Source organism: Asaia platycodi JCM 25414 (genome assembly GCF_000614545.1).
In the GTDB taxonomy this organism is placed as follows: domain Bacteria; phylum Pseudomonadota; class Alphaproteobacteria; order Acetobacterales; family Acetobacteraceae; genus Asaia; species Asaia platycodi.
In genome coordinates this window covers 1-115,343 of sequence record NZ_BAKW01000003.1, presented here as the reverse complement: position 1 = coordinate 115,343, position 115,343 = coordinate 1, and the positions used below count along the sequence as shown (strand labels likewise).

The window sequence follows — 115,343 nt, the reverse complement described above, 5'->3', positions numbered from 1 at the left end:
AGAAGTGCTGTGTCCAGATCGCCCATCGTGAGGGTTGGGTCAAAGCGTGTCACACTGGTTACACCGAATTCCCTGAGGCCGCAGGGAATGATGCCATCGAAGTCGCTCAGGCGCGGGTCGAAATTGATCGAGATCCCGTGCCAGGAGACCCAGCGGCTTACCCTGATGCCGATGGCGGCGATCTTGGTCTCCAGCCCCGAAAGCGGGTCGTTGACCCACACACCGATTCGTCCGCATTCGGTGCGTCCCTTGATGCCAAGCTGAGCCAGGCTGGCGATCACCCATCTCTCCAGGCTTTGCACGAAGCGCGCAGATCGCGCGCCGGGGGTCGGGCCGTGACTGCGTTGCAGATCGAGCATCACATAGACGATTCTCTGGCCCGGCCCATGATAGGTCCACTGGCCGCCGCGCCCTGCATCATAGGTAGGTAGCTGGTCCGGGTTGAGCAGATCGGCTGGTTTTGCCGAGGTGCCTGCCGTGTAGAGGCGTGGATGTTCCAAAAACCACAGACGTTCTTCTGCCTCGCCAGATCTTATGGCCGCAGCACGCTCCTGCATCGTCTTGAACGCCATCTCATAGGGAATCAGATCTTTTTCCCTTTTCCAGGATATTTTGTCGAAAATCGCCTTTTCGGCGATTGCCTGCTCATCAGTCATCGGCTATAGCCCCCTTCACACGAGCGGTATCGCCCAGAGCGGGCCGCTTGTCACGATGCGGTCGTGGCGGAATGGTAGACGCGCAAGCTTGAGGTGCTTGTGGGGGCAACCCCGTGGAAGTTCGAGTCTTCTCGACCGCACCAAGGAACTGGAAGCACCCCCTAAGGGGGGTGCCAGTCCACCAAAAAAATCCCAAAAATTAAGTTAATGCAAGCGAACTTCTCAAGGTATTATGGCTTTTCTAGCCGTGACGTTTTGTGAGCCGTGACGTTTTGTGAAATGTTTGCACGTGCCATCACTTTGCCGAAGTTTGCTGTCCAGATGCTGGTTAAGAAGCAATCATCGTGCAATCTGTCAGTATGGTCCGTGGCTCTAGCTTCGAACAGAACGCTCTGGACTTCGCTGCACACTCTACAGAGATCTAAAGGTCGGAAAACGTGATCAAGCCGCTCAGAAAAGCTGTACTCCCCGTTGCTGGTATGGGAACGCGCTTTCTCCCTGCCACCAAGGCCATGCCGAAAGAGATGCTGCCGGTCGTGGACCGCCCTCTCATCCAGTATGCGATTGACGAGGCACGTAAGGCGGGCATCGATCAGTTCTGTCTGATTACCGGCCGCGGTAAGGATAGCCTGATCGACTATTTCGACGTGGCATTCGAGCTCGAAACCACGCTCAGGGAGCGTGGCAAGAACGCGCTGCTCGAAACGCTTCAGCCAAGTTCCATCGAGGCAGGCTCCCTCGCGGCCGTTCGTCAGCAGGAACCGCTTGGCCTTGGTCATGCGATCTGGTGCGCGCGCTCATTCATCGGTGACGATCCTTTCGCGATCCTTCTTCCAGACGATATCGTGCAGGGTGAGAAGGGCTGCGTCGCGCAGCTGGTCGAGGTTTACAACCAGACCGGTGGCAATGTCGTAGCCGTTTCCGAAGTGCCTAAAGAGCACACGAACCGTTACGGTATCCTCGATGTTGGCAAGGATGACGGCAAGCTGGTTGAAGTGAAGGGGCTGGTTGAAAAGCCAAACCCGGAAGACGCGCCCTCCAATCTTTCGATCATCGGTCGCTATGTGCTGCTGCCCGAGATCATGACCCATCTATCCAAGCTGGAACGTGGTGCCGGTGGCGAGGTCCAGCTTACGGATGCCATGGCCAAGATGATCGGTCATGCGCCGTTCCACGGTCTGCGTTACGATGGTATTCGTTACGATTGCGGCGACAAGGCCGGGTATCTCGAAGCCCAGATTGCCTTTGCGCTCGAGCGCCCCGATCTGCGCGAAGCGATGCGTGGGTTCATCAAGAAATATGCCAATGCCTGATGGACACTCTGTTTCGACATGAGTTCCATCCTTCCATACTGCGGGAATATGATATCCGCGGGGTGGTTGGTAAAACGCTTTTTGAAAACGACGCTCAGGCTCTGGGCGTCGTTTTTGCGTCTGTGCTGCGCCAGCAGGGCCTGAATGATGTCATCGTCGGGCATGATGGACGTGACAGCTCTCCCGGACTCGAATGGGCTCTGGTCGAGGGACTCGTCTCAGGGGGCGTGAGCGTGAGGCGTCTGAGATGTTGCGCGACGCCAGAGCTCTATTTCGCGTCTTTTCGTGAGCAGACGGCAGGCGCCATTATGGTGACGGGAAGCCACAACCCTGTCGGGTATAATGGCTTCAAAATTCTTCTTGATAATCAGCCTTTTTTCGGTGCAGCCCTTCGTGGGATTGCGCAAAACCTGCGTGATGGTGTGCGACTGGGCGGGCAGATCGGTCGGGAGTCGGGTTACTCCGCCGAGGGGCGCTATGAAATGGCGCTTGCGGACGGGCTTCGCCATCGAGCGCGCAAATTGCGTATCGTTTGGGATAACAGCCATTCCTCGGCGTCTCATGCGCTCGGTCGGCTCCTTCCGCGGTTACCCGGCGAGCATATCGTGCTGAATGGAACGGTTGACGGGCTTTTTCCTGCGCATCATCCCGACCCTACCCTTCCCGAAAACATGGTGCAGCTTCAACGCGCCGTGCGCGATCATGCCGCCGATCTCGGTGTCGCCTTCGATGGCGATGCAGATCGCCTTGGGGCGGTGGATGAGACGGGCGCTCTTATCCCGTCAGACCGTCTGTGTCTGCTTTTCGCACAAGCTATTCTCATGGAGCGGCCCGGCGCGATGATTTTGGGCGACGTCAAAATGTCGCAGGTATTCTTTGATGGCGTGGTGGCCGCAGGCGGACGTGTCGCGATGTGTCCTAGTGGTCATTCCGAGGTCAAATCGGAGATGCACGAAACCGACGCGGCTTTTGCGGGTGAAATGTCGGGGCATTTCTTCTTTGCCGATCTCTGGCCGGGATTTGACGATGGGCTCTATGCGGCAATCCGCCTGATCGACCTTCTGGCCGGGCAGGGAGAACCCCTGTCTGCTCTCTGTGATTCTCTTCCCCAACAGGTGTCGACGCCGGAAATTCGGTTCGATTGTGACGACAATATCAAGTTTGGGGTGATCGAGCGGATCATCGCACGTTGCCGTGCGGCTGGGGATGACCTCGTGCTGACGGACGGGTTGCGTGTGAAGGAGGGTAAGGGCTGGTGGTTACTCAGGGCATCGAACACCCAGCCAGCGCTTGTGGCGCGTGTCGAAGGCTGTGATCATTTTGCCTGTCATGACATGATTGTTCGTATTGCAGCCCTGCTTCGGGACGAAGGGGTTTCGCTCCCGGCAATCGAAGGGTTTCCTCTTGTCCCTGGCGAGGCAGGGCGGTGAGGTCGGAACTCAGTTTTTACGAGCCAGGCCAGCTCGTGACGCATCCTGACTGCCCCGATTGGGGCGTCGGGCAAATTCAGAGTGTCACAGAGCACCGCGTGACGATCAACTTCGAGAACAGGGGCAAGGTTCTCGTCAATGCGCGGCTGATCGATCTGATCGTGATCGAGTGAGAAGGCCGAGGGCAAGGTGAGGGCAAGGTGAGGGCACTGCGTTTTCTCACCAGTACGGGGCTCGATCTCCTTTTTCCCCCCACCTGCCTTTCCTGCGGGAGCGAAACCGCTCAGGCCGGTTTGGTTTGTCTTGCCTGTTTTCAGAAGCTGCACCCGGTCGTCGTGTCATGTCGCCATTGTGCTCTGCCTGTGGCATCGGAGGCGTATCTTGATACCAATGGCTGCTGCGCGAAATGTGCCCACCCCGCATATTGCTGGGATGAAGCGCAGGCGGCGTGGCTCTATGAGGACACGGCGCGGCGACTGATCCTGCAATTCAAATACGGCGATCGGCTGGAGAGCGGCGCTTTCCTTGCGCGCGGCATGGTGGCTGCGGGCAGTCGGATTCTGGACGGCGCTGATTACCTTGTTCCGGTGCCACTGCACCGGCGTCGCTTGTGGCACCGTCAGTATAATCAGGCGGCGCTTCTTGCACGGCATATCGCGCGCTTGCAGCCTGGCCCGCGCGTTCTTCCTGATGCTCTGATCCGCCACCGCGCGACGCAAACTCTTGCCAGCCTGTTTCATGACCAGCGCGCAAAGGCGCTTGAAAATGCGTTCAGGGTGGCAGCCACGAAACGTGACCTTCTGGCCGACCAGCATATCGTTCTGATCGACGATATCTTGACCACAGGGGCGACCACCTCCATCTGCGCAAGGCATCTCCGACAGGCGGGGGCGAGGCGTGTGGATCTTCTGGTGGCGGCGCGTACGGTCAAACTGGCCGATGAGCCCGACAAGCTTCACGCTAAATGGCAGTCAAGGATTTAACCAATCGTGCAGAAAATCGAGATCTATACCCAGCCGGGTTGCCCCTATTGTGTGCGCGCCGTGCAGATCCTGGTATCCAAAAACGTCGTATTTGAAGAGATCGACGCGCCGCACGGCACCACTGAGCGTCAGGATGCCATTCGTCGCTCGGGAGGAGTGCGCACCGTGCCGCAGATTTTCGTGGGCGACCAGGCTCTCGGAGGCTGCACCGATCTGATGCAGCTCGATGCCAGCGGCCAGCTCGATGCGATTCTCGGTAAGAAATGATTTGTTATAGACTGCATTGCACGCTCGGGCATGAGTTCGAAGGCTGGTTCCCCAACGCGGAATCCTTCGATACGCAAAAGGCGCGTGGTCTGGTGCTGTGTCCCCAATGCGGTGTAAGCGCGGTCGAGAAAAGTCTCATGGCACCGGCTCTGGCGCGTTCTGCCGAGCCTGCTCCGATCGCCCCGGCCGATCAGATTCGGATCGTGTTGCGTGCCATCAGGAAAGAGGTCGAGTCACGCTGCGACAACGTTGGCGACCGATTTGCCGAAGAAGCGTTGAAGCGTCATGATGCGCGTGACGACGCGGAGCGCCGGTCCGAGCGTGGCATCTATGGCACGATGAGCGACTCCGAAAGGGAAAGGCTCGAAGATGAAGGCGTCGATTTTACCCCGGTTCCCTGGATCGACCGCTCGGAGTCGTAAGGGTCTGTCGAGCGCACGTGCCCTGCTTGCAGGTGCAGCCCATATGGCAAGGCTCGTTCCGCTTCTCGCTCTTCTTGGGGCGGCGCACGCTGTGGCTCAGACTGCCGGCAACCCGCCTGCGCCTGAAGAAGGGCTTTGGCTGGCACAGGATCACGATGGCGTGTTTCAGATCGGTCACTGCGGCGATACGCTCTGCGGAAGGCTGATCGGCATGCAGTATGACGGCCCTGTTCCCAAGGATGTGTGGGGACGTTCACAATGTGGGCTGGTCATGCTGACCGATTTCCGACTAAGCAAGGACGAAAACGTGTGGCGGGGGCATATTCTCGACCCGGAGACAGGGCGTACCTATGATGCCCGTATCCATGCCGAGTCTGCTGAGGTGCTGAAGCTGCGCGGTTTCATTCTTGGAATTCCCCTTTTCGGCAAGACGCAGACCTGGACCCGTTATCGAGGTACGATCGGACCCGAGTGCAAATTGCCCTGAGCCGGAACGCCACCCGAGGAGCTTGAGATCAGACCATGAAGACGACCCTTTCCCGCCGCAGCTTCGCGTTGGGTACCCTTGGCCTGCTAGGATGCGCCACCGCGCAGGCGCAGGACGCGACTGACAAGACACCGGCCGCGCCGCCGCCGCCGCCCAAGCCGGTTTCCAAGACGATCTGTTTCGTCGGGGGCTATACCAAGCATGCGCCTGCGGGTGGCGCCGGTAACGGCGAAGGGATTGCCGTTTTCGAGATGGATCGTGAAAGCGGCGTTTTGACACCGGTCACGACCTTCACCGATATTGCCAGCCCGTCTTTCATCACGCTCTCGCATGACAAGCGCTTTCTTTATGCGCTCAGCGAGATCGATGATTTCAATAAGGATGGTGATGGCTCGGTCACGGCTTTTGCCGTCGATCGCAAGACCGGCTCGCTCAAGAAGCTCAACTCCGTCAGTTCGGGCGGTGCAGTTCCGGCACATCTGAGCGTACACCATTCAGGCCGTTACGTGCTGGTCGCCAACTACATGGGCGGTTCCGTTGGCGTATTGCCGATCCGCCCTGACGGTTCTCTCGGTCCGGCCACAGACGTGGTGCATAACACCGGTCCTCGTCAGCCAGAGCGCGCTGCTGATAACCCTCAGGGTAATTTCGCGGTCTCCGATCATTCGGGGTCGCACCCGCACATGATCCAGAGCGATCCGAGCGGCAAATACGTCATTGCCGACGATGCCGGTCTTGATCGTGTCTATGTCTGGACGCTGAATCTCCAGACGGGTAAGCTGGTTCCTGCCAAGGTGCCTTATTACGACATGACGCCGGGCAGCGCGCCGCGTCACTTCCAGTTCAACCGCTCCGGCAAGCTGATGTATAATCTCTGCGAGCAGGATTCGAAGATCGTCGTCAGTGCCTTCGACCCGCAGACCGGCGCCATCAACAATCTTCAATCGGTCAGCACGGTCACGTCGCATTTCCGCGGCAGCACACTCGCGGCTGAAATTCTGATTTCGGCCGATGACCGCTTTGTCTACGCCTCGAACCGCCTTGGTGATTCGCTCGCGGTGTTCAAGGTTGGTGAAGACGGCACGCTGACCCTGCAGGATGAAGCCTGGATGCATGCCGATTACGGCCGAGCCATGATGTTCGATCCTTCTGGCAATTTCCTGTTCTGTGCCAATCAGCGCAGCGATGCCGTGACCTCCTTCCGCGTCGACAAGGCCAGCGGTCAGCTCGGTTTTACCGAAAACTTTACCCCGGTCGGCAGCCCGACGACGTTCGCGTTCATGGATACGGAAGTCTGAAGCAAGTCTTGAAGAGCAAAGGCGGGTTCGCGCCCGCTTTTGCTCGACGCGGCCATCATTCGGGGATGGGCGCGCAAGGGGATGGTCTTTGTGCAGACCGTCCCTGTTCACGAGCAGCGTAGCTCTCAGTCGCGAACGAACATCGTGATGTAATTTATGCTTGTGTCGCGTGTGATGCGCCAGTGCATAGGGCGGTAGCTCATCCCTGCAACATCGATCATACGCAGGCCGACTTCACGGCCCATCTGATGCAATTCGTCCGGCTTGATGAATTTTTGCCAGTCATGCGTGCCGACGGGCAGGAGGCGCGCGATATATTCGGCGCCTATTTTTGCCACGGCGAGCGAGCGCAATGTGCGATTGAGCGTCGAGACAGCAATCAGCCGCCGGGCTTGGTGAGCGAACGCAGCAGTGCCAGAAATTCCTGCGGGTCGTTGACGTGTTCGATGACTTCGAGCGCCGAAATGGCGTCGAAGCTCTGCCCCTCGCGTACCAGTTCTTCCGCACTGCTTTTACGATAGGTCAGGCCACCCGCCCCCTCAGAGAGCGGGCTGGCGGCGAGATGGGCCTCGGCAGCGCGGATTCCCTCTGGAGAGGCATCAAGGCCAAGCACTTCATGACCCATTCGGGCGAAGGCCTCGCTGGCCAGCCCCGCGCCGCAGCCGATATCGAGGACCGAGAGCGCCCCGCCTCTCAAGGCCTGAAGGCGCTTGAAATGGGCGTTGACCCATTCGGTACGCATGGGGTTCATGTCATGCAATGGCTTCATCGGCCTTTGGGGTCCCACCAGGTCGCGGCCAGCTGGTCGAAATGGGCAATCTCGCGATCGGAGACGGAAGAGGCTGCGTGATCTGGCATTGTGGTTCCAAAAAGACAGAAATGATGCCGTTTTACCAGAGTATCTGGACGGCGCGATCCGGACTTAGTATGTGACCGGCCTTTCCTTGCGCAACATCGCAGGCTGGAAAATCCGATCCCGGCGCTCTGTGATTGACCGCTTTCTGCTACGTACGGAGCCAGGTGCACCATTATGACGTCATCAGACCAGCGTCCAACCCGGATCGTCATGAAGTTCGGTGGAACCTCAGTGGCCGATCTGGACCGCATACGCGCTGTTGCAGCGCGTGTGCGTATTGAGCGCGACAAGGGGCATCAGGTTGCCGTGGTCGTTTCGGCCATGGCCGGTGTGACCAATCAGATGGTGGGGTATGTGCAAGCACTCGATCCCATGGCGGATGCGCGTGAATACGATGCCGTCGTGGCCAGTGGCGAGCAGGTGACGAGCGGACTGACGGCTATCGCGCTTCAGACTCTGGGCGTGCCGTCGCGCTCATGGCAGGGCTGGCAGATCCCCTTTCGCACGGATGATGCTCATGGCAAGGCCCGCATCGGCGATGTCGAGGGGGCGGCTCTGATTGCCTGCATGGAGCGGGGCGAGGTGCCGGTGATTGCCGGTTTTCAGGGTGTGGCGCCGGGCGAGCGCATCAGCACGCTGGGGCGCGGCGGATCGGATACCTCTGCTGTGGCTGTGGCTGCCGCGATCAAGGCCGATCGGTGCGATATCTATACCGATGTCGATGGCATCTACACCACCGACCCGCGTATCGTGAAAAAAGCCAGGAAGCTGGATCGTATTACCTTCGAGGAGATGCTTGAGCTGGCTTCGGTCGGGGCGAAGGTACTCCAGACCCGATCGGTCGGGTTGGCGATGAAAGAAAAAGTGCGCGTACGCGTTTTGTCGAGTTTCGAGCCCGAGACTGAACTCTCCGGGTCGCTGGTGGTGGATGAGGACGAGATGATGGAAAAGGAACTGGTCACGGGGATCGCCTATTCTCTGGATGAGGCAAAGATCTCGGTCAGCCGTATCCCGGACCGTCCGGGTATTGCTGCCGCCATTTTCAGCCCGCTGACTGCGGCGCGCGTCAATGTGGACATGATCGTCCAGAGCGTCGGCTCGGATGGTTCGACTAACATGACCTTCACCGTGCCCAAGGGCGATCAGGCCCGTGCGCTTGCCGCCCTCGAAGCCGCCCGTGGCGATATCCAGTATGGCGAGATCCACACTGCGAATGACGTGGTTAAGATCAGCGTTGTGGGCATCGGCATGCGCTCCCATTCGGGGATGGCCAGCACGATGTTCCAGACGCTTGCCGAGCGCGGGATCAATGTTCAGGTCATCTCGACCAGCGAGATCAAGATCTCTGTGCTGATCGACGCGGAATATATGGAACTTGCCATGCGCGCGCTGCACACGGCTTATGGTCTGGACGGGGAATGAGCATGACCGACATCGATCAAGCCCGGCAGAACGCACGAGTAACCCTCGACCGCCTTTGGGCGCCGGGCCGCGAATTTCTGGGCACGCCGACCGCCATTCTTGGCGGCGCCATGTCATGGGTGAGCGAGCGCAATCTCGTATCGGCGATCTCGAATGCCGGCGGGTTCGGCGTCATTGCCTGCGGCGCAATGATGCCCGATCGCCTGGCTGATGAAATTGCGGCGACGCAGGTTCTGACAGACAAGCCTTTCGGCGTGAACCTCATCACCATGCATCCCGAGCTCGAAAAACTTGTCGATGTCTGTCTCGAGCACAACGTTGGCCATATCGTGCTGGCTGGCGGTGTGCCGAGCGGGGCGATCATCAAGCGGGTGCGTGACGGTGGCGCGCGCGCTGTCGGTTTCGCCCCGGCCCTGGCGCTCGGCAAGCGTCTGGTCAAGCAGGGTATCGAGGCATTGGTGATTGAGGGATCTGAAGCTGGCGGTCACGTCGGCCCTGTCTCGCTCAACGTTCTGGCGCAGGAAATCCTGCCCCATATCCATGACGTGCCGGTTTTCGTCGCGGGTGGTCTTGCGCGCGGTGACGCCGTGCTCGGCTTTCTGGAGCAGGGGGCTGCAGGAGCGCAGCTCGGCACGCTTTTTGCGGCCAGCAGCGAAAGCATTGCCCACGAAGCTTTCAAGAAGGCTTTCGTTCGGGCTGCGGCGCGTGATGCCGTCACCTCGAACCAGATCGACGAACGCTTCCCGGTCATTCCGGTGCGCGGCCTCAATAATGCGGGCACGCGCCGTTTCATGGCCCATCAGGCCGCGACGCTGGCACGATTTACCTCTGGCGAGTTGAGCAAGGAAGACGCCCAGCTCGAAATCGAGCATTTCTGGGCCGGTGCCCTCCGTCGCGCGGTGATCGAGGGCGATGTAGAAGAGGGTTCGGTAATGGCCGGGCAGTCTGTCGGTATGGTTAAGGCCGTGCGCCCGGTGGCAGAGATCCTGCATGATCTGGTCGAGCAGGCGGTCGATGCGCTGGTTGCAAGAGAAGCGCGTACCGGGCATCTTCACACCTCTGAGATCGCAATCGGGTAATCATGCCAGAGCAGACGACAGACCGTATTCCGGGATGGCAGGGCGGAGGTGCTGACGGCGCACGCGCTTGGTGCCGATCTGCGCGCCAAACGCGAAGAGCTGGGCTGGGCCTTGCCCGATGTGGCAAGCTGGCTGCGCATTCGCGAGAGCTATCTGCGTGCTCGAAGAGGGGGATACGGGCGTCTTTCCGGGCAGTGCCTATGCGCTCGGTTTCCTGCGTAGCTATTCTCAGGCTCTCGGGATGGATCCCGATCAGGCTGTGTCCCGCTTCCGGCAGGACGCGCGCGGTGCACTCGATCGCAAGCCCGATCTAAGCTTTCCGGAGCCTGTTTCCGAACGTGGTGTGCCGGTCGGGCTTTGGGTTGGGGCTGGGCTCGCCGTACTGGTCGGTACCTATATCGGCTATTATCATTTCTTCGGTGCCGATCCGGCGCCCACCCATCAGATGCCTCCCGTGGCCGAGATCATGCCGGGCGTCACCCAGCATGGCACGCCATCGCCGCAGATTGCCGCAGTGATGCCCGATCGCGGTCTGGCGCCGTCGCCACAAAATGCCCTTTCTGCCGCGCCTGCCACGGCACAGACCAGTCAGGTGGCGAGTAGCGCTCAGGCGTCTCTTCCGCAAAGCCAGAGCGTTACGCCGGCCTCGCCGACCGGTAATGCACCGGCCACCACCACGGCTGCGACGCAGAATGGGCAGTCGGATCAGTCGCCGCCTCTGCCGTCAGCATTTACTTCCCAGCCAGGCGCGACCCAGTCGGCTCCCCCCAGCTCGATTCAGTCCGCGTCTACGGAGCCCGGGTCCAGCCAGTTAGCGGCGCCGCAGCCTCCCGCTACTGAGACCGCCTCGGCTGGTGCGACGGCACCTGCCGCCCCGGCAGCTCCGGCGAATATGATCGTGTTGCATGCTGGCGCCGATGCCTGGGTGTCGATCAGGGACAAAGCTGGGGCCACCGTTTTCAGCCGCGTGTTGAAATCGGGCGAAACCTGGCAGGGGCCGGAAGATGCCGGACCGTATCGCATGACACTCGGCAATGCCGGAGGTCTGACGCTGAGTGCGGGCGACGTGACGACATCGGCGCTCGGGCGTGTTGGCGCCGTACGTCGCGGTCTGGTCGTCACCGCAGATGCGATCCGCAACGGTCAGCTCAGTCAGGAGGGAGCGGCTGGCAATCCGGTTGCTCCAGTTGCTCCGAGTAACGCCGCTCTGACCGGCGAGGCGCCCTCGGGCCAGAATGCGCCACCGGTCTTGAAAAAGGCGCCTGCGCCCCCAAGAATTACGGCAGCGACCCATGAGTCGGAAACCGACCGTCTGAACGCGCGCCAACTGGAACAAACGGCGCAGCCGCGCTAAAGCCTGGCTCCTGTCGAAGATCAGCTTCGGCTGGGGTCGCAGGCCTGGGAAAAGATTACGGCCCCTGAATGCCGATTATTTCGGTAAGTCAGGGTTTGATTGAGACGGGCAGGGCGCTTCGCAAACGGAGTGCACTGGCCAGCATGACACAGACATGGGTGAGCGACACGGGACTGGGTTCCGGCGCTTTCCCCGGAAAACAGGGCAGTGCACGCTCTGGTTTTCCGTTACGGAGACGAGATTATGAGCGGATATCGCCCCTACCAGTATATCGAACGTCGCAAATCCCGTCAGATTCATGTTGGCAAGGTGGCAGTCGGCGGGGATGCGCCAATTTCTGTCCAGACCATGACCAACACCCTGACGTCGGATGCCAAGGCGACGATCGAGCAGATTCGCCTTTCGGAAATCGCAGGTGTGGACATCGTTCGCGTTTCCTGCCCGGACGAGGAGAGCACAGCGGCTCTCGCTGAGATCGTACGTGAAGTGAACGTGCCAATCGTCGCCGACATCCATTTCCACTACAAGCGCGCCATCGAGGCAGCGAAGGCCGGGGCCGCTTGTCTGCGTATCAATCCGGGCAATATCGGCAGCGCGGAGCGTGTGCGCGAGGTCGTGAATGCGGCCCGCGATTACGGCTGCTCGATCCGTATCGGTGTGAATGCCGGTTCGCTTGAAAAGCATCTGCTCGAAAAATACGGCGAGCCCAATCCCGACGCCTTGGTCGAGAGCGCGCTCGAACACGCCAAGATCCTGCAGGATCACGATTTCCATGAATTCAAGATCAGTGTGAAAGCGTCCGACGTCTTCATGGCAGTTGCGGCCTATCAGCAACTCGCGGAAGTCTGCGATCACCCGCTGCATATCGGCATTACCGAAGCCGGGTCGAAGCGCGCAGGTACCGTCAAGTCCTCGATCGGTCTGGGCAATTTGCTCTGGGCCGGCGTGGGCGACACGATGCGTGTTTCGCTTTCGGCGCCTCCGGAAGAAGAAGTGCTGGTCGGTTGGGATATTCTCAAGTCGCTGGGCCTGCGTCATCGCGGCGTGAAGATCATTTCCTGCCCGTCCTGTGCGCGTCAGGGTTTCAACGTGGTCGAGACGGTGCAGACCCTTGAAGATCGTCTGCAGCACATCAAGACGCCGTTGACGTTGTCGATCATCGGCTGCGTCGTGAATGGCCCCGGTGAGGCGCTTATGACCGATCTGGGCGTCACGGGCGGCGGTGCCGGGCGTCACATGGTCTATTCGGCGGGCAAGCAGGACCATCGCCTGAACGAAGGCCAGGACATGATCGAACACATCATCGATCTGGTCGAAGAGCGCGTGGCGAAGATCGAGGCCGAGAAGGCCGATCTCGCCGAGCAGGAAGCGGCTCAGCAGGCCGAAGCTGCCCTCGCATCGGCAGGCGTCTGACCGTATGAGCCAGCTTCAGCCGGTTCGTGGCACGCATGATCTGATTGGCGACACCGCACGTCGTCATGCCCATGTTGTCGACACGGCGCGTGAGGTCACGCGGCGTTACGGCTACGAGGAGTGGTCGACTCCGATCTTCGAGGACACCCGTGTTTTTTCGCGCACGCTCGGTGACACTTCCGACGTCGTGACGAAGGAAATGTACACGTTTGAAGATCGTGGCGGCGACAGCCTGACCCTGCGTCCCGAGGGTACCGCGGCAATTTGTCGTGCTTTCGTGACGAATGGACTGACGCAGGCCCTGCCGCAACGCGTGTTTTATAACGGGCCGATGTTCCGCTATGAGCGCCCGCAGAAGGGCCGCTTCCGTCAGTTCCATCAGATCGGCGCCGAGCTGCTGGGTGCGACGGACGCCTGATGGATGCTGAAACCATCGCTATGGCGCATGCCATTCTCGAGGCGCTGGGTCTTGGTGAGGCGGTAACGCTCGAGATCAATACGCTTGGCGATCTGGAAAGCCGTCAGGCCTGGCGCGAGGCGCTTGTGGCCTATTTCCAGTCTCACGCCGACGCGCTGTCGGAAGAGAGCCGTGCGCGTCTTGAAGCCAACCCATTGCGTATTCTCGACAGTAAGTCGGCGCAGGATCGGGTATTGCTCGACGAGGCTCCCAAGTTTGGAGCCTATCTGAACGAGGCTTCGCAGAATTTCTGGGACGATCTGCGTCGCAAGCTCGATCTGTTCGGCGTCGGCTTCGTCGAGAATCCGCATATCGTGCGCGGTCTCGATTATTACAGCCATACAGCTTTCGAGTTCGTGACCGACCGTCTTGGTGCACAGGGCACGGTTCTGGCTGGTGGCCGCTATGAAGGGCTTGTGGCCAGATGGGCGGCCCGGCAACCCCCGCCATTGGCTGGGCCGGTGGTATCGAGCGTCTGGCTCTGCTGATAGACGGTGCTCCTGAGCAGGCGCGGCCTATCGCCGTTCTGCCCACGGGCGAGTCCACCCTGCCTGCCTCTATCACGGCAGTTCAGGCGCTGCGTCAGGCCGGTTTCGCTGCCGAGCTTGAAACACGCTCGTCGCTCAAGAAGCGTATGGAGCGCGTGGTCAAATCGGGCGCGGCTCATATGGTTCTGGTTGGCGAAGACGAGTTGGCACGCGACGCCGTGACGGTGCGCGATCTCGGCAAGCGTGAGCAGATCGAAATTGCCCTCGATTCTCTGGCGGATCATTTCCTGAAAGCTGTCTGATCGTGGCTCTCGACGACAGGCTGGAGCGTATTGTCGCCCGGTCGGATGAATTGCAGGCGCTGATGTCCAGCGGTGAAATCCAGGGTGATGAGTTCGTGCGGGCTTCGCGCGAATTTGCCGAGCTGGAGCCGGTTGTCTCGTCCATTCTCGCCTATCGTTGTGCCGATACAGCCCGCAATGAGGCTCTGGCCCTACTCGACGATCCGGAGATGCGCGAGCTGGCCCAGAGCGAGATCGACGAGATCGAGGAGCGGCTTGAAGAGCTGCATCAGCAGGTTCGACTGGCGCTTCTGCCACGCGACGAGGCCGATGAGCGTAGCGCTATCCTCGAAATCCGCCCCGCCGCGGGGGGAGATGAGGCCGCGCTTTTCGCCGCCGAGATGTTCGGTGCCTATAAACGCTTCTCCGATCTGCATGGCTGGCGCTTCGAGATCATGGAATATGACGAGAGCGATCTGTCGGGGCTGCGTGAGGGCGTTGCGACCATCTCTGGCCGGTCTGTTTTCGCTCGGCTCAAATATGAGTCAGGTGTCCATCGTGTGCAGCGTGTGCCTGCAACAGAGAGCCAGGGGCGTATTCATACCTCAACGGTGACTGTTGCCGTTCTGCCCGAAGCGGAAGAGGTGGATGTCGCGATCGACGAGAGTGATCTGCGTATCGATGTCTATCGTGCCTCGGGCGCGGGTGGGCAGCACGTCAACAAGACGGAGAGCGCGGTGCGGATCGTGCACATGCCCAGTGGTATCGTGGTGGCAATGCAGGAAGAAAAAAGCCAGCACAAGAACAAGGCCAAGGCGATGAAAATCCTGCGCGCACGTCTCTATGAGAGGCAGCGCGCAGAGGCCCATGCCAGTCGTGCCGCAGATCGCAAGTCACAGATCGGGACGGGCGACCGCTCCGAGCGTATCCGCACCTATAATTTTCCGCAGGGGCGGGTGACCGATCATCGTATCAACCTGACCCTGCACAAGATCGACCGTGTCATGCTTGGCGAATTCGACGAGATCGTCGATGCGCTGGCTCAGGAGGAGCAGACAGCGCTCCTTGCGGCAGAGGGGCTGAGCTGACACAGGCTCTTCCTGGCGTTGGTCCGCCCGGTAACTCAGCTCACCGGAGAGGCGCAGATTTCCGCATGGCCCGGATGGTGTCTGGCGACACCGGAATCGGTCGGATCGCGCAGGAAGAAATCGGTGAACCCTTCATCGCCGAGCGCCACCAGATGATGCCCTTCAGGATGCGTCAGGGTGCCTTCACTGCTTACCTGATGTGTTTCGGCACGACCTTCGGCGTTGACTACCGTTATCTGGCCGCACAGCGCGTAGCTGTGATTGACGCGACCCTGCGGTATTTCGATTTTCCTGGTCAGGCTCGGCGTCTTGTCATCGAGTCGGAAGGTAGCGGCGAGTGTTCCGTCGATATAGAGCCGCGATATTTCGGACACCTCGATCGGCGCACGGTCATCGGTAACAGTGAAGCTTTCGGCAAGGGCAATGCCTGGGCTGATGCCGCTCATGGCAGCAAGCAGGAAGAGAATCTGTCTCATTCCTGTTCTATAAGACGTTTCAGGAGAGAGTGGTGAGCGGTAATCGACGGGCCCTCAGGGATGTGCTGATCGAGACGGCAACGTCTTTGGAAAAATCAGGCATAGAGGCGCCTCGTATGGAAGCGCGTCGACTCGTCTGCTGGGCGATAGGCTGCGAGGCGTCGCGACTGCTCTCGCTCGACGCGCTGCCAGAAGAGGCCGCGTCACGGCTCGCCGCAGGCCTCGCACAGCGCTGTGCACGCCGACCTCTGGCGCTGATCGAGGGCGAGGCCGGTTTCTGGACCTGACGCTTGCGGTCTCTTCGGCCACGCTCATCCCTCGCGGTGATAGTGAAACCTTGATCGAGGCCTTGATGAGCCGTCGACCTGACAAGGCGCGTGTGCGCTCAATTCTCGATCTCGGGACGGGAACGGGGTGTCTGCTTCTGGCGGCACTGACTGAATATCGTCATGCGTATGGCGTTGGTGTCGATCTTTCGCCCGACGCCGCCACCCTTGCTCTTGCCAATGCTCGCCGCAACGCGCTCTTCACCCGTGCCGGTTTTCTTGCGGGGAACTGGTTTTCGGCACTCAGCGGGCAATTCGACGTGATTGTGAGTAACCCGCCCTATATTCGTGTGGGCGATCTCGCAGGGCTTATGCCGGAAGTGCGTGACCACGAACCGGCGCGTGCGCTTGTTGCCGGAGAAGACGGGCTTGATGCCTACCGGCTTATTATCGCTCAGGCCCAGGCTCATCTTGCCCCGGAAGGACTGCTGATTTTCGAGATAGGGCAGGGGCAGGAGACAGATGTAACCGCGCTGGCAGACAGGGCTGGCTTGACGCTTGTCGAAGCGAGAGCCGATCTCGGTGGGATCGTCCGGGCGTTGTGTTTCGAGCGATCTTTCGTTCGCGCGCAGTCTGACGCATGAAAACCATTGGCAGAATGGCGTAACCTTGCTAGTTTCCTTAGATCGGCTTGCTCGGGTCGCGGTGATGTTCACCGACACGGCAAGGCGTCTTCCGCCCCTCGCAATGATCTTGATGATTGAGCTGAGCGGATTACTGGCCTGATCTTGTAATCCGGCCGTCATGAGACAAACCAAGGGTCATTCATTCCCTGCAATCGCCTGGATTCCTCTAGTGATGGATCGGGATTGCGAATACGAAAGTGCTACGCGGATCCATGAACATGAAACGTATGAGAAGCCGTCACCATCGCCCGAGCGGTGGCGGATCGCGTCAATCCAATGGTCAGACGCCTCTGAATCGCAACCATGTCTTCGATAGCAATGGCCCTGACATGCGGGTGCGCGGCACCGCCCAGCAGCTTTTCGAGAAATATCTCCAGCTTGGTCGTGATGCCACGGGCACGGGCGATCGTATCCTGCAGAAGCCTATTTTCAGCATGCCGAGCATTATTTCCGCATTCTGAATGCGATGACGCAGGCCGCTCAGCAGAGCCAGATGGAGCGCCAAGAGCGCCATCAGCAGCGTGCGCGCAGCCAGCAGGATCCGGATGATCGTCGTCAGGGCGATGATGCGGGGGCTGAAAACGACAGCGAAGAGCATGTCGAAGAGACCGCTGAATAAGCTGCTACCCGATTTCAGAAAAGGCCCCTGAACCGCTCTGGCAGGGGCCAGAGCCTGTCGCCGGACAGGCCCAGATCGATCGGGTAGAAGCCTTCTGCCCGCTCCAGCCCCTCCCTGACAAGGCGCTCGCGCCAAGGCTTCAGGGAGGGATCATCCACAAGAAGCGTTACCTCTTCAGATCTCAGCCCGGCCATACTGGCCAGCATGTCACGCCAAGCCTTGTTGGTCATGCGTTGATGGGCACCAGCCTGTCTGCTGCACCACGCCTGCTTGCGTGTGCGGCCGAGCCGCTTCAGCCCCTCTTTCAGATCACTATAGCGCAAATGGAACAGCATGAGCGCCGGATCGGGGTTCGGCAGCGCTTCCTTTACGCTATGAAAGCCCGGTGACCAGGTGACGGCGTCCGGATCAGGCATGGCTTGCACATGGCGGCAGAGAAGCGCAGCGACCGGCGTTGCAGGGAAACGGGCCGGTCGAAATCAAGGTCGGGCTCCTGCTCGGCGTGATGGATCACATCAAACCCGGTGGCCGTCAGGCAGGGGGCTGCCCGGGCGTCAGCCAGTGCCTGAAGCGATTGAAAACAGGCAGGGTCCGCCACCAGAATTTCGTCGACGTCGCAATAGAGGACAGTCTCATACCATTCGAGAAGCCCGGCGCAGAGGGCGCTGATCGCACGCGTGCGCTGGGCATCGTTCTGAGGCGAGCGTGGGATGCGCAGACGGTTGCAGAGCAGGGCATCGGTCGAGCCGTCATCTGAACCATGATCGATGACATAGCAGCGTTCCAGGCCGACCAGACGGGCATAATGACGCAGCCAGACCGGCAAAAAGACCGGCTCGTTATAGACCATCGTCACGGCTGCAAGTGGCGCTCTCATGAACGTTCTTTATGCAGACGAAAGAAACTTGTCTATCTTGGTAGGGGGAGAAGAGCCGGTCGGATGGTAGCGGCGGACGGATTTGAACCGCCGACCAAGGGATTATGATTCCCCTGCTCTACCGCTGAGCTACGCCGCCATCGCGACCGGTGGGCGTGGAATTAAAAGGGTTGGGCTGATGTGTCAACACTCTGCAGAGAGGTTTTTGCGCGCATCATGTTTTTGAGCCTCTGGCACTCTGTGGCATTGTGCACCAATGGGTTAGACGATGCGTTGCTTGATACGCCCGAAAGGCCTCATCCCTCTCAAGGATCTGGATCTTAGATTTGAAGCAGCAGTTTCTCAGCTCCCTTTTCGCCCTGCGTTCCTACTTCGACTGGCTACCCGCGCAGCTCGTCTCCATTCTCATGCTCGTCGTGCTGGCCACCGTATCGTTCTACGCCAGCAAGCTCATCTCAGTGATCATCCTGCGTATCTTCGGCAACCGCGAAGATGCGGTGCTGCGCAAGATCATTCTCGCCATGCGTCGGCCCGTACGTGTCATGGTTGTGCTGGCGGTGCTTCTTTCGGCGCTGCCTGCAGCCTCGGGATTTACCTGGGAGACGACGCAGCTCTTGCAGAAGCTGCTGCTGTTTATCGGCATTCTGATGGTCGGTTATGCGGCGATCGTGGCTTTCAGGATCATGACCGAAGCCTATCTGCAGCGCATCACCTCACGCGATCACTCAGACGATATCATGATCAGGACGCATCAGACCCAGATCAGGGTATTACGACGTCTGATAGAAATCCTCGTCGGTATCGTCACTGTCGCCGCAGCGCTCATGACGTTCGATTCCGTGCGGCAATATGGCGTGTCGCTCTTCGCTTCGGCTGGGGCGGCGTCGCTGATTGTCGGCCTCTCGGCCCGCGGCTTGCTGACCAATCTTCTGGCCGGGGTGCAGATTGCCATCACCCAGCCGATCAGAATGGAAGATCTGATCATCATCAATGGCGACTGGGCCTGGGTGGAGGAAATCACCTCGACCTATGTCGTGCTGCGCGTGTGGGATTGGCGCCGCCACATCGTGCCGATTTCGTATTTTCTGGAAAATCGCTTCGAAAACTGGACCCACAACTCCGCGGCTATTATCGGCGTCGTGTTTCTCTACGTGGATTATGAAGCGCCGATAGAGACGATACGCGGGTTTCTGGGCGAAATCATCAAGACATGTCCGCTCTGGGACGGAAAAGTGTTCGATTGTCAGGTGGCGGATTGCGATGCTCACACGCTGAAGATCCGTATCATTGCCAGCGCGCGCAATGCGCTGCAGAGCTGGGATCTCCGTTGCGATATCAGGGAGAAAATCATTCTGCGCATACGTGCCGAATGTCCGGAAGCCCTGCCGAGGTCGCGTTTCGCAGTCGTGCCAACGCGTCCCGGCGATGAGGCCTGGCCGAATGCTGACGCCATCTCGCCTCCGATTGATCGTCCACCACCTGGCTCTTATATGGGGCCAGGTACGGTCATGCCCCGGGGAGGCGCAGATCTCTGAGAGAAAAAGCGGTGCATAAGGGCTATGAAGCTGTGCCAGTGCAGTTCGAATATCGTCATCTATCTTGTCTCCTGAATGAAGATAGATACGCCAAACACGGCACCTCTATGGCATTTAATTCACGAGACTGTCATATTATTTGACGCTGATCAGTGTATCGCTCGACATGAGAGAGCGAAATTACTGGATAAAAATCATGTAGGAACAGATGTTTATCGTTTTTTCTGCATAATCAGGATCAAGCTCGCAGAGCGTTAATGTTCGGTTTACGGTGAGCGATCTTGCCGGATCTCGTTTGGGGAATAGAGGCACATGACTACCTATCTCGTTGTCTATGAAAAGAATGAGGGCGAGTCTTACGAGGCAGTTGAGCAGAAACTCGCAAGCTTCGGTGAGGTCTTTCATGACATTGATAATTTCTGGATCGTCTCGTCAAATCTGATCATCTCGGATCTACGCGATGTCCTGGCCAAGCTTTCGCCAGAAGGTTCAAAGCTGATGGTGATGAAATATGTGCCGCATAATGTCATGGAAATGGGCGCCGCCGCCTGGCACGGATTTGCCCTTCCGCAGGAGGCTGCTCGCCAAACGCCTCTGAAACCGGAAAGCGGGGCGCCTTACAGATGCCCCGCTTATTGAAACTCACGCAGCTGGGCTGAGTGTTCGGACGCTAGTCACGGGTATTCTGTTCCAGATGACGGGCGTATAGAGCGCCGATAGCAGCCGAAGCGAGCCGTGCCGTAGCGTCATCGGCACGGCTGGTCAGCAGAACAGGCACTTTTGCCCCCATGACAATGCCTGATGTCGCAGCCTTGCCGAGGAACGCGAGGGTTTTGACGAGAATATTGCCTGATTCGAGATCGGGGGCGATCAGGATCTGAGCGCGCCCTGCCACCGGGGACTCGACCCCTTTTATTTCTGCCGACTCGCGGCTGACGGCAACGTCCAAGGCCAGTGGGCCGTCCAGCACACCTCCCGTGATTTCCTTGCGGTCGGCCATCTTGCACAAGCTGGCAGCATCAAGCGTTCCCTGAATTTTCGTATTGATCGTCTCAACCGCGGAAAGCAGGGCAACACGCGGCGTGCCGAGACCGAGAGCGTGATGCAAATCGATCGCGTTCTGCACGATGTCGCGTTTTGTCATGAGATCCGGTGCGATATTGATCGCCGCGTCTGAGACAAGCAGCAGATCGGGATAGTCTGGCACGGCCAGGCAGAAGACGTGGCTCATGCGTCGCTTAGTGCGCAACCCGCTTTCCTGCCTGATGACGCCTGCCATGAAAGTGTCGGTGTGCAGGCTTCCCTTGGTCAGACCGAGCGCCTCCCCCTCATGCACAAGGGTGATGGCATGCTTGACGGCACCTTCTGGCTCGCAGCATGCTCAATGCGCAGCTCTTTGATGTCAAATCCGGCTTTTGCTGCGGTTCGTTCGATTTCTTCGCGGTCGCCTACAAGTATCGGTACGATGATCCCATGACGAGCGGCCTCTACGGCGCCGCCAAGTGCGTGGCTGCTGCAGGGCCATACGATAGCATAAGGAACGGGCCCCAGCCGGGATGCTTTGGCGACCAGGGCGCGCATCAGGGCATGCTGTTCGGGGAAGATTTCGGCGAGCGTGTCGCTCTCAGCAGCGCGCAGTGGTGTCATGGATGATGAGGGCATGAGCGCACAGGTCTCCAGGTTCGAGTTGACTCTCCAGAACCAGGTCAGCGCGGCATGATCATCTGTACCCGGCCTTGTGGGGCAAAGCATACCGGTCAGAGGCCTAGGAGGCGTCTACGGGCTGGCCTGAACAAGCAGATCCGAGCCCGCGTCGCTATCAAGGTCTCTCGCCTTCGACACTCTGTCTCCCAACGCATAGCAGAAGCCCGGCGAAGGTTGCGGATCAGCTTTTCTTGAGTGGTATCGGGTCAGAGCCGTGGAGTGGTCGGGGAGTCCCGCAGTATCACGCCTGCTTCTTTTTTATCGTGAAGCGCAGAAAGGAGCGATGGACTGGAGTCGTTCGGTATCGGAGCTTCTGTATGAGGAGAAGCCTCTCACGATCGTCCTCGCTCTGCGCGGTCGGCTTGATCCGGCTATCGCCTGCCGGCTGCACCATCAGTTCAAGGAGCGACGTTCGCGGTTTGGTCGCACAATGCCAATAGCGAGGCGAGCGAAGATGAGGAGTAGACCGCCGATGAAAATCGCCTCTCCAAGAAGATCCAGCATGTCCGTAAGCTGAGAAGTTTCTGGTGCAGAAAGTGTCGTCAAGGCTGAGGACGATGCCCAGATGCAGAGCGCGAGGAGGATGGGCAGGGAGTTTCGGAGCATGGCGATCTCGAACGTTATGTCATGTTTTTCACGCAAAGGTGTTGGGAATAGTTAACGTTGATTAACGGTCCTATTGCAAGAAATTTTTGCAATAAAAAATATTTTTCCCAGATGCAACTTTTTCGAAATGCCTAATTCCCCGCGTTTCTGAGTTCCTCTCGCTGTGAGGTGCTCAGAAAAAGCGTCATAGTGTTGCTGGATTTTTCTCTTTTCACCAGCTCTTGATGGCGATCATTAATGAGACGTTGACGATAGTATTCTTTAAGCGCCAGTGATTAACGAAAATTTGTTTACAGGCTGTTTATTTTATTTTCGAAATAACCATAACCGCAATAGAGCCGCTGTGCGTCGTGGCGGGCCGAAGGTGATCGCGCTTCGAATATAGCGGCAGCGCTACGCAACGCCATCGAGCGGCGTCCGATCAGTATCACCCCTGAGCACGATGGGAGTTTTCGCGCTGAGAGGCGCGGAGGTGTCGCGACAAATCGTCGCTGTACCGTGGTGATGCGCGGCAGGTATTTTTCAGATTTTGAGGGTTTTCGACGGACCGGATGGTGGGCGCAACAGGGATTGAACCTGTGACCCCTACCATGTCAAGGTAGTGCTCTACCGCTGAGCTATGCGCCCATCCGGTCCGTGAGCGGCGTTTTAGCGGGCGTTGACGGGGCTGGCAAGATAGGTTTTCTAAAAAAATCACCAAACCGGAAAAAAAATGAAACCTGGCGCTCCGGCGGAGCCAGAGCTCTGTCTTTCAAAGAATTTTCTGCTTCATGACGTTGCCGAGCCTGCCTCGCCGCTGGTGATGGCGTCGCCGCATTCCGGGCGCAGTTATCCTGCGTCTTTCCTGAAGCAGTCGCGTCTCGATCTCCTCTCCCTCCGTCGCAGTGAAGACGCTTATGTCGATGCACTGTTCGACGCAGCGCCACGATTAGGGGTACCGCTGCTCTGCGCGACGTTTCCAAGGTCTTACTGCGATGTGAATCGCTACGCCTGGGAGCTGGATCAGGGGATGTTTCGCGAGCGTCTGCCTGAAGGAAGCCTTACCAATACCGAAAAAGTGCGCAATGGGCTGGGTATGATGGCGCGCATCGCCGGGGCAGGGCGCGGTATCTATCGTCACCAGCTTTCGGTGTCGGAGGCCCGCGCGCGCATCGCCTCATGTTGGCTGCCTTATCATGAAGCTCTTGAGGCCATGATCGCGCGTGCTGTTGCGCGGTTTGGTGTTTGTCTGCTGATCGATCTCCACTCCATGCCAAGCCTTGCCCATTTGCGCCTGCCCGACATCGTGCTGGGCGATCTCCATGGGAAAAGCTGTGCCCCGCATATAGTGGACGGCGTATCTGCCAGTCTTGCCGGGGCAGGTTTTGCGGTAGGACGAAACCGTCCCTATGCTGGTGGCTATATAACAGCCCGTCATGGGCGCCCTTCCGAGGGGGTGCATGTCATTCAGATGGAAATCGGTCGAGGGCTCTATCTCGACGAACGGGCTGTGCAGCCCTCTGCGGCCTTCAGCGGCGTAAGGGCTCAATTCGAGGCATTTTTACCCGAAGGAGTCGCACTGGCACGCACGCTCGTGTCGGTGCAGACAGGATGTGTCTGCGCCTGATTGGCGTAACCTGACGATCAACTCCGGCTGATTCCGCAACAAGGGGGCTCGATTGATGCTACCAAGCTGTGTTTCAAGGAGTGTCTGACTTGCGGAACGACCTCACGTCACGTTGGTCAAGCATATGGTATTTCACTAGACTGGAAGACTTGCCTCATGACCGTTGCCCCAGAACAGCGCCCGGATATCGTCTTGATCGGTGCGGGTGTCATGAGTGCCAGCTTTGCCGCGCTGATCCGGTCTCTCGACCCGTCTCTGACGATCAGTGTGTTCGAAACACTCGATTCCTGCGCCAGGGAAAGCTCTGAGGCATGGAACAACGCCGGAACCGGCCATGCCGCCTATTGCGAGCTGAATTACACAACGCGACGCAAGGATGGCAGCATCGATATCGCCAAGGCGCTCGATGTGAACACGGAATTCGACCTGTCACGTCAGCTCTGGACGTATCTGGTCGAGAAAAACTGGATCGATAATCCCTCCGCCTTCATCCGCAACTGCCCGCATATGAGCTTCGTGCGCGGTGAGGAGAACGTGGCATTTCTGCGTGCCCGCTATGAAGCCATGGTGCAGCATCACTGCTTCGATACCATGAGCTACAGCGAGGATGCCGCAACGATTGCGCAATGGGCCCCGCTCATGATGGGTCGCCGCATATCGGGCGAGAAGCTCGCCGCGACGCGCGTGACTGAGGGAACGGATGTCGATTTTGGCACGCTTACCCGTCTGCTGTTCTCACGGCTTGAGCAAGAGCAGGGTGTCTCCGTGCATTACAGGCACAAGGTGACGGCGCTTACGCGTGAACCTGGTGGACGGTGGCGGGTAAGCACGCTGGATACCTCAACCGGAGAGACGAAAACCATCTCTGCCGGTTTCGTGTTCGTTGGTGCGGGCGGTGCGGCGCTCGACCTGCTCAAGCGTGCCGACCTGCCAGAAGCCCATGGCTATGCAGGCTTCCCGGTCAGTGGGCTTTTCCTGCATGCGGATAATCTCGATCTCTGCCAGCGTCACACGGCCAAGGTCTATGGCAAGGCGGCGGTCGGCTCGCCTCCCATGTCGGTACCGCATCTCGATACGCGTGTGATCGGGGGCAGGCCCTATCTGCTTTTCGGTCCCTATGCGGGATTCACGACCAAATTCCTCAAATCGGGAAGATGGACCGATCTGCCGCGTTCCATCACGCGCGATAACATCAAGGCGATGCTCGACGTAATGGTAGATAACCGTGATCTGGTGCGCTACCTGGTCGGTCAGGTGATACAGAAGCAGTCCTCGCGCTTCGCGGCGTTGCAGGATTTTTACCCTGCGGCGCGCGAGCATGACTGGCGTGTGGCAGTGGCCGGGCAGCGCGTGCAGATTATCAAGACCGAGAATGGTCGCGGTACATTGAAATTCGGCACCGAGGTTCTCTCTGCTCAGGATCGCAGTCTGGCTGCGGTGCTCGGGGCGTCTCCGGGGGCGTCGATCGCGGCTCCGTGGCCTTGCAGGTGGTCACGAAAAATTTCGCTCATCGTCTGCCGGAATGGCACGACAAGCTGAGGGCGATCATTCCCAGCTATGGCATCGATCTGCGTCAGGATGAGGCGTCTTGCCGCGCAATCAGGGCGAAGACAGGCGAAGTTCTGGGTATCTGAATTTTCGTCGGCGCTACCGGCTCTGCGAGAGCCGTGCGAGGGATAATACGGGTTGCCTCAGCTGGGCATAAGGGCGTGCTTCACAGCGTGATGCCTCAGGCGTATCTATCATGCTTTGTTTCGGCTGAGATGAAGGCGTGGTCCAGTACGTCGCGTCTCTGCACAGAAACCCTTGTCGAAAAAGCTGCCGTGTTTCCTGCGCGGTGCGCTTCCGAGTCTCGTTTTTCGGGCCTTGTGCAAGCGGAGCGGCATTTTCTTCAGGGGAGCCACGGCCTGCCGGGATAAAGTGCTTGCGTTCAGAGCGCATCGCACAACGCGCCCCCACTTGCCGTGCGTAGGACCCTGAAGTCGCCACGACATGCAAGTTGGTCATAGCGTTTTTTACCGATGGTCGTGACGCGTGCCATCTGGCGATCATGGTTATGATCGGAGCAATCCCGCAATGGGAGACGATCCGTTTGACCTATCTCACAACAGATCTTCGCGTTCTGGTGCCGTTGCATCGAGCCAGGATTGCAACGTGTAGGCCGCGGCCATTTTATCGACGACCTCGGCGCGCCGTTTACGGGTCATGTCGGCTTCCTTGATCAGAAAGCGGTTGACGGCGCTGGAGGAGAGGCGCTCATCCCAGCAGCAGGCGGGCAGGCCGAGCCGGTTCGAGAGTTCAGTCATCCAGTCCTGCGCTGCGCGCGCCGCAGGTCCGAAAGACCCGTCTAGCGAAAGGGGCAGGCCGCAGATGAGGCCGCCAATTCCTTCGCGCTGCACCATCCTGCCGATTTCCAGCGCCGTCTCGCCGAATTTGCCGCGCTTGAGGCTCTTATAGGGTGAGGCCAGCATGAGTGTGACATCGCTCAAGGCGAGGCCGATCGTCTTCTGGCCGGGGTCGAGCCCGAGTAGCCGAAGGCCGGGGGGGAGGGCATCGCGCAGGGCGTATGGATTGAACAGACTCATGGGAAGGCGTTATGATCTCGCTAAATTCTGGACCGTCGGGATTATCCGCTCACTTTCAGGAAAGTCGATCCTTTATGTCGTTGGAAACGCGCACAGTCAGGCGCATAGCAAAACTGGCCAGAATTGGCCTCAGTGATCAGGAATGTGAAGCCATGCGCCAGGAGCTGAGTGGCATCCTGGGTTGGGTCGAGCAACTGAACGAGGTTGATATCGCCGATGTGCCGCCCATGATCGGCACCGGTCTGGCCGTGCCACGCCTTCGTGACGACGTCGTGACCGATGGCAACAAGCGTGATGCCGTTCTGGCCAACGCGCCCGATAGCGTCGGGCCTTATTTTACCGTTCCGAAGGTTGTTGAGTGATGCATGATCTGACCCTCGCCTCAGCGCGAAAGGCTCTCAGGGAGCGTCGTCTCTCGGCTGTCGAACTAACCGATCATTTTCTGGCTTCCATCAAGAAGCTGGATGATGAGATCAACAGCTTCGTGACGGTAACCGAAGATCAGGCCCGCGCCGGTGCCCGTGCAGCCGACGCGCTGCTCGCGACCGATAATGCGCCGTCGCTTTGCGGCCTGCCGCTCGGTATCAAGGACCTGTTTTGCACCAACGGCGTGCGCACAACCGCGTCGAGCAACATTCTGCGTAATTTCGTGCCGCCGTACGAGAGTACGGTGACGTCGAACCTTCTTGCCGATGGCGCGATTTTCCTCGGCAAGATGAATCTCGACGAGTTCGCCATGGGCTCGACGAACATGACTTCAGCCTTCGGTCCGGTCACCAATCCGTGGCGCCGCAAGGGCTCTGACGTGAAGCTGGTGCCAGGCGGCTCGTCGGGCGGTTCGGCTGCAGCTGTCGCCGCCGGGCTCGCTCTTGGCACGACAGGCACCGATACGGGCGGCTCGATCCGTCAGCCTGCGGCATTCTGCGGCATCACGGGCATCAAGCCGACCTATGGTCGCTGCTCGCGCTTCGGCACGATCGCCTTCGCAAGCTCGCTCGATCAGGCCGGACCTATGGCGCGCACCATGGAAGACTGCGCCATTCTGCTCGAATCCATGGCCGGTTTCGACGCGAAAGACAGTACCTCGGTCGACCGCCCGGTCCCGCGCTATGAAGATGCGCTGGAGCGCGGCGTTAAGGGACTGAAGGTCGGAATTCCCCGCGAATATCGCCCCGACACGCTGCCCGACGATATCGCAGCTCTATGGGATCAGGGTATTGCCTGGCTGCGTGACGCTGGCGCCGAGATCGTCGATGTCTCCCTGCCGCACACGAAATACGGTCTGCCGACCTATTATATCGTGGCCCTCGCCGAGGCCTCGTCGAACCTGTCCCGCTATGACGGTGTGCGTTTCGGCGAGCGCGTCGATGCGGGCACGCTGGATGAGCTTTATGAAGCCACCCGTCACGCCGGGTTTGGCGAGGAAGTGCGTCGTCGTATCCTGATGGGTACGTTTGTGCTGTCGTCTGGCTATTACGACGCGTATTACCTGCGCGCCCAGAAGGTTCGCACGCTGATCCAGCGCGACTTCCTGAATGCGTTCGAGAAGGTCGATGTGCTGCTGACACCGACGGCGCCTTCAGCTGCCTTCGCCCATTCTGAGCGCCCGACCGATCCCGTGCAGATCTATCTGAACGACATCTTCACTGTGCCAGCGAGCATGGCGGGCGTTCCGGCTCTGTCGCTTCCTGCCGGGCTCGATCACGACGGGTTGCCGCTCGGGTTGCAACTCATCGGGCGTTATTTCGAGGAAGAAACCTTGTTTGCCGTCGGACGTGTCATGGAAAAAGCAGCGGGCTTTACGCACAGACCCGCCCTGCATGCGGGAGCGTTCGCATGAGCAGCTACCATATCGAAGGCGCCACAGGCGTCTGGGAAATTGTTGTCGGACTTGAGGTTCACGCTCAGGTCATTAGCCATGCCAAGTTGTTTTCAGGCGCTTCTGCCGAATATGGCGGCGAGCCGAACACGCATGTGAGTCTGATCGATGCCGGTTTTCCTGGCATGTTGCCGGTCATTAATGCCGAATGTGTGGCACAGGCCGTGCGCACGGGTCTTGGTTTGAACGCCCAAATTCATCTGATGAGCCGTTTCGACCGCAAGAACTACTTCTATGCCGATCTGCCGCAGGGTTATCAGATCAGCCAGTTCGCGCATCCGATCGTGGGTGAGGGGCAAGTCGAGATCGAACTCGCCGATGGTTCGGTGCGCCATATCGGCGTGACACGTCTGCATCTTGAACAGGATGCAGGCAAATCGATGCATGATCAGGACCCGGCGCGCTCGTTCATCGACCTCAACCGTGCCGGTGTGGCGCTGATGGAAATCGTCAGTGAGCCCGATATCCGCTCGCCTGAAGAGGCAGGGGCCTATCTGCGCAAGCTGCGCCAAATTCTGCGTTATCTCGGCACGTGTGACGGGAACATGGAAGAAGGCTCGATGCGCGCAGACGTCAACGTCTCGGTGCGCAAGGCGGGCGAGGAATATCGCACGCGCTGCGAGATCAAGAACGTCAATTCGATCCGCTATGTCATGCAGTCGATCGAGGTCGAAGCACAGCGTCAGGTCGAGATATGGGAGGCAGGCGGCACGGTCGATCAGGAAACACGTCTGTTCGATCATGTTCGCAGCGAGACGCGCTCCCTCCGTTCCAAGGAAGATGCGCATGATTACCGCTACTTCCCTGACCCGGATCTTCTGCCGCTTCTCATCGAGCGCGACTGGGTTGAAGGCCTGCGAGCCGCCTTGCCGGAACTGCCGGAGGCCAAGCGCGAGCGTCTGGAAAAGACGTACGGTATTTCACGCTATGAGTCGGGCGTTCTGACGGTCGAGCAGGGTATCGCCGATTTCTTCGAGACGGTAGCCAAGGGGAGTGATCCGCGTCTCGCCGTCACCTGGATGCTGGGCGATTTCTTCGCTGCGCTGAACCGCACAGGCGCTACTATCGAAACGAGCCCGGTCAAGGCAGAGGCTCATGGAGCTGCTGGCACTGATCACAGACTCGACGATCAACGGCAAAATCGCCAAGGAAGTGCTCGAAGACATGTTTGAGACTGGCGATTCGGCCTCCGTCATTGTCGAGCGCAAGGGGCTGCGCCAGGTCACTGATACCGGCGCGATTGAAGCCGAGATCCGCGGCATCCTGCAGGCCCATGCTGACAAGCTGGCCGAGTACAAGAGCGGCAAGGACAAGCTTTTCGGCTTCTTTGTCGGTCAGACCATGAAAGCCATGAAGGGCAAGGCCAATCCGGCTATGGTGAACGAATTGCTGCAAAAGCTTCTGGCAGAATAAAAAATCTGCAAAAGGGGGGTTTGACGCAAGTCGCAAATCCCCCTAGAAGCAGTTCTGCAAACGCCGTGAAAACTGCGTCCCTCAAGGCGGAGGGGTGGCCGAGAGGCTGAAGGCGGCGGTTTGCTAAACCGTTGTACGATGTCAAGTCGTACCGTGGGTTCGAATCCCATCCCCTCCGCCATTTTTTACAGCCGATACGACTTGTCCTCCTTTAGCTGACTTCGAGAAACCGTGTGTGCTTATTCAGAGGATAAGACGGTCCTCAGTCTGAGGGCTCGCAATCAGAACGAGCTGCTTGCTGCAAGGTAGTTAGCTCATAAGAATATGGTTCAAAATGTGTCGTGGGATGCCCTGACGTGCAGTCGGTCCTAAAGGCGCTTGATGATAATCTTCTGGAGCTACGGCTCTCATATTCTCTCTCGCCTGAATGATCGGCTTCGAGCGAGGTTCTCACGCTACATGCAGGATTGCCCTGGTTCAGGACCATTTGTCTGAGTTGGGAAACCTGAAGCATGCTCTGTGAGGATGCTGAACGCGGGTGGCCTGTATTGGCTGGAGGACGAACAGATGGCGCGTTTGGCGCCGTTTTCCCCCAAAAGCTAAGGCGAGCCGCGCGTCGATGACCGGCGCGTTTTGAGCGGGATCATCTTCGTGAACCGAAGTGGGCTGCGTTGGCGGGACGCTCCGCGCGTATATGGTCCGCTTAGAACGCTTTACAATCGCTGGAAGCGTTAAGGCGCCATGGGGCTTTTTGCCCAGATGACGGATACTCTGTCTGCGGGGCGGTCGGAGAACCAGACAATCGTGATAAACGCGACCTCGCTAAAGGAGCACCGTACGGCCGCAAGCCTGGACGCGAAAAAAGGGGGGACCGTCTGATCGGGCGGACCCAAGGCGGCACAACGCAAAGCGACATGCGGCAACTGACGGAGATGGCGGTCCGATCAGGTTCCTCATGACGGCAGGCCCGATCAGCGATTACACCGGGACCGCTGCCCTTCTGGACACTCTGCCGGCTGGAAAGTGGCTTTAGGCAGATCGTAGTTATGCTGCCGCTTGCTCGATGCAACCGTCATGGTTTAGCCATAGGTCCTAAGCCTAGGCATTCTTTCATATGATTAGCGATTTTCATGGCACCTTAGCATATCCATAGATTTTGAAGCGCCTCATCAGGACCGTTCTCCCGAAATGCAACGCATAGGCACTAAGCAGTTTAACCGAAAAAGACGATCTCACCGAAGACCAAGCAATCGTTAACTGAGGCGTCACCCCAACTCCTGAGAAGAAGGGGCGTAGCTGTTCCAGCTATGACTTGGTGCGTCAAAACAGATCGCTTACCCTCAATGGCCTCTGGTCTAATGAATTGTTTGCGAGTGCCCCGCTTGAGTGGGCAATGCAGTGCACGCATTCTCCACCTCGCCAAGCAAACACCTACGTATCAAATCACCGTGGTCGAGCAGGTTGGGCTCTTTCCTCGGCTAAATGGCATGGTGGGCTCCAGCTGGACACCATGCTGATGGAGGTACGAAATGCTCGTGATCGCCACCCTAAGGCAGCTACGTAGAATAACGCAGCTTCTGAGTTGCAACGTTTCAACCGACCGCTGGCATGGTTCCTACCTCTGTTTGCGAATGATCAAACGCTCCGTTCGGTCCAAATCCTCTGCGCTATCATCGCTACGAGCTAAGTCAAAAAGAAAACGATCTAACTTTTTTGAGCCAAGTATTCCTCCAAAACGTTAGCACGCGTTCTCGGGTCCAAGAGTGCCAACCAGCCAGCGGGCCACATCGAATTCCAGTACTGATCTAGAACTGAACTGCCGTCCACAATTTGGGCCGACACCAGCTTACCGCCAGGAGCATGACTGCTCGCGTCCATTCTGTGCGGGAAGCTGGCTAGGAATTCTGCTTCGTCCCGGCTTGGACTGGAGAGGATACGGTTCCATGCTTGCGCCAAGAGGGGCGAAAAGTCCCAAGTTGCGATATTGTCAGGCAGAAATTCGATGGCGTCTTCGGCGAATTTCTGTGCAGCGGTATGAGCTAGAGTTAAAAAATCTCTATGTTCGACACTATAACTCTCGGACGCACGCACTACGCCAAGTGTATCGCCGAGCGATGCGCGCACGAGACCAACGGCGCTCGTGCAATTTTCACTCAGCAATATCTCCATTAGAGACAAAGAGGCTCCGAATACGACATGGGTCTGCTGAGGAGCAGGAAGCTCGTAAGGTCCCCGCACTGTGGCCAGCTTTTTTCGAAAGCATAAGCGCAATGCGGCACATTCTTAGGTATTGTACCATCGGCTTTGGGTGTCAGCCCGAAGAAGTATGCTAGCACCTCTGCTTTGGGCGTTATGTCATTTATGATTTTCTGCAGCGGCTCAACTATCGTTCCTGACCAGCCAAGGTCAACTATTCCAATGCGTCTACGACCATCTAACCCCCCAGCATCCCGATAATATGTCGCCTTATCTCGCGACGCTTCTGTAGCCCTCCTTAAAATCAGGGGTGCTAGATCTTTTATAATACCATCCAGCCTGCGCCGTGCTTCAGATACGTCACCTGTGTTCGACAGTTGCTGTAATAAAGGCGCGTGAAGATCACTAACTCCAGCCTTGGCGGCGGCGACTCTGAGATCCTCAGGCAGGAGAAGGAAGATGTCAAAATACTCAGCTATACTTGTTGTGTGGGAAAAGCTAATGTTGCGTGAGGCGACATCTGCAATAGCGTCGGCCGATGTAAACAAGCTGTTGTAGAGCATTTTGCGTGATGCAGCGACGTAACGTGACTCAGGCAGATGAGGATGTCTCGCGCGAATCATCTCGTAAAGTTTGTGAACCAGAAAGCCATCACGAGCGAGAAACAAAATCCGGTCTAAATTGTCACTCTGCGCCTTAGATGCTACCCATCCGGCAAATGCCAATATGGTGGGGCCGATAATCTCGTATCCCAAATGGTGTGCAAAGCGCTCGGTTGGCTGCATTTCAGCAGATTCAATCTGCAGGCGATGGGTGTGAGATAAGCCACAGCTAACTGAAACGGCGACGTTCGATATATTCAAACCTACCGGTGTGGCCAGTTGTAAAGCATAAGGTTGCTCGTTGGCGTGCTCGGTGAAATGGAAACCTTTCCAGCCGGAAAGATCTGCATTGATCTTATCAGACTGGGCGTTATCACCCACGTGCAGAATATTCTCTGGCTTCGTCTGTAAGCGGTCTGCGACAACCTGGAACAGCTTTTTTTCCCACTTTCCGACACGCAGATCACACGAAACGTATACTTGTGGAGAGTCGTAACCTGCTTCAGCAAGAATCTCGATTAAAAAACTAGCGGGCAAATACATGTCACTAACGAAAATTACCGTTTTTCCGATAGACTTTGCATGTCGATACCACCTTAGTACATTTGGGTTTGCGACCAGTACTTCCTTCTCTATTTCACATTCGAGATTCTGGATAATATCTCGTTCTTCCGCTGATAGCTTCAGTTCGCGCTGGATTTCATCATAGATCTCGGAAAGCCCAATCTCCATTGTGCCACTAGTATCGCTTGATCTTTTGCGCGCGACACGCTCAGCCCAAAAACGAATATCTGCGAGCGTATGCATGCGGGCATCCAGCCGCTCGGCGCGGTTCGCCAAAATATCGAAAACGGTAGTAGGATGCGCCACTCGACGTACAAGCGCGGTATCAAAAATATCGAAAGAGAGAACATCTGAAGTTGCGAGTAGCGCATGGAGGCGGTGCTCATCCATGATAGCAAAGTTAGCCCGACCCGGAGGCGTGTAGAAAGCCGGCATGATTGTCGGGACATCGCCAAAATCGGTGGAAGAACGTAACCAGTTTCGAGGTATAGTCTTGCTAATTACAGGCGATCCCACATCTTGCCCAAGAAAAGCCTCAAGGGGATTGAGATCAGTCTGGAGAAGACGCGGATTATTCTTGACAAACCATTCAGTATTGAAGAGCGGATGCGGATCGTATCCCGCGCGCCACCCATGCGAAACATAGTGTGTGTATGGGTCCATACCGGTTTCGGCTAGCAGGGGAACCTGCTCAGCATAAAAATCCGCGTCGAACCAAACGTTGGAGGAAGCGCTACGGCCGATCCCGACGTCAAGCGTGCTTATTGCGGGAGCGATAAGGGTGGGCGGCGTCAAATGATTATAAGAGTTTGCCACAATTGGTGACGTCAATGTCTGTGCTGAATTGCGGGCTCTTATGAAGGCTATACGCTGAGGCAGTCGATGTGGTGTGGCTAGCCACCACATTGCCTTGGCAGAACGACGGAAATTCCTGCGGACAGGACTGGGCATTTTTTCCAGAATTTGTTTAAGCGGCTTCGTCATGCGCCAGAACGTACTACTCTCGATACTCTGGATATGATGGGTCAGCCCCGTGTGTTGAATTTCCAACCGAGAATAGGCACTTTGTCGTTCCGCAAGCCGAGCCTCTGCATGGGCCAACGCGTGATGGAGATTGGCGATTCTTTCAAGCAGTATCTGCTCGTTATCTTGGGGAGCACGCACTTCGTGCGAGGGGTCAAGGTTGATCGGCTCTTGAATTGAGCCATCAGAGACTGCCCCATCGATAGTTACGGTCTCGATCTCAGTCGCGCAATTATCGAGCTCCACGATATTTGATACTGATACGGCGCTATCAGCGACAAATTGGGACTCCAATCGAAGAATTTCTGCCGACATTTTCTCGATTGAGGACGATGAATAATTAAGTTCCTCATTGGCGATCGCAAGTTCTCGACATTTTTGATCGTATTCTTCTTGGAGGTCTGATATTTTCTCTAATAATGAAAGATCCTGTTCATTTTTTTGATCATTCAGTGACTTTAGCTTGTTGTTTAGCACGTCGACTTGACCAGAAAGAGCTGCCGCTTCAGCTTGCATGGCGTTTTTGAGGAATTTAGTGGTTACCGCTCCCCCGAGGGTGGCATAGGCCAATTGAAGGTTTCGGGTATCGTCGACATCGGCGTTCAGAAATTCGAGAATATGTTCAGGTAAGCTTTTCCCGACGCCAAGGATTCCGAGCCCGTTGCCGTGAGGGAATTCGATTGACGGATACAGCGGAGCTAGCTCTTGCCAAATTTTCCACACGCCAAAATTGTCACGGCGAACGTTTGTGTCGTGGAAAAGGACTATCGCTTTATCGGAGAGCTTGGGCTTCCAAAGTGTGAAATCCTCTAGAACATCTTCGTAAGTATGATGCCCGTCGATGTGTAGTAAATCTATCTCTCCCTCTGAAAAATAGGGCAAAGCTTGATCGAATCTGCTGCGAATTAACGTGGAAAACGCGCGGTAATGCTCTTCATTCAAGAGGCGAAGGTTATCATAGACTTCGTTCTCGTAAAAACCTGCTTGGTCGTCTCCTTCCCACGTATCTACAGCATAGCAGCGGGTGTCCAAGCCGCAGGCATCGACTGCCTGGCAGAATGCAAGATAAGAAAAACCGTGATGCGTGCCCAGTTCGACAATCTTTCGGGGCTCTAGCATTCGCACGATACTAAAAGCGAAAGGGGCGTGCTCAAGCCAGGCTGAGACGCTGATATGTCTTGGCACCCAAAATGCCGCAACAGGGAGTTTTCCTAGGGAAGCGCGAGGCAAAGGATCGATTTCCAATTCACGAGTGTTTATGATATCTTATAGAACTTTAAATTACGATAAAAGCCCTGCGGCTAGCTGGGGTTCTCGCGTGAAAGTCAAAACGATGCAAGACGATCTAACAGCAGCCGATAGAGCCAGTCCTCACCCGCTGATCGACCTCAGTTGGATCAGGGAGGCAGCGGGGGATGCCTCTCTGACCCTTTCCGAATGCTTGCAGGTGCAGGACATTGTTGGACCTAATGCCCTTGTCGACCCCGCGTTCTATCGGGAAAATTACGGTCGAGAGATTCCTAAGGGGATGAGCTGTCTTGAGCATTTTTGCAGGCAGCAACGGGAAAGGCCTCGCGATCCCAATCCCCTTTTCTCAATGCGTCAGTGGCATGAAACCTTGGGTTGGCGGGTATCGAGAGAACGATCATGGAAATCAGAATTTTTTAGCAGCTTCGGGAAAGAGGCGCGATTTGCTCGTAGGGAAATGGCGCGTCAGGCTCGTCGCGAAGCCATCCTGAAGCGGGAGGTTGTCGGGAAAGAACCCCTGCCTGGGCAAGAGGTTTGCCTTTTTGTACATTTTGATCTCAATGACAAAGTACAGCCATACGTTCACGATTACTTGGTCGCGCTAAAGGATCAAGGCGTTAGTACTGTATTCCTTACTAATAGTCATACCCTATCTCGTGACGCAATGGAAAGGCTATCTCGATCGGTCTGGCAAGTTGTTTGTTGCGATAACCGAGCTTATGATTGGGGACTATACTCTATAGGTGTCAAATTACTTGACGATCTAAACTGCACAGGGCATCCGATAATCTTTGCGAATGATAGCGTTATCGGCACGATGAGCAGTTTAAGTCCGTTGTTCGAAGAAGCGCGTAGCGGTCAATATCAGATTACAGGGGCTATAGACAGCCTTTTGCACGATTGGCATCTGCAGTCTTTTTTTATTTACTGCTGTGCGGAAGTGATTTCCGGGCCGGCTTGGGAAGGATTTTGGCGCGCATACCGGCCTGCTATGGATCGGTGGTTTGTTGTCAACGGCCAGGAGCTAGGTTTCTCACGTTGGATGACTCGCAAAGGCATCGCTATGGGAGCGGCATGGGAATACGAAACGATAGTCAGAGACGGTCAGGATAGAACCGGGTCAGAGTGGCGTCGTCAGCTATTAAACAACCGCGAAATTACTAACCCCACGATCGAATTATGGGATATTTTGCTGGAAGCCGACTTTCCTTTTCTTAAGAAAGCGGTTCTCACGACGCCAATTACGGCTGGGAACATCACAGTGTTATCAAATCTCATCGGCCCACGCGCAGCTCGCCTGCGCGACATAACGTAGGGATTTTATTTCTTTGTTGAGATGTTCGCATTTGAATGTGAAACTCTGGCACCCTGTATACGCGTGGTTATTGGCGGCCTTCCAAAAAATTTCAAGGCAGAAAGTAGCAGGGTCGCCCCGCATTTTTGTTCCTATTGGTTCACTTAGACGTAGCTCTCGCACCAGTAATACGCAGAAAATATACTACTAATTGGCGGTCGAAGGTTCGATATCTTTACGAAGGCCGGTATGCGCGGCTCTCAAATGTGCGCCTACGGTGCCGAATTCGAGCCTCATGCTGGGGACGCGAGTGACGTCTAGGAAGTAGACGATTTCGTCGAATGCGGTATGGCACAGCGGCTTGATACAGTCGGCTGCCGCGCTTGCTCCATTGCCGAGAGGTACCGATTTTCTCCCTGATTCGAGATTCTCTGCGGGATCACAATTTGACACCTTCACTGGCGGCGGGACTGAGTTTCTACAAGAGGGACGAACTTGGCGCGTGCTGTCTCGGCTTTTTGGATGAGATTCGTTTACGGCTTAGTGAAGATTACATTTTCGACATTTTAAGAGTGATCTGATATTGTAAGCGTATGATTCCGTTAACGTCTTTGAAAGCGGGGCTGATGCTCTGCAGTGAAAACCGAGCCCTCAGAACGAAGAGGAGGCTTGCCCGGTGAAGAGAAGCCCTCTTTCTCATCCTCATCTCGGATGGTTCAAGCACCGACGCCAGCTCGATCGGCGTGATATCACCGTCGTCGACTCCGACATGCTCAAACGTGCGGTCGGTGCTGCAGCGCTTGGCAACGCCATGGAGTGGTTTGACTTTGGCGTCTACGGCTACATTGCCGTAACGCTGGGCAAGGTTTTTTTTCCGACTACCGACGCGTCGACCAGTCTCATCGCGACCCTTGCCACATTCGCGATCGCGTTTCTCATACGACCCATTGGGGGAGCGTTCTTCGGTCCACTGGGTGACAGGTATGGCCGACAAAGAGTGCTCGCGGCCACCATGATCGCCATGGCGCTCGGAACCTTTGCGATCGGCCTCATTCCCTCCTACGCTTCCATCGGTATCTGGGCGCCAATAGCCCTACTCACCGCTCGCCTGGTACAAGGGTTCTCCACAGGTGGCGAGTATGGGGGTGCGGCAACGTTTATCGCCGAGTATTCGACCGATCGCCGAAGAGGTCTGATGGGTAGCTGGCTGGAGTTCGGTACCCTTGCGGGATATGTCGCCGGCGCAGGTCTTGTGACCTTGTTGCAAGTGAGTTTGGGCGAACAGACCATGCTCGCCTGGGGATGGCGGGTGCCGTTCCTCCTTGCCGCACCTTTAGGGCTCCTGGGTTTGTATGCCCGCACGAGGCTCGAGGAGACGCCTTCGTTTAAAGCCTATGCCCTCGAAGCAGAAAAGCGGGAACATGCGCGCCCAGGATGGCACTATCTGTTCACTGCGCACTGGCGGCAACTGGCGAAATGTGTCGGGCTCGTGCTGGTTTTCAATGTGACCGATTATATGCTGCTCGCTTACATCCCGAGTTATATGACTGTTTCTTTGGGTTACGCAGAGAGCAAGGGGTTGATCCTCGTCATCGTTGTGATGATCTTGATGATGCCGCTTAACATCGCTGGGGGTTTCCTGAGCGATCGCATCGGACGCCGCCCGATGATATTAGGGGCTTCAGCTGCACTGCTCCTTCTTTCCATCCCATGCTTTCATCTGATTCAGAGCCATTCTGACGGCCTTATCTTCCTAGGATTGATGTTGCTCGGCATTGCCTTGGCGGGCTTCACCAGCTCCATGCCGTCAACCTTGCCTGCCTTGTTTTATACCCCAATTCGCTACACGGCCCTGTCGGTGGCGTTCAATCTCTCTGTGTCTCTTTTTGGTGGGACCACGCCACTCCTGATGGCGTGGCTGGTCAGAAAGACGACCTATCTGGATACACCAGCATGGTACCTGATGGGCGCAGCGTTCATCGGAATCGTCACCATGCTGACCGTTCGCGAAACGGCAGGAATGCCCTTGCGAGGATCACCGCCAGCAGTAGGAAGTTCAGAGGAAGCGCGAGATCTCTTGCAAAGTGGAGCCGCAATTACGGTTGATCCGGTTCCTCCAACTGTTTCCTAGTTCGGGCCGAACAAGAGGACTCTCTACCGACGGTTCCGAGAGAACGGTCTGCTTTACGTCTCGCTGTCAGGACGATTGGGCAGGCCATACCGAGAGGGATAACACGGTTCGCATTGAGTGGCGCGCCTGGTGTTCCTTGGGGCACGGGTATGATTTGCCCAAGATCCAATTGCCGGCGCGCTCGCGGGCATGGCGAGCATCTGTCTCGCAGGGTGCGCCAGTAGGAGGCGGGGTATCGCCAGTTAGGTACGCGATAGAGAGCTGTCGTGGTGTTAACGGCTACGCCGCGCGGATCAGACAGGCGGCCCTAGATTTTATTCGAGAGACTTTCGGGCGACACATTGTCATCGGAAAACTCTAGGCAACCAGTTCAGGGCTTGGGCTGGAAGCATTGCTCCATATAATCGTTCACTGCTTATTTGCTGCGACAGGCTGCACCCAACTGTTCCGATTATAGCCAGAGAAACCAGTTCGAAGTGGGGCGTTCCGCCCACGCCTGCGACCAGGAAACTGATTCGAGAAGCCACGACGCATATGAAAAACGCAAAACGCCTGGAAAGAGCACCATGAAACTCCACGCGAATAACAGTATTCCAAGATTTTTCGGGGAATTGGAGGTCCGGGCGGGAATCGAACCCACATACGCGGATTTGCAGTCCGCTACATCACCATTCTGCCACCGGACCTTACCGGGTGTGAGCGCTATATCTCTTTACCGGGCGCCGGGGTCAAGGGGGTATCTCGTTGAGGCGCAAGAAATAAGAAGAAATTTCCGCAGACGGCCAAATATGCCATAGAGATGCTGCGGGACGCCTGATACCGAAGAGATGATCACTGTCATTACGTCATCTCAGCGCCGTCCTCATTCGAAAGGGCATCCATGAAACGGGATCAATCACGGGTCTATACTTCTCTGGGCGTTGGCCTGGTCGTTCTTCTCAGGAGCACGACTGCGCTTGCCCAGACCTATGACGGTAAAGGCTCGCCCGAATTCGTGCCCCATACGCTGCAGGAAGCCCTAGCAACGGCTTACCTGACGAATCCAACTCTCCAGCAGGAACGTGCAAAGCTGCGTGCGGCAGACGAGCAGGTGCCGACGGCGCTTGCAGGCTGGAGACCGAAAATCGAAGGGCAGGCGGCTCTGACCTATTATCAGGGCATCAACGCGTACGGAGCTCAGGGTGCTCAGCCCGGTTCGGCGTTCGGTACGCCTGCCTATAACCGCAAATATGCCACGCCTGGATATCAGGGCGGCGTGACGATCACCGAGAATCTCTATCAGGCGGTAAAACGACTGCCCAGTCTCATCAGGCCGTCAATACGGTCATGGCCGAGCGGGCCCAGCTGATCGAGACCGAGCAGGAAGTCTTTACTGACGTCGTGTCTGCCTATCTCGGCGTGGTGCGCAGCGAGCAGCTTCTTCAGATCAACATCAATAACGAGCATGTGCTCGAAGAGCAGCTCAAGGCGACACAGGATCGTTTCCAGCAGGGCGAAATCACGCGCACGGATGTGGCTCAGGCGCAGGCTGCTCTGGCGACGGCTAAGGCATCACGTCAGCAGGGCGAGGGCACGTTGCGTGCGGCGCAGGCTACCTATCTGCAGATCGTGGGCGTGCCGCCTGCACCGAATCTCGTATCGCCTCAGCCGCTCTCTCTGCCCGTCAAGGTTGAGCGTGACGCCGTTGTTGAGGCGACACGTAACAACCCGACGATCATCAACGCTCTTTTTACTGAAGCAGCGCAGAAAGATAATTTTTCTGTGCAGATGGCGACGATCATGCCGAAGATCTCGGCTCAGCTTGGTTATTCCTATGTGAAGAACCAGGGCTATGGCCGCATGGTCACTGATAACAAATTCGGCACCATCAATTTCGATGTGCCGATTTATCAGGGTGGCGCTGAATATGCTGCTGTGCGTCAGGCGCGTCAGCAATATCTCGCAGCACGGCGCGCCGTCGATATCGCCCGACGTAGTGCGGCGCAGTCGGCTTCAGCAAACTGGCAGCAACTGCATTCTTACACCGATTCGATTTCGAGCAATCGCGCAGCTATTGCGGCCAACGTCGTGGCTCTCGATGGCGTCGAGAGGCAGGCGATTGTCGGCACGAGTTCGACTCTTGAAGTGCTGCAGCAGCAGCAGACCCTGCTGCAGGCCCAAACGGCTCTCGTGCAAAATCTCAGCGGCCTCGTTCAATCTTCCTATGCCGTGGCTGCGGCGATGGGCCGTCTGACTGCGGCCGACCTCAAGCTCAACGTGCCGATTTACGACGAAAAAGCCTATTACAATGCGGTCAAGGATCGGCTCTGGGGCATCAATGACTATGCGGTCGGTCAGCCCGGCCGCTGATAGAGAGCTATGGTCTGAAGCGGCGGATCGATGCTCTCGTTGAGCTTTTGATCCGCTGACTGGCTTCTGCCTGCTGAATTGCATGGCGCTGCGCGGTCTGATTGCGCCTCATGGTATCCGGGCAAAACAAGGCCGCGCTGTTGTTCAGCCTTGAAACTTGCGGTTCATCTGCCATACGCTTCGAGTTTGAAATACGGTGCCCTGCCTTTCCCTCCGCGGTCGTCGATGGCTCCATCCGGTGACGTCGCATGCCCGAGGAAGCGAGAGAATTCGGCACTCTCAAAGCGATGTCTGCCGGGTTTTCGTGCCGGGCAGGATCTCATAGGTGACAGGAAGAAAATGCTCGAAAAGACCTTTGACCCCGCGGCATGTGAAGCCCGCCTCTACGCCCAGTGGGAGAAGTCCGGTCTTTTCGCGGCGCATCCCGAAGCGCCTGGCAATGCCTATTCAATCATGTTCCCGCCGCCGAACGTCACCGGCACGCTGCATTTCGGTCATGCGCTCGATTTCGTGCTGCAGGATATCCTGATTCGCTGGAAGCGCCTCGAAGGGGCCAATGTGCTCTGGCAGCCTGGCACCGATCATGCTGGTATTGCCACGCAGATGGTGGTCGAGCGCGTTCTCGACAAGGAAGGTCTCAGCCGCAAGGAAATGGGACGCGAGAAATTTCTCGAGCGCGTCTGGGCGTGGAAAGAACAGTCCGGCGGCCAGATCATTCAGCAGCTTCGCACGCTTGGCGCGTCGGCCGACTGGGAGCGCGAACGCTTCACGATGGACGAGGGGCTGTCGCGTGCCGTGCGTGATGTGTTCGTCACGCTCCATCAGCAGGGGCTGATCTACCGCGCCAAGCGCCTCGTCAATTGGGACCCTGCGTTCCGTTCTGCCATCTCCGATCTCGAAGTCGAGAACCGCGAGACCAAGGGGGCGATGTGGTATCTGCGATACCCGGTCGAGGGCGGTGGCACGATCGTTGTCGGCACGACACGCCCCGAGACAATGCTGGGCGATACGGCTGTCGCTGTGCATCCGGAAGATGAGCGTTATACCACGCTGATCGGCAAGTTCGTGACCCTGCCGCTGACAGGGCGTCGCATCCCGATCGTGGCCGACACCTATTCAGACCCGGAGAAAGGCAGCGGCGCGGTCAAGATCACGCCGGGCCATGATTTCAATGATTTCGAGGTCGGCAAGCGGCACGATCTGCCCATGCCGAGCATTCTCGATGAAGCGGCCGCCATCTGGCTGGACGAGATCGCGGATGAACTGCGTGATGTAGAGGGGCTGTCATCGACCGATTTCGTGCGTTCGCTGGAAGGCATCGACCGTCTCGAAGCCCGCAAGCGTATTGTAGAGGAACTTGAGCGTCTGGAGCATATCGAGAAGATCGAGCCCCATACGTTGCAAGTGCCCTATGCTGAGCGCGGCGGTGCGATTGTCGAGCCGCGTCTGACCGAGCAGTGGTACTGCGACGCTGCCACCCTGGCCCAGCCTGCCATCAAGGCGGTTGAGGACGGGCGTATCCGCTTCGAGCCGCAGCAATGGGAAAACACCTATTTCGCCTGGATGCGCGACATTCAGCCTGGTGCATCAGCCGTCAGCTCTGGTGGGGGCATCGCATTCCGGCCTGGTATGGTCCCGACGGGAGTGTCTTTGTTGCACGCAGCGAGGAAGAGGCGCTTGACCAGGCTCGCGCGCAGTACGGCGACGATGTAAGCCTGACCCGTGATGAAGACGTGCTCGATACGTGGTTCAGTTCGGCGCTATGGCCGTTTACGACACTTGGCTGGCCCGACAAGACGCCTGAGCTGGCGCGTTATTATCCGACGAGCTCGCTCGTTACCGGGTTCGATATCATTTTCTTCTGGGTAGCCAGAATGATGATGATGGGACTGCATTTCATGGATGACGTGCCGTTCCGCACAGTGCTTATCCACGGCCTGGTGCGTGATGAGCGCGGCCAGAAAATGTCGAAGAGCAAGGGCAACGGTCTCGACCCGCTCGAACTGGTTGCGGAATTTGGTGCGGATGCCACCCGTATGGCGATCTGCGCCCTGACCGGGCCGGGGCGCGATATCAAGTTCGGTCGCAAGCGCGTCGAGGATTATCGCACCTTCATTACCAAGATCTGGAATGCGGCGCGCTTCTGCGAAATGAACGGCGTGAAGCCGGTTGCAGGCTTCGATCCGGCCCAGGTTCAGAGTGTTCTCGGACGCTGGATTCTGGATGAGACCGCCAAGGCGGTCGCTTCGGCAAAAGCCGCACTCGATGCCTATCGTTTCGACGAACTCGCCGCTGCCGGCTACCGCTTTGTCTGGAACGTTTTCTGCGACTGGTTCCTGGAGCTGGCCAAACCCGCCTTCGCGGCAGAGAACACGCCTGAGCAGGACGAAATCCGTGCGGTTACCGCGCATGTGCTGGGCACGATCCTTCAGATCATGCACCCGGTCATTCCGTTCGTGACCGAAGAGCTCTGGCAGTCTTTCGGCTTCGGCGGCAGTGTCGCGCAATCGGCCTGGCCGGTTTCGCCTCAGCCCCGTGATGCGGCCGAGGCCTCGGCCGAAATGGACTGGGTCATCCGCCTTATCGGCGAGATTCGCACCATCCGTTCGGAAATGAATATCCCTCCCGCGCAGATGGTGCCGGTGCTTCTGCGTGATGCCGGTCCCAAGACGCTGGCGCGTGCCGAAAGCTGGTCTGCCGTGATCGGGCGTATGGCGCGTGTCGAGTCTGTGTCGGTCCTGTCGGGTGAGCCGCCGAAGGTCGCCGCTCTGACGGTAATCGATGAAGCTACATTGGTGTTGCCGCTTGAAGGCTGATCGACATCGGTTCCGAGATCCAGCGTCTCGAAAAGGAAATCGATCGTCTCGGCAAGGAGATCGACAAGGTTGAACGCAAGCTCGGCAATGCCGATTTTGTCGCGCGCGCCAAGCCGGAAGTGGTGGAAGAGAACCGTGATCGTCTGACGAGCTTCACCCATGATCGCGCCCGCCTGCAGGCCGCTCTGTCACGTCTCTCTGCCGCCTGAATACAAACAGTATTTTTAGATTTTCTACGCGAACCCGCAGGAGCGGGTGACGGGCTGGATGGAAGCGGGGGCTGTGCTGGCGGCCCCCGCTTTTGTTTGAACCCCGCGTGCAAAGTTGCGAAACGTTATCATCATCACTACACCGTCAAGGTCGTGCTTCCTCTTGGAAATTTCCTCCCGCTGATTGGTCTGGCCGATGTTGACGCGTCTTCTGTGCCTCTTGCTCTCTGTGTCGCGGCGTCGGCGCCTGCGTCGTGAGCCCCCTGCGAAGCTGCCTGAAATGATCGAGCAATCAGGGCCAGAGCACAGCAAGGTTACGTGGCAGAGCAGGTGCGATGGGGGGATATCCTCCTCGAAAGTATTTATCTGCCACCCGATCCTGCACGCGCACGTCAGTGGTACGAAATTGCGGCTTCTGCGGGCTATGCACCTGCGCTGAACATGCTTGGCCGTTGCCATCATTTCGGCTGGGGCGGACCGGTTGATTATTCGGCTGCTGCCGATGCCTACGGCAAAGCTGCCGAACTGGGTGATCTGTGGGGCAATTATAATCTCGCCATCATGGTCATGCGCGGCATTGGCATGGAGGCCGATCTGCCGCGCGCGCTGGCGCTGTTTCGAAACAGTGCCGAGCGCGGCCATGCCAAATCGATGAATTTGCTGGCCCGGTTCATTGAGGAAGGCTGGCACACGCCGAGCGACCCGACTCTCGCCTTCGACTGGTATCGACGCTCCGCCGAGGGCGGCGATTATCGAGGTCAGCATAATTACGCTACGGCACTATGTGCTCTGGGGCGTGAGGACGAGGCTTATGACTGGTGGGAGAAGGCGGTGGTCGATGCGACCTCCGATATTCTGCTCGCCATGCAGCGTCAGTTGCAGCCACTGCGATCAGCGCGGCGCGATGCTCTGCTCGGTCAGGCGGCGCATCGGCTGGTGCAGTTGGGCGTGACGCCGCAATAGAAAGGGGACGATCAAGCGGAATTCGTTGATCGGGCGACAACATCACGACCCGAAGGCTGCGATGGACGCGCGTTTGACCGACGCATCACGGTGGTGGACGAGACTTCTTGCGGCTGACGACATGAAGTGTCGCATTCAAGCAACAGATTGACACGAAGTCGTATGATGCGATTGCGAGCTGGTTGCAGCACTTTGTCATGGAAGATAGGAATTATTCTCAATTGCAAAGACTGATTCCTTCTTTTGCGTGTGGAGACTGCGTTTTGTCCGTGAAATGGGTTCGCCCTTCCTATCCCGTATCGCTGCTGGTCGGCATGACACTCGCTTGCACGGCTGCCCATGCCCAGTCGGCGCAAAGCGACGGTGGCAGCACGCATCGCAAGAAATCGAAGGAAGAGGCGCAACAAGAGGCGAAGAAAAAACGCGCTGACAAGGCTCAGACCACGCAACAGGACGGTGTGGATGAGCACCTCGTGGTTCATGGCGCGGCGATGAACATTCTGCATGAGCCGATCGGTCTGGGGCGCATGCCTGACGACATCATGCACACGCCTCAGACGGTCAATGCTGTGCCTCAGATACTGATGCAGCAGCAGAACGTGAAATCGCTCGATGAGGCGCTGCGCAACGTGCCGGGCATCACGGCCTCGGTTGGTGAGGGCGAGGGGGGCATGGCGGGCGATCAGTTCCTGATTCGCGGCTTTGCGGCCCAGAACGATATCTACGAGAACGGATTGCGCGATTTCGGTGTCTATACGCGTGACAGCTTCGATTACGACCATATCTCGGTCATCAAGGGCCCGTCATCGGAAGTATTCGGCAATGGCACCACGGGCGGTGCGATCAATATCGTGACCAAGGTAGCGCATCTGGGCGATACCTATAATGCGCAGTTTTCCGGTGGGTCTGGTGAGTATTACCGTGGCACGCTGGATGTGAACAAGCAGATCGGCGAGTCCAGCGCGGTGCGTATTACCGGCATGGGTAATGAGAATAACGTTGTCGGCCGTGACAATATCTATTCCCATCGCTGGGGGCTGGCACCTTCTATCGGCTTCGGGCTCGGCAAAAAGACCAGCTTCACGCTGGAATATTTCCATCAATCCGATAATCGCATCCCGGATTATGGCGTGCCGGTCGTTACCAAGCCTGGCAGCACGATCGGGCGTCCGGCGACCGAATACGGGCTGGACCGTCATAGCTGGTACGGCACGAATTACGATCAGGACGTGTCGAATGTGAACATGCTGACAGCGCGTTTGAATTCGGAAATCAGCCAGCATCTGACGATTTCCGATGATCTGCGCGGCGGTCTTTACGATCGTTATTTCTCTTCCTCGCAGCCGGGCTGCGATGCGACCTGCCAGAAGCTCTTTTTCACCAACCCGTCACAGGCACAAATCAATCGCCGCGGTCATCTCGGGGGGCCGGAGCCTTACCAGCAGAATGACTGGTCGGTGCAGAACGTGTTTTCCGCGCGCGCCAATTTCAAGACGGGCTTCATTCGCCATCAGGTCATCGCGGGCTGGGATGTCGAGCATATCTACGACCGTCGCACAAACTACGCCTATAATTTCAATGGTCAGAACGGGACACGCACTGACACGACCAGCATGATCAACCCGTCCCATACTCAGCCGGGACTATTGCTGGGGGGATTGGGCCAATATCAGTACGATCTGGTCAATCTGTCGGGCGGGGCAGGGCGCAAGCTCTATAAAACCGGCGATGCAACCGATGTGGGGGCTTTTCTGTCAGAGCAGATGTGCTGGCACCCTGGTTCTCGATCCGCGGCGGTTTTCGCTGGGATCACTGGAACAGTCATTATGCGGCGACCGAAGGCGCAACGGCAGCCGATACGCGTCTGTCGCAGCAGCAGAACACGATCAACCCGACTGTGAGCCTGATGTACACGCCGAGCGACAACACGATGGTCTATTTTAACTGGGCGCGCTCGACCACGCCGCTTGGGCTGTATGTGACCAACAGCTCGGAACCGCTCAAGACCTCGACTCAGGGTTTCAAGCCCGAAAAGGCGAGCCTGTATGAGATTGGCGTCAAACAGCAATTCCTGCACGGCCGTCTGGGCGCGACCGCGTCGCTTTTCCGACTGGAGAAAGGCAATGCGCTCATGACCGATCCCTCGACGGGGAGTGTTTCTTCTTCGAGCGACACGCAGCGTAATCAGGGCGTCGAACTGAGCCTTTCCGGTCAGATTACCCGAAACTGGAGCCTGATCGGCACCTATGCCTATTACGACGCCACAACGACAGGCTCGCTGACGGCGGCGGATATTGGCAAGCGCATTCAATATGCGCCCAAGAATATGGCGACCATCTGGAGCACCTATACGATTGCCCCCGACAAGCCCTGGAACCTCACTTTCGGTGGTGGACTGACATGGCGTGACTCTGTCTGGCTCGACGCCGCCAATACGGCACGTGTGCCGCACACGACGGAATGGGATGCCATGATGTCACACATGGTAGGGCATCGCTGGCGTCTGGCGCTCAATGGCTACAATCTGGCCAATCGTCTGAACTATTCCAATCTGTTCAGTGACCGCGCGACACCTTCCGTCGGACGCACTTTCCTGGGCAGTATTTCCTTTACCTACTGACGCTTCTGGTTTTTGTCCCGGCGTGGCCATATTATGTCATCGCCGGGTCGAGGCCCTAGTTCTCTCGGCGCCCGATTGTCTCTTCTGCCTCGTTCCAGACCCAGTCGGGAGAGCCGTATCCGACCCTGACGCCTCCGAGCCAGCGCTCTGCCGGGCCGAGAGAGTGCCATTGCCGTTTCCCGGCGAGAACGTCTCTGCCAGAATCGGTGAGGGAGACTATATCCCGCGCCCAGTTATTGAGATCCTCACCGGGCTCTATGATGATCGCTGGCTCTTTAGCAGAGCTGAGTGTAGCGAGCAGATCGCGAAACATCAGATCGGCAAGCCAGGGCAGGGGTTCAGCCTGTTGCGTGAGTGCCCGGAAAACGTCCCCGGCCCTGCGGGGTCTGCCGGCGATGAGTTGCAGAACAAGCCGCTGTGACAGAGCGAGCCTGTCATGCGCCCAAGGGTACTCGCGGGCAAACCTGGCGAGGGCACGCCCCAACTCAGGGAGAGGATCGGTCCCCTCCTGTGCGAGGCGCGACAGCGCGCTGGGATCGGGAGCGGAAATCGCGGCCCATGCCGCGCAACCAATGTTCAGCGCGGCGGGCGAGACGGGCTTGCGCTTCTCCCATAGAAGGATCAGCGCCTCGGGCGGAAGCTGCCCAAGCCCTATGAAACGCGCTGCACCCGGATAAGCACCGGCAGAGACCAGATCGAGATGACGCGGTCGATGGTGGGCAAGAACCGTGAGGATGCGCGCGAGAATAGCCTGATCGTAAAGATCATGCTCGAACCACAATACCACACGTTCATAGCGAGCCGCCTGGGCTATGGCGTTCTCTTCGAGATGAAGTTGGGTCGAAATCGCCGCACGGTCGAGACCGATATGGCGCCCGACGGAGTCTGCAATGTAATCGGCCCTCAATTCCAGCCAGTTCGGTGTCCGGGCTATGGGGCCGCCGCAAAGCGGATCGGTATAGCTCTGGAAATCTCCTTCGAAACCCGCCTCTCTGAGGGTCGGCTCGATGTCCGTTCCGCAGCGCAGATGAAGAGTGGCCAGTCGTTTATCCGGGGCAGGCCTGCCTCTGTCGATATGGCTTTGGTTGCGACAGAGGCCTCGATATGGCGCAAAAGGCGGGGCCAGCTGGCGAGACCCAGCTCTCGGGCTATGACGCATTGCGCATCGGCTAGTCGAACGCCGGAAAGGGTTGTCGGCCGCGGGTGAAAACGCGCCAGGCGCCTGGCAGCTTCAGGATCCTGTGCCTGCAAGGCCTTGAGAAGTTCCTTCGCCCTTTTGCGCTGTTGGGTGAGGTTCAGACGAAATGCGGCGTAACGGCTCGAGTGATCGGACATATTCCGGCCCTTTCCTGAGCCTGTGTCCGCCTGTCAGGCCAGAAAGGGGGGAGTATGAAAAGCATGTCTGTCTTGCTCTGGCGCGGGCGCAGCCCTTTCCGCGGACACGGCGGCTTCGACCGGGCCGGTACGTGATATTCGCTCGGCGCATTGCCCGAAGTCAATCCCGGTCACGCTCACCGTCAGACGACATGACGTATAGGAGGTTGGGCGCAATCAGCCTTTATGCTGGAGCGTGAGAAGCGGCGTGAACGCAAACATCGTCTCGAAACTGCAAAAGACCGGTTGCGGAATGACGATGGTGCCGAGCTTGTCGGCGTTTTCACGGCGCCAGCCATGGACCTGTCGACGCAGCACGTCTTTCTGCGAGCGCGGGATATGGCGAATTTTATAGCCATAGGTCGCATGGAACATGAAGGTCATCAGATTATCGGGATGAAAGCCGATGGCTTCTGCAAGCTGGCGACGCAAATCGTAAAGCGCTGTTGCCATGGCCGCATTGGCCGGACGCAGCGGTACACCGACCAGCGGTGCGTGAAAGCGGTCGGCGTCGATTTCCATTTCGATTTTTTCGGGAATATCGAAGCGTATCGCAGCCAGTCGGTCGCGGATGATCGGCGCGGTATTGGCGATCGGGAGCGTCGTGCTGATGCCTGAGGGCCAGTTACCCTTGGCCTGCTGCTCGGGGTCGACGCCGCCGAGAATGGTCATGTGATAGCTTGAGGGCGGTGTGGGGGTGATGAAGTCACGCCATTCGCGCAGGATCAGCTGGTTCATGTCGAGCATCGCCTGCGCGAGCGGATCGGCGGCATTGAACGGGCAGATGATCGTGTTGCCCGGCCAGATCAGTGGCTGACCCTTGGCGTCGAATTTGCCCTGACGATCGCCCCCTTCCGGTTTGATCCCGGTGTCGCAGGCGGGTGCTTCTTTTTCCGGTGTTGTCGCGGCGGGGGCGGCGCCACAGGCCATCAGCGCACCGAGGCCGAGCAGAATATCCCGACGACGCGTCGTCGACACGGCGGCGGGCGGGAACAGACGATGCATCAAGGCCCTCGCAAATCTCAAGGGGCCGACAAGCACCCCGTTCTGAAAAGATACGGTTTCATGCCATGACAAAGCGCAATCGTGGGTGACATGTTTGCGACATCTCGCACAAGATCGTCACAAACTGGCAGGGCACTTGCTATTTCTCGTTCTTGTCGGTGTCAGGCGCGCGATTTTCCTGCACGCTCGTATAGCCTTGATGAGTTTCGTCGAAATGTAGCCCGAGATCCGGCTGAGAAACGTGAGGCGTGCCTGGTGCGAAAAGGAATTGACCGTCAGGGAAATCGAACAGAACGACATTATTCCTGAAGAAGCTCTCTCCCAGAGTGCCCTCATCGATATTTTCCAACACAAGAAATTCGGTCGGCCCAAGCTGCCTTTCACCCAGCTGAAAAGAATGGAAAACATGCCGCGCACCGCGCGTGATGGCGCCAAATCGGGTGACGACTTGAGGGTCGCGGGCCAGATCATCGGCCGACGCGCTGTTGGCCGGGTCTGAAACCGGCAGCGTGTTCATGCCGAGGTCGGGATCGAGCGTAAGACGTACTTTCCTGCCGTCGATCTGCGCCATGACCCGCGCCCGGTCATCCATCGCTAGGCTTTGAGGGATACGCGTGAAAATGACCGATGGTCCAGAGCTGCAATCCGGCTTTTACGCCAGATCATGATCCCCAGTTTCTCGTGCGGCACATCGAGCATAAGAAGAAGCCGCTTGAAGAGCGGGCGTCCGATCAGCCCGATAAGCGGTCGGCCCGAAATGCTATGACGCGCTTCGCCATCCAAGCGTTCAGCGATAAGATCATGGAGTGTGATCGGACCGATCTGCAGCGTGTCTATTCTGGTTGTCTCGCTCAGGACCGGCACATGATCCTGAGCGATCATCCGCCTGGTTATTCCCTGATCGAACCAGATATCGCCGGCATTATGCACGAAGAGGTGTCCGAATAACGGGCTGACAAACATAGCTGCAGGATGATTGTCGATCGTCACCGGGATGATCGGCGCATCGGCGGGACCGCCGAGGAGAGGCAGAATTGCGGCATCAGTCACGCAGCGCTCGGCCGCCTGTTCTGCTTCGGAAACCCGGGAATCTTCATTTGCCTGCGCGCCGCATGATAATGTCATAACGAAGAGCGCCAACAGATAGCGGGACATCGTGTTTTTCAGGGCCAAGATCGTATTCTCCCCTTATTGCTGTGTTGCAGCGTCCGCTCATGCTGTCCGTAAGACCGTGCCTGGTATCAGCGCCATAAAGTAATTCTATGCATTTATTTAAAACGATCTCAAATCGTAATATTTTCCTCCGGTCAGATGGCGCGTATCTGCACCCGGAGAGGGCTTGATGACCGAAGCGACAGAGAGCTTGTTGAATTCGTCCAAACGCTCCCTGATAGCTCAAGTAATCCTGCGTCGGATGACCGGTATTGGGTGGGGAGGTTATGAGCATGCCGTTGCCGTCACGCGGTGCCTGGGCAGCGATTGGGGTCACTCGCGCGGCAGAGCGATCCTTTACCATGCGGTCGGGATGAGGGGCCATTTACAGATGCAGACCCGTCGACACCTCCGCCGGCGCCTTATGGCGGCTGAGCGGCCGCGACGAGCAATCCGTGTGGGTCAGATGAGGCACTCGGACAAGCAGACGCGGGATGGTCTGGAAAGACAGGCACATGATTCGTCTCGATGTCGAGACGAATCATGTGCCTGCTAGCTGACGCCTATCCGTTCGAAGGAGGTTCAGCTGGAGCGCGGTAGGACCGAAGCGGGCGTTATGCTCCGTTTCGGTCTTGAGCCGCACTATCCGAGCATCAGGAGCGGCGTGTGATCTGGCTAAGATCGCGCACCGCGCCATTGGCGGCACTGGTGGTCAGCAGACCGTAGGCGCGCAGCGCGGGGGAGACCTCGCGAACGCGATCCGGCGTCCAGGCATCGACGCCGAGCGCCTCCATGCGTTCGCGGCGTTCGGCCAGAACTGCGTCGTCAACCAGAGCGCGCATCACACGGTTCGGGATGTCGATCTCGATCCGGTCGCCATCCTCGATTAGGCCGATCAGCCCACCCTCGGCCGCTTCCGGCGAAATATGGCCGATCGAAAGCCCCGAGCTGCCACCAGAGAAGCGGCCATCGGTGATCAGAGCGCAGGTTTCGGCCAGACCCTTCGATTTGAGATAGCTGGTCGGGTAGAGCATTTCCTGCATGCCCGGCCCGCCCTTGGGCCCCTCATAGCGGATCACCACCACGTCCCCATCGACGATCTTGTTGGCCAGAATACCGGCAACGGCGTCTTCCTGGCTTTCGAACACGCGGGCGCGGCCCGTGAAGGTCAGAAGCTGTCGACGACGCCCGCGGTTTTCACGATCGCACCGGCTTCGGCCAGATTGCCGTAAAGCACGGCTAGGCCGCCATCCTGCGAGAAGGCATGAGCGCGGTCACGCAGCACGCCGTTCTGGCGGTCGGTATCCAGCTCATAATAGCGGCTCGACTGTGAGAAAGCCTCTGTGGTGCGTACGCCGCCCGGCGCGGCGAGAAAGCGTGTTTTCGCCTGTTCGTCGCCAGAAAGCACGTCCCATTTCGCCAGCGCGTCTCTCATGGTCGGGGCATGCACCGTATGGGCCGTCGTATCGATCAGACCGCAGCGGTCAAGCTCGGCCAGAATGGCAGGAATGCCACCAGCACGATGCACGTCTTCCATATGCACATTGGCCTTGGCGGGGGCCACCTTGCACAGATTGGGCACCTTGCGCGACAGGCGGTCGATATCGGCCATGTGGAAATCGACCCCGGCCTCACGTGCCGCAGCCAGGAGATGCAGAACGGTATTGGTCGATCCGCCCATGGCAATGTCGAGCGTCATGGCGTTTTCGAACGCGGCCTTGGTGGCGATGCTGCGCGGCAGGGCCGTGGCATCATCCTGCTCGTACCAGCGGCGTGCAAGCGACACGACCAGACGACCGGCCTCAAGAAACAGCTCGCGTCGGTCGGCATGCGTGGCCAGGAGGCTGCCATTGCCCGGCAGTGAGAGCCCCAGAGCCTCGGTCAGGCAGTTCATGGAATTGGCGGTGAACATGCCAGAGCACGAGCCGCAGGTGGGGCAGGCCGAGCGTTCGATGGCTTCGGATTCAGCATCCGACACTTTCGGGTTGGCCGCAGCCACCATGGAATCGACGAGATCGAGCTTGCGATTGATGCCGGGGCCATCGAGCTTGCCCGCTTCCATCGGTCCGCCCGAGACGAACACGACCGGGATATTCAGGCGCAGCGACGCCATGAGCATGCCGGGCGTGATCTTGTCGCAATTGCTGATGCAGACCAGCGCATCGGCACAATGGGCATTAACCATATATTCGATGGAATCAGCGATCAGCTCGCGTGAAGGCAGGCTGTACAGCATGCGCCATGACCCATGGCGATGCCGTCATCGACGGCGATGGTGTTGAATTCGCGCGCGATGCCGCCGGCCTCTGCAATCGCCCCCCCCCACCAGCGCGCCCATATCCTTGAGATGCACATGGCCCGGAACGAACTGCGTGAAGGAATTGGCGACCGCGATGATAGGCTTGCCGAAATCCTTGTCCGTCATGCCCGTGGCGCGCCACAGGGCGCGGGCACCGGCCATGTTGCGGCCGTGGGTGGTGGTGCGGGAACGATAGGCAGGCATGACACTGATCCGGAACTGCTGGAGGAAACGGGCGAGTTGCGCATGAAATGCAATAGCAAGCGGCCCATGGGCGTATTTTTATTACCCTGTGCGAAATAACGTGGCCAATCGCTTGCCGCAAGGGGAAGTCTGTTCAATCATCCTCCGGATTGTAAAGCCGACCAAGGAAATGACTGCGTGCGCGTTGGAAATCTCACCCGATCCCTGTTGCTTATGACGTCCTGTCTTCTGGGGGCCTCCCAGGCCCTAGCGCAAGCCGCGAATGGCCCCGCCGTCACGCCGGATATGGTGCAGCGAGGCTCTGATATTCCGGCCCATGTACAAATGCCCGAAACGGGGCGCGATTACATCAAGCAGGATGTCATGATCCCGATGCGCGACGGGGTGAAGCTGCATACCGTGATCGTGATTCCCAAGGCGGCAAAAGATCACGAAGCGCCGATCCTGCTGACACGTACGCCTTACCACGCCTCCGAACGTGCCGATCGTGTGTCTGGCGCCTCTGAAATGCGTAATCTGCTGCCGCAGGGTGACGGCGTATTCGTCGATGGTGGCTATATCCGCGTTTTTCAGGATGTGCGCGGGAAATATGGCTCGGAAGGCGATTATGTCATGACGCGCCCGCCCATCGGCCCGCTCAACCCAAGCAAGACCGATGACACGACCGATGCGTGGGACACGATTGACTGGCTCATCAAGAACGTGAAGCAGAGCAATGGTCGCGTCGGCATGACCGGCTCATCCTATGAGGGCTGGACCGTCGTGATGGCATTGCTGAACCCGCACCCGGCGCTGAAAGTGGCTGCGCCCGAAAGCCCGATGGTCGATGGCTGGATGGGCGATGACTGGTACCATTACGGCGCTTTCCGCCAGGGCAGCTTCGATTATTTCACCATGCAGATGACGAAAAAGGGCGAAGGCGACGCCATCCCCCGTCATGACGCCGATGATTACACCAATTTTCTGCAAGCGGGTTCGGCAGGTGATTTTGCGACGAAGGCCGGGCTCGACCAGTTTCCGTGGTGGCAGCGCATGAAGGCTCATCCCGCCTATGACGCTCTCTGGCAGGATCAGGCGCTCGACAAGCTTCTGGCGAAGCGTCCTCTCACCGTGCCGACCATCTGGGAGCAGGGTCTCTGGGATCAGGAGGATATGTGGGGCGCCATTCATAGCTGGATGGCGCTGCGCAAGGACCATCCCAAAGTGCCCAACATTCTCGTCATGGGGCCGTGGCGCCATAGCGGCGTCAATTATGACGGGTCGAGCCTTGGCCCGCTGCATTTCAATGGCGATACGGCGCTCTGGTATCGGGCCAATGTCATGCGACCGTTCTTTGATCAGTATCTGAAGCCGGGCAGCGCCAAGGTCAATTTCGACGACGCCATTATCTATAACACTGGCGATAATCACTGGGATCATCTGCGCGGCTGGCTCGGCAATTGCGGTGACAGCTGCATTGGGACCGGGGAGCGTCTCTACCTGAGAGAAGGAAACGGGCTTGGTTTCGACCGTGCGAAACCCGGAACCGACAGTTATGTTTCAGACCCGGCGCATCCCGTTCCGTTCATGACGCGGCCCTACAGCTTTGCCGATGGCGCGCGCTGGAAGCCCTGGCTGGTTTCTGATCAGCGTTTCGCCGAATCTCGCCCCGATGTGCTGACCTATGAGACGCCGGTACTGGATCATCCCGTGCGCGTCTCGGGTGTGCCGACCGCCGATCTCTTTGCCGCAACCACGGGCACCGATGCCGATTGGGTGGTCAAGATCATCGATGTCTATCCGGGTATCACGGCAAACCGGCCCGAAATGGGCGGCTACGAGCTCTCGGTGTCGATGGATATTTTCCGTGGGCGCTATCGCCATGATTTTGCGCGCCCCGAAGCCATCCCGGCCAATAAGGTCGAGGAATATAAATTCACCCTGCCTGCGGTGAACCATGTCTTCCTTCCTGGCCATCGCATCATGGTACAGATCCAGTCTTCCTGGTTCCCTCTTTACGACCGTAATCCGCAGACTTATGTCTCGAACATCTTCGAGGCCAAACCCGGCGATTACAGAGCCGCGACGCAGTCGATCTCGCGTGGCGGGGCGCAGGCCAGCAGCATCTATCTACCTGTCGTGAACCAGTAAGTTCGCACAAATCGAGACCCCAGACGAAGCGAGGCCCCCATGAGCGAAACCCATCTCGAAAAAGCTTATCGGGGGCGGCTGCTTCTGGTGCACCGAGGCTATCTTCACGGGGCTGCGTGGCGTGAAATCCGCTCAGCCCGGCTACGCCGGTGGTAGGCGTGAAAACCCCAGCTACGAGCAGGTCTGTACTGGAGCCACCGGCCACGCCGAGGTGGTGCAGGTTGTATTCGACCCGCAGGAGATCAGCTTTGCCGACGTGCTGCGCGTATTCTACACGACCCACGATCCGACGCAGCTCAACCGTCAGGGTAATGATACGGGCACGCAGTACCGCTCGGTGATCTTCGCCCTCGATCCGGCTCAGGATGCCATTGCCCGTGAGGTCACTCAGGAAATCGCCGACTCAGGCATCTGGCCCGACCCGATCGTGACCGAAATCGCGGGCCCGGCTGTATTCTGGGAGGCGGAGGAAAAGCATCACGACTATTTCGCCCGCAACCCGGAGACCGCCTATTGCAGCGCCGTCGTGGCGCCGAAAGTGGCCAAGCGCGCAAGATGTATCGCGACCGCCTTAAGGCCTGAGAGTAGGGGGCAGTACGGCCGTGAGGCCGGAATGGCTCCGTGCTCCTCTTTTTGCCCTATAGAGCCAGAGCCCCGAAGCCCCATTCGATATAAAGCTCGCCGAGCGCCTTCAGAAAAAGTCTTATCGCTTCCGAAGGAGGCTCAGCGCGCATGTTGAGCGTAACCGGGCAGGTGATGTTCTGGCGCGTCGACAGAAACTGTATCTCCGGGTGGCCAATGGCGCGCGCGGAAACAGGCACGATACAGAGCCCCATCTTTGCAGCCACGAGTGAAAGCGCTGTCGTCATTTCCTGAACCTGGATCTGATTGAGCGGAACGACGCCGTGGCGCCTGAGCAGGGTGAGTGTTCTACGGGCATAGTTCTGGCCGCTCTCCCGGGGATAAAGGATCAGCGTCTCATCAGTCAGGCGGTTGAGATCGATGGGCTCGTTTTGTGACCCGGCGAAATCAGCCGGCGCAGCGAGCACCAGCCTTTCTTCTCTCAGAATGATGCTGCGTATCTCGGGTCGGTGATCTCGGTTCGATCCAGACCGATGTCGATGCGGCCATCGATCAGCGCCGCCACCTGTTCGGCCGAGTTCATTTCATGAATCGTCAGAGCGACATCGGGCGCGGCGTGACGATAATGTCGAATGAGATGCGGCAGCCGAAGATGAAACGCCGAAGCCACGATGCCGAGTGAAAGCCGGGGGCGACGCGACTGGGCGAAATCCGCCATGGTCGTTTTCAGTCGTTCATGGCTGCTGAGGATCTGGCTCGCCTGCTCGAAAAAAAGCTGTCCTGCACGCGTCAGTCCCAGCGGGCGTGAGCTGCGGTCGAAAAGTGCGACGCCCAGCTCGTCTTCCAGCTCCCGGATCTGCCTGCTCAGCGGGGGTTGCGCCATGTTCAGCCGTTTCGCCGCACCGGAGAAATTGCGCTCTTCGGCAATTGTCAGGAAATAACGCAGCTTGCGAAGCTCTATCACGGTTTCTTTACACCTCTGACGCTGGCGCTTCCAGGGCCGGAACCCTCGGTAAACGGGGCATTATACCCAAAAGGTTGGAAAAGCGACCGAGATGGTCTTTCCCGCAATATGGGTAAGACCGGCATGTCTTGCGACCAGAGAAGGAGACATGCCCATGACCTCATCGCATGAAAAAGAGTCGATGGTGTTCCTGAAAGCCGCGCATCTGGAGGGATGCCTGTTCACCGGAGAGTGGGAGAAGCGTGGATTGACCGCGCCTGCGGTCGAGCCGGCCACGGGAGATCATCTCGCCAGTTTCGCGCTTGCCGACCCCGATCAGGTCGCTCATTCCGCGAAACTGGCCAGTGCCGCGCAGAAATCCTGGGCTGCTACGGCCCCTGCGGAACGTGCCGCTATCCTTGCCAGAGCGGCTGAACTGCTCGAAGACCATGCCAGCCAGGTTGCGTATTGGCTGATACGCGAAGGTGGGGCTGCCCATATCAAGGCGAATTTCGAAATTGCCGTCACGATCAAGGCGCTCAGGCTTGCGGCAACGCTGCCGGAACAGGCGCAGGGTCTCGTTCTTCCGGGCACGGACGGGCAGAGAAGTATGGCGAGGCGCAAGCCTCGCGGGCTGATCGGGATCATCTCACCGTTCAATTTCCCGCTCTATCTGGCGATGCGTGCCGTGGCTCCCGCGCTGGCCCTCGGTAATGGCGTCATTCTCAAACCCGACCCGCGTACGGCACTATGCGGTGGCCATACCATCGCCCGTCTGTTCGAACTCGCCGGTCTGCCGAAAGGCTTGTTGCATATCCTGCCGGGGGGCGGCGAAGTGGGCGAAGCGCTTTGCTGCGACCCCCATATCGCCATGATCCAGTTTACCGGATCGACAGGGGCCGGGCGTGCCGTGGGGCAGCTGGCGGGTCGTCATCTGAAAAAGGTCTCTCTGGAACTGGGGGGCAAGAATCCTCTGATCGTGCTCGACGATGCAGAGATCGAAGCTGCGGCTGCCAATGCCGCCTGGGGGGCGTATCTGCATCAGGGCCAGATCTGCATGGCGACAGGGCGCATACTTGTTCATGAGAGTGTTGCCCGTCGCTTTATCGACGCGCTGGCTGAAAAGGCGCGCGCGCTCAGAGTGGGCAATCCATTCGTGGAAGAAAATTTCAACGGACCGCTGATCAATCAGCGTCAGGCCGATCATGTGCGCGCGATCGTCGATGAGACGCTCGTCCAGGGCGCCGTGCTGGAGGCTGGCGGCAAGGGCGATGGCCTGTTCTACCAGCCGACCGTGCTCTCGGGCGTGCGGCCAGGCATGCGCGCTTTCGATGAAGAGATTTTTGGCCCTGTTGCCGTTGTCACGAGTTTCAGCACCGAAGAAGAGGCTGTCACCCTGGCGAACATGACCGATTACGGGCTCTCGGCTTCGGTGTTTTCGAAGGACGTCGCCCGTGCCATGCGCATTGGTGATCGCCTTCATGCCGGACTGCTTCATATCAACGACCAGACAGTGGGTGATGATGTCGTGAACCCGTTTGGCGGGTTCGGTGCCTCCGGCAACGGAGCGTCGATTGGCGGTCCGGCCAATCTCGACGAATTCACCGAATGGCAATGGGTAACGTTGCGCGACACGCCGCCATCCTACCCGATCTGAAGCCTGCCCAGGGCACCCGATCCGTGACCGCGGGGTGCCCGTTTCTTTTTATCCCAAGGATAGTCTGATGCCGAAACTGGCAAAAACTGCGACGTCATCGTTATCGGTGCTGGCGCGGCAGGTTGTGTCGTTGCCGGTCGTCTGGCCGAGCGCTGCACGGCCTCGGTAGTTGTGCTCGAAGCCGGGCTCAATGATTTTGATCCGCTCATTCATATTCCAGCAGGATTTGCCAAGATCCTGCAGAAAGACTGGCATGTCTGGGCCTATGACACCGTTCCCCAGCCGCAGCTTGACGGCACCACGCGGCGCTACCGGTCTGGTCGCGTCGTCGGTGGCGGGTCTTCGATCAATGCCATGTGCTATGTAAGAGGCCAGACGCGCGATTACGACCGCTGGCAGGAGGCTGCGGGAAGCGGAGCGTCATGGGATTCCGACACCATGCTGCGCCATTTTCGTGAGCAGGAATGCAACGACACGTTCCATGATCGGTTTCACGGAATCGACGGTCCGCTCAGGATCTCGTTGCCCAAAGGCATCAACGCCCTGAATGCCGGTTGTCTGAGAGCGTTTCAGGAAGCGGGCTTGCCCTACAACCCCGATTATAACGGCGAAAGCCAGCGCGGCGTCTCACCGGTACAGGGCAATTATGCCGATGGCCGCCGATGCAGCGCTGCCGATGCCTTTCTGCGCCCGGCGCTACGGAGCGGGCGTGTCGAGCTGCGGACGCGCGCTACCGTGACCCGAATCCTGATCGACAAGGGGCAGGCAATCGGCGTGGAATATGTGAGCCGGGGCAAGCGCCATCGGCTCTACGCGGGACAGGTGGTCGTCAGCTCAGGCGCGATCCATTCCCCCAAGCTTCTGATGCTTTCCGGTATCGGCGCGGCAGATCGGCTGAAAGCCCTCGGTGTACAGGTGCATCATGATTCGCCTGAAACCGGACAAAATCTTCAGGACCACCCCATCGTGCCTCTCAAGGCCTTTTGTCGGGACGGCTTCGGCTATCAACGCTCAGCCCAGGGGTTCGGGGCGTTGGCGACGGGTCTGCGCTATCTGCTGACGAAAACCGGGCCTGCTGCCAGCAATGCGATCGATACCGTGTCCTATTTCGATCCGCAGGACCCGGCAGCCGCACCGAGCATCCAGTGCTATCACGCGCCGATCATCTCGGAAGACGGGTTAAGCCCCTCCGGCAAGCAGGCAGGGGTTACTTTCGAACTTGTGGTGCTTCAGCCACAAAGCCATGGAAGCATCACGATCGACACGCTCGATCCTCGTGCGATGCCACGGATCGACCCGAATTTCTTTGGCGAGGCGCAGGATCTCCAACTCGCCGTCAAAGCGGTGCGCTATATGCGCGACGTCATGGCGCAGCCGTCGCTGCGGCGCATTCTTACGGCGGAAGTTGCCCCAGGCATCGAGCGTCAGAGCGATGCCGAACTGGCGCAATGGGTGAGACGCGTCGCAACAACCATGTGGCACCCTGTCGGTACGTGTCGCATGGGGAGCGATGACCGTGCGGTGGTCGATAGCCGTTTGCGCGTGAACGGTATCGATAATCTGCGTGTGATTGATGCCTCGATCATGCCCAATATCACGAGTGGGAATACGAACGCCCCGACGATGGCGCTCGCCCGCCATGGCACAGATATGATGATCGACGATCTATGCCTTGCCTGAGGGTGGCCGGGCCGTGGGTTCAGTACCCCCCGGCCTCGCGATCGAGCATGAACTGGTCGGCTTCTTCATCGAAATCGAAGAGCTCGGTGTAGCGCGCCCAGTTCGTGGCGGTCATGAGCGTCTGCTCGGCATAGCCGGGTGACATGGTGGCTTCCAGCTCCTCGCGAAAGCGATCGGCGCCGGTGCGATGGCCGGAACGTTCGTCCAGAACCGCACGGATGGAGCGTATGAGCGGGATATGATGCAGCAGGGCGGTACGCATGATTTCGCGCCGTTCGTCCTGATCGGCCTGAACGAATCGAATGCCCGCCTCGGTCATGAGGATATCGCCGTCCTCAAGCTCGGCCAGTTCCAGAAGCTGGAGCGATTCACCCAGTGGAAAGAGATCGTCGAGCGCCATCTGCAGCCTTTCGGAGAGATGGGGCAGATCGGCGCGGCCGTTGAGCGGGGCCGCCGCGAGCGTCTCCAGCAGACCGACCAGCACATTGATCGGAATGGGAGGAAGCACCAGCGCCATGGGATGCGGCGCAGGAACCGGCACGCCGCTTTCCAGGCTGGCTTCGGAGACCAGCGGCGCGCGGCGTGTCATGAGCGTGTAGATGTGATCGACAAATTGTCTGAATGCAGCATCGTCGCGGTTACGTGGATGAGGGAAGGGCACGGTCAGTTCATGCGAGACCCGTCCCGGATTGGACGAAAACAGCAGAATACGGTCACACATCAGCACGGCTTCTTCGACATTATGCGTGACCAGCATCATGGCACGGGTCGGCAAGCGTTTTTCCGACCAGAGTTCGATCAGATCCGTGCGCAGGTTCTCAGCTGTCAGCATATCGAGTGAAGAAAAAGGCTCGTCCATCAACAGCAGATCGGGCTGCATCACCAGCGCGCGCGCAAGCCCGACACGCTGCTGCATCGAGCCGGAAAGCTCCTTGGGCAGAGCGTTCTCGTAGCCGTTCAACCCGATCAGATCGATCAGGTCGTCGCAGCGCCTCTCACATTCGATCCGAGGCAGACATTTGGCTTCGAGCCCGAGCATGATGTTTTGCTGCACGGTCAGCCAGGGAAAAAGCGCGAAGGACTGAAAGACCATGGCGATATCAGGGGTTGGCCCGGCGAGGGGATTGCCTTTCCAGATTATTTCGCCCGCGCTTGCCGGAATAAGCCCCGAAGCGATGCGCAACAACGTACTCTTCCCTGAGCCCGAGCGCCCGACGAGCCCTACGATTTGACCTGCATGAAGATCGAAGCTCACATCCTCAAGCACCGGCAGATCGGTGCTGCTCTGCTTCTGGTAGACCTGAAGGCAATTGCGGATCGAGAGCAGGATTTCCTGCATGTCAGGCTCCATGGTCAGTTCTGAGAGGGTTGGATGCGGCGACGGATCTGCACACGCAGCGGGTGCCAGACCAGAATTTCACCTAGCGCAATGCAGAGTGTCAGTACGGCAGCCCCGAGCACGACACGCGGCAGATCACCCGCTTCGATGGCGTGGGCGACATAGGCACCAATGCCACTGCCATCGCGGTTTTGGAGGGTCCATGACGATCGCTCCGCCAGGATCAGGATCGTCCAGCCGGTCATGGATGCTGCACTGACGGCGTCGAGCAAGGCGGGCGCCAGACCGGGGAGCAGGACGCGGCTCCACCAGAGCCAGCCCTTGATCTGCAAATTCTGCGCCGCCTGTAGCAGGTCGACAGGATAGCTGCGCAAGCCGCGCAGGATCTGGGCCAGAAGCAGACCCTGCACGAAAAAGAAGCACAGAATGAGCGGCCAGATCAACGGGGAGAAATGCAGCGTCGTCAGGGCGAGACAGAGAACGGGAAAAAGAATGTTCTTTGGGTAGAGTGTCAGGAACCGGGCAGCCACGCGCGCTATTGCCGCACGACGCGATGAGAGGCCCAGCCAGACTCCGAGAGGCAGCCATAGAGCGAGTGCCAGCAGCAAAGCGAGGGTCATGCGCAACGCAGAAATGAGACTCTGCGCTACCACGATCCCGAGATCGCCAAGATCGAGCGCGTGATGCCGGTAGAAGAATCCGACAACGATCAGAAGCAGGAAAATTCCCGATGAGAGCCCGATCAAGGGCGAAGGCGAGGCGGTGGGCACGACCGGACGAAAACCTATGCCGCCCCATCTCATATTGCCGAGCCTGGCCAGCGCGCGGCGCAGTCTTTCGCCCGCCCGCTTGAGCAAACGGGTCCGGCGCCAGAATTTGAGCATCCAGGGATCGGGCGCACCATCGAAAAGAGGGTGCAGTCGATAGCGATCCGCCCAGATCTGCCACGGAAAAACCAGACAGGAATCATAGAGAAACGCCAGGATACCGATAAGCATCGCTGCGAGGAGAGTTTGCCACAGCGAGCCGATTGCCGCCGCCTGTCCCGCGTGGGCGCCTAGCCCCGGGCGCGATGAGAGCGCCCCGTTGACGGGCAGCATTTCGGTAGCAATCAGAACGCACCAGGCGAGCGGCATGGCGCGTGCCAGCGCCGTCACGCCGTCGGGAATGGCGAAAGGAGCCTCCAGCCGCCAGAGGCGCTGCCAACCGGTGAGTCCGAGCCGCGTGTCGCCTCGTCAAGTGCGCGCGGTATCTGCGTCCACGCTCTCAGGGCTGCGGTGGCTATGGGCGCGGCAAAGCACAGGCATGTCGTGCCAATCGCTGCGATTTCGAAACCAAGCAGACGCAGAAAAGGCAGAAGGCAGAGCAGAGGCACCATGTGCATTCCACCCAGAGCCGTGCCGACTGCGCTGCGCAGCACAGGATCTTGGCTGCAAGAAGGGCCAGAATTGCTCCCAAAAGCGATCCGCTGAGCGTGGCGAATGCCATGCGCATGGCGGTATGGCCGAAATCGCCCAACAGCACCTGCAACCCCGCTAGCGAGCGAAAATGCGGGGCAATCAATCCGCCATGATGGAAAGGGGTCAGGCGTGCCGGCAGGAAGCGCGAGAACAGGGCCAGTGCAGCGACCACAACCAGCGTGCCGACGAGCGATGCCGTCAGCCCCGATTTTCGATCCGCTCCGCGTGTGCCGCGTCGCACCCGTAATGGCGACATGCGCTCCTTCCTTATATCTGGCTCTAGAGCCGTAACTCTCTGCGCCCTTCCGGTGGCAGAACAAGAAACAGCTTCTGGCCGTTCAGAGCTTGGCGCAACCTGTTCATATCGGTGGGTTCAGGCTCACGAACCCGGTTTGTCAAAAGCCTTGCTCTAAACGGTCAGAACCTGCCAGTTGCGAAAGGATTCAGGCATTGTAACTGCTCTCTCAGGGGGCGTTGGCGATGCCCGTGCTGCCAAATCCACCAGCGCCACGTGAGGTTTCATCCAGTTCAGAAACTTCCACCCATGTCAAACGAATGACGGGTGCGAGCACGGCCTGGGCGATGCGCATGCCACGGGAAATCATAAAATCTTCCTTTCCCGTGTTGAGCACTATGACCCCGATCTCGCCGCGATAATCCTCGTCGATCGTACCGGGAGTATTGGGCAGTGTGATGCCGTGTTTGAGCGCCAGCCCCGAACGGGGACGGATCTGCAATTCATATCCTGCAGGCAGGCCGATTCTGAGCCCGGTGGGGATCAGGGCGCGTTCTCCCGCCTTGACGATGATGTTTTCCCCAATGGCGGCGAGCAGATCCATACCCGCCGCACCACTGCTGGCGTAATGGGGAAGGTCGAGGCCCTCTGCATGGGGAAGCCTGACAAGTTCGACGGGGAGCGGTGACATGAAGCCTTACCTTGAGGAAGAAGAAAAATGGGCTGCGATACGCGCAGCAAGAGAGCTGGCAATTTCCGTCTTGGGCATCGCGGGCCAGGGTTCGACGGAATCGCCATTCAGAAAAAGGACGCGGTTCTGATCGCCACCGAAGACGCCGGTTCCTGTGCTGACATCATTGGCCAGTAGCCAGTCGCAACCCTTGCGTTGCTTCTTGGCGACAGCATGCGCCTGCAATGTTTCTGTCTCCGCCGCAAAACCGATGACGAGCGACGGACGCAAAGCGCCGGGGCGCGAGAGCGTGGCAAGGATATCGGGATTTTCGATCAGGCGAGGTCGGGAGGCGCGTTGCCCTGTTTCTTGCGTTTCTGCGTGGCCGTTTCTGCCACGCGCCAGTCGCCGACAGCCGCAGCGCAGATGGCGCAGTCTGCTGGCAGAGCCGCCTCACAGGCCGCAAGCATCTCGACCGCCGTGATGATATGGACACACGTGACACCAATAGGGCAGGGCAGGGCGGTCGGGCCACTCACGAGTGTCACCTGCGCGCCGAGCTGGGCGCAGGCGGCGGCGATGGCGTATCCCTGCTTGCCTGACGAGTGATTGGCGATGAACCGCACGGGGTCGATAGCTCATGGGTCGGGCCTGCGGTTACCAGAATATGGCGTCCTGACAGAGGTTTGCGCGGGAAGAGCGCGTCTTCGATGGCGTTGACGATGGTTTGCGGATCGCTCAGGCGGCCGGGGCCGAACTCACCACAGGCCATCTCTCCCTCATCCGGGCCGACGAACAGACAGCCGCGCGCGCGCAGGAGCCCGAGATTGTCCTGGGTAGCCGGATGCTGCCACATGCGCACATTCATGGCAGGAGCGATCAGGACGGGCGTGTCGGTTGCCAGAAGAAGGGTTGTGGCCAGATCATCAGCAAAGCCATGAGCCATGCGTGCCAGAAGATTGGCGGTTGCCGGGCAGACCACCAGCAGATCGGCACTGCGGGAGAGGGCGATATGGTCCATCTGGCTGTCTTCAGCCAAAGAGAGCAGCGCTGTATGTACCGGCGCGCCTGACAGGCCCTGAACCGAAAGCGGGGTAACGAAATGCGTTGCTGAGTCGGTCAGCACGCATTCGACGGCGATGTCGCGCTTGCGGAGCAGCCGGATCAGTTCCAGCGATTTATAGGCGGCGATACCCCCGCCTATGATCAGAATGACCCGCGCGCGCATGAAAGATCAGAGCTTCCAGCCGGAATGGATCGCCGCGATCCCGCCGGAGAGATTCTGATAGCTCACCTTTTCGAGGCCTGCTTCGCGCATCATCTCGGCCAGCACATCCTGCTCGGGGAAAGTGCGGATGCTTTCCGCAAGATAGCGATAGCTCTCGGCATCCTTTGCAATGATCTGGCCCATTCTGGGCAGAACGCCAAAAGACCAGGCGTCATAGATCGGTGCGAGGGCAGCGACCTGTACGCGGGAGAACTCCAGGCAGCAGAACTTGCCGCCCGGGCGCAATACACGACGGGCTTCGCGAAGCACGGCATCCTTGTCGGTGCAATTACGCAGCCCAAAAGCAATCGACACGCGATCAACGCTGCGATCGGGCAGCGGAATCGCCTCGGCATCGACGACTGAAAACTCGATATCGCTCAGATACCCCTTGCTGGCTGCACGCGAGCGCCCGACTTCGAGCATGGAGGCGTTGATATCTGTCAGAAGCGCCGGGCCGCCATTGTTCTTCAGCCAGCCAAAGCTGATATCGCCCGTGCCGCCCGCCAGATCGAGCAGCTTGAGGTCGCGCCTCGGTACGAGGGTGGTGATGAAAATGCGCTTCCACACGCGATGGATGCCAAGCGACATCACATCGTTCATGACGTCGTAGCGGCCAGCGACGCTATCGAAGACGGCGCGCACCAGCGGCTTCTTCTCGGCCCTCGGAACGGAGCGATATCCGAAATCGGTGGTCTCATCCTCTCGCCACTGGCAGATTCGGGAAGGGGAAATGATGCGTTGTCGGTCATGCTTCTCTGGATATAGTGTCGGCACCCAAGATGCCAGAGCTACCAGAAGTTGAAACTATTCTCATCGGGTTAAGAGCGGCTCTCGCCGACCGCCGTATCATCAGTACGGAGGTCAGAAGCGATCTGCGCTGGCCTGTGTCCGACGATCTCTCGATACGGGCTGATGGAAAAAAGATCCGTGCGGCCACGCGTCTTGGCAAATACATGCTGATTGCGCTGATGCGCGGGCCGACCCTGCTTATTCATCTGGGCATGAGCGGACGCATCCGCATTACCCATCCGCGGCGCAAGGGCAGCACTTATCTGCCGATGCTTCATGAACACGTCACACTGACGCTCGATAACGGTACCCGGATCGGCCTTGTGGACCCGAGGCGTTTCGGATGTTTCCTGCTTCTGGATTCGGGGCATGAGCGCGAGCATCCGCTTCTGGCCAGACTGGGGGCAGATCCACTCCTGCCGGGATTCGATGCTGCCTATCTCGTGGCGAAGCTCGCGGGCAAACGTTCGCCCATCAAGACGGTGCTGCTCGATCAGCATGTGGTGGCAGGGCTCGGCAATATATATGTATCCGAAATTCTTTTTCGTGCCCGGATCAACCCGGAGAGACGCGCCGCATCGCTTGTTGTCGATGAGGTGACACGTATCGCCGAGGTGACGCCTGCGGTGCTCGAAGAGGCTATCGGCGCCGGTGGCTCGACATTGCGCGATTATGTCGATTCAGAAGGAAAACCGGGGGCTTTTCAGGAATTGCATCAGGTCTACGGGCGTGAGGGAGAGCCTTGCCCCGATTGTCCGGGCTATCCTGTCTGTCATGGAATCCGTCGGGTTGTTCAGGCAGGGCGTTCAAGTTTTTATTGTCCACGCCTTCAGCCGCCACTTTCTTTAGAGGACGCTTGACTGGCAGCGTGAAACTGGACTAAAGGCGAGCCCTCCGCTGGCTCTGCGTCTCTTTTAGAGATGATTGGCTGGCATGCTTTATTGTTGTCGCAAGACAACCTAACAAGCCGAACAGAACAGGGCTGAAGAGTAGAAATGGCTAACACCGCCTCTGCGCGCAAGCGCATCCGTCAGAACGAGCGTCGCCGTGAGCGTAACGTTTCCCGCATTTCCCGCGTCCGCACCTTTGTGAAGAAGGTCGAAACGGCCATTCTTTCGGGTGACAAGAGCGCTGCAAATGATGCTCTGCGCGCCGCGCAGCCGGAAATGCAGCGCGCTGTTGGCAAGGGCGTCCTCGCCGCCAACACGGTGAGCCGCAAGCTGTCGCGCCTTTCGGCACGCATCAAGGCTCTGGCTTCGGCCTGATCGGACAGACAGACGCGCTTACCTTGTAGGAGCGTTTGGTCTGAGACTACAAGAAAGAACGGGTATGGCCATGATGCCATATCCGTTCTTTTTTTTCGCCGGTTGCCAGATTTTGTGCATGCCGGATAAGCTTGCCTCTCTCGATCCGTATGCCCTATCCTGTGCGCCCTCTACCGGGGGTCTTAAAGGGTCGGGTTCTCTGATCGTGACGGCTCCTGTCGTGTCTTTTGTTGAAACTCGGGGGAGTGATGGCAGACGAAGGGTCTCATACGGATCTTCCCGCAATGACGGAAACGGTATCCTGCACGTCGGGCACGGAGCCTGTGCTGGCAGCGCAATGGGTGAAGGTGCGCGAACGCCTCCGGGTCGAGGTCGGCGATGTCGAATATCGTACCTGGTTGCAGCAGATCGTGCTCGGCCCGCTTGAAGAAGATGAAATCACGCTTTTTCTGCCCACCCGCTTTTTGCGTGACTGGGTGCGCGGCCAGTATGGCGACCGCCTGCAGGAGTTATGGCGCAACGAAAATCGTGCCGTTCATCATGTTGAGCTGCAGGTTCAGCGCGTGGGTGACGGGCTTGCTGCGCCTGTCGCTGTAGAGGCTGTCGTTCCTGCCGTCGAGATCGAGGCACCTGTCGTCCAGGCAACCAGCGTCCAGGACGCGCGTCACGATCTGGCCGCACCGCTCGACCCGCGTTTTACTTTCGACAGCTTTGTTGTCGGCAAGCCGAACGAATTTGCCTATGCCTGCGCCCGTCGCGTGGCAGAGAAGCCTTCGAGCCCGGGGTTCAATCCGCTCTTCCTTTATGGTGGTGTGGGGCTGGGCAAGACGCATCTCATGCATGCGATCGGCTCCGAGCTGACCAGTGGCGGGCGTGTATCGGTTGCCTATATGTCGGCCGAGAAGTTCATGTACCGGTTTATCGCAGCCATCCGCTCGCAATCGACCATGGAGTTCAAGGAGCAGCTGCGCTCAGTCGATGTGCTGATGATCGACGATCTTCAGTTTCTGATCGGCAAGGACAACACGCAGGAAGAATTCTTCCACACCTTCAATGCGCTGGTCGATGCTGGCCGTCAGATCGTGGTCAGTGCCGATAAATCGCCTTCCGATCTGTCGGGCCTTGAAGACCGTCTGCGCACGCGTCTGGGTTGCGGCATGGTGGCCGACATCCATGCGACGACGTTCGAGCTGCGTATCTCCATTCTCGAGGCCAAGGCACTTGCTTCAGGTGTGGCGGTTCCTGCAAGGTGCTGGAATTCCTTGCGCACAAGATCACGTCGAATGTGCGTGAGCTTGAGGGGGCGCTGAACCGTCTCATTGCGCATGCCAATCTCTTCGGTCGCTCGGTCACGCTCGAAAGCACGCAGGATGTTCTGCATGACATTCTCAAGGCGCATGACCGCCGCGTCACGATCGAGGAAATCCAGCGCAAGGTCTCCGAGCACTGGAATATCCGCCTGACGGATATGTCCTCTGCCCGCCGTGCGCGCGCCGTGGCCCGTCCGCGTCAGGTGGCCATGTATCTGCCAAGCAGCTTACCAGCCGCTCTCTTCCCGAGATCGGGCGCAAGTTCGGCAATCGTGACCATACGACAGTCATGCATGCTGTTTCGCGCGTGCAGGAGCTCATGGAGCGTGACGTCGCGTTTGCCGAGGATGTCGAGCTTCTGCGCCGCATGCTCGAGGGCTGATCTCTTTGCTGCGACCTGCGGCTCTGCTAAAGTGATTTTTTGTTTTTCGGGTGTTCGAGGGTCTACGATCATATGAAATTCCAGGCTGACCGCACTACGCTGATCCGTGCCCTTGCCCATATCCAGAGCGTTGCCGAGAAGCGGAACACGATCCCCATTCTCGCCAACGTCATGCTGTCTATCGAAGGCAATCTTCTGCGCCTGACTGCCACCGATATGGAAATTGCGGTGGTCGAGGAAGTGGCGGCAGAGGGCGCGCGCGACGGTGCGGTCACGGCACCGGCAAGCGTACTTTATGAGATCGTGCGTAAACTCGCTGACGGTTCCATGGTCGAACTCGATCATGGAGGCGGCGACGCCCCGCTGGCCCTGCGTGCCGGGCGCTACGCGACCAGCCTGAACGTGCTGCCCGTCGAGGATTTTCCCTCAATGGTCGCGGGCGACCTGCCTTGCGAATTCTCCATTCCGGCCGCTGTGTTGCGTGGCCTCGTGGATCGTACCCGATTTGCGGTTTCCACCGAGGAAACACGATACTACCTGAACGGCATCTATTTTCACGTTGCCAAGGATGGCGATGCGCCCAAGCTGCGTGCGGTGGCGACTGACGGGCATCGTCTGGCCCGTGTCGAAACCGATCTGCCAGCAGGTGCTGGCGAGATGCCGGGCGTGATCATTCCACGCAAGACGGTGGCTGAGCTGCGCAAGCTGCTCGATGAGGGCGCGGGCGCGGTGCAGGTCAGCCTGTCAGAGACGCGCATCCAGTTCCGCGTCGGTGCGGTGATGCTGACGTCGAAGCTGATTGACGGCACCTTCCCGGAATATGAGCGTGTCATTCCAAAGAATAACGACCGCTTTCTGCGGGTGAACAAGCAGGCTTTTGCCGATGCCGTGGCCCGCGTCGCTGCGATCAGCCAGGAGCGTTCCCGCCCGGTCAAGCTGGCCGTGCAGACTAATCTGCTCACGCTCTCCGCGATCAGCCCCGATCAGGCATGGCCAAGGAAGAGCTGGACGAGACCAGCGTGTCCTATGATGGCCCGTCGCTCGAAATCGGCTTTCAGGCCCGTTATCTCAACGACATTACCGATCAGATCGATGTCGAGGCAGAGTTCGCATTCGCCGATAGTGCGGCGCCGACGCTCGTTCGCGACACCAATCTGCCGACAGCACTCTATGTGCTCATGCCGATGCGCGTCTGAGTGCAGGGAACGGCGGGCCTGATTTGCGTATAGACAGGCTCGTCCTCACTGATTTTCGTAATTACGAGCGTCTGGCATGGGCGCCTCAGAGTCGCCTGGTTGTTCTCACTGGTGAGAACGGCGCGGGCAAGACCAATCTTCTTGAAGCACTCTCTCTTCTGGCCCCTGGTCGCGGCCTGCGCGGTGCGGCTAATGCGCAGATACAGCGGCATCAGGGTAATTCCTGGGGGGTCGTGGCCCGTCTGGCGCGCGATGGGAATGACGCGATCGAGCTGGCAACCGGCGCCGATCCGGCCAATTCCTCACGGCGTGTCTTTCGTCTCGATGGTGACGTCGTGCGCAATCAGGGCCAGATTGCGCCGCATTTCTCGACCATCTGGCTGACGCCGCAAATGGATCGTCTTTTCAGTGATCCTGCCTCCGGACGGCGGCGGTTTCTCGACCGCCTGGTTCTCGCCCTTGACCCGAATCATGCGCGTGAGAGCGCCGCTCACGAGCGCGCGCTGACGCAGCGCAACCGTCTGCTTGCGACCCGGCCCGATCAATCTGCCTGGCTTGACGGCCTTGAGGATAGTATCGCCCGCCATGCGGTCGCCCTGACCGCCTCCCGCATGGCCCTGATCGATTCCATGAACCGTGTACCCGTAACGGATGGTACGTCCTTTCCTGTCGCCCGGTTGCGTCTTGTATGCGGTGTGGAACAGGATCTGGCGTCTCGACCAGCGCTCGCGGTCGAAGACACGCTGCGTGCGGCATTGAGGCAGTCTCGACGTGAAGATGCCCATAAGGGCAATACCTCGTTCGGCGCCCATCGTGCCGATCTGCTGTTGCAGGATGCGTTGACTGGACGTGAGGCGGCGTTGTCGAGCAGCGGTCAACAAAAGGCCATGCTGGTGCATGTCGTGCTCAATCATGCAGCCCTGACAGCAGGAAAGGCGGGAAGGGCACCTCTTATCCTGCTCGACGAGCCTCTCAACCATCTTGATGCAGAGAGGCGCGACGCCTTGCTCCGTTTCCTGCGTGATCGTGAGGTCGCAGCCTTCATGACGGGAACGGACGGCGAAACATTCAGTGTTCTGCGCGAGCATGCAGAATTTCGTCAGGTCACTTCAGGTCGCTTTTGTGGCTGATAGGTAAGGCGTTACCCATACGTCCTGAATGCATCTTGGGTCAAAGTAATGTAACTTATACGTTACAATTCTATCGCGGATATTGATGTCTTCAGAGGCATCACATGCTGAAATAACGCCCTGATGGTTGTCGGAAAAGTAATCGATACCCATGTCATGTCTGCAATCACGGTAGGTCGGTTTTTTATTTTAAGATATGGGCCGGGATTCCCTGATAAATTTGTTATATATTTAACAAAATCAATAAAAATATATATCTATTGATAATACCCTGTATGTGGGTAGGTCAATTTGACTGTTTCTTCCTGCTACTTCCAATCAATGTGGTTTCGTATTGAGTGAATTCGGTACGGTAACGCTGTGCAGTCGATCGCTGCATCTTATTGTTACTTATTGTTATAAAAGTTTGACCTATAAGGAAGCTTCATCAACTCAGAGGAAGAGGATAAGGCTCGTATGAAGATTGCGTTTCTCTACGTCGCAGAGCCTTATCAGTGTTACCACGTGGCAGCTGTCTCTTCGGCACTGTCACAATTTCCGAATGTTTCCGTCACCGAGTTCGTCAGTTTTCCGGAGACGGCCCAGCATCTGGAGGCCATCCGGCGTGATAATGATCTCGGCGGGAAGATCGAACGCGGCATTCTGAAAATGCCCCTGAAGGCAACCCTGCTTCGGCGTCTGCGTCGGCTCGATGCTGAACGCGAGGTCGTCATGCGTGAAAATGTGGCGCAGCTTGAGCAGTTCGATGCTGTGGTGGCGACCGAATATTCGGCGGGGCTTCTGCGTGAGATGGGTCTGGTTCGTCCCGCGCTAATTCTGATCCAGCACGGGGCTGGCGATCGTGCTGTGAATGACGAGCATCTGATTCGTCATTTCGATCTCTCCCTCGTTTCAGGGCCAAAGATAGCGGAGAGTTTTCTGGCGAAGAAGCTGGCGACAGCAGCACAGACACGGATTGTCGGCTACCCGAAATTCGATGCGGTTCTCAAGGACCGGTGTCAGGAACCAACGCACGCCGCCAGAAAGCCGGTGGCGCTCTATAACCCGCATTACAAGAAGGGTCTGTCGTCTTACGGCAGGTTTCTCCACCCACTCGTCAATGCGGTAAACGAACTTGATCATTACGATCTTCTGATCGCGCCTCATATCAAGATTTTTCACAAGGATTTTGGGGGCCGCCGCCGACTCTTCGAAAGTGTGGTGGGAGGGCGCGTCAGTCTCGATGCTGTCTCTTCGGCGCTGCTCGACATGACCCATACCGCTCGTGCATCGCTTTATATCGGTGACGTCAGCAGTCAGGTTTATGAATTTTTGATCCGGCCACGCCCTTGCGTTTTTCTTAATCCGCATGGCGTTCCCTGGCGTAATGACCCGCATTTCCGTCACTGGACACTTGGCGATGTGGTCGAACGTGAAGAGGATATCCTTCCTGCGCTCGCTCAGGCGGAAGCGCGGCATGTGCTTTATCGTTCGCGCCAGGAGCGGATGATTCACGAGACCTTCGGCTCGCAGCCCAGGCGCGGTGCCTCTTATCGCGCCGCCCAGTCGATACGCGAATTTCTGCGCGGTGAATTCAGCGGCGCGCCCCTTCACGCGGTCGCCTGAAAGCGATCTCCGAGAGTTTGCGGGCGCGGTCGATGGCTGTCGGACCTTGTCGCGCCTAACGCGTGGCAAATCGATGAAATTGCGGGCAGGAACGCAATCTCCTGTTTTCAACACAGACTTATTTGGTCTAAGAGGACGCGCCAACGGTAGGAAAGCCGCGGGCTTTCCTGATTGATTTGCGGGGAGGCAGCGGCAGATGACCACGACCAATGAAACACCGACCGGAATGGCTGGGGAACGTGTTGGTTCTTATGCGTCGCGCAGCGTGTCGCATGATCGCATCCGTGAAGCCTTGGCTTTTGACGACGTTTTGGTCGAGCCCGCGGCTTCGGAAGTGCTTCCCGCCCAGGCCTCGACTCGTACGCGCCTGACACGCTCCATCGAACTCAACATCCCGCTGCTCTCCTCGGCCATGGACACCGTGACCGAAGACGCGATGGCTATCGCCATGGCGCAGCAGGGCGGTATGGGCGTCATTCACAAGAACCTCTCGATCGAAGAGCAGGCCGAGCATGTGCGCCGCGTCAAGCGCTTCGAATCGGGCATGGTCGTCAACCCAGTAACGGTCGGCCCCGATCAGACCCTGCGTGACGTGCATGCCATCATGGCGCAGCATGGCATCAGCGGCCTGCCAGTTGTCATGCCAGGCACGGGTGAGTTGGTGGGTATTCTCACCAATCGCGACATGCGCTTCACCAGCGATCTCTCGACCCCTGTGCGCGACATGATGACGCGAGATAAACTGGTGACGGTGCGCCATGGCGCTGATGCTGCAACAGCTCAGGATCTGCTGCATCGTCATCGCATCGAAAAGCTTCTTGTTGTCGATGATCAGAATCGCTGCACGGGTCTGATCACCGTCAAGGATATGGACAAGGCAGAGGCGCATCCGCTTGCCATCAAGGACCAGTTCGGCCGTCTGCGCTGTGCTGCGGCCATTGGTGTCGGTGCCGATGGTCTGGCGCGTGCCGAGGCACTGGTGTCGGCGGGCGTGGATATTGTCATTGTCGATACGGCCCACGGTCATTCGCGCGGTGTGCTCGACACGGTGGCGACGCTGAAGTCGCGGCATCCAGGCATTCAGGTTATTGCTGGTAATGTCGCAACGCCTGAGGCAGCCATTGCGCTGGCTGGCGTAGGCGCCGATTGCGTGAAGATCGGAATCGGGCCTGGCTCGATCTGCACCACGCGTGTTGTGGCCGGTGTTGGCGTGCCGCAGTTCTCGGCGGTTATGGAGACCTCGGCGGCCTGCCACGAAGCAGGTATTTTCGGGATTGCCGATGGTGGCATTCGCACCTCGGGCGATATCGTCAAGGCCATTGGCGCTGGCGCCGATGTCGTGATGATCGGGTCGCTTCTGGCTGGATGTGAGGAAAGCCCCGGCGAGGTGTTCCTGCATCAGGGGCGCTCCTACAAGGCCTATCGCGGGATGGGGTCACTTGGCGCCATGGCACGCGGTTCGGCTGATCGCTATTTTCAGGCCGAGGTAAAGGACTCGCTCAAGCTTGTGCCTGAAGGGATCGAAGGTCAGGTGCCGTACAAGGGCAGCATGGCGGCTGTGGTGCATCAGCTCGTGGGTGGTCTCAAGGCGGGTATGGTTATACGGGTTCGGCCACGATCGCCGATCTTCAGGTACGCACGCGCTTCCGCCGCATCACCAATGCGGGCCTGCGCGAAAGCCACGTTCATGACGTGACCATCACGCGCGAAGCACCTAACTATCGCCAGGACTGATAAAAACTTGTAAGCGCGGGAGCATGACTCCCGCCGCCCGACTTTCAGCTGCCATCGATCTGCTTTGCGCCATCGAGGCTGCCCCCCGCCGACCCGCAGATGCGACGGCCAATGCCTATTTCCGCGACCGCCGCTATATTGGCGGCGGCGATCGCCGGGTCATTTCTGCCCGTATCTGGGATGTGCTGCGGCAGTGGCGCCGCCTGCACTGGCATTTGCGCGATATTCCGGGTGGGGCCTCTCCTCGTACGCTGTGCGCCGCCTCGCTCATGCTTGGTGGTGAGGAGATCGGCACGGTGCGTAGCCTGTTCAATGGCGAGCGTTTTGCCCAATCCCATCTGACCTCGCGTGAAGATGCCGCTCTTGCAGTTCTCGGCGGAAAAGCGCTGAACGACCCGGATATGCCGGGGCCGGTGCGCCTGGAATATCCCGACTGGCTGCATCCTTATCTAGAACGGGCTTTCGGCCCGGCGCTGGAGACGGAAATGGCGGCGCTTGATGGCGCTGCGCCGCTCGATCTGCGTGCGAACCTGCTCAAGGGGCATCGTGAGGATGCAATCCGTTCGCTACGCAACGAGCAGATTACGGCCACTCCGACACCGCTCTCGCCATGGGGGCTGCGTCTTCCCGGACGTCAGCCGGTAACGGCGACACAGAGCTTCCGCGACGGCATTATCGAGATCCAGGATGAGGGCAGTCAGCTCATCGTGGGAGCACTGGATGCGAAGCCGGGCGAGCGTGTGGTCGATTTCTGTGCCGGGGCGGGTGGCAAGACGCTCGCCATCGCCATGGGGATGGAAAACAAGGGGCAGATCGTCGCCTGTGACGTCTCCTCGCCGCGTCTCGAAGGGGCGGTCAAGCGCCTGCGTCGCGCTGGCGTTCACAATGTCGAACGTCATTTGCTGGTGAGCGGCGATAAATGGGTCAAGCGTCGCGCGGGCGCGTTTGATCGCGTGCTGGTTGACGCTCCCTGCTCTGGTACGGGCACCTGGCGGCGTAACCCTGATGCCCGCATCCGGCTGGTCGAGCAGGACATTATCGAATTGCAGGCCAAGCAGGCGGATATTCTTGATCGCGCCTCCACGCTGGTGAAGCCGGGCGGCCGTCTGGTCTATGCGACCTGCTCGCTGCTCAATGAGGAAAACGAAGCGCAGGTTTCTGCGTTCCTGGCGCGTAACGACCGTTTCGAGCGCGTAGCAGCGGGAGGCGACATGCTGCCTGAGTCCTTGCGCAGCGAGAGCGGGTTTGCGCTCACGCCGCATCGCAATGAAACTGACGGCTTTTTCGCTGCTATTCTTCAGCGCAAGGCGCAGTGAGCACGTCGCAAGGCGTTTTGTTTTGAACGGGCAGGGGTGAGGGCGGACTAATGGCGCTGGCAATGTTTATCGGGCTGCTGCTCACCCTTGGGGCGGGCATTGGCGCGCAATGGGTCGCGTGGCGTTTTCGCCTGCCTGCCATCGTCCTGTTATTTGCACTCGGCCTGATCTTCGGGCCGGGGCTGGGCATTCTTCATCCCTCTGCGGCGCTGGGCTGGATTTTTCGCCCGCTCGTCTCGCTTCTGGTTGCGATCATCGTGTTCGAGGGCGGGTTACTGCTCGATTTCCGGCAGCTGCGCGAAGCAGGCGAGGGCGTAACGCGTCTCACCATGCTAGCCTTGCCCATTTCCTGGGTGCTCGGCTGGTCGGCAGCGCATTATATCGCCCATATGGAGTGGGGGGTGGCGGCGCTCTTCGGTGCTATCATTACCGTAACCGGCCCGACCGTGGTGCTGCCTCTGCTGCGTCATAACAAGCTTCAGCCCCGTGTGGCGGCATTCCTGCGTTGGGAAGCGATCATCAACGATCCGATCGGCGCCATTCTGGCCGCCGTGGTACTCCAGGTCGTCGCAACCCGGGTGCCGATTGGCACCGATGTATTCTTGACCACGGTGCTGCCCGATCTGCTAGCCTCGACCGCTGAATCCCTGGCGGTGGGCATTCTGCCTGCTTATCTCGTGCGTTATCTCTTTGTGCGCGATCTCATGCCTGAACCGCTTAAGACCCCCTTGCTGTTGACGCTCGCGCTCCTGATTTTCAGCGTGTGCAATATGAGCATGGAAGGCGCCGGGCTTGTCGGTGCGACCGTATTTGGCATGGCGCTGACCAATCTGCATGTGCCGGGACTTTCCGAATTGCGACGCATGAAGGAATCGCTGGTCGTTCTCGTCGTGGCGGTTCTGTTCATCATGCTGACGGCCGATCTGCATCGCGAGGTGCTGGCCCATCTGTCGCTGCCGATCTGTCTGCTGACCGCTGCCGTCATGTTCGGCGTTCGCCCGCTGGCAATTTTTCTCTCGACCATCGGCACCGGGTTGAAATGGCAGGAGCGTCTGTTCGTCGCCTGGATAGCCCCGCGCGGCATCGTTGCCGCTGCGGTGGCGGGTGCCGCAGGGTATCGTATGACCGATGCCGGCTATCATAGCGCCGATCTGATCATGCCCGCCGTTTTCGCAATCATCGGCGGCACGATGATCTTCCATGGTTTTTCGCTGCGCCCTATCGCGCGCTGGCTCAAATTGACGCTTTCCAACGAGCCTGCACTGGCGATCGTCGGAGCCTCGTCCTGGTCGATCGATTTTTCGAAATGCCTCAGTGCCTCAGGTATTCCTATTTTGCTGGTCGATAATCGTTCTAACACGCTGATTCCGGCCATGCGTCAGGGTGTTCCGGTTCTGCGCGCTGAGCTGCTCTCGCAATTTGGTGAAGAGGCGCTGGAAGAGCGCCCTGCCGATTACCTCATCTCGACAACGGCAGACGCCATTTATAATGGCCTCGTCTGCGCCCATATGGCGCCGCATATGGGACGCCAGCGCGTATTCCAGATCAGCCCCGGCGTGGCGCGGCTCGATTTCTATCACGGTCTGTCACGCGATGCGCGTGGCAAGCTACTTGGCGACCCGTCCTGGAATTTCACGCTGATTGACATGCTTTTCGAGAAAGGCTGGCGATTTGCTACTGCAATGGCTGATGAAGCAAGCGCTGCCTCCTTCGGCGCAGTGCCCAACCGTCTGGATTTTCTGTCTATCCGCCGCGGTCAATCCATCTCCATCCGATCGGCAGAAGATCAGTTTCCGGTGACGCCCGCGATAGGCGATCTGCTGGTCTATATGGCGCCCCCTGTCGAACCTGCTTCTGAAGAGGAAGCAAAGAACGCAGAGCGCGAGCGTAGCTAGGGGTCACACGGCGCCACACAACCTTCCTTTGAAGTCGGACTCAGTCGTTACGCACCTCTATACCGGTCGCATCCGAGGCAATCAGCTGACGAAGCAGTAGCTCTGTCAGCGCGATGCAGCCTTCCGTAACGCCGCTATCGGGCGGCAGGTGCAGGAAGATGGCAGAACCACGATTGCGCATGATCGGATCGTCATTCCAGCCGAGAACTACGCAGATATCGTAGCAGTGATCGTCGCGCCAGAGCCGTTCATGCCGCGCTTCATGCGGCAGGGACATGTGTTTGTTGTAGTCGCGATGGGTGGGGTCGTCGCACCAGCCATCGACAGGGCTGAGCGCTTCGACACGCAATCTTGTCTGAGGGCGTGAAACGCGGTCTGCCCGGTAGAAAACCTGTCGAAAGGGGAGAAATCCCACGGGGGTGGCCTGATCACCTTCTGACTTGTCCGTTCTGATTCCACCCGCGCCAATCAGAGCCGGGAAGCGTTGATTGTTGACGAAAAGTGTCCCGGAACGCCCTTCACCATGTCTTAATATGACGATCATGTCACAAACCTCACGCCTGAACATTAATTTAAAGGTAAATTTCATCTAAACGCCGGTATCGGCGAGGGTGGCGGCTCCGATCGCATTGGCGTTGTCACGATATCCGTGTAAGTCTTCCGGTCAAAACAAGGCACTTTCTTGGTTATAGAATTGTGGTCTTGGCTCAGGGGTACTCCCCCAAAGATGGTGAGAGAAGGTTATACATGCCTGGTCCGCGTCCTGTCCTGATTGTTGACGATGACGATACGCTTCGCCAACTCCTGGTCGAACAGCTCAAGCTCGAGGGTGAGTTCGAGCCCATTCAGGCTGCCTCTGTTGCCGAAGCGAAAGAAAGGCTCAGTGTCACCGATGTGCGTGTCGATGCCATTCTGCTAGACGTAACCCTGCCCGATGGCGATGGTCGCGATTTCTGCGCCGAGCTTCGTCGTCAGGGTATTCGCATGCCGATCATCATTCTGACGGGTTCGGATGACGAAGCCGATGTGGTGCGCGGGCTCGATGCCGGGGCGAACGACTATGTCGCCAAGCCGTTCCGCATCGCCGAGCTTCTGGCGCGTCTGCGTGCCCAGCTGCGTCTGTTTGAAAACAGCGAAGATGCCGTCTTCCCGATCGGTCCGTACCTGTTCCGTCCTTCTTCCAAGATCCTGCAGGAGCCGGCAAAGAACCGCCGTATCCGCCTGACGGAGAAGGAAGCGGCGATTCTGAAATATCTCTATCGCGCCGGGCATCGCCCGATTGCGCGTCAGGTGTTGCTGAACGAAGTCTGGGGCTATAACGCTGCGGTTACGACGCACACGCTTGAGACGCATATCTACCGTCTGCGCCAGAAGATCGAGCCCGATCCGGCAAATGCGTCCCTGCTTCTGACGGAAGGTGGTGGTTACCGCCTGAACCCGGAAGGCAGTGACGCCCTGATGGGCTAAAACGCCCTCAGGGACTGATTGTCAGAAAGCCCGGTCCGAAAGGTGCCGGGTTTTTTGTCTTCTGGCGTGGAGAGCGTTTTACTGTCTGGCGATTGCAGCATGATAAGAGGGGGGGGGATGCCCCTGTCTCCTCACTTGGCGGCGCCGGGGAAAAAGCGTCTCAGACAAGACCCAGATTGAGGTCGATGATCACAGGCACGTGATCCGACGGGCTGACCCAGTCACGCACGTCACGGAGCACCTCCATCCCCGTCAGCGCAGGAGCCAGATCCGGCGTCAGCCAGATATGATCGAGGCGGCGCCCTCGGTTGGAAAGCTTCCAGTCACGATTACGGTAGGACCACCATGTGTAGAGCTTCTCCTGCGCGGGTACGACGAGCCGCATGGCGTCGACAAAGCCGGTATCCTGCCAGGCCTTCAACCTCTCTATTTCCGGGTGGGTGTGACTGACCACGGTGGCCAGTTGCTTGTGGCTCCAGACATCATGTTCCAGCGGGGCGATGTTCAGATCGCCGACGACGATCGAGCGCATGGGCGGGTTTTCCCTGAACCAGCAGGTCACTTCCTCCAGGAAGGCGAGCTTATGGGCGAATTTGTCGTTCAGCGCCGGGTCAGGAATGTCGCCGCCTGCCGGAACATAAAAATCATGCAGGATGACCGGCCCTGCACTGGTCTCGAACTGGATGCCGGCATGGCGGGTATCGCTCTTGCCGCACCAGTCGGGCACGGCCTCAAGCGGGGTTACAGCATGGCGTGAGAGGATGGCGACCCCGTTATAGCCTTTCATCCCCAGAAAATGCTGGTGCGGATAGCCCAGTTCGCGCAGGGCATCCGTTGGAAACAGGGCGTCCGGGACCTTCGTTTCCTGCAGGCAGATGATGTCCGGGTTCTGTTCTTCCACCAGGCGCTGCAGGAGAGGCAGTCTCAGCCGCAACGAATTGATATTCCACGTCATCAGACGCATGGGACCGGACCTCTCAAATTGGTAGGAAGTGCAGGAATACCTCTTGCGGGAGCGTTGTAATAGACCATTTAGACAACCATGACTTCTGATATCCATGACCGTCTTCTGACGCTCGACTCCCATATTGACATTCCCTGGCCCGACCGTCGCGATTTCCAGTCCGGCTCACCCGAGCGTCAGGTCGATCTGCCCAAGCTTCGTGCGGGGGGGCTTAAGGCTGTCTGCCTGGCCGCCTATATTCCCCAGACCCGACTTGAAGCCGGGCCGTGCCAGCAGGCGTGGGAGCGTGTTCAGGCCATGCTCGACGTCATCAATGGCTTGGCCAGCGAGTCAGTCTCGGTCTGCTCACAGGTTCACGCGCTGCGTGAAGCCGTGGCGCAGGGACGCGTGGTCGTGGTGCCCGCAGTCGAAAATGGCCATGCGCTGGGGGGCGATCTCTCGCGTGTTGATCGGCTGGCCGCTAGCGGCGTGCGCTATATGACCTTGACCCATAACGGCCATAACGATCTGGCCGATGCCGCGATTCCGCTTCCTGCTCTGGGCAATGAACGCACCCTGCATGATGGGCTTTCATCGCTCGGGCGTGCCGTGATCGCTCGCATGAACGAGACCGGCATTGTGGTTGATGTTTCTCACGCGGCGAAAACTACCATGATGCAGGCGGTTGCCCTGTCTTCGCAGCCGATCGTCGCCAGTCATTCCTGTGCGCGTGCCCTTTGCGACCATCCGCGCAATCTGGATGACGAGCAGTTGCGTGCTCTGCGCGACCGCGGGGGCGTGATCCAGATCACGGCCATGTCGTCCTTCCTCAAGCCGGGTGCGCAGGGAAGGGCCTCGGTCGCCGATCTCGCCCGTCATGTGCGTTACGTGGCCGATCTGATCGGCATCGACCATGTGGGGGTATCGTCCGATTTCGATGGCGGTGGTCAGATCGAGGGCTGGGCGGATGCTCCCAGACCGCGTCGGTCACCGAAGCATTGTGCCAGGAAGGGTTTGCCGAGAGCGACCTCGCGGCCATCTGGGGCGGCAATTTTCTGCGCGTTCTGGAGCAGTCGGAGCCGCGCTGAACGGAACTTCGAACAAAACAGGATCGTTCTGTGTGACGGGATGCAAAATTTGTCCACTTTCCGGCCAGTTCCGGGATTGACACCCTGTGATTCCAAGGTCTTGACGCTGTTTCTTCCATACGGATTGGCAAAATTGTTAATTTTCAATGCCTTATCGTTCACTGCACAAAAAATAGGCAAAGCGTCGCAAAGCGCGCCAAACTGCGCCCGTCATCAATTTGTCACGCGATCCCCCACAGACTTATCCACATGTTCCGTGGATGAAGTTTGTGCCATGTCCATGCCAGGCCTGCAGCCGTGAGTGGCGCGGAGCAGGGGAGAGAAAGCGCTGCTGGTCTTGCCGGTCCAGAGGTACCCAAAGAGGGCGCAGACGCGATCCGCGAGGCGCTCAGGACCATACCATTGTCATCGGGTGTCTATCGTATGCTCGGCGCCAAAGGGGAGGTGCTCTATGTCGCAAGGCCCTCAGCCTCAAGAAGCGCGTTTCGTCCTACCTGCGTCTGAACCAGCTCCCTGAGCGCCTGCGCCGCATGGTCAGCCTGACGCGTTCGATGGAGATCGTCACGACGCGCACGGAAGCGGAGGCGCTGCTTCTCGAGGCGAATTACATCAAGAAGATGAAGCCGCGCTTCAACATCCTGCTTAGAGACGATAAATCCTATCCTTGGATCATGCTTACGGAAGGGCATGACTTTCCCCAGATCACCAAACAGCGTGGCAGACCAGTCAAGGACGCCACTTATTGGGGACCATTTGCCTCGGCATGGGCCGTTAACCAGACTCTCAATCTGATCCAGCGGAGCTTCCTGCTGCGCTCCTGCAGCGATTCTGTGCTTTCGACGCGTACACGCCCCTGCCTGCTTTTCCAGATCCGTCGCTGCTCGGCACCCTGCGTCGATCGTGTGACACCGGGGGAGTATGCCGCTCTGGTGGACGAGACGAAGCAGTTTCTCTCCGGCAAAAGCACAGACGTGCAGCAGGCACTTGTCGAAGAAATGGAAAAGGCTTCCGAGGCACTCGAATTCGAGCGTGCGGCAGCGATACGTGACCGCATACGCGGTTTTTCCAGCATGCAGGAATCGGGGATCATCAATCCGGCATCCATTGGCGATGCGACATCATTGCGTTGTGGCAGCAGGCGGGAAAGACGTGTCTTCAGGTCTTCTTTATCCGCAACAGTCGTAATAACGGGAACCGGGCGTTTTTCCCCGAGCATGCGGATGACGATCAGGCTGCCGATATCCTCACCGCGTTTCTCCTGCAGTTCTATGACGACAAGCCGCCGCCGCCACAGATCCTGCTCAATTGCGACCCGGCTGAGCTCGATCTGGTTTCGGAGGCGCTCAGTCTCAGGCGTGGGCGCAAGGTCGAGCTTTTGCAACCCCAACGCGGCGAGCGGCGAGACGTGGTGCGTCATGCTGAAACGAACGCGCGAGAAGCGCTGGAGCGCCGCTTGGCGGAGAGCGCAGGGGTCAGCAAGCTGCTTGACGGTGTCGCCTCTGTTTTCGGGCTTGAGGCCCCTCCGGCGCGCATCGAGATCTATGACAACTCGCACATTATGGGGCAGCACGCTTATGGCGTCATGGTAGTCGCTGGACCAGAAGGTTTTACCAAACGCGCCTATCGCAAATTCAGCATCAAGGGCCCGGTTACGCCCGGCGACGATTTTGGCATGATGCGCGAGGTTATGGAGCGACGCTTCGGCAGGCGCGATTCCGATGCGCCGGATGAACGCCCGCAGGACTGGCCCGACCTGTTGCTGATTGATGGCGGTCTCGGGCAGTTCAATGCCGTCAGGGCTGTGCTGGAAGAGCTGAATGTACGTGACATCCGATTGTGGCCATTGCCAAAGGGCCCGATCGTGACGCCGGGCGCGAGTGGTTCTTTCAGGAGGGACGGGCGCCGTTCCAGTTGCCGCCTAATGACCCGGTGCTCTATTACCTGCAAAGGCTGCGCGACGAAGCGCATCGGTTTGCGATCACGACGCATCGGGCCGGGCGTAGCAAGGCCATCAAGACCTCCGAATTGGACAGCGTGCCCGGTATCGGGTCCGTCAGGAAACGCGCCCTGCTGAACCGCTTCGGCTCGGTGCGTGGCGTGCGTGGCGCAAGCGAGGAGGAACTGATTTCGGTAGCCGGAATCAATTCGGAAATCGCACGCACGATTTATGCGTTTTTTCATCCGCAATGAGGTCGGAGTGACTATGATGGTGGGGTGACACCATCCTATCATGGGGGATGATTCCCACTTTGAGGTTCGGTAACGCCCCCGGCGGCTCCCCCGGCGGCTTCAGGAACGATTAATGCTGACAGACCTGCCCAACATCCTGACCCTGCTGCGTATCGCTTCGATACCGGTGCTGATCGTGCTGATCGCGTTTGCCAGCCCGGTGACGGATGGTCTGGCATGCATCGTCTATATCGCGGCCTGCATCACGGATTATCTCGATGGTATGCTGGCCCGGCGCTGGAAGCAGGGATCTGAACTGGGACGGATGATGGACCCTATTGCCGACAAGCTGCTCGTCGGGGCACTGCTGATGGCATTGGCAGGCTATGGCCGGTTGGTCGATGGTGCACTTTTCGCGGCGATTATCATTTTGATCCGTGAGATCATGGTCAGTGGCCTGCGCGAGTTCATGGCAAGCCAGCGCGCAACGCTCCCTTCGACGCGTCTGGCTAAATGGAAGACCGGTATCCAGATGGTGGCGATCGGTTGTCTGCTTGCCGGTGACGCCATGCCGCGCATGATCGGGCTTGGCGCCATTTCATTTTCCACGCTTGGCGCGGTGCTGCTCTGGTTCTCGGTCATCCCCACGGTGATGAGCGGCTGGGGCTATCTCGTGACAGGGTTGTCGCGGATGTTGGCCAACCGTCCAGACGGATCTTCTGCGAAAATTGGTCACTGATAACTCGAGTCCAGCGCTCGGGGTATTGAGAGAATTAGGTTATTCCTGTTGATAGAGGGGCCTTGCTATCCGCTGGCGCTGCTTCTGCGGGAACGAATGGAACATAACTTCAGGTCTGCCCTTCGAAGGCGATGCGCGTTCGAAAGGCGGAACGTCAAAGGAGAACCATCTCCTGCAACGGGTACCGATCACCTTCATTTCGCTCGGGCGCACTCACGCATCGCGTATTCTGGTCTTCGATCTGCAGTGGAAGCGATAGTGCAGAGGACACGAATTTCGACGCTTAAGGGCCGATTGGTCAAGTATTCCAGCCTATACATCTTCTGTATCTGGCCTTGGGCGATCTTAACGCTTAAAAGAGCAGGGCTGACATCTCTGGAGTAAATGATGCGAAAGGCCGCTCTTTTAGCGATTCCTCTCTTTTTGAGTGGCTGTTCCGGTTTTGGGAAATCTATTCAGGATATGGCGACCCTTCCAGGAGCTAATCCGAATATGCCTGATGGCCAGTCGGAGAATCTGGAGAAGGTTAAGGGGCACGCTTACCTCGCCATGCCGATCCTGCCGGAGAGCGGCAATATCTGGCCGGGAGCGCCGCAACCTTTGCCGACTGCGCGACGTCGAGGCGTCACCCAACGGGTTGCGCGATGCGATGTCAGATACAAACAGCTATTTCGGCTCTATGACCAAAGGGCTCGACGCCAGCGGGACCCAGCTTGGCGACGGTGGATCGCTCGCGATCGGTGAGCATGACGGTGTGGTCAACGGCGTACGTGGCGCGACGCGCCCGTCGCTGTCGTCCTCTGTCGAAGATAACGCGCATAAATATATTTCGCCGAGCCGTAGCGGGACGATTGTCATCCCTAATGGCGACGGCACCAGCACGCAGATCGACCCAGACGGGACGGTGCGTGTCACCAAGGACAAGCCTACGGTCCATTGAAGTCATGTAAGAGGTGGTTCTGTCCATGAATCGCACTTCCTTCAAGCGGCGCGTCTCGCGCCCAAGACGCAAAGCAGAACAAGGCAGGTAATGCCGACGAGTAGTGGCGGGATCGCCTCGTGCAGGATCAGAGCTGACAGCGCCAGGCCACCGAAGGGCTGCAAAAGCTGCAATTGACCGATACGGGCGATGCCGCCCTTCGCCAGACCGTGATACCAGAACACAAAACCCAGCATCATGCTGAAGAAGGCGACATAAAGCAGTGACCCCCACGCCGATAGGGTGATCTGTTCCCAGGTTGCGGGATGACAGGCGACGGCCAGCACCGCCATGAGAGGCAGGGCCAGAATCAACGCCCAGGAAATTACCTGCCACCCACCCAGATTTCGCGACAGTGAGGCGCCTTCGGCATAGCCGAGGCCGCAAACCAGTATCGCAGCCAGCATCAGCCCGTCCCCGGCGAGAGACCCGCCATGGGTCTGGGTCAGCGCGTAGAAGAGTACGGCAGCAGCGCCGCAAAGAGAGAAAATCCAGAAGCGAATTGAGGGATGCTCGCCGTTGCGCAGCACGGCAAACAGCGCCGTGCTCAGAGGCAAAAGCCGGTCCACATGGCAGATCTGACCGCATCGATATGCTGCAACGCACAGGCAGAGAGCAACGGATAGCCGATGACAACCCCGAGGGCGACAACCGTGAGAGGCAGTAGCGTGCTGCGTTGTGGCCGTTTTTGTCGGAATACGGACAGTAAAGCGATGCCGAGCAGAGCGGCCAGCGCGGCCCGTGCCGCGGTCAGAAAAAGGGGCGAGAAGCCTGTTTCTGCAAGTCTTGTTGCCGGAAGGGAGCCACTGAAGATGGCTATGCCGATCATGCCGCTGACATAGCCGCTCGATTGCTTCATTGATGATCTCCGTCCTTGCTCATGAGACGCTCGGCGTCTTGATCTGAACGGTCAGTGTCTTCTCGTCGGACCAAGGAGACCATGGACAGTTCAGTACAGTTGCATGAAACTGTATGGCATTCAGTATCCATACAATTTGCGGGTAATCATGCGCGACAAGACCCGGACCGAGACCGTCATCGATGCTGTGCGGATGCGTATTGCTTCAGGTAGTCTGGGGAAAGGCGAGCGCCTGCCTCCATTCGGCGTCTCGCTCAACAGCATGGCTTCTCGCCCTCGACCATAGCCGAGGCATATGAGCGCCTCGTGGCTGACGGGACGGTCCATGCGCGCCCCGGATCGGGCTATTTTGTCTCTGGTGGCATGTCTCCAGCTCCTGTGCCGGGGATGAGACGCGACCACGCGGTCGATCCGTTCTGGGTCTCTCGTCAGGCGCTCGAAGCCGAACCGGCTATCATGCAACCGGGATGTGGCTGGCTGCCGGAATCCTGGATGCCTCTTACTGCACTCAGGCAATCCCTTCGCGTCGTGTCGAGGGATGAGGGTGTTCTGCTGACCGGATACGGATCGGCCAGGGGCCTTTGCCACTACGCCAATTACTGGCGCGACGCTGGCTGAGGATCAGCTGCTTGTCACGCCGGAGCAGATACTTCTGACAGGCTCCGGCACGCAGGCGGTCGATCTGGTCTGTCGTCTCATTCTCAGCCCTGGCGACACGGTTCTGGTCGACGATCCCTGCTATTTCAATTTTCGTGCGCTTCTGGCCGTGCATCGCGTCAAGGTCATGGGCGTGCCGTGCAAGGCGGATGGTCCCGATCTAGCCTCGTTTGCCGCGCTGCTGCGACAGGAAGCGCCAAGGGTCTATCTCACCAATTCGGGTCTTCAGAACCCGGTAGGCAGCACCCTCACGCTGCGTAAAGCGCATGAGATGCTCTCTCTGGCCAAGGCACATGCTCTGACAATCATCGAAGACGACATCTTCGCGGATTTCGCGCCGCGACCCTTTGCAAGTCTTGCGCCGCTCGACGGGTTGGCGCGTGTGATACGGATCGGCTCTTTTTCCAAGACACTCTCGGCGTCACTGCGCTGTGGCTATGTGGCCGCTTGCCCCGAGATTATCGAGCGGCTCGGGGAATTGCAGATTGCGACCGGGTTCGCCGGAGTGAGCCCGGTCGCTGCCGAGATCGTAAGGCAGGTTCTGACAGGCGGTTCCTATCGGCGCCATATGGAAGCACTACATCGACGGCTGGCCAAGGCGCGCAGGGAAGGGGCCGCACAGCTGGCGTCGATCGGAATCACACCGGTTGTCATGCCTGAAGGCGGGTTCAGCCTGTGGTGTAAAATGCCTGAAGACTGTGACGTTACGGATCTGGCGCGCAGGGCTCTGAAAGAGGGACTCGTGCTGGCGCCCGGAGCTGTCTTCAGCGTGTCAGGCGCGGCAACGAGCTTCATGCGGTTCAACGTCGCCCAGATGACGGAACATCGGTTGATTGGTCACCTGGCAGCCTGATGGGACGGGATGCACCGGCAGGATAGATGCCGGAGACGATTATTTCAGCTCCGTATGTCCTGCAGCGCTCAATTATACTGACGGTAGAGTCCGATAAGGACGCCCTGGATGCGCACGCGGTTTAGAGGAAAGATCTGTGTCTCGTAGCTGGCGTTGGCCGGTTCGAGTGCGATCGACTTGCCCTTTTGACGCAGACGCTTGAGTGTGACTTCCTGATCATCCACCAGCGCCACGACAATCTGGCCGTTTTCTGCAGTCTCACCCTGACGGATAATCACGGTGTCTCCATCCAGAATTCCCGCTTCAATCATGGAATCCCCGGAGACATGCAGGGCGTAGTGCTGCCCGTTGGTCAATTGACCAGCCGGGATGTCGATCTGCTCACCGGAATCGCGAAAGGCCTCGATAGGCAGGCCTGCGGCAATGCGCCCATAGAGCGGCACGCCGACGACGGCAGTCTGCATGGTGTCGACGGAAGAAGGCGCTGTCCGTTCCTGACTATGGGCGAGGCGGGGAAAGCCGCCGCTGTCAGATGCTGGAGGCTGGATGATCGGCGTGGTGCTCGCCTCGGTGACTGGCAGGCGTACGATCTCTAGCGCACGGGCGCGGTGATGGTGGCGGCGAAGGAAGCCTCGCTCCTCAAGAGCTGAGATCAGACGATGGATTCCCGATTTCGAGCGCAGATCGAGCGCTTCCTTCATTTCGTCGAAAGAGGGAGAAAACCCGGTCCGCTTCAGATAGGAGTCGATAAAAAGCAGGAGCTGATGTTGCTTGCGCGTGAGCATGGGGTTCCTCTCTCCAGGGCCGGGGTAGTCTGTAACCGCGTCAGCCCGGAATCACTATGTTCTTATTAAGTTCTCGCTTCGATCTCTTCAAGATTTTTTCCCCGGAACATCAAAATTAATCCACCGTTTTACGGGAAACACTTGACCTGCGCGCGTAATCCACGCATTTAAGCCCCCAGCTTGAAAACGCTGCCGTTCATGTCGCGCGCAGCGACAGATCAGTTTGCGAGGACCACATGGCAAAGAGCAACGTCATCCAGATCCGTCTCGTTTCGACCGCAGAGACCGGATATTTTTATGTCACGAAGAAGAACGCCCGCTCGGCGACCGGCAAGATGGAAGTGCGCAAGTACGACCCAGTCGTTCGCAAGCACGTTGCGTTCCGTGAAGCCAAGATCAAGTAAGATCGGGTCTCACCAACAGAAAAAGCGGCCTGAGAAGGCCGCTTTTTTTATGTCTGAATCCAAGGGTCGAAGCGGGGTGCCACTCAGAGCTTGCTGCGTCATGATGTGAAGAAGCGGGTAACCCTCTTAGTAGAGCTTTTCATGCGGCCCATACGGAATGACCGTATCGCCGCTGCGCGCTAGATTTAGCATCGCCCGTGAGCGCTCATCGAGCATATCGGCATCAAGCGCGCGCTCGTTGAGGCTGGTGATCCGCCGTTTCCAGACGGCCTGCTCGTCATCGGCATCTTTCTGAGCCTGAACGGCCTGATCCATGAGCTTGAGCTGCTGGTGATAGGCTTTGAGCCCATGATCACCCTGAAGAGCATTCCATCCGAAATAGGCCGTCAGCCCGAGAAACAGGGCAGGGGGAACGACGGCACGCACGACGCGGCGGATGGCACGAACGATCTGCACGGAAACTCCAGGGTAGCAAGCGGGCTGATGGGGGTAATCTTACCCGTACGGCAGCACTGCTTACAATCGCGCATTTGAGGGAAGGAGCAAAAAACGCTCCCTCCTCGTCAAATCAGACGCGCGGCAGGATGGAGCGGCCTGCGTAGCGAGCGGCGGTCGCCAGCTCGTTTTCGATACGGATGAGCTGGTTGTACTTTGCAGTACGATCGGAACGGGACAGCGATCCGGTCTTGATCTGGCCGCAATTCGTGGCCACGGCAAGATCGGCAATGATCGAATCTTCGGTTTCACCCGAACGATGGCTCATGACGCATTTGTAGCCAGCGCGATGGGCAGTTTCCATGGCGCGGAGGGTTTCTGTCAGGGTGCCGATCTGGTTGACCTTCACCAGCAGCGCATTGGCCGTGTTGCTCTCGATGCCACGAACCAGACGCTCGGTGTTGGTCACGAACAGATCGTCACCGACGAGCTGCAGCTTGTGGCCGAGCTTTGCGGTCAGTTCTGCCCAGCCTTCCCAGTCGTCTTCTGCCAGACCGTCTTCGATCGACACGATCGGGTAGCGCGCCGCGAGATCGGCCAGATAGTCGATCATGCCCGATGAATCGAGGTCGCGGCCTTCGCCATCCATTTTGTAACGGCCATCGCGATAGAATTCGGTGGCGGCACAATCGAGCGCGAAGGTGACGTCTTCACCCAGACGATAGCCGGCGCCTTCGACCGACTTCGAAATGAAGCCCAGTGCTTCATCAGCCGATTTCAGACCCGGAGCGAAACCGCCTTCGTCACCAACATTCGTGTTGTGACCGGCAGCATGCAGGTTCTTCTTGAGGTGGGCGAAGATTTCCGACCCCATGCGCACGGCGTCCATGATCGTCGGTGCGCCGACCGGCTGGATCATGAATTCCTGGATGTCGATGGGGTTATCGGCATGCTGGCCGCCATTGACGATGTTCATCATCGGCACGGGCAGGGTATGGGCGAAGACGCCACCAACATAGCGATAGAGCGGAATGTCGAGTTCGATCGCAGTGGCCTTGGCCGTGGCGAGCGAGACGGCGAGGATGGAATTCGCACCCAGACGCGCCTTGTTCGGCGTACCATCGAGTTCGATCATCGCTTCGTCGATGGCGATCTGGTCGGAAGATTCAGCACCCTGCAGGGCGTCTAGGATCTCGCCTTCAGCGAAAGAGGCGGCCTTCAGAACGCCCTTGCCACCGTAGCGTGACTTGTCGCCGTCACGCAGTTCGACAGCCTCATGGGCGCCGGTCGAGGCGCCGGACGGAACCGCAGCGCGCCCCTTGGCACCGGAGGACAGTTCGACCTCGACCTCAACGGTCGGGTTGCCACGGCTATCCAGAATCTCGCGAGCAATGATATCAATAATGGCGCTCATTTGGGGGCTCCCTGTTTGAACGTTCGAACTTCGGGCATCACAAGGCGTCGAGAGACCGACGCTGTCAACTGGCGTTATGTGAAATGAGGATGGATATTCCGTGAGACCCCTGTCACCGCTCGTTATTTTCCTTGGTATTGCTGGTCTGGTGCCTTTCGTAGGGCTGGCCATGGCCGCTCTCTTCTGGGGCAGTCTGGGGCCGATTACCCATATCGGGGTGGCGATGCTGGCCTATGGTGGCTGCATCCTTTCCTTCCTTGGCGCTGTGCATTGGGGGCTGGCGCTTGAACAGCCCGCCATCATGCCGGCGCAGGGCGTGGGCGCGATCAATCGTCGGCGTCTGTTTCTTGGCGTGATGCCGTCGCTCTGGAGCTGGATCGCCATTTACGCGGGCGTCGTCTGGGCGCCGCGTGGCGGCATTCTGATGGAGATGATCGGCTTTGTGCTGGTATTGCTTGCCGAGCGTGCCGCTTATCGTCAAGGCGCACTGCCCGCAGGGTATTTTCCCTTTCGTGCGTTGCTCACCGCCATTGTGGTGTTGAGTCTGGCGGCTTGCCTGAGCGCGCCGCTTCAGCCTTATACGATCTGAAACACCGGTTCGCAGATAACCGGAAAATTCACCGAGCGTGAAATGAAGCAATGCGCATGGGCCTGATCGTGAAGGGCCTGTGCGCGGGCGATCGAACTGCCGCTGGCGAGGGTGATAACCGGTCGCAGAATAGCGCTCTCGAACTCGCCATCGCCCTGCGGGTTTTCCATCATCACGGCCTCGGCTGAATCGCGATAGGCAGTGACGACGATACCGGCCCCTGCACAGAGCCCCAGATACCAGAGCTTGTGGCAGGCACTCAGCGAGGCGAGCAGAAGCTCGCCAGGATTCCAGCCTGTCGGGTCGCCGTGAAAGCTCGGATCTGCAGAGCCATGGATCACGGGCTTGCCCTCGGCAGCAATGACATGATTGCGGCCATAGACATGCCAGGACTGCGTTCCGAGGCCGTGATTGCCTGTCCATTCGGTCTCGACCGAATAGACATGTCGTTTAGAACCCATTGGATTTGGAAAGCTTGTCGAAGGCCTGAAGAGTGGTGAGAAGGCTGCGCATTTCCGAGAGGGGCACCATGTTGGGACCGTCACTGGGCGCGTGATCGGGGTCTTCATGCGTTTCGATGAAAACCGCAGCGACACCAATTGCGACGGCTGCACGGGCAAGCGTCGGGACGAACTGGCGCTGACCGCCCGATGAACCACCGAGCCCGCCCGGCTGCTGCACCGAATGCGTCGCGTCGAACACGACCGGGTAGCCGGTAGCTGCCATGATCGGCAGGCCGCGCATGTCGCTCACCAGCGTGTTGTATCCGAAACTGGTGCCACGGTCGCAGAGCATGATTTTCTCATTGCCAGTCGAAGCGATCTTCGCAGCGACGTTTGCCATGTCCCAGGGGGCCAGGAACTGACCTTTCTTGACGTTGATCGCACGCCCCGTCTCACCTGCTGCGAGAAGCAGGTCGGTTTGGCGGCACAGGAAAGCCGGAATCTGCAAGATGTCCACTGCCTCGGCGGCAGGCTTGCACTGTGCAGCGTCATGCACATCGGTCAGGACGGGGCAGCCGAATTCCGCGCGAATGCCTGCAAGAATATCCAGCCCTTCGGCCAGGCCGATGCCACGCTCTGCCTTGAGTGAGGTGCGATTGGCCTTATCGAAAGAGCTCTTATAGATCCAGCCGATGCCGAGCGCACCGCAGATCTCTGCGAGACCCGCCGCCATTTCTCGTGCATGGGTGCGGGATTCGATCTGGCAGGGGCCAGCGATAAGGGTGAAGTTCTGGCTATTGCCGATGGTCAGCGAGCCGAGCGTAATATCCGTCATGCGAGGCGGGCTTTCTTGACCGCCGCTTCGATGAAGCCGGCGAAGAGCGGATGCGGTGCGAAGGGTTTGGACATGTATTCAGGGTGATATTGTACGCCCACGAACCAGGGATGATCGGGATATTCGACCACCTCAGGTAGAACGTCGTCGGGCGACATGCCCGAGAAGACAAGTCCGGTTGCTTCGAGCTGCTCGCGGTAATGGACGTTCACCTCGTAGCGGTGGCGATGACGCTCACGCACTTCGGTCGTGCCGTAGGTTTCGGCAGCGCGTGAGCCAGGCTTGAGCTTGGCCGGATAGGCGCCGAGGCGCATCGTGCCGCCCATTTCGCCATGCTCTCGGCGGCGTAGCATTTCATTGCCGCGTGCCCATTCTGTCATCAGGCCGACAAGTGGCTCATCGGTCGGGCCGAACTCGGTAGATGACGCCTTTTCGAGGCCAGCCAGAGAACGTGCACACTCGATGACGGCCATTTGCATCCCGAAGCAGATGCCAAGAAACGGCACGCCGTTTTCACGGGCGTAACGCACCGCCTCGATCTTGCCCTCGGACCCGCGCTCGCCAAAGCCGCCCGGCACGAGAATGCCATCAACACGCCCGAGAGCGGCAATCGATTCCGGGTTCTTTTCAAATGTTTCGGACTCGACCCATTCGAGACGAACCTTCACCTTGTTGGCGATACCCCCGTGAAGGAGTGCTTCGATAAGCGATTTATAGCTGTCGAGCAGGGCGGTGTATTTGCCCACTACGGCGATGCGCACTTCGCCATCGGGATGGCGGAGCGTCTCGACGATTTTCGTCCAGCGGCTGAGATCGGGCTCGCCTTCGACCGGCAGGCCGAAATAGCGCAGCACTTCATCGTCCATGCCTTCCTTGTGGTAGGAAATCGGGCAGGCGTAGATGGTATCGACATCGAGGGCCGCAATCACCGCCTCGGGGCGCACATTGCAGAAGCTCGCAATCTTGCGGCGCTCATTGGTCGGAATGGCGCGATCCGAGCGGCAGATCAGCATCTGCGGCTGAATCCCGACATTCTGCAATTCCTTGACAGAATGCTGTGTGGGTTTGGTCTTCAGCTCGCCAGCAGCCGGGATATAGGGAAGCAGCGTTAGATGCACGCACATGGTCTGGTTGTGGCCCAGATCGTTACGCAGCTGACGGATCGATTCGAGGAAAGGCAGGCTCTCGATATCGCCCACCGTACCGCCGATCTCGACCAGCACGAAATCGTAGCCATCGGTACCGGCAACGACGGCTTCCTTGATGGCATCGGTAATGTGCGGGATGACCTGAACGGTCGCCCCGAGATAGTCACCGCGACGCTCACGGGCGATCACTTCGGAATAGATGCGCCCCGTCGTCGCGTTATCGGCCTTGCGGGCATGAACCCCGGTGAAGCGCTCGTAATGACCGAGATCGAGATCGGTCTCGGCACCGTCATCGGTTACGAACACCTCACCATGCTGATAGGGCTCATCGTCCCCGGATCGACATTGAGATAAGGTCCAGCTTGCGCATGCGGACCTTGTAGCCGCGCGCCTGGAGGAGAGCTGCAAGGGCAGCAGAAGCTATACCCTTGCCGAGAGAGGAAACCACGCCACCGGTGATAAATACGAACCGAGTCATGGAAGGCTCTCCTACATTGGATCGCGTTCAGAGGGAACGAGAAGAATGCCGTCAGAACGCTTCTGACGGCAGAAATTTTACGTCCTGTTGCCTTACTGCTTCGACGGCACAGCCGGGGCAGGAGCCGGAGTGGTGGTGGAAGACGTTGGTGCGGCAGGAGTTACCGAGGCGGCGGGGGTGGTGGCTGCCGGGGCAGGCTGAGCCAGAATGTCGCTGCCGGTATTGGAGGATGCCCCGCGGTTGAGGACGGCGAGAAGCAGGCAGAGCACCATGAATACGCCAGCCAGAACAGCGGTTGTGCGTGTCAGCAGGTTGGCCGTGCCGCGGCCGGTCATGAAAGAGCCCATTCCCTGGCTGCTGCCAATGCCAAGGCCACCACCTTCACTCCGCTGGATGAGGATGACGCCGATAAGAGCAATGGTCACGAAGAAATTGAGAACGAGCAGAAGCGTGGTCATGTCCGGCTTTCAGGTAAACACGATAAATATGCCGTCAGGACGCCGACGGAAGCCCGGCCTGCGCAATGCCGAGAAATGATCTGGCAGACAGGCTGGACCCGCCGACGAGCACGCCCCCCACACCGGGAACAGCGAGGATGGACGCGGCATCTTCGGGCTTGACTGAGCCGCCATACAGGACACGCGTCGATTTGTCATCCGTTTCCAGATGACGCGAGAGCGCGTCATGCAGGAAAGCGAGGCGCGATTCGATATCCTGCTCCGTTGCCGCTTTGCCGGTGCCTATCGCCCAGATCGGCTCATAGGCCAGTATGCCATCGAATTCCGGCGGCAGGCATTCGACGATCTGCTTGGTTAGCCAGGATTCTGCGAGGTTCTCTTCCTTCTGGCGACCGCTCTCGCCAACGCAGACGACGGGGCAGAGTCCGTACTCACGGGCGCGACGCACCTTGCGTCTGATGAGCGCATTATATTCGTGATGATGCTCGCGTCGTTCAGAATGGCCAAGAATGACATGGCTCACGCCCAGATCGGCGAGCATTGCGGCAGAGATGTCGCCTGTATAGGCGCCTTCAATCTCTGCATGACAATCCTGGGCGCCAAGACCGATACCATTTTCGCTCAGAAGCGGGGCGAGGTGACCCAGAAGCGTGAAGGGGGGTGCCAGGACGACATCGCGCGTCGCAAGGATCGGGCCGATGGCTGCCGTGATCTCGCTTGCGAGATCGGTGCCTGCCTCGCGCAGGCCGTGCATCTTCCAGTTGCCCATAATCATCTGGCGCATGACGGTCTCTCCATTACCCGGCGATGGACCTGCATAGCTCAGGTCTTTGCGAGCCGGACAGGGGATAACCCGGTAATACGCATCATCTTCCTGTCAGTTGTATCACAGCTTTTGTGATGGCGCCGGGCGCGCGGCTCCTCGTGGGGTGACGATCAGGGGCGCCGTCTGGTCAAGGAGGGCGTCTGCTACTATGGTCCTGTCCTTCAATCTCTGGCGAATTGCGGATCTCAAGCGCGTATGATTTCGACTTTGCGGCATTTTGTTGTCGATTCCTGGATCGGGCGTCTTATCGCGCTCCTCATTTTTCTCGCTTTCGTGGGATGGGGTGTGGGCGACATGCTGGGAACCTATAATGGCAGCCAGGCCGACACGGTGGCTACGATCGGGACGCGCCGGATCAGCGCGCAGGATCTGGACCGCAGCATTCGCAATCAGCTCCCTGCAGTTGCCCAGCAGATGGGTGTGGCCGATCCCACTCAGCTTACGCCCGCCGTGCGGCGTGAAGTGGCCCAGAGCGTGCTGCAGCGTCTCCTGGCGCAGAACGAGGTTCTGGCTCTTGCCGATCGCAATGGAATGAAGGTTCCCGACGCGCTCGTGCGTCAGGAAATTTTCGGGTACCGCGTTTTCCAAGGGACTGACGGTCGTTTCGATCGCAAGATCTTCGACGCAAAGCTCAAGCAGCTTGGTCTTGCAGAGCGCCCGTTCCTCGACTCGGTGCGCGATGAGCTCGGCGCCCGCGATCTGCTCGAAGGGCTGGGTAAGACGATGGTCGTGCCCTCTGCGGTGCTCGATCAACTGCTTGCCTACAACACGCGCCAGTACAAGACTGATCTGCTGCGTCTGGACAGCGCAAGCGTGACGGTTCCGGCGGCTGCGGAGGAGGCTCAGCTTCGTCGCTTCTACGACAATCATCAGGCGCAATATCGCTCGGCTGAATATCGTCATGCCAAGATCATTCTGCTTTCGCCCGATAGCGTTGCCCGCAGTCTGGTTGTGCCCGATGCGCAGCTTAGGCAGCTTTATGATTTCGAGAGCCAGAAATATAATGTGCCCGAGACACGCGATATCGAGGTCCTGACCGTTCAGGGGCACGACGCCGCCCAGGCCTTGGCGGCGTCGTGGAAAAGCAACCCGGACTGGGATGCGATCCAGAAAAGCAATCCTGCAGCGGCCTCGGTTTCTTTCCCGCATGCCCGCGAAATCGATATTCCGAGCCCCGAGCTGGCCAAAGCGGCTTTTGCAGCCTCTGCCAATACGGTTGAGGGGCCTGTCGAGACACCGACAGGTTGGGTCGTTTTCCGTGTGACGGTCATCACCCCGCCGCACAAGACGGAGTTCGAACAGGCCAAGGGCGAGATACGTGACGAAATCGCCCGCTCGCAGGCGCCTCAGCTTCTGGCCCAGCGTTTTGCCTCGCTACAGGATGCCATTGCCGGGAGTGCCGATCTCGAGCAGGTGCCGACCGATCTGGGCGCTGTTCCTGCGCAGGGATCGCTCGATGTCCAAGGTCTGACGAAAGATGGCGAGGTGGCGCCGTTGCCGGGTGATGATGCCACGCGCAAGGCGATCATCGCTCGTATCTTCACCCAGAAGAAGGGCGAGAAGCCGACCCTTATCAACGGGCCAGCCAATAGCGGCTTTGCGGTGCTTGTTGACTCGATCGAGCCCGGTCACGTGAAATCTTATGAAAGTGTGCGCGAGCAGGTCGGGCATGACTGGCTAAAGGCCCAGCAGATGCATCAGGCCGATGAGCGGGCCACGACGATCATGCTCGCGGCACGTAAATCGGGCGGTCTCGAAAAGGCTGTTGCGGGCACGACCGATGCAGTCGCGATGCAGAAAGATCTTCTGATTTCGAGAATTCAGAACGAGGGCCTGCCCTCGGCGCTGCTCTCCGAGATTTTTGCAACGGCACCGGACAAGACCGGCATGATCGCCGTAGGTGACACAGTGTACGTCTTCACCGTGAAGGGTACCGAGGCAGCCAGCCCCGAGAGCACGAAACCACTGCGCGATAACATGCAGGGGCAGCTCGAACAGACGCTTCAGTCCGATGTGCCGCAGGTTTTCGTGCGTAGTCTTGAAAGCGAGATAAAGCCGGTTCCCAACATGGCGGTCCTGCAGCAGGTCATGAGCGATGTGGCAGGACAGCCATGACGACCGAGTTTCTCTACAGCATTGAGGCCGCCGATCTGCTTACGCCAGTCTCGGCCTTCATGAAGCTCTCGTCTCTTGTGCCGCAATCGGGTGAGGGGCGTCCCTATCGTCTGCTTTTCGAAAGCGTCGAAGGGGGGGCGACAAGAGGGCGTTACTCCGTCATAGCCCTGCTTCCCGATCTGGTCTGGCGCTGCGCTCATGGCGTGGCATCGGTCAATGCGGCACCGTTCGAGCCGGGCTCCGTGTTTGCGGAAAGCGCCGACAAGCCCCTGATCTCTTTGCGCCAGTTGATTGAGGAAAGCCGGGCTGACCTGCCGGAGGGCCTGCCGACCATGATCGGGGGCGTCTTCGGTTATCTCGGCTATGACATGGTGCGTCAGATGGAGGTGCTTCCCGACGCACCACCGGACGATCTGAACCTGCCCGATGGCGTGATGATGCGCCCGAGCCTGTTTGCCGTGTTCGATTCGGTGCGCGACGAGCTTTATCTCGCCGTACCGATGCGCGAGGGCGGATTATCGCGACACTCCGCTCAGGCATTGCTCGACCGGGCGCGCACGGCGTTGGTCGCGGCTCCGCTCGACAAGCCGCCATCTCTGGCCAAGGCTCAGAACTTGCCGCCCCTGTCTCGTCGGTTTCGTCTGAAGCGTTCATGGACAAGGTGCGCAAGGCGCAGGACTATATTGCTGCAGGCGACGCCTTTCAGGTCGTGCCCAGTCAGCGTTTCGAGACCGATTTCCCTCTACCGCCTCTGGCGCTTTATCGCTCCCTGCGCCGGGTTAATCCGGCGCCGTTCCTTTTTCTGGTCGAAATGGACGGGTTCTCGCTCGTCGGTTCCTCGCCCGAGATTCTCGTGCGTCTGCGCGAAGGAGCGGTCACCGTGCGTCCTCTGGCCGGAACACGGCCACGCGGTGTCGATCGCGAGGCCGACGAGCGTCTCGAAGCGGAGCTTCTGGCCGATCAGAAGGAGCGCGCCGAGCATCTTATGCTGATCGATCTGGGCCGTAACGATGTGGGTCGTGTGGCGCGCATGGGCTCGGTGACGGTACCGTCGTCCTTTGTGGTCGAGCGTTATAGTCATGTGATGCATATCTCATCGACGGTTCAGGGCGTGATTCGTCCTGAATGCGATGCTCTCGACGCGCTCTCTGCCGCGTTTCCTGCGGGAACATTGACGGGTGCCCCTAAGATCAGGGCTATGGAAATCATCGACGAGCTGGAAGTGACCCGTCGCGGCCCATACTCGGGCTGTATCGGCTATATCGGCGCCGACGGCGACATGGATACCTGTATAGGCTTGCGCATGGCGATTCTGAACAAGGGGCGGATGTATGTGCAGGCCGGTTGCGGTGTCGTTGCCGATAGCGACCCGGCGAGCGAGGAGATGGAGACGCGTCACAAATCGCGCGCCATTTTTCGCGCCGCCGAGCTGGCAGTTCAGCAGGCCAGCGATGGCGTCGGAATGTAACCGGATTTGACCTTCACCCCAGACGACGCCATCTTGATGCCATGATATTGCTGATCGACAACTACGACAGTTTCACGTTCAACCTCGTCCATCATTTCGGGGCGCTGGGCGAAGCCTGCGAGGTCTGGCGCAACGATGCGCTGAGCGTCGGGGAGGCGATGGCCATGAAGCCAGAGGCGATCGTGATTTCGCCTGGTCCGTGTTCCCCCAATGAGGCAGGAATCTGCTGCGCGCTGATCGAGGCTGCAGCCCCGACTATCCCGGTTCTCGGGGTCTGCCTTGGTCATCAGGCCATCGGTCAGGTGTTCGGTGCCAGTGTTGTGCGCGCGCCGCGCCCGATGCATGGCAAGGTCGATGCCATTTCTCACGACGGCACCGGCGTGTTTCAGGGGCTTGCGAGCCCGACCCAGGCAACGCGCTATCACAGCCTGACACTCGCTCCAGAGACGATTCCCGACAGTCTGATCGTCAACGCCCGCTCGACAGACGGCGTGGTGATGGGGGTCCGTCATCGAACGCTTCCCGTACACGGGGTTCAGTTCCATCCCGAGAGCATCGCTTCGGAAGACGGTCAGATGATGCTCGCGAATTTTCTCAATATCGCCCGGGCTGCGCGTCAGAAAAGGCAAGCGGCCTGAATGGAAACCAATGCAGGCAGCGTGACCGGGACGCTGCGTCATCTGGCCGAGGGCAGGCGGCTGACCCGGGAAGAGACCGAAGTTCTTTTTACCCAGATCATGCAGGGAAATGTTCCTGCCGAACAACTCGCCGCGATCCTGATGGCGCTCAGGCTGAGAGGTGAAACGGTCGATGAGTTGAGTGGCGCCGTGCGGGCCGTTCGTGCCTGCATGACCAGCCTGCCTTTTGCGCCCGAAGACGCGATGGATGTCTGCGGAACGGGCGGGGATGGGCTTGGTACGCTCAATGTATCAACGGCTGTGGCCTTTGTGCTGGCCGGGCTGGGCGTGCCGGTTGCCAAACATGGCAATCGCGCGCTTTCGTCTCGTTCCGGTGCCACGGATACGCTTATGGCGCTCGGTATTGCGCCCTGTGACGATCTTGAGGAGCAGGCCAGACGTCTGCGTGACGAGCATCTGGCTTTTCTGGCAGCACCGCTGCATCACCCTGCCATGCGCTTTGCCGCCCCGGTAAGAACGACCCTCGGCTTTCGTACTATTTTCAACCTCATCGGCCCGCTCTGCAATCCGGCGCAGGTGCGTCGCCAGATGATCGGGATCTATGACGAGCGCTGGCTGCGCCTGTGGTCGAGACCATGGCATCGCTTGGTGCCGAGCGTGTCTGGGCAGTGCATGGCGAAACCGATTTCGGCGGGAGCGACGAGATCACGCTCGCCGGCGTGTCTCATATCCGCGCCTGGGACGAGGGGCGCTTTCTCGAGCTTGTGCTGACACCCGATATGGCGGGCCTGGCGCGTCGGCCAATCGCCGACATTGCCGGGGGGGATCCCGCCCATAATGCCGGCAAGCTGCTCGATATGCTTTCCGGTCAGGAGGGGGCTTATCGCGATACCGTGCTTTTGAATGCGGCTGTCGCTCTGCATGTTAGCGGACGCTCGACCATTCTTGAAAACGGTACCATCGTCCCCACTCTTCTTTGCAGAAATATCGAAATCGCGGCAAACGCCATTGATAGCGGACTTGCTCTCTCAGCACTCGTTCATGCCCAGCAGGGGAGTTCTCTCCAGAGCACTCGTCTACCTGCCGAGCCGGTTCGCTCATCCTCTTTGATCCACACGTCAGGATTAACATGACCGATCAATCGTCCACACCGACTCATGACACGCCTTCCGGTTATCCGGATGTGCAGGTGCCGGGCACGATCGTGCAGGAAGATACCGCTCTTCCCGTATCGGGGCGCGACATGCCCGACGTGCTGGCCCGCATCTGTGCGCGTACCCGCATTGATGTCGAGCAGCGCTCGCTCATCATGCCCCTCAAGGAGATCACGGCGCGCGCGCGTGAGGTCAATGTCCCGACGCGTGGCTTCGGCCAGGCGCTCAAGCAGATGGCTGCCGATCAGCGTGTCGGACTGATCGCGGAGATAAAAAAAGCGTCGCCCTCTGCGGGTGTTCTGCGGCCCGATTACGATCCGGTTGCGATCGCGAAAGCCTATGAGGCAGCCGGAGCGATCTGTCTTTCGGTTCTGACCGAAGGGTCGTGCTTCCATGGCTCGATCGAAGATCTCAAGGCGGTCAAGGAAGCTTGCCCGCTGCCGATCCTGCGCAAGGACTTCATTCTGGACCCCTGGCAGGTGCATGAGAGCCGTCTGATTGGCGCCGATTGCATTCTCATCATTCTGTCCGCTCTGACCGATGCAGAAGCTGCGGAGCTGATTGCCCTGGCGCGCGGGCTCGATCTCGATGTGCTTTGTGAAGTGCATGATGAGGCGGAGCTCAATCGCGCGCTGGCACTCGATACCTCGCTGATCGGTATCAATAATCGCAATCTGCGCAGTCTTGTGACCGATCTGGAAACGACGGCCAGACTCGCCCCGCTTGTGCCCCCCGATCGCATTCTGGTTTCCGAGAGCGGTATTCGCACCCTCGAAGATGTGAAGCGTGTTGGCGAAGTCGGCGCCAGTGGCATCCTTGTCGGCGAAAGTCTGTTGAGAGAAGAAGATCCCGGCCATGCTGCCCGCCGACTTCTCGGGACGCTCTAACGCACATATTAACAGCTTAGGTTGTGGACTTGCGCAACGGGACTGGTAAATACCGGTCCCTGAATTGCGCTTGTCGCAGCTGCCAGGCTCAGGAGATACTCAGCATGTCCGGTAAAGCCCATAAGGGGGCGGCTCAGCCGCTCGCGGATCATAACGGACCGATCCTGCCATTGGAGACCGTTCGCACGGCATATCGCGATATGCTGTTGCTCCGCCGTTTTGAAGAGAAAGCCGGACAGCTTTACGGCATGGGGCTCATCGGCGGGTTCTGCCATCTCTATATCGGTCAGGAAGCCGTGATTGTCGGCATGTCTCTGGCCATGAAGCCAGGCGACAAGATTGTCACCTCCTATCGCGATCACGCCCATATGCTGATGATGGGCATGAGCCCGGTGGCGTGATGGCCGAGCTGACCGGTCGCAAGGACGGTTATTCGCACGGCAAGGGCGGGTCGATGCACATGTTCTCGCGCGAGAAGAATTTCTACGGCGGTCATGGCATCGTGGGGGCCCAGGTGGCGATCGGTACGGGTCTGGCATTTGCCAATAAATACCGTGGCACCGATGAAGTGGGCGTGGCTTATTTCGGCGAGGGTGCGGCCCAGCAGGGGCAAGTCTATGAGAGCTTCAATCTCGCCGCCCTGCACAAGCTGCCCTGCATCTATGTGATCGAGAACAACCGCTACGGCATGGGCACGAGCGTCGAGCGCTCAAGTGCTGCGGCTCATAATCTCTCCGAGATCGGCGCCCCCTGGAAGATCCCCGGCCGCAAGGTGGACGGTATGGATCTGTTTGCGGTGCATGAAGCCGCTCAGGAAGCCGTCGCCCATTGCCGTGCGGGTAAGGGGCCCTTCCTGCTGGAGATGGAAACCTATCGTTATCGCGGTCACTCGATGTCCGATCCTGCACGCTACCGCGACCGCTCAGAAGTCGAAGAGATGCGCCGCACGCGAGACCCGATCGAAGCGCTGCACAAGCTGCTGTCCGAAAAGGGCACCAGTGACGAGACGTTCAAGGAGATCGATGTCGAGGTGAAGCAGATCGTCAATGACGCTGCCGAGTTCGCCCAGAACAGCCCCGAGCCCGATCTCTCCGAACTTTGGACCGATATTCTGGTGGAGGCGTAAGTTATGGCCGCTCCTGTTCTCATGCCGGCTCTTTCGCCTACCATGACCGAAGGCACGCTTTCCAAATGGACGGTAAAGCAGGGTGACAAGATCAACTCGGGCGATGTGATCGCCGAGATCGAGACTGACAAGGCCACGATGGAAGTCGAGGCCGTCGATAGCGGCATCATGGCGAAAATCCTGGTGCCGGAAGGCTCTGAAAACGTTGCCGTGAATACGCAGATTGCGATCATCGCCGAAGAGGGCGAGGATATCTCGGCGCTCGAAAACGGTCCCGCAGCGGCCCAGACCGCGCCAGCCCAGACTGCTGTTGAGGAAAAGGCCCCTCAGAAGCCGCAGGAGCTGGTGGCAACGCCGGATCGTGAATGGGGAGAAACCTCGGTCATCACCGTTCGTGAGGCGCTTCGCGATGCGATGGCCGCCGAGCTGCGCCGTGACGACGATGTCTTCCTGCTCGGTGAGGAAGTCGCGCAGTATCAGGGCGCCTATAAGGTCAGCCAGGGCCTGCTCGATGAATTTGGCGAAAGGCGCATTATCGATACGCCGATCACCGAGCATGGCTTCACGGGCATGGCGGTTGGAGCGGCGCTGGCGGGTCTCAAGCCAATTGTCGAATTCATGACCATGAATTTTGCGATGCAGGCCGTCGATCATATCATCAATTCGGCAGCCAAGACGCTCTACATGTCGGGTGGCCAGATGGGATGCCCCATCGTGTTCCGCGGTCCGAACGGTGCAGCTGCCCGCGTGGGCGCGCAGCATTCGCAGTGCTATGCCAGCTGGTATGCTCATGTGCCGGGACTGAAGGTGGTGGCTCCCTGGTCGTCTGAAGACGCCAAGGGTCTGCTGCGCGCGGCCATTCGCGACCCGAACCCGGTCATCGTGCTCGAAAACGAGATCCTTTACGGGCAGAAATTTCCGTGCCCTGTCGATGAGGATTTCATCCTGCCGATCGGCAAGGCGAAGATCGAACGTGAAGGCAAGGATGTTACGCTGGTGGCGTTCTCGATCATGGTCGGTGTGGCGCTTGAAGCTGCGGCGAAGCTGGCAGAGCAGGGGATCGAGGCCGAGGTCATCAATCTCCGCACGATCCGACCGCTCGATACCGAGACGATCATCAACAGCGTGAAGAAGACGAGCCGCATCGTCTCCGTCGAGGAAGGCTGGCCCGTGGCCGGTATTGGCGCCGAGATCTGCACCGTGGCGTGTGAACAGGCATTCGATTATCTCGATGCCCCGCCTGCGCGCGTCTGCGGTCTCGATATTCCGCTGCCCTACGCTGCCAATCTCGAAAAACATGCGCTTCCGCAGCCTGACTGGGTAGTGGACGCGGTTCGCAAACTGTTCTGAGGGGCTGCGACCATGGCTACCAATATCCTGATGCCCGCGCTTTCGCCCACGATGACCGAAGGTACGGTCTCGCGCTGGCTGAAGAAAGAAGGCGACAAGGTGAAGTCCGGCGATCTGATTGCCGAGATCGAGACCGACAAGGCGACGATGGAAGTCGAGGCCGTCGATGAGGGCATTCTCGGCCGTATCGTCGTGCCGGAAGGCACCGAAGGGGTGAAGATCAATTCCCCCATCGCCATTCTTGTCGAAGAAGGCGAGGCAGTGCCCGATCTCGCCGAGACTGCTCCAGCGAAAGCGGCACAGCCCGCCCCGCAGACGGCCGCTCAGAACGAGGCTTCCAAGCGCCGGCACCTGCCACGCCATCATCGACGCCCGCCCCGGCTCCTGTAGCAGGCAAGCGCGTTTTTGCCTCGCCTCTCGCGCGCCGCATCGCCGCCAAAAAGGGGCTCAATCTGTCTGGCGTAAAGGCACTGGCCCGAATGGCCGTATCCTGCGTCGCGATGTCGAGAACGCTCAGATCGCTGCGCCTGCGAAGGCCGAAGCCGCAATCGCCGCACCGGCAGAGGTCAAGCGCGTTGCCAATTCGACCATGCGCAAGGTCATCGCGCGCCGCCTGAGCGAGTCCAAGCAGAATGTGCCGCATTTCTACGTGGCCGTGGATATCGAACTCGACGCGCTGCTCGCTTTGCGCAGCCAGCTCAATGCTGCCTCGCCGAGCGAAGGCGAGGGGCAATTCAAGATCTCGGTCAATGACATGATGATCAAGCTGTGGCGCTCGCCCTGCGTAGCTGCCCCGGTTTGAACGTGCAGTTCACCGAAGCCGAAACACTGCATTTCCCCGATATAGACATATCGATGGCGGTTTCCATTCCCGATGGTCTGATCACCCCGATCATCCGTCAGGCCGATCGTAAATCGCTGCGTGAGATCAGTGCAGAGGCCCGTGATCTGGCCAAGCGTGCCCGCGACGGCAAGCTGAAGCCGGAAGAGTTTCAGGGCGGTACGTTCTCGATCTCGAATATGGGAATGTTCGGCGTGCGCGAGTTCTCGGCCATCATCAACCCGCCTCAGGCCGGTATTCTGGCCATTGCGGCGGGTGAAAAGCGCGCTGTCGTGCGTGGAGATCAGCTGGCAGTTGCGACAGTCATGACGGCCACGCTCTCCGTCGATCATCGTGCGGTCGATGGGGCGCTGGGCGCCCAGTGGCTGAACACGCTGCGCGACATCGTTCAAAACCCCTATCGTCTGGTGATCTGAGCCATGGACAAATTCGATCTGATCGTCGTTGGCGGCGGTCCGGGCGGGTATGTCGCCGCCCTGCGTGCCGCACAGCTTGGCAAGAATGTCGCTGTTGTCGAAAGCACCCATCTTGGCGGTATCTGCCTTAACTGGGGCTGCATCCCGACCAAGGCGCTGTTGCGCGCTTCTGAGCTGAACCATCAGCTGCATAATCTGGCGGAATTCGGTTTCAGCGCCGAGAAGGTGACCTTCGATCTCGAAAAGGTCGTTGCCCGCTCGCGTGCCGTATCGCGTCAGCTTTCGCGCGGCGTGTCCGGCCTGCTCAAGAAGGCCAAGGTCAAGGTGTTCGACGGTCGTGCCAAACTGGCAGGACGTGACGGCAAGGACCATGTGGTATCGGTCAGCAAGGATGGCGCGGAACAGACGCGCATTGCGGCGCCCGATGTCATTCTGGCGACAGGCGCTCGCGCTCGTCACTTCCCGGGGCTCGAGCCCGATGGTGATCTGGTCTGGACCTATCGCGAAGCGATGGTGCCGAAGGAACTGCCCAAGCGTCTGCTGGTCATTGGCTCCGGGGCGATCGGCGTGGAATTTGCGTCTTTTTATCGCAATATGGGCGCGGAAGTGACCATTGCCGAAGTCGCCGACCGCATTATGATCGCCGAAGACGCCGAAATCAGCGCCATGGCACAGAAATCCTTCGAAAAGCAGGGGATCAGGGTGCTGACCGGTGCCAAGGTCGGCCCTCTGAACAAGAAGGACGGCACGGTCTCCACCCAGATCGTTACGGCCTCTGGCACGCATGATCTCGTGGTCGATAAGGTCATTCTTGCTGTCGGTATTGTTGGCAATGTCGAGGATCTGGGTCTCGAAAAGACCAAGGTAAAGATCGACAAGACCCATATCATCGTCGATGAGTTCTGCCGCACGGGTGAGCCGGGGTTATGGGCTATTGGCGATGTTGCCGGTGCGCCGTGGCTGGCCCACAAGGCAAGTCATGAAGGTGTGATCTGCGTTGAAAAGATTGCAGGCCATGATCCTGAGCCGCTGCATGCGCTCAATATTCCGGGCTGCACCTATAGCCGTCCGCAGGTCGCGTCTGTCGGTCTCACGGAAGAAAAGGCGAAGGCAACAGGGCGCAAGCTGAAGATTGGCCGGTTCCCGTTCATGGCCAATGGCAAGGCGCTTGCGATGGGCGAGCCCGATGGTCTGACCAAGACCATTTTCGACGCGGAAACCGGCGAATTGCTCGGCGCCCACATGATCGGTGCCGAAGTGACAGAGATGATCCAGGGCTATGTGATCGCACGGACGTCCGAACTGACCGAGGCGGAATTGAAGGAGACGGTCTTTCCGCATCCGACCATTTCCGAAACGATGCATGAATCGGTCCTTGCAGCCTGGGGTGGAGCACTCCACTTCTAGTCATGACCATGCAGCGCATCACCATCGATCATCGGAAGCCGGCCTCGCTCCGTCATCCTGAGAAGGCCAACCGGCCCGACAACCCGATCCAGCGCAAACCAGACTGGATACGGGTCAAGGCGCCCAACAGCCCCGTCTATCAGGAGACGCGCAAGCTCATGCGCGATAACAGGCTGGTCACGGTCTGTGAGGAAGCGGCTTGCCCGAATATCGGTGAATGCTGGTCGCAACGTCATGCGACCATGATGATCATGGGCGAGATCTGCACGCGCGCCTGCTCTTTCTGCAATGTCACGACCGGCATGCCCAAGGCACTGGATGGCGACGAGCCCCAGCGCGTCGCAGAGGCCGTAGCCAAGCTCGGCCTGCGTCATGTGGTGATCACCTCTGTCGATCGCGATGATCTGGCCGATGGCGGTGCGCTGCATTTTGCTCAGACGATCGCCCGCATTCGCGAGGCCTCGCCTGCGACCACGATAGAAATTCTCACGCCAGATTTCCTGCGCAAGCCGGGGGCACTCGAAGTCGTGGTCAAGGCGAAGCCCGATGTCTTCAATCACAACATCGAGACCGTTCCCCGTCTCTATCCGTCAATCCGTCCGGGCGCGCGTTATTTCCAGTCCGTCCGTCTGCTGGATGATGTGAAAGCGCTCGATGCGTCGATCTTCACCAAGTCCGGCGTAATGCTTGGTCTCGGAGAGGAGAAGATGGAGGTGGCGCAGGTCATGGATGATTTCCGCATCGCCGATGTCGATTTCATTACGATGGGCCAGTATCTGCAGCCAACGCCCAAACACGCCGGTGTTGCGAAATTCGTGACTCCCGATGAGTTCGATGAATATGCCCGCTTGGCGCGAGCCAAGGGCTTCCTGCAGGTGAGCGCCAGCCCACTGACGCGTTCTTCCTACCATGCCGATTCCGACTTCGCCGCACTCAGAGAGGCGAGGCAAAACAGGCTGGGGCTCGACCCGCTCCAGTCGGAGAAACAGTAAATGCCCACCCATGCCGAGCAACGGCTGATCGCTTACAGTCCTGAACAGCTTTTCGATCTCGTGGCCGATGTGGGTGCCTATCCGCAATTTCTTCCGTGGTGCGTCAAGGCGACAATCAAATCCAAGACCGAGCAGGAACTGGTTGCCGATCTTACCGTGGGTTTCGGGCCCTTTCGCGAAACCTTCACCAGCCGCGTAACGCTGGAGCGACCCAACCGCATTCGCGTGCGCTACGAGAAGGGGCCTTTTCGTTATCTGAATAATGTCTGGACCTTCACGCCAGACGCCCGTGGCTGTCTGGTGGATTTTTTTGTCGATTTCGAGTTCCGTTCGCGCCTGCTTCAAAACGCAATTGGTGTTGTCTTTAATGAAGGTGTTCGCCTGATGGTTTCGGCCTTCATCAAGCGTGCTCGCGATATCTACGGGGTGTCTTCCCAACTCGGTGCGGTTATTCGCGACTGATCACGCGCTCGTTTTTAAAAAGACGCGCAACCGCATCGGCTCCGTTACGTTCTGTGGTCGTTGAAAAGTTTCCTCTCGAGCGGTTTGCTTGGGTGGAGCTTTCAGATCTGAGACTATCGGAAGGAAGAGACATGAAGTTTTCCAAGCTGTGCGCCACCCTGATGGCTGCCACCTTCGTCGTTGCAACTCCTGCTTTCGCCAAGCATGCGCCGCACAAGGCTCATGCCAGCAAGAGTGAAATGCACAAGAAGGGCGCCAAGGCGGCAAAGGGCTCTGAAGCAACCGAAGATCTGAACGCCCGCAGCCTGCAACAAGCCCAGACGCCGGTTCCCGTAACGGCTCCGATGTCAGCGCCCGCCGCCAGCGCAACCGCGCCGGCACCGGCTCCTATGCCGATGGACCCTTCGATGAAGATGCCGTCTTCTACGATGCCAGCCAGCTCGGGCCAGTAAGGCACAATATCCTCTTTGGCAGCGGCTTCTGAAGTCGCTCAGAGATGCCGGGAAACCCCGTCGCTTTGCGTCGGGGTTTCTTTTTTTCGTGCCGTCTGTTTGATTTTCTCTCGTAACCAACGGCGCGGGAAGGCGGGGCATATTAGTCGCGCGACATGGAGTTCTTCGGTCAGGCAGATCCTGTACAGGTCGGAAAGCCAAAAAATGGCGGCGCATTGACACGGGGAGACGTCTAAATGTTCTGCAATCTCTCAGGTGAAACTCTACCGTTTCGTGCCCGGATTGCCTATATCCACCCATCATGAGCGGTGTAGACAAGAAACTGGTACGGGCTTGGGTCCGGCAGCAATCCGGCCCGGCCAGACGTGCGGCGCTGCCCGTCGTCGCTGTCGGGTCTTTCAACACGCTGATCGGCATCGGTCAGGCCTGGTGTCTGGCGTCTGTCATCGGGTCGTTGCTCCAGACACGCGGGGCTCAGGTGCTCGGTCTTGTCGCTGCGTTCGCCGCACTTTCGGCCTGTCGTGCCCTTTGTCTCTATTTTCAGGAAAATCTGGCCGCACGCGCCGGTATCGCCGCCAGAGAACGTCTGCGTCGTTCCGTTCTGGATTCAGTGATCGGTATCGGTCCCGCGCTGTTGCGTCGTCAGCATTCAGCCGAAATCGCCGCTCTTCTGGTCGATCGTATTGAAGTGCTCGACGGGTATTTTGCCCGGTGGCTTCCCGCCTCAATGACATGGATGGTGTTTCCTGCTTTCGTGCTGCTCGCTGTTTTCGTGGTTGATCCGCGTGCGGCGCTCATTCTGGCTGTGTGCGGGACGCTCGTACCGGTTTCTCAGGCTGTTTTCGGTATCGGGGCGGCTCTGGCCTCACGCAACCAGTTTCTCGCGATGGTTCGTCTGCAGGCGCGATTCCTCGACCGTATCAGGGGGATAGCCACGATCGTTCTCTCGAACGCGACAGATCGTGAAGCCAGTGCCTTGTCAGGCGCCGCCGACGATCTTCGTAAACGCACCATGAAGATCCTGCGCATCGCGTTTCTCTCATCGGCCGCGATCGACATCGCCATGGTGGTTGCGATCATCATGATTGTGCTCACACAGGGGCATTTCATTCATATCGACGCTTTTGCGGCGCCGAGCATCTATCCTGCTCCTCATTTCACCGAGACGCTCTTTGCACTTTTCCTCGTGCCGGAGTTTTTTGCCCCGTTCCGGGGGCTCGCTCTGGCTTATCAGGATCGCGCCCATGCGGCAGGTGCTGCTGAGGCCATGGAGGCGATCGAGAATGGTGAAACTCTGCTGGGTGAGGAAGACAGATCTGATCTCATCCCGCCGGTTCTGGTCGTGACCGTCAAGGCAGAAGGCCTGTCCTATCGATGGACCGAGACGGCGCCTTATGTTTTCGAAAATCTCGATTTTTCGGTCTCGCCGGGTGACATTCTCGTGCTCGATGGTCCGTCTGGCGCTGGCAAGTCGACGCTCATCGAGTTGCTGCTTGGCTTTATCAAGCCGAGCGCAGGGACCATCCGGTTCAATGACCGCGACATCGCAACATTGCGAGGCCGCGATATTGCGCGCCATCTTGCCTGGATCGGCCAGAAGCCAGTGCTTTTTGCAGGCAGCCTGCGCGATAATCTGCTGTTCGCGCGCCCTGACGCCGACGAGACCCGCTTGCAGCGTGCAATCGAGGCGGCAGCGATCGATCATTTCCTGAAAGATCTGCCAGAGGGCCTCGACACGGTTATTGGCGAGGGTGGGTTCGGGCTTTCGGGCGGGCAGGCCCAGCGCGTGGCGATTGCCCGCGCTTACCTCAAGGACGCACCGCTGCTGCTGCTTGACGAGCCGACCGCTCATCTCGACCCGGAAACCGAGGCTGAGATTATCGAGGCGCTGCGTCGTCTTTCCGAGGGAAGGACTGTCATTCTCAGTGCTCACTCTGCGGCGATGAAGGCGCTCGGGACGCAATCGCTACGGCTCGGTCGGTCTGTAACAGCGGAGCCTGGCGCATGAGCGACAGCATGAAGGCTAAACCCTGTACGACGGCGCGGCGCCAGGCCGAGTTGCACCGGAATAGTGGGGCATTGCGTCGCATTCTAGGTGTCTGGCGACCGTTCTACGGCAGGCTTGGTTTTGGTCTGCTGCTTTCGGCTCTGGCTCTGCTGAGCAGCCTTGCCTGATGTGGAATGCGGGCCTCGGTGTCTCGGCACTCGCCATTGGCGCTACGCTTGCGTTCGGGGTGCTGCGTTTGTTTGGTGGGGCGCGTATTCTGCTGCGCTATGCCGAGCGCCTTTTCGCGCATGACGCCATGTTCCGTGCGCTCGCTGCGCTGCGTGTCTGGTTCTTCACTCACCTCGCCGGGGGCGCCGCAGCGGGGCTCGGCTTCCGTCGGGCAGGCGATTTGATGAACCGTCTGGTGGGCGATATCGAGCTTCTCGATAATCTCTATCTGCGCCTTGCCGTACCTGCGCTGGGTATTCTGGTTTCGTTGCCTGTTCTGACCTTCATGGCAGGCAGGCAGGATTGGCGTCTCGGCGCGTTGCTTGCCGGACTTTTTGTCATTGCGGCTGTGCTGATTCCGTTTCTGGCTGCGCATCTGGCCGCGAAGCGAAGCGGCGACATGCGTCATGCGGAATCCTCATTGCGTGTTGCGGCGCTCGATCTTGCGACAGGCTTGCGCGAGGCTCGCGCTTTTTCAGGTGAAGGTCGTCTGGCCGAGCGAATCACGCGAGAAGAAGCGCGATTGCATGGGGCTCAGCGCGCGCAGCAAAGGGCGATGGCCGGGGCAGGAGCGCTGTCCTATCTGTGCGGGCAGATGGCACTGTCGGTTATTCTGTTGGCCCTCGCCGGTATTGCCGGGCTGGGGGTGAGCTTTCTGTCCGGCGTCGCGCTGGTCTTTCTGACGGGTACGGTTTTTGAGTCTGTCGCCACCCTGGCGCGTACCAGCGTTCTCGCCGGGCAGGTCAGCCAGGCGGCGCAGCGCGTTGTCGCCATTGCGGACCAGGATGCTCCCGTTGCACAGGGATGCGCCGCGCCTGAGGGGGGAGATATTGTTCTGCGCGATGTTCATTTCCGGTGGGGGGGCAGCCGGGGGCCCGTGCTTGATGGACTTTCCATGACGATTCACGCAGGCGAGCATGTGGCGTTGATCGGCCCTTCGGGGGCAGGAAAATCCAGTCTCGCAGCCCTGTTGCTCAAGGTCACGACGCCCGAGCGGGGGGAGATCCTGTTTGGGGGGCATACGCTCGATACGCTTGACACCGAAAGTCTGCGATCGCGCATCGGCTGGCTTTCCCAGTCGACGCATCTTTTTGCCGACACCATTCGCAATAACCTGCTGCTCGGACGCAATAATGTGGATGATGCGAGTCTGTGGGACGCGTTGGAGCGAGCCGAGATCGCCGAAACCGTGCAGGCTCTTCCCGATGGGCTCGACAGCTGGATCGGTGAGAGCGGGGCGCGGCTCTCGGGCGGGCAGGGGCGGCGTATCGCCTTGGCGCGCACCCTGCTTCAGGATGCGCCTGTCATGGTGCTCGACGAGCCAGCGACCGGGCTCGATTCGGCGACCGAGCGCGCTTTTCTCGAGACGCTGGGTCGTACGATGCAGGGGCGCACGGTCATTCTCATCGCCCATCGCCTGACGGGGGTTGAGAGCCTTGACCATGCCTGGCGGCTCGAGGGCGGCAAGGCGCATCCGCTGCCGCTGTGAACGGCGTGAGAGCGGTCTGCTTGACGGAAAGAGTGTCACACGGCAGTGACAGAAATACGGCCCCGTGGATGTCACGGCGATTCGAAAAGGAAATAATGATGCGTCGTCTGCCTGTGATGTTGTCGGTCTGCACCCTCGCAGGTCTTTCGGCCTGTACAAGCGGGGCCGATCGCGACCGTTACCCTGTCTTTTTTGAACCTGCTTCGACCTCTGTTTCGCCAACGGCCCAGGCCATTATCGACAAGGCCGCGGCTGATGCGCGCGATAACCACGCCAAGACCGTCGAAGTGATCGGTCATTCAGGGGCGCATGGCAATCTCTCCGCCGATGAGATGCTTTCTGTCGAACGCGCGAAGGTCGTTGCGGCGGCCTTGACCAAGGCCGGTGTCGGCGGGGCGCAAATCACGCAGATCGCCCATCCGCCCAAGAATAACGAGGATGCCAGTGTTGCCTCGCGTCTGGTGACGATCGAAGTCGATCCTTCCACGCCCTGATTCCTCAGTCGCACGACAAACCCCGCTCTTTGACCGGCATTGACCCCTCTTCCTCAGGCATCGATGGATGCGAGACGCCTGACGCGGTTCTGAATCGCGTCTTCGGCTTCGACTCATTCCGTGGCCAGCAGGAAGACGTGATCAGTGCGGTCATGGCGGGTGAGGACGTGCTCGTCATCATGCCGACCGGCGGCGGTAAAAGCCTCTGCTATCAGGTTCCTGCGCTGTGCCGCCCAGGTATGGGTATCGTCATCTCCCCGCTGATTGCGCTGATGGACGATCAGGTTGCCGCCCTGCGTCAGCTTGGCGTCAATGCCGCAGCACTCCATTCCGAACTTCCTTCCGATCGCCTCGACCAGACACGGGCCGATCTGCGAGAGGGACGTATCGATCTTCTATATGTCTCGCCCGAGCGTCTCGTCTCACCCGGTACCGCCCGCTGGCTGGCGCGTAATCCGGTTTCGGTACTCGCCATAGACGAGGCCCATTGCGTCTCGGCATGGGGGCATGAATTCCGGCCCGAATATCGCGCTCTGGCCGATTTGCCGAGCGTCTTTCCGGGTGTGCCGCGCATCGCGCTCACGGCGACTGCCGATTCACGCACGCAGGACGACATCCTGCTGGCGTTGGGTATGCCTGAAGCGAGACGCCTAACGTCCAGCTTTCACCGTCCCAATCTTTTTCTCGCAGCGTCGCCCAAAGGGTCGGAGACGAAACAGGTTCAGGATGCGCTCACGCCTCATCGCGAAGATGCGGCAATCGTCTATTGCGGCAGTCGCAACCGGACTGAACGCATGGCGAAGAGTTTGAGGGAGCGAGGGTTCAACGCGCTGCCTTATCATGCCGGGCTGTCGTCTCAGGAGAAACACGCAACATTAATGCGGTTTCGCAGTGGCGAACCGATGGTGATTGTTGCAACCGTCGCTTTCGGCATGGGGATCGACCGTCCCGATGTGCGTTGCGTGGTCCATCTGGACATGCCCGCCTCGCCTGAGGCCTATTACCAGCAGATCGGTCGTGCCGGCCGTGACGGCGAGCCTGCGGATACGCTCCTGCTTTATGGCGGTGAAGACATGGCCCGTGCGCGTCACTGGCTCGAACAATCGACGGCGCCAGATACCGAAAAACGCGTCATGCAGGCGCGTCTCGAAAGCATGATCGCGCTGACAGAAACAGTCGGTTGTCGTACTCAGGCACTTCTGGCCTGTTTCGGTGAGGCGCTTTCGACGCCTTGCGGCCATTGCGATAATTGCCGCAGTCCCGCCCAGACTTTCGATGGTACTGAGGCGGCACAAAAAGTACTTTCAGCGATCTATCGCACTGGCCAGCGTTTCGGCGCCGTGCATCTCACGACGGTCCTGCGCGGGAAGCTGACCGAGGCCATCGAGCGCCATGCCCATCAGCATCTGACGGTGTTCGGTGTGGGCAAGGAGCATTCCGAGCAATGGTGGCGCGGCGTCATTCGCCAGTTGATCGCGCGCGGCGCGATCAGGATGAGCGGCGAGCATGGCGCACTTGGTCTGGATGTCGACGCTGCACGTCCCCTCTTGCGCGGTGAAGAGAGCCTGCGTCTGCGTGTGGATCCGCTCAAGCCTGCTGCAAGCGCAGGCCGAGCGGCGTCCGCCTCCACATTGGTAGACTCCCTTGACGAACAGGAGCGTCATCGCTTCGACGCATTGCGTCAGTGGCGGCGCGACGAAGCGCGAGAGCAGGAAATACCCCCTTATGTCATTTTTCACGATGCCGTTCTGACAGAGATCGCCCGCGAGAACCCGGAGAGTGTTGAAGAGCTGTCGTTGATCAAAGGCGTGGGGGCGTCGAAGCTCAAACGCTACGGTGACGCGGTCATCGAAGTTCTGTCTGAGACCTAGTTGCTTCTCGGTGAGCCCGCTCGACGTCTGACGCAAGGCGTGTCGTGTCGAAATGCCGACAATCTCGTCTGCCGTGCAATATCGGACAGCCAGACGGACATGACCGAGCTCGAGGAGACAGAAACGTAACCGCGCTTGTTACTTCCGGCATCATGCACGGTCGGGTCTGAGAAAAAATGTCCGGTCCTTCATCCCGTTTATTGGGTAGTGGCGG

Annotated in this window: 85 protein-coding genes, 5 tRNA genes and 25 pseudogenes (1 of these 115 running past the window's edge); 78 read left to right on the top strand and 37 right to left on the bottom strand. The window is 58.8% G+C overall.

What is annotated here, in order from left to right:
- Nucleotides 1–656 carry the 5' portion of a lipoyl(octanoyl) transferase LipB gene (gene lipB / locus JCM25414_RS03820; RefSeq protein WP_051535671.1) on the bottom strand. 109 nt of this gene lie to the left of the window's left edge, so 656 of the gene's 765 nt are visible here — the first part of the coding sequence; it begins with the start codon at nucleotides 654–656; its stop codon lies beyond the left edge, outside the window.
- Between the two features lie 57 nt (nucleotides 657–713).
- Between lipB and JCM25414_RS03815 the strand changes: the two genes are divergently transcribed.
- The 9 genes from JCM25414_RS03815 (at nucleotide 714) to JCM25414_RS03775 (ending at nucleotide 6,856) form a co-directional block, all read left to right on the top strand.
- Nucleotides 714–799 (top strand) — tRNA-Leu (locus JCM25414_RS03815).
- Nucleotides 800–1,093: 294 nt separating this feature from the next.
- The gene (galU, locus tag JCM25414_RS03810; RefSeq protein ID WP_025840781.1) at nucleotides 1,094–1,969 is read left to right on the top strand and encodes a UTP--glucose-1-phosphate uridylyltransferase GalU; all 876 of its coding nucleotides are present in this window, start codon (nucleotides 1,094–1,096) and stop codon (nucleotides 1,967–1,969) included.
- On the top strand, nucleotides 1,969–3,399 hold the full coding sequence (locus JCM25414_RS03805; RefSeq protein ID WP_051535670.1) for a phosphomannomutase/phosphoglucomutase: 1,431 nt from the start codon (nucleotides 1,969–1,971) through the stop codon (nucleotides 3,397–3,399). The genes galU and JCM25414_RS03805 overlap by 1 nt, the downstream gene beginning before the upstream one ends.
- Entirely contained in the window at nucleotides 3,396–3,572 is a 177-nt protein-coding gene (locus JCM25414_RS22255; protein WP_081775781.1) for a DUF3553 domain-containing protein, read from the top strand. Before JCM25414_RS03805 ends, JCM25414_RS22255 begins: the two co-directional genes overlap by 4 nt.
- Nucleotides 3,573–3,599: 27 nt before the next feature.
- The gene (locus tag JCM25414_RS03795) at nucleotides 3,600–4,382 is read left to right on the top strand and encodes a ComF family protein (RefSeq protein WP_025840779.1); all 783 of its coding nucleotides are present in this window, start codon (nucleotides 3,600–3,602) and stop codon (nucleotides 4,380–4,382) included.
- 6 nt (nucleotides 4,383–4,388) lie between these two features.
- Complete coding sequence (grxC, locus tag JCM25414_RS03790; RefSeq protein ID WP_025840778.1) at nucleotides 4,389–4,649, top strand: glutaredoxin 3; 261 nt, start codon at nucleotides 4,389–4,391, stop codon at nucleotides 4,647–4,649.
- Nucleotides 4,646–5,071: a DUF1178 family protein gene (locus JCM25414_RS03785; protein ID WP_025840777.1), complete on the top strand. Its 426-nt coding sequence runs from the start codon at nucleotides 4,646–4,648 to the stop codon at nucleotides 5,069–5,071. The genes grxC and JCM25414_RS03785 overlap by 4 nt, the downstream gene beginning before the upstream one ends.
- Before the next feature lie 43 nt (nucleotides 5,072–5,114).
- Complete coding sequence (locus tag JCM25414_RS03780; RefSeq protein WP_025840776.1) at nucleotides 5,115–5,558, top strand: DUF2147 domain-containing protein; 444 nt, start codon at nucleotides 5,115–5,117, stop codon at nucleotides 5,556–5,558.
- Between the two features lie 35 nt (nucleotides 5,559–5,593).
- Nucleotides 5,594–6,856, top strand: coding sequence for a lactonase family protein (locus JCM25414_RS03775; RefSeq protein ID WP_025840775.1), 1,263 nt, complete (start codon nucleotides 5,594–5,596; stop codon nucleotides 6,854–6,856).
- A 125-nt stretch (nucleotides 6,857–6,981) separates the two neighbouring features.
- Here JCM25414_RS03775 and ubiG read toward each other — a convergent pair.
- Nucleotides 6,982–7,714 (bottom strand): annotated as a pseudogene (gene ubiG, locus JCM25414_RS16825) (bifunctional 2-polyprenyl-6-hydroxyphenol methylase/3-demethylubiquinol 3-O-methyltransferase UbiG).
- 172 nt (nucleotides 7,715–7,886) lie between these two features.
- Between ubiG and JCM25414_RS03765 the strand changes: the two are divergent.
- From JCM25414_RS03765 to prfA, 7 genes and pseudogenes are all read left to right on the top strand, one after another.
- Entirely contained in the window at nucleotides 7,887–9,134 is a 1,248-nt protein-coding gene (locus tag JCM25414_RS03765; protein WP_081775780.1) for an aspartate kinase, read from the top strand.
- A 2-nt stretch (nucleotides 9,135–9,136) separates the two neighbouring features.
- Complete coding sequence (locus tag JCM25414_RS03760; RefSeq protein WP_025840773.1) at nucleotides 9,137–10,213, top strand: NAD(P)H-dependent flavin oxidoreductase; 1,077 nt, start codon at nucleotides 9,137–9,139, stop codon at nucleotides 10,211–10,213.
- A 48-nt stretch (nucleotides 10,214–10,261) separates the two neighbouring features.
- Nucleotides 10,262–10,409 (top strand): annotated as a pseudogene (locus JCM25414_RS22830) (helix-turn-helix domain-containing protein); the annotation flags it as partial.
- A 45-nt stretch (nucleotides 10,410–10,454) separates the two neighbouring features.
- Nucleotides 10,455–11,567, top strand: coding sequence for a RodZ domain-containing protein (locus JCM25414_RS16820; protein ID WP_369345998.1), 1,113 nt, complete (start codon nucleotides 10,455–10,457; stop codon nucleotides 11,565–11,567).
- 243 nt (nucleotides 11,568–11,810) lie between these two features.
- Nucleotides 11,811–12,980, top strand: a complete 1,170-nt coding sequence (ispG, locus tag JCM25414_RS03750; protein WP_025840772.1) for a flavodoxin-dependent (E)-4-hydroxy-3-methylbut-2-enyl-diphosphate synthase — start codon at nucleotides 11,811–11,813, stop codon at nucleotides 12,978–12,980.
- Nucleotides 12,981–12,984: 4 nt separating this feature from the next.
- A pseudogene (hisS, locus tag JCM25414_RS16815) lies at nucleotides 12,985–14,227 on the top strand (histidine--tRNA ligase).
- 2 nt (nucleotides 14,228–14,229) lie between these two features.
- Entirely contained in the window at nucleotides 14,230–15,294 is a 1,065-nt protein-coding gene (gene prfA / locus JCM25414_RS03740) for a peptide chain release factor 1 (RefSeq protein WP_025840771.1), read from the top strand.
- 35 nt (nucleotides 15,295–15,329) lie between these two features.
- Here prfA and JCM25414_RS03735 read toward each other — a convergent pair whose 3' ends face one another.
- Nucleotides 15,330–15,770 carry a hypothetical protein gene (locus JCM25414_RS03735; protein ID WP_025840770.1) on the bottom strand — a complete coding sequence of 147 codons (441 nt, stop codon included), beginning with the start codon at nucleotides 15,768–15,770 and terminating at the stop codon, nucleotides 15,330–15,332.
- 32 nt (nucleotides 15,771–15,802) lie between these two features.
- Here JCM25414_RS03735 and JCM25414_RS24425 point away from each other — a divergent pair, with 32 nt between their 5' ends.
- From JCM25414_RS24425 to JCM25414_RS16805, 3 genes and pseudogenes are all read left to right on the top strand, one after another.
- Nucleotides 15,803–16,057 carry a class I SAM-dependent methyltransferase gene (locus JCM25414_RS24425; protein WP_242403327.1) on the top strand — a complete coding sequence of 85 codons (255 nt, stop codon included), beginning with the start codon at nucleotides 15,803–15,805 and terminating at the stop codon, nucleotides 16,055–16,057.
- Nucleotides 16,003–16,680: a peptide chain release factor N(5)-glutamine methyltransferase gene (prmC, locus tag JCM25414_RS16810; RefSeq protein ID WP_369345997.1), complete on the top strand. Its 678-nt coding sequence runs from the start codon at nucleotides 16,003–16,005 to the stop codon at nucleotides 16,678–16,680. The genes JCM25414_RS24425 and prmC overlap by 55 nt, the downstream gene beginning before the upstream one ends.
- Nucleotides 16,681–16,934: 254 nt before the next feature.
- Nucleotides 16,935–17,341 (top strand): annotated as a pseudogene (locus JCM25414_RS16805) (DUF4167 domain-containing protein).
- Nucleotides 17,342–17,355: 14 nt separating this feature from the next.
- On the opposite strand, the gene JCM25414_RS24420 reads toward JCM25414_RS16805, so the two are convergent.
- The 3 genes from JCM25414_RS24420 to JCM25414_RS03715 form a co-directional block, all read right to left on the bottom strand.
- Nucleotides 17,356–17,757: a hypothetical protein gene (locus JCM25414_RS24420; RefSeq protein ID WP_242403326.1), complete on the bottom strand. Its 402-nt coding sequence runs from the start codon at nucleotides 17,755–17,757 to the stop codon at nucleotides 17,356–17,358.
- Entirely contained in the window at nucleotides 17,709–18,218 is a 510-nt protein-coding gene (locus tag JCM25414_RS24415) for a glycosyltransferase family 2 protein (RefSeq protein ID WP_242403325.1), read from the bottom strand. Before JCM25414_RS24415 ends, JCM25414_RS24420 begins: the two co-directional genes overlap by 49 nt.
- Before the next feature lie 64 nt (nucleotides 18,219–18,282).
- A tRNA-Met gene (locus tag JCM25414_RS03715) sits at nucleotides 18,283–18,357 on the bottom strand.
- 187 nt (nucleotides 18,358–18,544) lie between these two features.
- On the opposite strand from JCM25414_RS03715, the gene JCM25414_RS03710 reads away from it, so the two are divergent.
- Nucleotides 18,545–19,753 carry a mechanosensitive ion channel family protein gene (locus tag JCM25414_RS03710; RefSeq protein WP_025840769.1) on the top strand — a complete coding sequence of 403 codons (1,209 nt, stop codon included), beginning with the start codon at nucleotides 18,545–18,547 and terminating at the stop codon, nucleotides 19,751–19,753.
- A gap of 312 nt (nucleotides 19,754–20,065) precedes the next feature.
- On the top strand, nucleotides 20,066–20,392 hold the full coding sequence (locus JCM25414_RS03705; protein WP_025840768.1) for a hypothetical protein: 327 nt from the start codon (nucleotides 20,066–20,068) through the stop codon (nucleotides 20,390–20,392).
- 31 nt (nucleotides 20,393–20,423) lie between these two features.
- Here the strand turns inward: JCM25414_RS03705 and JCM25414_RS16795 are convergent, their stop codons facing one another.
- A complete protein-coding gene (locus JCM25414_RS16795) occupies nucleotides 20,424–21,089 on the bottom strand; it encodes a bifunctional enoyl-CoA hydratase/phosphate acetyltransferase (protein ID WP_242403324.1) in 666 nt (221 codons plus the stop codon).
- 41 nt (nucleotides 21,090–21,130) lie between these two features.
- On the opposite strand from JCM25414_RS16795, the gene JCM25414_RS24410 reads away from it, so the two are divergent.
- Nucleotides 21,131–21,406, top strand: a complete 276-nt coding sequence (locus JCM25414_RS24410) for a hypothetical protein (protein WP_242403323.1) — start codon at nucleotides 21,131–21,133, stop codon at nucleotides 21,404–21,406.
- A gap of 1,209 nt (nucleotides 21,407–22,615) precedes the next feature.
- On the opposite strand, the gene JCM25414_RS03685 is transcribed toward JCM25414_RS24410, so the two are convergent.
- A tRNA-Val gene (locus JCM25414_RS03685) sits at nucleotides 22,616–22,690 on the bottom strand.
- An 85-nt stretch (nucleotides 22,691–22,775) separates the two neighbouring features.
- On the opposite strand from JCM25414_RS03685, the gene JCM25414_RS16790 reads away from it, so the two are divergent.
- Together JCM25414_RS16790 and mqo are read left to right on the top strand one after the other, a co-directional pair.
- Nucleotides 22,776–23,669 carry an N-formylglutamate amidohydrolase gene (locus JCM25414_RS16790; protein WP_025840766.1) on the top strand — a complete coding sequence of 298 codons (894 nt, stop codon included), beginning with the start codon at nucleotides 22,776–22,778 and terminating at the stop codon, nucleotides 23,667–23,669.
- 156 nt (nucleotides 23,670–23,825) lie between these two features.
- A pseudogene (mqo, locus tag JCM25414_RS16785) lies at nucleotides 23,826–25,303 on the top strand (malate dehydrogenase (quinone)).
- Between the two features lie 468 nt (nucleotides 25,304–25,771).
- On the opposite strand, the gene ruvX reads toward mqo, so the two are convergent.
- A complete protein-coding gene (gene ruvX / locus JCM25414_RS03670) occupies nucleotides 25,772–26,254 on the bottom strand; it encodes a Holliday junction resolvase RuvX (protein WP_025840765.1) in 483 nt (160 codons plus the stop codon).
- 74 nt (nucleotides 26,255–26,328) lie between these two features.
- Between ruvX and gatC the strand changes: the two genes are divergently transcribed.
- From gatC to JCM25414_RS24405, 5 genes and pseudogenes are all read left to right on the top strand, one after another.
- Nucleotides 26,329–26,616, top strand: a complete 288-nt coding sequence (gene gatC, locus JCM25414_RS03665) for an Asp-tRNA(Asn)/Glu-tRNA(Gln) amidotransferase subunit GatC (protein WP_025840764.1) — start codon at nucleotides 26,329–26,331, stop codon at nucleotides 26,614–26,616.
- Nucleotides 26,616–28,094: an Asp-tRNA(Asn)/Glu-tRNA(Gln) amidotransferase subunit GatA gene (gatA, locus tag JCM25414_RS03660; RefSeq protein ID WP_035442584.1), complete on the top strand. Its 1,479-nt coding sequence runs from the start codon at nucleotides 26,616–26,618 to the stop codon at nucleotides 28,092–28,094. The genes gatC and gatA overlap by 1 nt, the downstream gene beginning before the upstream one ends.
- Nucleotides 28,091–29,546 (top strand): annotated as a pseudogene (gene gatB, locus JCM25414_RS16780) (Asp-tRNA(Asn)/Glu-tRNA(Gln) amidotransferase subunit GatB). The gene gatA and the pseudogene gatB overlap by 4 nt, the downstream one beginning before the upstream one ends.
- A gap of 88 nt (nucleotides 29,547–29,634) precedes the next feature.
- Nucleotides 29,635–29,727, top strand: a tRNA-Ser gene (locus tag JCM25414_RS03650).
- 344 nt (nucleotides 29,728–30,071) lie between these two features.
- Nucleotides 30,072–30,576 (top strand): annotated as a pseudogene (locus tag JCM25414_RS24405) (IS5 family transposase); the annotation flags it as partial.
- A 674-nt stretch (nucleotides 30,577–31,250) separates the two neighbouring features.
- Here the strand turns inward: JCM25414_RS24405 and JCM25414_RS03640 are convergent.
- Both JCM25414_RS03640 and JCM25414_RS03635 read right to left on the bottom strand, forming a co-directional pair.
- Nucleotides 31,251–31,670, bottom strand: coding sequence for a hypothetical protein (locus tag JCM25414_RS03640; protein ID WP_148300931.1), 420 nt, complete (start codon nucleotides 31,668–31,670; stop codon nucleotides 31,251–31,253).
- 44 nt (nucleotides 31,671–31,714) lie between these two features.
- The gene (locus tag JCM25414_RS03635; RefSeq protein ID WP_025840761.1) at nucleotides 31,715–35,176 is read right to left on the bottom strand and encodes a class I SAM-dependent methyltransferase; all 3,462 of its coding nucleotides are present in this window, start codon (nucleotides 35,174–35,176) and stop codon (nucleotides 31,715–31,717) included.
- A gap of 73 nt (nucleotides 35,177–35,249) precedes the next feature.
- On the opposite strand from JCM25414_RS03635, the gene JCM25414_RS03630 reads away from it, so the two are divergent.
- Nucleotides 35,250–36,494, top strand: coding sequence for a hypothetical protein (locus JCM25414_RS03630; RefSeq protein ID WP_025840760.1), 1,245 nt, complete (start codon nucleotides 35,250–35,252; stop codon nucleotides 36,492–36,494).
- A 655-nt stretch (nucleotides 36,495–37,149) separates the two neighbouring features.
- Nucleotides 37,150–38,604 (top strand): glycine betaine/L-proline transporter ProP, encoded by a 1,455-nt coding sequence (gene proP, locus JCM25414_RS03620; RefSeq protein ID WP_025840758.1) that lies wholly within the window; start codon nucleotides 37,150–37,152, stop codon nucleotides 38,602–38,604.
- A 612-nt stretch (nucleotides 38,605–39,216) separates the two neighbouring features.
- Here the strand turns inward: proP and JCM25414_RS03615 are convergent.
- Nucleotides 39,217–39,290 (bottom strand) — tRNA-Cys (locus JCM25414_RS03615).
- 194 nt (nucleotides 39,291–39,484) lie between these two features.
- Here JCM25414_RS03615 and JCM25414_RS16765 point away from each other — a divergent pair.
- The 4 genes and pseudogenes from JCM25414_RS16765 (at nucleotide 39,485) to JCM25414_RS16750 (ending at nucleotide 47,561) form a co-directional block, all read left to right on the top strand.
- Nucleotides 39,485–40,953: pseudogene (locus JCM25414_RS16765) on the top strand (TolC family outer membrane protein).
- Between the two features lie 339 nt (nucleotides 40,954–41,292).
- Nucleotides 41,293–43,978: pseudogene (locus JCM25414_RS16760) on the top strand (valine--tRNA ligase).
- Nucleotides 43,979–44,296: 318 nt separating this feature from the next.
- Nucleotides 44,297–44,941 (top strand): tetratricopeptide repeat protein, encoded by a 645-nt coding sequence (locus JCM25414_RS16755; RefSeq protein ID WP_242403322.1) that lies wholly within the window; start codon nucleotides 44,297–44,299, stop codon nucleotides 44,939–44,941.
- Between the two features lie 314 nt (nucleotides 44,942–45,255).
- Nucleotides 45,256–47,561, top strand: a pseudogene (locus tag JCM25414_RS16750) (TonB-dependent receptor).
- 55 nt (nucleotides 47,562–47,616) lie between these two features.
- Here JCM25414_RS16750 and JCM25414_RS16745 read toward each other — a convergent pair.
- From JCM25414_RS16745 to ilvD, 5 genes and pseudogenes are all read right to left on the bottom strand, one after another.
- Nucleotides 47,617–48,720 carry a DUF1835 domain-containing protein gene (locus JCM25414_RS16745; RefSeq protein ID WP_051535667.1) on the bottom strand — a complete coding sequence of 368 codons (1,104 nt, stop codon included), beginning with the start codon at nucleotides 48,718–48,720 and terminating at the stop codon, nucleotides 47,617–47,619.
- A gap of 392 nt (nucleotides 48,721–49,112) precedes the next feature.
- Nucleotides 49,113–49,940: a DUF1868 domain-containing protein gene (locus JCM25414_RS03585; protein ID WP_035442581.1), complete on the bottom strand. Its 828-nt coding sequence runs from the start codon at nucleotides 49,938–49,940 to the stop codon at nucleotides 49,113–49,115.
- A gap of 139 nt (nucleotides 49,941–50,079) precedes the next feature.
- Nucleotides 50,080–50,511 (bottom strand): hypothetical protein, encoded by a 432-nt coding sequence (locus tag JCM25414_RS03580; RefSeq protein WP_025840756.1) that lies wholly within the window; start codon nucleotides 50,509–50,511, stop codon nucleotides 50,080–50,082.
- A 23-nt stretch (nucleotides 50,512–50,534) separates the two neighbouring features.
- The gene (locus tag JCM25414_RS16740) at nucleotides 50,535–50,990 is read right to left on the bottom strand and encodes a hypothetical protein (RefSeq protein ID WP_148300929.1); all 456 of its coding nucleotides are present in this window, start codon (nucleotides 50,988–50,990) and stop codon (nucleotides 50,535–50,537) included.
- A gap of 755 nt (nucleotides 50,991–51,745) precedes the next feature.
- Nucleotides 51,746–53,595, bottom strand: a pseudogene (gene ilvD, locus JCM25414_RS16735) (dihydroxy-acid dehydratase).
- 213 nt (nucleotides 53,596–53,808) lie between these two features.
- On the opposite strand from ilvD, the gene JCM25414_RS03555 reads away from it, so the two are divergent.
- Both JCM25414_RS03555 and msrA read left to right on the top strand, forming a co-directional pair.
- The gene (locus JCM25414_RS03555) at nucleotides 53,809–55,725 is read left to right on the top strand and encodes a CocE/NonD family hydrolase (RefSeq protein WP_051535681.1); all 1,917 of its coding nucleotides are present in this window, start codon (nucleotides 53,809–53,811) and stop codon (nucleotides 55,723–55,725) included.
- A 52-nt stretch (nucleotides 55,726–55,777) separates the two neighbouring features.
- Nucleotides 55,778–56,307 (top strand): annotated as a pseudogene (gene msrA / locus JCM25414_RS22245) (peptide-methionine (S)-S-oxide reductase MsrA).
- A 56-nt stretch (nucleotides 56,308–56,363) separates the two neighbouring features.
- Here msrA and JCM25414_RS24400 read toward each other — a convergent pair.
- Nucleotides 56,364–57,271: pseudogene (locus tag JCM25414_RS24400) on the bottom strand (LysR family transcriptional regulator).
- Between the two features lie 154 nt (nucleotides 57,272–57,425).
- Between JCM25414_RS24400 and JCM25414_RS03545 the strand changes: the two are divergent.
- Complete coding sequence (locus tag JCM25414_RS03545; RefSeq protein ID WP_025840753.1) at nucleotides 57,426–58,907, top strand: benzaldehyde dehydrogenase; 1,482 nt, start codon at nucleotides 57,426–57,428, stop codon at nucleotides 58,905–58,907.
- 96 nt (nucleotides 58,908–59,003) lie between these two features.
- A complete protein-coding gene (locus JCM25414_RS03540) occupies nucleotides 59,004–60,587 on the top strand; it encodes a GMC family oxidoreductase (protein WP_035442579.1) in 1,584 nt (527 codons plus the stop codon).
- Nucleotides 60,588–60,606: 19 nt separating this feature from the next.
- Here JCM25414_RS03540 and JCM25414_RS03535 read toward each other — a convergent pair whose 3' ends face one another.
- The 6 genes and pseudogenes from JCM25414_RS03535 to JCM25414_RS16720 all read right to left on the bottom strand — a co-directional run bounded on the left by JCM25414_RS03535 (nucleotide 60,607) and on the right by JCM25414_RS16720 (nucleotide 66,296).
- Nucleotides 60,607–61,926, bottom strand: a complete 1,320-nt coding sequence (locus JCM25414_RS03535; protein ID WP_025840751.1) for an ABC transporter ATP-binding protein — start codon at nucleotides 61,924–61,926, stop codon at nucleotides 60,607–60,609.
- Between the two features lie 14 nt (nucleotides 61,927–61,940).
- Complete coding sequence (locus JCM25414_RS03530) at nucleotides 61,941–63,083, bottom strand: ABC transporter permease family protein (protein ID WP_025840750.1); 1,143 nt, start codon at nucleotides 63,081–63,083, stop codon at nucleotides 61,941–61,943.
- A gap of 124 nt (nucleotides 63,084–63,207) precedes the next feature.
- Nucleotides 63,208–63,642: a hypothetical protein gene (locus JCM25414_RS03525; protein ID WP_148300927.1), complete on the bottom strand. Its 435-nt coding sequence runs from the start codon at nucleotides 63,640–63,642 to the stop codon at nucleotides 63,208–63,210.
- 208 nt (nucleotides 63,643–63,850) lie between these two features.
- Complete coding sequence (gene dut / locus JCM25414_RS03520) at nucleotides 63,851–64,312, bottom strand: dUTP diphosphatase (protein WP_025840748.1); 462 nt, start codon at nucleotides 64,310–64,312, stop codon at nucleotides 63,851–63,853.
- Nucleotides 64,313–64,318: 6 nt separating this feature from the next.
- A pseudogene (gene coaBC / locus JCM25414_RS16725) lies at nucleotides 64,319–65,519 on the bottom strand (bifunctional phosphopantothenoylcysteine decarboxylase/phosphopantothenate--cysteine ligase CoaBC).
- A 6-nt stretch (nucleotides 65,520–65,525) separates the two neighbouring features.
- The gene (locus JCM25414_RS16720; protein ID WP_035442599.1) at nucleotides 65,526–66,296 is read right to left on the bottom strand and encodes a class I SAM-dependent methyltransferase; all 771 of its coding nucleotides are present in this window, start codon (nucleotides 66,294–66,296) and stop codon (nucleotides 65,526–65,528) included.
- Nucleotides 66,297–66,340: 44 nt separating this feature from the next.
- Here JCM25414_RS16720 and mutM point away from each other — a divergent pair, with 44 nt between their 5' ends.
- The 9 genes and pseudogenes from mutM (at nucleotide 66,341) to JCM25414_RS03465 (ending at nucleotide 78,183) form a co-directional block, all read left to right on the top strand.
- Nucleotides 66,341–67,210, top strand: coding sequence for a bifunctional DNA-formamidopyrimidine glycosylase/DNA-(apurinic or apyrimidinic site) lyase (mutM, locus tag JCM25414_RS03505; protein ID WP_025840747.1), 870 nt, complete (start codon nucleotides 66,341–66,343; stop codon nucleotides 67,208–67,210).
- Between the two features lie 135 nt (nucleotides 67,211–67,345).
- On the top strand, nucleotides 67,346–67,615 hold the full coding sequence (rpsT, locus tag JCM25414_RS03500) for a 30S ribosomal protein S20 (RefSeq protein ID WP_025840746.1): 270 nt from the start codon (nucleotides 67,346–67,348) through the stop codon (nucleotides 67,613–67,615).
- A 284-nt stretch (nucleotides 67,616–67,899) separates the two neighbouring features.
- Nucleotides 67,900–69,307: pseudogene (gene dnaA, locus JCM25414_RS16715) on the top strand (chromosomal replication initiator protein DnaA).
- A 72-nt stretch (nucleotides 69,308–69,379) separates the two neighbouring features.
- Nucleotides 69,380–70,503, top strand: a pseudogene (gene dnaN / locus JCM25414_RS16710) (DNA polymerase III subunit beta).
- A gap of 23 nt (nucleotides 70,504–70,526) precedes the next feature.
- Nucleotides 70,527–71,633 (top strand): DNA replication/repair protein RecF, encoded by a 1,107-nt coding sequence (gene recF, locus JCM25414_RS03485; RefSeq protein WP_025840745.1) that lies wholly within the window; start codon nucleotides 70,527–70,529, stop codon nucleotides 71,631–71,633.
- Nucleotides 71,634–72,089: 456 nt separating this feature from the next.
- Entirely contained in the window at nucleotides 72,090–73,238 is a 1,149-nt protein-coding gene (locus JCM25414_RS03480) for a hypothetical protein (protein WP_025840744.1), read from the top strand.
- Nucleotides 73,239–73,464: 226 nt separating this feature from the next.
- Nucleotides 73,465–74,972: pseudogene (gene guaB, locus JCM25414_RS16705) on the top strand (IMP dehydrogenase).
- Between the two features lie 23 nt (nucleotides 74,973–74,995).
- Nucleotides 74,996–76,288, top strand: a complete 1,293-nt coding sequence (locus JCM25414_RS03470; RefSeq protein WP_025840743.1) for an RsmB/NOP family class I SAM-dependent RNA methyltransferase — start codon at nucleotides 74,996–74,998, stop codon at nucleotides 76,286–76,288.
- 50 nt (nucleotides 76,289–76,338) lie between these two features.
- Nucleotides 76,339–78,183 carry a cation:proton antiporter gene (locus JCM25414_RS03465; RefSeq protein ID WP_025840742.1) on the top strand — a complete coding sequence of 615 codons (1,845 nt, stop codon included), beginning with the start codon at nucleotides 76,339–76,341 and terminating at the stop codon, nucleotides 78,181–78,183.
- A gap of 40 nt (nucleotides 78,184–78,223) precedes the next feature.
- On the opposite strand, the gene JCM25414_RS03460 is transcribed toward JCM25414_RS03465, so the two are convergent.
- Nucleotides 78,224–78,727 carry a L,D-transpeptidase family protein gene (locus JCM25414_RS03460; RefSeq protein ID WP_025840741.1) on the bottom strand — a complete coding sequence of 168 codons (504 nt, stop codon included), beginning with the start codon at nucleotides 78,725–78,727 and terminating at the stop codon, nucleotides 78,224–78,226.
- A gap of 203 nt (nucleotides 78,728–78,930) precedes the next feature.
- On the opposite strand from JCM25414_RS03460, the gene JCM25414_RS03455 reads away from it, so the two are divergent.
- Nucleotides 78,931–79,650 carry a response regulator transcription factor gene (locus JCM25414_RS03455; RefSeq protein ID WP_025840740.1) on the top strand — a complete coding sequence of 240 codons (720 nt, stop codon included), beginning with the start codon at nucleotides 78,931–78,933 and terminating at the stop codon, nucleotides 79,648–79,650.
- A gap of 160 nt (nucleotides 79,651–79,810) precedes the next feature.
- Here the strand turns inward: JCM25414_RS03455 and JCM25414_RS03450 are convergent, their stop codons facing one another.
- Nucleotides 79,811–80,614: an exodeoxyribonuclease III gene (locus JCM25414_RS03450; protein WP_025840739.1), complete on the bottom strand. Its 804-nt coding sequence runs from the start codon at nucleotides 80,612–80,614 to the stop codon at nucleotides 79,811–79,813.
- A gap of 78 nt (nucleotides 80,615–80,692) precedes the next feature.
- On the opposite strand from JCM25414_RS03450, the pseudogene JCM25414_RS16700 reads away from it, so the two are divergent.
- Together JCM25414_RS16700 and JCM25414_RS26445 are read left to right on the top strand one after the other, a co-directional pair.
- Nucleotides 80,693–81,681: pseudogene (locus JCM25414_RS16700) on the top strand (dipeptidase).
- Between the two features lie 297 nt (nucleotides 81,682–81,978).
- Complete coding sequence (locus JCM25414_RS26445) at nucleotides 81,979–82,185, top strand: hypothetical protein (RefSeq protein ID WP_369345985.1); 207 nt, start codon at nucleotides 81,979–81,981, stop codon at nucleotides 82,183–82,185.
- Here the strand turns inward: JCM25414_RS26445 and JCM25414_RS26440 are convergent.
- Nucleotides 82,131–82,370: a hypothetical protein gene (locus JCM25414_RS26440; RefSeq protein ID WP_025840738.1), complete on the bottom strand. Its 240-nt coding sequence runs from the start codon at nucleotides 82,368–82,370 to the stop codon at nucleotides 82,131–82,133. The two genes, JCM25414_RS26445 and JCM25414_RS26440, sit on opposite strands and share 55 nt — an antisense overlap.
- On the opposite strand from JCM25414_RS26440, the pseudogene JCM25414_RS26950 reads away from it, so the two are divergent.
- From JCM25414_RS26950 to JCM25414_RS24395, 5 genes and pseudogenes are all read left to right on the top strand, one after another.
- Nucleotides 82,299–82,700, top strand: a pseudogene (locus JCM25414_RS26950) (excinuclease ABC subunit UvrC); the annotation flags it as partial. The gene JCM25414_RS26440 and the pseudogene JCM25414_RS26950 overlap by 72 nt on opposite strands.
- A 107-nt stretch (nucleotides 82,701–82,807) precedes the next feature.
- Nucleotides 82,808–83,601 (top strand): annotated as a pseudogene (locus tag JCM25414_RS26945) (excinuclease ABC subunit UvrC); the annotation flags it as partial.
- A 114-nt stretch (nucleotides 83,602–83,715) separates the two neighbouring features.
- A complete protein-coding gene (locus tag JCM25414_RS26425) occupies nucleotides 83,716–83,871 on the top strand; it encodes a helix-hairpin-helix domain-containing protein (protein WP_369345995.1) in 156 nt (51 codons plus the stop codon).
- Between the two features lie 112 nt (nucleotides 83,872–83,983).
- Entirely contained in the window at nucleotides 83,984–84,589 is a 606-nt protein-coding gene (gene pgsA / locus JCM25414_RS03425) for a CDP-diacylglycerol--glycerol-3-phosphate 3-phosphatidyltransferase (RefSeq protein WP_025840735.1), read from the top strand.
- A gap of 649 nt (nucleotides 84,590–85,238) precedes the next feature.
- On the top strand, nucleotides 85,239–85,529 hold the full coding sequence (locus JCM25414_RS24395; protein WP_242403321.1) for a hypothetical protein: 291 nt from the start codon (nucleotides 85,239–85,241) through the stop codon (nucleotides 85,527–85,529).
- Nucleotides 85,530–85,570: 41 nt separating this feature from the next.
- Here JCM25414_RS24395 and JCM25414_RS16685 read toward each other — a convergent pair whose 3' ends face one another.
- A complete protein-coding gene (locus JCM25414_RS16685; protein WP_369345984.1) occupies nucleotides 85,571–86,137 on the bottom strand; it encodes a DMT family transporter in 567 nt (188 codons plus the stop codon).
- Complete coding sequence (locus JCM25414_RS26420; RefSeq protein WP_369345983.1) at nucleotides 86,116–86,427, bottom strand: hypothetical protein; 312 nt, start codon at nucleotides 86,425–86,427, stop codon at nucleotides 86,116–86,118. Before JCM25414_RS26420 ends, JCM25414_RS16685 begins: the two co-directional genes overlap by 22 nt.
- A gap of 103 nt (nucleotides 86,428–86,530) precedes the next feature.
- On the opposite strand from JCM25414_RS26420, the gene JCM25414_RS23870 reads away from it, so the two are divergent.
- Genes JCM25414_RS23870 through JCM25414_RS16680 form a run of 3 tightly spaced genes read left to right on the top strand, consistent with a single transcriptional unit; the run spans nucleotide 86,531 to nucleotide 87,937 of the window.
- A complete protein-coding gene (locus tag JCM25414_RS23870) occupies nucleotides 86,531–86,713 on the top strand; it encodes a hypothetical protein (RefSeq protein ID WP_206777945.1) in 183 nt (60 codons plus the stop codon).
- A 20-nt stretch (nucleotides 86,714–86,733) separates the two neighbouring features.
- On the top strand, nucleotides 86,734–87,045 hold the full coding sequence (locus tag JCM25414_RS24390) for a hypothetical protein (RefSeq protein ID WP_242403320.1): 312 nt from the start codon (nucleotides 86,734–86,736) through the stop codon (nucleotides 87,043–87,045).
- A complete protein-coding gene (locus JCM25414_RS16680) occupies nucleotides 87,023–87,937 on the top strand; it encodes an aminotransferase-like domain-containing protein (protein ID WP_369345994.1) in 915 nt (304 codons plus the stop codon). Before JCM25414_RS24390 ends, JCM25414_RS16680 begins: the two co-directional genes overlap by 23 nt.
- Before the next feature lie 68 nt (nucleotides 87,938–88,005).
- Here JCM25414_RS16680 and lexA read toward each other — a convergent pair whose 3' ends face one another.
- A complete protein-coding gene (lexA, locus tag JCM25414_RS03405; RefSeq protein ID WP_025840734.1) occupies nucleotides 88,006–88,722 on the bottom strand; it encodes a transcriptional repressor LexA in 717 nt (238 codons plus the stop codon).
- A 236-nt stretch (nucleotides 88,723–88,958) separates the two neighbouring features.
- On the opposite strand from lexA, the gene rpmG reads away from it, so the two are divergent.
- Nucleotides 88,959–89,126 carry a 50S ribosomal protein L33 gene (gene rpmG / locus JCM25414_RS03400; RefSeq protein ID WP_025840733.1) on the top strand — a complete coding sequence of 56 codons (168 nt, stop codon included), beginning with the start codon at nucleotides 88,959–88,961 and terminating at the stop codon, nucleotides 89,124–89,126.
- A gap of 126 nt (nucleotides 89,127–89,252) precedes the next feature.
- Here rpmG and JCM25414_RS03395 read toward each other — a convergent pair whose 3' ends face one another.
- Nucleotides 89,253–89,582 carry an FtsB family cell division protein gene (locus JCM25414_RS03395; protein ID WP_025840732.1) on the bottom strand — a complete coding sequence of 110 codons (330 nt, stop codon included), beginning with the start codon at nucleotides 89,580–89,582 and terminating at the stop codon, nucleotides 89,253–89,255.
- Between the two features lie 112 nt (nucleotides 89,583–89,694).
- Nucleotides 89,695–90,975 (bottom strand): phosphopyruvate hydratase, encoded by a 1,281-nt coding sequence (gene eno / locus JCM25414_RS03390; protein WP_025840731.1) that lies wholly within the window; start codon nucleotides 90,973–90,975, stop codon nucleotides 89,695–89,697.
- A 100-nt stretch (nucleotides 90,976–91,075) separates the two neighbouring features.
- Between eno and JCM25414_RS03385 the strand changes: the two genes are divergently transcribed.
- A complete protein-coding gene (locus JCM25414_RS03385) occupies nucleotides 91,076–91,564 on the top strand; it encodes a DUF3429 domain-containing protein (protein WP_025840730.1) in 489 nt (162 codons plus the stop codon).
- Here JCM25414_RS03385 and JCM25414_RS03380 read toward each other — a convergent pair.
- The 5 genes and pseudogenes from JCM25414_RS03380 to tpiA form a co-directional block, all read right to left on the bottom strand.
- Complete coding sequence (locus JCM25414_RS03380) at nucleotides 91,552–92,025, bottom strand: OsmC family protein (protein ID WP_025840729.1); 474 nt, start codon at nucleotides 92,023–92,025, stop codon at nucleotides 91,552–91,554. The genes JCM25414_RS03385 and JCM25414_RS03380 overlap by 13 nt on opposite strands.
- Entirely contained in the window at nucleotides 92,015–92,842 is an 828-nt protein-coding gene (kdsA, locus tag JCM25414_RS03375; RefSeq protein ID WP_025840728.1) for a 3-deoxy-8-phosphooctulonate synthase, read from the bottom strand. The genes JCM25414_RS03380 and kdsA overlap by 11 nt, the downstream gene beginning before the upstream one ends.
- Nucleotides 92,839–94,468 (bottom strand): annotated as a pseudogene (locus JCM25414_RS16675) (CTP synthase). Before JCM25414_RS16675 ends, kdsA begins: the two are co-directional and overlap by 4 nt.
- Nucleotides 94,469–94,560: 92 nt before the next feature.
- A complete protein-coding gene (secG, locus tag JCM25414_RS03365) occupies nucleotides 94,561–94,926 on the bottom strand; it encodes a preprotein translocase subunit SecG (RefSeq protein WP_025840727.1) in 366 nt (121 codons plus the stop codon).
- 34 nt (nucleotides 94,927–94,960) lie between these two features.
- Entirely contained in the window at nucleotides 94,961–95,710 is a 750-nt protein-coding gene (tpiA, locus tag JCM25414_RS03360) for a triose-phosphate isomerase (protein ID WP_025840726.1), read from the bottom strand.
- 237 nt (nucleotides 95,711–95,947) lie between these two features.
- Here tpiA and JCM25414_RS03355 point away from each other — a divergent pair, with 237 nt between their 5' ends.
- The 17 genes and pseudogenes from JCM25414_RS03355 to recQ all read left to right on the top strand — a co-directional run bounded on the left by JCM25414_RS03355 (nucleotide 95,948) and on the right by recQ (nucleotide 115,129).
- Nucleotides 95,948–97,867: a peptidylprolyl isomerase gene (locus JCM25414_RS03355; protein WP_025840725.1), complete on the top strand. Its 1,920-nt coding sequence runs from the start codon at nucleotides 95,948–95,950 to the stop codon at nucleotides 97,865–97,867.
- Nucleotides 97,864–99,335 (top strand): annotated as a pseudogene (trpE, locus tag JCM25414_RS16670) (anthranilate synthase component I). The gene JCM25414_RS03355 and the pseudogene trpE overlap by 4 nt, the downstream one beginning before the upstream one ends.
- A 41-nt stretch (nucleotides 99,336–99,376) precedes the next feature.
- Nucleotides 99,377–99,973, top strand: coding sequence for an anthranilate synthase component II (locus JCM25414_RS03345; RefSeq protein WP_025840724.1), 597 nt, complete (start codon nucleotides 99,377–99,379; stop codon nucleotides 99,971–99,973).
- Nucleotides 99,974–101,106 (top strand): annotated as a pseudogene (gene trpD, locus JCM25414_RS16665) (anthranilate phosphoribosyltransferase).
- Nucleotides 101,103–102,014 carry an indole-3-glycerol phosphate synthase TrpC gene (gene trpC / locus JCM25414_RS03335; RefSeq protein WP_025840723.1) on the top strand — a complete coding sequence of 304 codons (912 nt, stop codon included), beginning with the start codon at nucleotides 101,103–101,105 and terminating at the stop codon, nucleotides 102,012–102,014. The pseudogene trpD and the gene trpC overlap by 4 nt, the downstream one beginning before the upstream one ends.
- 104 nt (nucleotides 102,015–102,118) lie before the next feature.
- Nucleotides 102,119–103,140 (top strand): annotated as a pseudogene (pdhA, locus tag JCM25414_RS16660) (pyruvate dehydrogenase (acetyl-transferring) E1 component subunit alpha).
- 3 nt (nucleotides 103,141–103,143) lie between these two features.
- Entirely contained in the window at nucleotides 103,144–104,490 is a 1,347-nt protein-coding gene (locus tag JCM25414_RS03325) for a pyruvate dehydrogenase complex E1 component subunit beta (RefSeq protein ID WP_025840722.1), read from the top strand.
- 12 nt (nucleotides 104,491–104,502) lie between these two features.
- Nucleotides 104,503–105,747, top strand: a pseudogene (locus JCM25414_RS16650) (pyruvate dehydrogenase complex dihydrolipoamide acetyltransferase).
- Between the two features lie 3 nt (nucleotides 105,748–105,750).
- Nucleotides 105,751–107,154, top strand: a complete 1,404-nt coding sequence (gene lpdA, locus JCM25414_RS03315; RefSeq protein ID WP_025840721.1) for a dihydrolipoyl dehydrogenase — start codon at nucleotides 105,751–105,753, stop codon at nucleotides 107,152–107,154.
- 8 nt (nucleotides 107,155–107,162) lie between these two features.
- Nucleotides 107,163–108,146, top strand: a complete 984-nt coding sequence (lipA, locus tag JCM25414_RS03310) for a lipoyl synthase (protein WP_408734867.1) — start codon at nucleotides 107,163–107,165, stop codon at nucleotides 108,144–108,146.
- Complete coding sequence (locus tag JCM25414_RS03305) at nucleotides 108,147–108,608, top strand: type II toxin-antitoxin system RatA family toxin (RefSeq protein WP_025840719.1); 462 nt, start codon at nucleotides 108,147–108,149, stop codon at nucleotides 108,606–108,608. It abuts the gene before it with no gap.
- Between the two features lie 131 nt (nucleotides 108,609–108,739).
- Nucleotides 108,740–109,060, top strand: coding sequence for a hypothetical protein (locus tag JCM25414_RS03300; protein ID WP_025840718.1), 321 nt, complete (start codon nucleotides 108,740–108,742; stop codon nucleotides 109,058–109,060).
- A gap of 301 nt (nucleotides 109,061–109,361) precedes the next feature.
- On the top strand, nucleotides 109,362–111,068 hold the full coding sequence (cydD, locus tag JCM25414_RS03295) for a thiol reductant ABC exporter subunit CydD (RefSeq protein WP_025840717.1): 1,707 nt from the start codon (nucleotides 109,362–109,364) through the stop codon (nucleotides 111,066–111,068).
- The gene (locus JCM25414_RS24380; RefSeq protein ID WP_242403317.1) at nucleotides 111,065–111,235 is read left to right on the top strand and encodes a hypothetical protein; all 171 of its coding nucleotides are present in this window, start codon (nucleotides 111,065–111,067) and stop codon (nucleotides 111,233–111,235) included. Before cydD ends, JCM25414_RS24380 begins: the two co-directional genes overlap by 4 nt.
- Nucleotides 111,235–112,764, top strand: coding sequence for a thiol reductant ABC exporter subunit CydC (cydC, locus tag JCM25414_RS16645; RefSeq protein ID WP_242403316.1), 1,530 nt, complete (start codon nucleotides 111,235–111,237; stop codon nucleotides 112,762–112,764). The genes JCM25414_RS24380 and cydC overlap by 1 nt, the downstream gene beginning before the upstream one ends.
- 98 nt (nucleotides 112,765–112,862) lie before the next feature.
- On the top strand, nucleotides 112,863–113,258 hold the full coding sequence (locus JCM25414_RS03285) for an OmpA family protein (RefSeq protein WP_025840716.1): 396 nt from the start codon (nucleotides 112,863–112,865) through the stop codon (nucleotides 113,256–113,258).
- Between the two features lie 29 nt (nucleotides 113,259–113,287).
- A complete protein-coding gene (recQ, locus tag JCM25414_RS03280) occupies nucleotides 113,288–115,129 on the top strand; it encodes a DNA helicase RecQ (RefSeq protein WP_025840715.1) in 1,842 nt (613 codons plus the stop codon).
- Nucleotides 115,130–115,343 lie beyond the last annotated feature (214 nt).

Bases quoted from the DNA above. Each gene is read 5' to 3' on its own strand.
- dut (WP_025840748.1), bottom strand. From the start codon at position 64,312: ATGTCACCGCTCCCCGTCGAACTTGTCAGGCTTCCCCATGCAGAGGGC.
- JCM25414_RS24395 (WP_242403321.1), top strand. From the start codon at position 85,239: ATGTCAGATACAAACAGCTATTTCGGCTCTATGACCAAAGGGCTCGAC.
- JCM25414_RS03760 (WP_025840773.1), top strand. From the start codon at position 9,137: ATGACCGACATCGATCAAGCCCGGCAGAACGCACGAGTAACCCTCGAC.
- JCM25414_RS03305 (WP_025840719.1), top strand. From the start codon at position 108,147: ATGCCCACCCATGCCGAGCAACGGCTGATCGCTTACAGTCCTGAACAG.
- JCM25414_RS24420 (WP_242403326.1), bottom strand. From the start codon at position 17,757: ATGCCTGATCCGGACGCCGTCACCTGGTCACCGGGCTTTCATAGCGTA.
- JCM25414_RS23870 (WP_206777945.1), top strand. From the start codon at position 86,531: ATGAAACTGTATGGCATTCAGTATCCATACAATTTGCGGGTAATCATG.
- JCM25414_RS03470 (WP_025840743.1), top strand. From the start codon at position 74,996: ATGACTCCCGCCGCCCGACTTTCAGCTGCCATCGATCTGCTTTGCGCC.
- JCM25414_RS24415 (WP_242403325.1), bottom strand. From the start codon at position 18,218: ATGAGAGCGCCACTTGCAGCCGTGACGATGGTCTATAACGAGCCGGTC.
- JCM25414_RS03805 (WP_051535670.1), top strand. From the start codon at position 1,969: ATGGACACTCTGTTTCGACATGAGTTCCATCCTTCCATACTGCGGGAA.
- JCM25414_RS03585 (WP_035442581.1), bottom strand. From the start codon at position 49,940: ATGCATCGTCTGTTCCCGCCCGCCGCCGTGTCGACGACGCGTCGTCGG.
- tpiA (WP_025840726.1), bottom strand. From the start codon at position 95,710: ATGCGCCAGATGATTATGGGCAACTGGAAGATGCACGGCCTGCGCGAG.
- JCM25414_RS16820 (WP_369345998.1), top strand. From the start codon at position 10,455: ATGGATCCCGATCAGGCTGTGTCCCGCTTCCGGCAGGACGCGCGCGGT.
- cydC (WP_242403316.1), top strand. From the start codon at position 111,235: ATGTGGAATGCGGGCCTCGGTGTCTCGGCACTCGCCATTGGCGCTACG.
- JCM25414_RS03465 (WP_025840742.1), top strand. From the start codon at position 76,339: ATGGCGCTGGCAATGTTTATCGGGCTGCTGCTCACCCTTGGGGCGGGC.
- JCM25414_RS03345 (WP_025840724.1), top strand. From the start codon at position 99,377: ATGATATTGCTGATCGACAACTACGACAGTTTCACGTTCAACCTCGTC.
- JCM25414_RS03300 (WP_025840718.1), top strand. From the start codon at position 108,740: ATGAAGTTTTCCAAGCTGTGCGCCACCCTGATGGCTGCCACCTTCGTC.
- JCM25414_RS03525 (WP_148300927.1), bottom strand. From the start codon at position 63,642: ATGTCGCCATTACGGGTGCGACGCGGCACACGCGGAGCGGATCGAAAA.
- JCM25414_RS24380 (WP_242403317.1), top strand. From the start codon at position 111,065: ATGAGCGACAGCATGAAGGCTAAACCCTGTACGACGGCGCGGCGCCAG.
- JCM25414_RS26440 (WP_025840738.1), bottom strand. From the start codon at position 82,370: ATGCCCTTCCGTAAGCATGATCCAAGGATAGGATTTATCGTCTCTAAG.
- JCM25414_RS03555 (WP_051535681.1), top strand. From the start codon at position 53,809: ATGACGTCCTGTCTTCTGGGGGCCTCCCAGGCCCTAGCGCAAGCCGCG.
- ruvX (WP_025840765.1), bottom strand. From the start codon at position 26,254: ATGAGTCTGTTCAATCCATACGCCCTGCGCGATGCCCTCCCCCCCGGC.
- JCM25414_RS03705 (WP_025840768.1), top strand. From the start codon at position 20,066: ATGACTACCTATCTCGTTGTCTATGAAAAGAATGAGGGCGAGTCTTAC.
- rpsT (WP_025840746.1), top strand. From the start codon at position 67,346: ATGGCTAACACCGCCTCTGCGCGCAAGCGCATCCGTCAGAACGAGCGT.
- JCM25414_RS03455 (WP_025840740.1), top strand. From the start codon at position 78,931: ATGCCTGGTCCGCGTCCTGTCCTGATTGTTGACGATGACGATACGCTT.
- pgsA (WP_025840735.1), top strand. From the start codon at position 83,984: ATGCTGACAGACCTGCCCAACATCCTGACCCTGCTGCGTATCGCTTCG.
- JCM25414_RS03480 (WP_025840744.1), top strand. From the start codon at position 72,090: ATGAAGATTGCGTTTCTCTACGTCGCAGAGCCTTATCAGTGTTACCAC.
- ispG (WP_025840772.1), top strand. From the start codon at position 11,811: ATGAGCGGATATCGCCCCTACCAGTATATCGAACGTCGCAAATCCCGT.
- JCM25414_RS03580 (WP_025840756.1), bottom strand. From the start codon at position 50,511: ATGGCGCAGATCGACGGCAGGAAAGTACGTCTTACGCTCGATCCCGAC.
- gatA (WP_035442584.1), top strand. From the start codon at position 26,616: ATGCATGATCTGACCCTCGCCTCAGCGCGAAAGGCTCTCAGGGAGCGT.
- JCM25414_RS03460 (WP_025840741.1), bottom strand. From the start codon at position 78,727: ATGATCGTCATATTAAGACATGGTGAAGGGCGTTCCGGGACACTTTTC.
- JCM25414_RS03535 (WP_025840751.1), bottom strand. From the start codon at position 61,926: ATGCAGGAAATCCTGCTCTCGATCCGCAATTGCCTTCAGGTCTACCAG.
- lexA (WP_025840734.1), bottom strand. From the start codon at position 88,722: ATGCTCACGCGCAAGCAACATCAGCTCCTGCTTTTTATCGACTCCTAT.
- JCM25414_RS03780 (WP_025840776.1), top strand. From the start codon at position 5,115: ATGGCAAGGCTCGTTCCGCTTCTCGCTCTTCTTGGGGCGGCGCACGCT.
- JCM25414_RS16790 (WP_025840766.1), top strand. From the start codon at position 22,776: ATGAAACCTGGCGCTCCGGCGGAGCCAGAGCTCTGTCTTTCAAAGAAT.
- JCM25414_RS03775 (WP_025840775.1), top strand. From the start codon at position 5,594: ATGAAGACGACCCTTTCCCGCCGCAGCTTCGCGTTGGGTACCCTTGGC.
- JCM25414_RS24410 (WP_242403323.1), top strand. From the start codon at position 21,131: ATGCTCAATGCGCAGCTCTTTGATGTCAAATCCGGCTTTTGCTGCGGT.
- JCM25414_RS03380 (WP_025840729.1), bottom strand. From the start codon at position 92,025: ATGGGTTCTAAACGACATGTCTATTCGGTCGAGACCGAATGGACAGGC.
- JCM25414_RS03545 (WP_025840753.1), top strand. From the start codon at position 57,426: ATGACCTCATCGCATGAAAAAGAGTCGATGGTGTTCCTGAAAGCCGCG.
- JCM25414_RS26420 (WP_369345983.1), bottom strand. From the start codon at position 86,427: ATGAAGCAATCGAGCGGCTATGTCAGCGGCATGATCGGCATAGCCATC.
- JCM25414_RS03735 (WP_025840770.1), bottom strand. From the start codon at position 15,770: ATGAGACAGATTCTCTTCCTGCTTGCTGCCATGAGCGGCATCAGCCCA.
- JCM25414_RS03325 (WP_025840722.1), top strand. From the start codon at position 103,144: ATGGCCGCTCCTGTTCTCATGCCGGCTCTTTCGCCTACCATGACCGAA.
- kdsA (WP_025840728.1), bottom strand. From the start codon at position 92,842: ATGACGGATATTACGCTCGGCTCGCTGACCATCGGCAATAGCCAGAAC.
- JCM25414_RS16745 (WP_051535667.1), bottom strand. From the start codon at position 48,720: ATGCGTCATAGCCCGAGAGCTGGGTCTCGCCAGCTGGCCCCGCCTTTT.
- secG (WP_025840727.1), bottom strand. From the start codon at position 94,926: ATGACCACGCTTCTGCTCGTTCTCAATTTCTTCGTGACCATTGCTCTT.
- mutM (WP_025840747.1), top strand. From the start codon at position 66,341: ATGCCAGAGCTACCAGAAGTTGAAACTATTCTCATCGGGTTAAGAGCG.
- cydD (WP_025840717.1), top strand. From the start codon at position 109,362: ATGAGCGGTGTAGACAAGAAACTGGTACGGGCTTGGGTCCGGCAGCAA.
- lipA (WP_408734867.1), top strand. From the start codon at position 107,163: ATGCAGCGCATCACCATCGATCATCGGAAGCCGGCCTCGCTCCGTCAT.
- eno (WP_025840731.1), bottom strand. From the start codon at position 90,975: ATGAGCGCCATTATTGATATCATTGCTCGCGAGATTCTGGATAGCCGT.
- gatC (WP_025840764.1), top strand. From the start codon at position 26,329: ATGTCGTTGGAAACGCGCACAGTCAGGCGCATAGCAAAACTGGCCAGA.
- trpC (WP_025840723.1), top strand. From the start codon at position 101,103: ATGACCGATCAATCGTCCACACCGACTCATGACACGCCTTCCGGTTAT.
- JCM25414_RS03355 (WP_025840725.1), top strand. From the start codon at position 95,948: ATGATTTCGACTTTGCGGCATTTTGTTGTCGATTCCTGGATCGGGCGT.
- lpdA (WP_025840721.1), top strand. From the start codon at position 105,751: ATGGACAAATTCGATCTGATCGTCGTTGGCGGCGGTCCGGGCGGGTAT.
- JCM25414_RS03450 (WP_025840739.1), bottom strand. From the start codon at position 80,614: ATGCGTCTGATGACGTGGAATATCAATTCGTTGCGGCTGAGACTGCCT.
- JCM25414_RS03285 (WP_025840716.1), top strand. From the start codon at position 112,863: ATGCGTCGTCTGCCTGTGATGTTGTCGGTCTGCACCCTCGCAGGTCTT.
- JCM25414_RS03785 (WP_025840777.1), top strand. From the start codon at position 4,646: ATGATTTGTTATAGACTGCATTGCACGCTCGGGCATGAGTTCGAAGGC.
- JCM25414_RS03765 (WP_081775780.1), top strand. From the start codon at position 7,887: ATGACGTCATCAGACCAGCGTCCAACCCGGATCGTCATGAAGTTCGGT.
- rpmG (WP_025840733.1), top strand. From the start codon at position 88,959: ATGGCAAAGAGCAACGTCATCCAGATCCGTCTCGTTTCGACCGCAGAG.